Raw genomic sequence first — 115,343 nt, 5'->3', positions numbered from 1 at the left:
TTATTGATCGATTGGCGTTGGGGTGAAAAATATTTCGAACAAATGCTTGTTGACTATGATCCAGCAAGTAATATCGGTGGTTGGCAGTGGGCTGCTTCAACAGGAACCGATGCTGTTCCGTATTTTCGGATTTTTAATCCAACGACCCAATCAGAAAAATTTGATAAACAAGGAAACTTTATCCGCACGTTTGTACCAGAGTTAAAACAAGTGCCCAATAAATTTATTCATCAACCTGAAAATATGACGCAAACGCAACAAAAAGAATATGGAGTAAGACTTGGAGAGGACTATCCATTACCGATTGTGGACCATAAAGAACAGCGAAAACAAGCATTAGCAAAATATGAATTTAGTAAAGAACGTGCTCAGGAACAGGCATAAAACAAAAGACTTACAGCAATGTAAGTCTTTTGTTTTGTTTAATTCTTGACTTCAAAAACGGCTTCGATTACAATCATGTACAAGAGGTGACGAAATGTCACTTTTGAAGGAGCGAGTAAAATGCCAACACAAACTTTTTATAATTTACCTGATGAAAAACGTTCACTAATTGAAGAAAGTTTAATCGAATTATTTAACGAATTTCATATCAGCCAAGTGAAAGTAGCTCAAGTTGTTGAAGCGACAGGAATCTCACGAGCAGCCTTTTACAAATATTTTGTAAATCTTGAGGATGCACATCGTTATATCGTACAAAAATTTGCCAATAAGATCCATCATGATATTTTAGATGCAGTGATGGCCACGCCAGACGATATATTTTTTGGTTTAAAAGAATATTTGGTTTCAAGTTTGACATTAGACCGGATGAGTCAAGAATTTAAAGGATTACATTTATTGATCAAAGGAGAAACAACGACACTTTATAAACGACCGACTGTCGATGAAAGCAAACATTTTATTGGGCAATGGATGCGTCTGTTGCAGCAAAATAAATTTACGATTCAAACAACGGAAGAGGCACATGCATTTTTATTTTTTTTAATGGATTTAGTAACAGATTCGATTACAGCAGCAATTGTCAATGAATGGTCAAAAGAAGAACTAATTGCTGATTTTGATTTTCGTACAAAATGGCTCGTAAGCGGATTAAAATAAACTACTGGAGGAATAGATATGTTTTTAGCATTAAACGAAATTCGACACTCAAAATTGCGCTATACATTGGTAATCGGTGTAATGTTTTTGATTGCCTACTTAGTATTTTTCTTAACAGGGTTATCTTATGGATTAGCCCAGGAATTTCAAATGTCGATCGACAAATGGCAAGCAGATAATATCGTATTAACGAGTGTATCAAACGACAACTTAAATATGTCGATGATCACACAAAAAGAGTTTGATGGTATCGATGCAAAAGAAAAAGCAGGTTTGGTTCAAAAACCAGGGATTTTAGTTAAGGATTCCGATAAAGACGATAAAGTGAATGTTACTTTTTTTGGAATCGACAAAAAGGAATTTATTGCACCGAATATTATTGAAGGAAAAATGTTTGATGCAAAAAACGAAGCAGTAGCAGATGAAAGTGTTAAAAAACAATACAACATTGATTTAGGAGATACAGTCAGTGTAGCTGGTACAGATGAAAAAGTGAAAATTGTAGGATTTACCGATAAAGCAAGTTATTCTGCTTCTCCTGTTTTATATGTATCCTATGAGACAACGACTGGTCTTGGTGGTGCGCCAACTAAGAACAATCAACAAATGTATAACGCTGTAGTCACACGTGGTACGATCAGTGAGTTACCAAAAGGATTAGAAAAACTAACAATCCCAACATTTATCAATAAATTACCAGGTTATAATGCACAAGTATTAACATTTACCTTTATGATTGGCTTCTTGGTCGTAATTGCAGCAGTCGTGATCGGAATTTTCGTTTACGTATTGACGATGCAAAAAATCAATATTTTTGGTGTGATGAAGGCTCAAGGAATTTCAAGTGGCTATATCGCTCGCTCAGTGATTGCCCAAACATTCTTTTTAGCGCTAGTTGGGGTAGCTGTAGGCTTGCTTGCGACATTGGGTTCTGCATTATTGCTACCACAAGCAGTACCATTTCAAGTGAACGCGTTATTCTTTGCTGGAATCAGTGTACTAATGGTGGTCATTGCTATTTTGGGAGCAATTTTCTCAGTACGAACAATTGTTAAAATTGATCCATTGAAAGCGATTGGATAAGGAGGGAAATAACGTGAAAGCAATTGAATTAAAAAATATCACTAAATATTTTAAAGATGGAGATGAAACCATCGAAGCGTTGAAACCAACGAACTTTTCTGTAGATAAAGGAGAATTTGTAGCGATCATCGGCCCTTCTGGTTCAGGAAAAAGTACTTTTTTAACCATTACAGGTGGATTGCAATCACCATCAGAAGGTGAAGTCTTGATCAACGGACAACCGTTTAGTAACAAAAAAGAAAAAGAACGTGCGAAATTGCGCTTTGATGAAATTGGCTTTATTCTACAAGCCTCTAATTTAGTCCCATTTTTAACGGTGAAACAACAAATGAAGTTGGTTGATAAGGTGACACATGCGAAATCTAAATTAGATGTGGAACAACTTTTTGATCAATTAGGGGTCGCGAAATTAAAAAATAAATACCCAGAAGAACTTTCTGGAGGAGAACGTCAACGAATCGCGATCATTCGCGCTTTATACAATGATCCAACGATTATTTTAGCTGACGAACCGACTGCAAGTTTAGATACAGAAAAATCATATGAAGTCGTTAAAATTTTAGCAAAAGAAACGAAAGAAAAAAACAAAGCAACGATCATGGTAACGCATGATATTCGATTGGTCGATTTTTGCGATAAAGTGTACGTTATGAAAGATGGTGTATTAACGCAAAAAGATCACGTGAAAGCAGAGGAAGTTTAGGGGGATGAATCAATGAAAAAACTAATCAGAGTGAGCATGTCGTACATGATTATCGGATTATTTTTTGGAATATACTATCGAGAACTTACAAAGTGGTATGATTTTACTGGAAAAACTCAGTTAAGTACCTTGCATACACATACACTTGTATTGGGGATGTTTTTCTTCTTGATCGTGTTATTATTAGAAAATAATTTTCAGATTATGCAACACAAATGGTATAAACGATTTTATATTACGTATAATATTGGTTTAGGCATTACGTTATTACTGATGCTGATTCACGGAACGATGACTGTGATGGGAATGGATAGTTCCGCTGCAATCTCGGGTATTGCAGGATTGGGGCATATTATTATGACGATTGGCTTAGGATTTTTCTTTGCTGTTTTATTTGGTTCAATTAAAGAAGAACAACACGCTTCGTAAGCATGTTGTTCTTCTTTTTTTTAAAATCACATCATAAATAAAAAATAATCGTTATTTAATTGTAAGAAAAAAACCTCTGATTTTGAGCAAAATCGTAGGTTCTAAAAATAAGGTATGCTAAAATTTGCTTATCAAGTGATAAGGGGGAGGAAGAAATGTCACAATTTTTTAAATTGTTTCTAACAAGTGCAATTGTATTTTTAATTTTTGATCTATTTTGGCTGCTAGTTGTTTCAAAAAAAATGTATCAACATTTTATTGGGCAGTTAATGGGAGAAGTCAAACTCGCTCCAGCAGTTATTTTTTACGTACTTTATGTGATTGGGGTCGTCTTTTTTGTATTATTACCAGGTGTAGAAAAACAAAGTATTTTATACACGATTGGAGCAGGTGCTTTATTTGGACTAATTTGTTATGCAACCTATGATTTAACAAATCTAGCTACACTAAAAGATTGGCCTGTTAAAATGACGATCATCGATTTAGCTTGGGGAACAGGAGTAACCGCTATCACATCAGCTATCGTATATTTTATACAAGCGAATTTTTTTAAGGGAATGTGAAGGAAATGAATGAATCAGAACAGACGGATTTGCTTCAAGGGTTTTTAAATGGAGCACAAGAAGTTGTGAATAAAAAACGTGAATTAAATAAAATAAATGTTTTTCCAGTGGCAGATGGCGATACTGGAAGTAATTTAGCTGCGTTGATGCAGACGATTTTAGACCAAGTCTCTTTAAAAACGCAAACAGTCAAAGAAGGTTTAGAACTAGTTTCGGATGCCGCTATGATAGGCGCTAGAGGGAATTCAGGTATGATTTTTGCACAATACTTTTATGGCTTAAGTTCTAGTTATGATGCAACCTTGACTTTTGATCAAGCTTTCGTGAGCGCTGCTAAAGAAGCGTCTAAAAAAGCCTATCAAGCAGTTTTAGATCCAAAAGAAGGAACGATTTTATCCGTGATGCATGTTTGGTCTGAACAACTAGCACAAGAGATCGCCACTAAAGGCTCATTTAATGAAGCATTACGTGCTGCTCAACTCAAAACAAAAGAAGCGTTGGAACAAACGCAATTTCAAATGGCGATTTTGAAAAAAAATAAACTAGTGGATGCTGGTGCAAAAGGATTTTATTATTTTATTACGGGTCTAACGGATTATGTATGTAACGGAACTACCGTGCAAAATTTACCTGAATCGTTTGACCAACAGGACGTAATAGAAGAGCATTTACTAAGTGAATCTCCGACATATCGCTATTGTTCCGAATTTATTGTAAAAAATATTCACACATCTTTTGAGACATTTAAAGACATATTAGCCTCATTTGGTGATTCGCTAGTCATACTTGGGGATACAAAACAAGTCAAGATTCATATCCATACCAATGAACCAGCCAATCTAATGACGTATTTAGTAAGTAATGGACAAGTCACGTATCAAAAAGTAGATGATATGAAGCTTCAATACGAAATTGGGCAACATCCTAAGGCTAAAATTGCTATTGTAACGGACTCGATTGCGGATTTACCAAAAGGATTTGATTTGGAGCATCAAGTGCATATCTTACCGATGAATTTGCTAATTGATGATGAGACTTTTCTAGATAAATTGACAGTTGAGCCACATTATTTGCAACAAAAATTAGCGACAGCTTCTTCGATGAGTACGGCTCAACCTACAATTAAAACTGTTGATGCTTTACTTTCATTTTTAGAAGGAAAGTATCAACATGTTATTGTAATTAGCGTCTCATCAAAATTAAGTGGGACCTATCAATTGATTACGCAGCGTATTAAAGAAAAAAATCTAGATTCTGATTGGATTCAAGTAATCGATTCAAAATTAAATTCGATTGCACAAGGATTACTTGTAAAGCGAGCAGTTGAATTAGTAGAATCGGGACAGTCTTTCCATCAAATCGTTCAGGAACTCTCGTCGTTGAGCAAGCGTATTTTTATCTATGTTGCGGTTGCTGATTTAAATCCGATGATTCAATCGGGAAGAATTCCCCAATTCTTAGGAAAATTTGCGCAAACCCTTTCTGTTCATCCGATTGTGAGTTTAACAGATGAAGGTGAAGGAAAGTTGATTGGTGCCTCATTTAGTCAAAAACAAAGTATAAATAAAATTACGAAAAAAATAATGCATTATGCTAAAAATCAGCAGTTAGAAGAAGTTTATCTAACGCATGTGTTTAATGAGCCGGCAGCAAAACATTGGCAACAACAATTGTCTAGTCAATCGATTTTAGTAGAAGCAATCGTAGACAGTTCAGCAGCGATCGCGATTAGCGCGGGCCAATCTAGTTTAGCCGTGGCTGGAGTATTGAAGGAGGAAGAAATATGATGTATGGGATCGTGGCGTTCGCACTTTTGATCTATTTTATTTGCTGGTTTATTATCTCAAAAAGTAAACGTAAATATTCATTAGTCGATATTGCTTGGGGTGGTGGTTTTGTTGTAGTCGCATGGGTAGGACTTGTAGCGACAGATTTAATCACGATGCAACAATGGGCAGTCTTACTATTAGTTACACTATGGGGAGGACGTTTGTTTTCGCATTTGGCAAGACGAAATTGGAACAAGCCAGAAGATTATCGTTATGTCAATATGCGTAAACGTTGGGGAACCAAATATGTTGATATTAAAGCGTTCTTGAATGTTTTTGTCTTACAAGGTGTACTCTTATTTATTATTGCGTTACCAATTACCTTTACTTTTGCGAATCCAAATGAATCCTTTATGTGGTGGCAATGGTTTGGCGTCGTGATTTGGTTAATTGGGTTTATTTTTGAAGTCGGTGGCGATCGCCAATTAGAGCATTTTAAAAAAAATCCAAACAATAAAGGAAAATTACTGACTACAGGTTTTTGGTCTGTGACACGTCATCCTAATTATTTTGGAGAAGCACTTTGTTGGTGGGGAATCTTCTTAGTGTCTCTGACAGGATTGTCGACGCTTTGGTTAATCTTAAGTCCAATTTGTATTACGTTATTACTATTATTCGTATCCGGTGTGCCATTACTTGAAAAAAAATACCGCGATCGCGAAGATTTTAAAGAATATGCAGCACATACTGCAAAATTCTTTCCAATCATTGGGAAAAAAGGGCTATAGTATAGCCTTTTTTTTCTATCAAAAAAGGAGGAAAATCAATGTTTTTAGCATTAAATGAGATTAAACATTCAAAATTACGTTATACCTTAGTGATAGGCGTCATGTTTTTAATTGCCTATCTGGTCTTTTTTTTAACTGGACTGGCTTACGGATTAGCACAAGAAAACCGCATGGGAATTGATAAATGGCAAGCAGATGACATTTTATTGTCCAGTGAAGCGAATGATAATTTAAATATGTCGATGATTGATCCAAAAGATTTTGACAAAGTAGAGGTCGATAAAAAAGCTGAATTATCTCAACTTTCAGGTATTGTATACCGTAAAGGAGATAAAGATGAAAAAGAAAATGTCAGTTTCTTTGGGATTGATACAGCTCAATTTATTACACCAGAAATTACAGAAGGAAAATTATTTACTAAGGACAATGAAGTCGTTGCAGATGAAAGCTTAAAAACGAACTCCAACTATAAAATAGGCGATACGATCATTTTAGCCACTAATGATGAAAAATTAACCATTACTGGTTTTACCAAAAATGCTAAATTTAATGTCGCCCCTATTTTATATACCAACCTTGAAACGGTTCATCAGTTGAAATATGGAGAGCGCGCAAAGATGCAACCGATGAAATTAAATGCGATTGTAACGAAAGGCGAAATCAAAGAAAAACCAGATAGTTTACAAAGTTTGACCATTGGCACATTTATCAATAAATTACCAGGGTATAACGCACAGGTGTTGACGTTTGGATTTATGATCGGCTTTTTAGTAGTTATAGCAGCAGTCGTGATTGGAATCTTTATTTATGTATTAACGATGCAAAAAACGGCGATCTTTGGCGTTATGAAAGCACAAGGGATTTCTAGTGGATATATCGCACGTTCGGTTATTGCACAAACGTTCTTTTTAGCTGTAGTCGGTGTAGGAATTGGCTTACTTGCCACGATTGGCTCAGGTTTAGTTTTACCAGAAGCTGTACCCTTTCAAAGTAATGCATTATTCTTTGCTGCAGTTAGTGTCATGATGATTGTTGTGGCGATCATCGGTGCATTCTTTTCAGTACGAACCATTGTCAAAATTGATCCATTAAAAGCGATTAGTTAGGAGGAGAAAACATGAGTGCAATTGAAATGAAACAAGTGACCAAGCAATTTCAAGATGGGGATGAAACGATCCAAGCGTTAAAAGAAACAAATTTTTCAGTTGAAAAAGGAGAATTTGTGGCAATTATCGGACCTTCTGGATCTGGAAAAAGTACGTTTTTAACCATTATTGGTGGCTTGCAAACACCTACAACTGGAGAAGTTTTGATCAACGGACAACCTTTTAGTCAAAAAAAGGAAAAACAACGAGCTGCACTACGGTTTAAAGAAATTGGCTTTATTTTACAAGCCTCTAATCTAGTTCCGTTTTTAACCGTCAAAGATCAGTTGAAGTTAGTCGATAAAGTCACAAAACAAAAACCACGAGCGGTAGGACAAGAGCTATTTTCACAACTAGGAGTTGACAAACTAACATCGAAATATCCAGAAGAATTATCTGGTGGTGAGCGTCAACGAATCGCAATCATCCGAGCGTTGTATCATGATCCGACAATCATTTTAGCGGACGAACCGACTGCGAGCTTAGATACTGAAAAAGCCTATGAAGTAGTAAAGATTTTAGCAAAAGAAACAAAAGAGAAAAATAAAGCAACAATAATGGTAACTCATGATCTCCGTTTAGTCGAATATTGTGATAAAGTATATATAATGAAAGATGGAATTTTAAGCGAAAAAAAAAGAAAAGTCAGGTGAGTAGTACATGAAAAAAATTATTGTTGTTGGAGCAGGTGTAGCAGGATTAAGTGCAGCCGTTCGGTTACAAAATTTAGGATATGACGTGCATTTATATGAAAAAGATGTCAAACCAGGCGGCAAGATGAACCAAATCGATAAAGACGGCTTTCGTTTTGATGTAGGTCCTACGATCGTGATGATGCCAGAAATCTATCGTGAAGTATTTGAAGTCTGTGGTAAAGATCCCGATGAGTATATTCCAATGGAAAAAGTCGACCCAATGCTAGAACTTTTTTTTGCTAACGATGATCCATTGCTGTTTTCAAGTGACTTAACCAAATTAACCAAAACATTAGAAGATATTTCAGAAGAAGATGCGCAAGGATATTTTGCTTTCTTAGCGGATATCTATAAACGGTATTTAGTTGCTAAAGAACATTTCATTACAAAGTCTTTTCGCGGACCGTTAGATTTTTATAATCCAAAATCATTATGGGCTGGAATCAAGTTACGTACATTCAGTGATGCGTATTCGTCTATTTCAAAATTTGTAAAAGATGATCGCTTGCGTAAATCACTTGCATTTCAAACCTTGTATATTGGGGTATCTCCTTACCAAGGACCATCCCTTTATACCATTATTCCGATGATCGAACTATTTTATGGTGTGCATTTTATGAAAGGTGGCATGTACACGTTAGCCAAATCTTTAGATCGTTTGTTTAAAGAGTTAGGGGGTACAGCACATTACGGTACACCAGTTGATGAAATTGTGATTGAAAACAAAATGACTAAAGGAATTCGAATTGGTCAAGAAATGATTAAAGCAGATGCAGTCGTTTGTGGAGCAGATTTTCCATATGCCATGAAACATTTGATTCCAGATGAAAAAAAACGTGGGAAATACAGTGATAAAAAAATCGATAAAATGGAATATTCATGCTCTTGCTTCTTGATGTATCTAGGATTAGATAAAGCCTATCCTGGTGAAACGCTACACAGTATTTATTTTGCTGAAGATTTTGAACGCAATGTTAGTGATTTGTTTGAAGATGGTGTACTTCCTGAAGATCCTTCATTTTATCTATACCGTCCAACTTTACTAGACAAAGATTTAGCACCTGAAGGAAAAGAAGGACTTTATGTGTTGATTCCTGTGCCAGAATTATCTAAATATCATGATTGGTCAGATCAGGCCATTCAAGTATACCGTGATAAAGTCGTAAAATTGATTCAAGAAAAAACACAATTTACCGATTTAGATGAACACATTGTATTCGAGAAATACTATACACCCGATAAATTCAAACAACAGTTCAACGCTTATAATGGCGCGACTTTTGGGTTAAAACCGATTTTATCGCAAAGTAATTATTATCGTCCTCATAATAAATTTGATTATGCAGAAAATCTCTATTTCTGTGGAAGTAGTACCCATCCTGGAGCGGGAGTGCCGATCGTCATGCAAAGTGCAAAACTTGCAGTAGAGGAGCTGGTCAAAGATGATCAATAAACAAATCTATACTTTTTCTTCTCAGCAAGCTGATTTTGCAGTTTGCGAGAAGAGTATCAAGAAACATTCGAAAACATTTTATTTTGCATTCTCACAATTGCCTAAAGAACAAGCGCAAAGTATCTTTGCTATTTATGCATTTTGTCGTACAGCAGATGATATCGTGGATCTAACAAAAAATTCAGATGAACTTGCGCGGTTGTATGAAAAATTAGAAGCATTTGAACAAGGTGAAATTCCAGACGAACCGATTTTTAGAGCATTAGCCGTTGTATTTGATCATTACGAGATGGAGATCCAACCCTTTTATGACATGCTAAATGGTCAAGCAAAAGATCTTGAATTTAAACAACCGAATACGTTGGCTGATTTACAAGAATATGCTTATTATGTTGCAGGAAGCGTCGGTTTGATGTTATTGCCGATCTTATCAAAACATGCACCCGAAATTCAAGAACCAGCTAAAAAATTAGGGGAAGCGATGCAAATTACGAATATTTTACGCGATATTGGAGAAGACTATCGAATGGGTCGTATCTATTTACCAAAAGAAATGATGGCGCAATTTCATGTATGTAATGCAGACTTAGGCGCAGATAGGCCCAATTCGCAATTAATCGAATTATGGGAATATCTAGCACAAATCGCTGAGCAAGCATACGACGAGTCTTTAGATATGTTACCTTTAATCGAGCCTGCTGCGCGTAAACCACTTTATCTAGCTGCAGTCGTTTACAGAGAGATCTTAACGGAAATCCGTACGCATCAGTATCAAATGTTGACCAAACGTCAAGCTGTCGGCCGTATTCGTAAATTGGAATTATTTCATCAGGCAACGAAAGAGTTACACCAGCTAACTGCAGGTGGAGCGAATGTATGAAGAGATTTTAGATGTTGCAGAGCAATTATTTATGACACAAGGATACCGAGCGACGTCGACACGACAGATTACGGAGAAATTAGGTGTTACACAGCCAACCTTGTATTATCATTTTAAGAAAAAAGAAGACATCTATTATCATGTCATGTTGCGTCTTTCTGAAACAGTCGAGACAGAGTTGCGAAAGATTGCGACTAACCCCAACTATACAGTTGAAGAAAAAATTTTACATATGGCGTTATTCTTACAGCAAAAGCATCCGTTTAATTTATTTGTTATGATGCATGATATCCAGCATACGTTATCTAAAGAAATGTCTCAAAAATTGTATCAATTATGGATAAAATCGTATAGAGCACCATTTATCGAATTATTTGAACAAAATCAATTTCATTTAAAAAATGAAATTGATCCATCATTTGCAGTTAGTCAATTATTTATTTTAATCGCTTCTTATTTAGAAACACCGAATCGGCAAGTCGATTTGTCCAAAAGTGTCCATGTGTTTTTATATGGTGTAATTGAAGAGAAAGTGGAGTAAAAAAGGAGAACAAATATGAAAAAGTGGCCTCGTTGGAAAAAGGTCTTGGGTATTTTATTTATAGTTATCATTGTACTCGTCATTGGAAGTGGACTGTTTATCAAAAGCAGCTTATATCCTGCTACAGCACAAGCACAACGACAAAGTGAAGTGGCAACGAAAACCAAAAATTATGAGCTGTATACAAATGGACGTAAAAATCCAACGAGTATCATTTTCTATCCGGGAGCGTTTGTAAGCTCAGAAAGTTATAGTCCTTGGGCATCTCAAGTAGCGTCCTCCGGGATTAATGTCTATATCTTGAAAGTTCCGCTAAGTTTAGCCGTGCTAAAACCTAATGCTGCACAAGAAATTATTGAACAACATCCTAATGAAAAATTTATACTGGCTGGGCACTCTCTAGGTGGTGTGATGGCTAGTCGATTTGCAAAAGCACATGAAAATGAAGTGGCTGGAGTCATCTTATTAGCAAGTTATCCAGATAAGAAAGGAAGTTTAGCACAGGCCGATTTTCCTGTACTTTCAATCACAGCATCAAATGATGGCGTGTTAAATTGGGATCGTTATGAGGAATCAAAAACCTATCTTCCAAAGCAAACAAAATATGTGGAAATCAAAGGTGGCAATCATGCTGGATTTGGAACATATGGTGATCAAAAAGGCGACAAAGATGCTACGATTTCTAATGCAATGCAGCAAACGAAAATTAGTACGTATATAACAGAGTGGGTTACTGAACAAGTAGTCACAAGTAAGACTTCTTAATCAACTGATTAGGAAGTCTTTTTTAGAAAGGAGCAAACTAATGCCAGTGGATGAATCATTAAAAGTATTTCAATTGTCTTGGGCATATCATAAATATTGGGTCATGTTGCATTCTCAACAAGCATACGAAGAAATTCGTCATCTAGCTAAAGGAAATAAGTGGAATCTTGAGAAGCAAAGACGCTATGAAGCCATTTTAATGGAATGTCAACAGGTGAGACCAACAAGAGGGAGTATAATTAATACAGCACTGCATATTTGGGGCTATTTTAAAAAAGAAGCCACGATTGAAGAAAAAAAAGAATTTTTTGCTTTGTTGGAACCTCAGGAAATCGAATTAAATAAAGTATTGGATAAGCTAGAAAAATTAAGTTCAAAATATAAAAATCGTTATTTAATTGATTCGAAAATTTTTGAAAAAAATTCACGTTAAGTTTGAATTTTTTGTGAACTTCGTTATAATGTAAGTGTAACCAATCGAATATAAATAGCACATGTACAGTTTTTTTACTTTAATGTTTACATTAGAAAAATAAAATCTATAGTACATGTGCTTTTTTATTTTTTTCGAATGTGAAAAAAATCATTTGTTTTTTTATTGAATGATAGTGTATGTAAGAGAGTGTGGCTAAAGACAATGAAAAAAGTTAGATTCAAATGGATATGGGATGTAGTGTTTTATGTAATTATTGTGACATTTTTGTTAGGTATCGGATTATTTGCTTTTATGCAAACGCAAAATCGTTCGGTCAATGGCTATCGAATTTTTGGAGTATTGACGGACTCTATGATTGCACCAAATAATACATTGAAAGAGGGTGGTTTTCGTTCAGGGGATATTTTAGTTGTTAAAGAGGTTGAACCAAGCAACTTAAAAGTGGGAGATGTGGTCACGATGCGTTTGAGTTCTTCTACTAACACAGAAGATGAAACGAATTATTTAACTCACCGAATCATCAAGATTGATTCGAGTGATTCAAATAATTACCAAATCACTACGCAAGGAGATGCGAACCGTTCACCTGATCGACCAACGAGCGCAAATGATATCGTTGGAAAAGAAGTGTTTCGAATTCCAGCAGTCGGCGGTTGGTTATTGTTTATTCGGGAACACCTTTTTCTTTCACTGATTATTTTTATTGCAGGACTTGCACTATTTTGGGGCATCAAGCAATTATTTTCTAAAGATTTCGCCTCAGATAAAGAATAATGAGCCAAAAGAAAAAGCAATTATGTAAGTTTGGAGGAAGAAGAAATGAAAAAAAACAATCGTAAAAAATGGATTGCAGCAGCAACAGCTTTAGCAGCAATCGGTGTATTAGTGGGAACATTTGCTTGGTTTACAAGTAATGACAGAACAGTCAATAAATTCGAAGGTGGCGTAGGCGGCAATGATGTTGAAATCGTCGAGGACTTTACACCACCAACAGACTGGCAACCGGGTCAAGAAGTTAAAAAAGAAGTTGGGATTTTAAATTCGGGTCTGTATAATTCTTTTGTTCGTGTGTCACTTGAAGGTACATTACAAAAACTAAAACCAGTGACGGGTGGCGAATTTGGGAAATTAAGTTCGGACCCAGCGAACATTACAGGGAAAAGCAAAGAGGAAATTTATGTGTATCCATATAATGGTACTTTAGAAGGATTTTCTCCAGTAACGAATCTATCTTATACCAATACATCAGGTGATGTAGTCCAAGGAGAACCTAAGTTTACAATTCCAAAACAAGATGAGGATCCAAATGACTATGCAGGTACGTATACCTTAAAAGTATTTTCTAAAAATAATCAATATACAGCTTATTGGTATGATGCAGAAAAAGATCTCAAATATTATGCAAAAGTGGATTCTTATAAAAAACTAGATAATGGTACAGTGTCTTTACAGACTACACCTCAATATGAGTTCATAACACTTGATTATGCTACAGCGACAACTTCAAATTGGACAATTGACAAACCGACTGTGTCTCCTGATCAAGATGGAAATGCAACTGTGGTATCGGCTACTGATGGTGGAAAACAAATCAAAATCAATTTTGTGAATTTAGCTAGTACACCAACACAAGGTAAATGGTACTACAATAGTGCTGGTGGACGCTTCTACTATGTTGGTAAATTAGCACCTCAAGATACTACACCATTATTAATTAAATCGGTTACTTTAGATGATGGAGCAGATAATAGTTATACAAAAGTTAAATATGATTTAACGGTTAATGCGGATAGTATCCAAGCAATTGAAGGTGCAGCTGGAAGCAATCAATGGGTAGGAACAACTAACGATACCTTAAAAAATGCTTTAGAATCAGTTGCAGATAAGAAAGTAACTACACCATCAAATTAAAAAATGAGAGCTGGTGAGCGACAGCTTACCAGCTTTCATTAACATTGGGGGAAGAATGGATGAAAAAATTTGTTTTTTCATATATCCCTTTACTATTTTTATTAGCTACATGTTTTCTATTGACCGTAACCGTGCACGCGCAAACTTTACCTTCTAGCGTTTTGATTGGGGATAATGAAGGAATTAAAGTACAAAATGATGGTGAGTATTTTGTAGATGTTACGGATGTGATGCCGGGAAAGAATTGGTATAAAAAACTTACGATTCAAAATACTGAAAAGGATGTTCCATATACGTTAGATTTAAGGATATCACCAGCAAAAGTATCCGGGATTTTAGATTTATCCAAAGCGATTCAAATGAAGTTAACATATGAAGGACAAATTGTATATGAAGGTCCAGCGTCTGGGATTAATGAGACACAAAATTTACAAAAAACACCACTTGATCTAGGTACTTTTGCTTCAGGAGATACACGTATTTTTGAAGTTGAATATTCTCTATCTGATAAATATACAAGTAAAGATTTTGCCGTTCGCAATAAAATGGAAAATATTTGGACATTCTCAGCTATTAAAAAAAAGCAAAGTGGTAAACCAGATCAACCAGGAACTTTTCCTGGAACAGGATCAAATAATCGACCATTTGGTAATTTACCGATGACTAATGAGCAATTAAAAAGTGGTATGCTAATCAGTTTGGGATTATTGATTATTTGGGCAGTATGTTTGATTATTATCAACCGAATGAAAAATAAGAAAGAGGTGTGAGGAAACTTATGAAGAATAAATTAATTAAAACAATTAGAACGTATCCAAAAGTTTTCCTCACAGCTTTGATCTTAATGTTAGGTGCATTTAGTTTTAGTGTCGGGACGTATGCATGGTATGTTTCTTCGGATCAAACGGTCAATAGTTTTAAAGGGACTGTTTTTCAATCTAAATTGACTGAAGTGTTCGCTCCAGTAGTAAACTGGAACCCGAACGAGACCAAAACTAAAGGTGTAGCTGTTCAAAATGCAGGGGATACCCCTTCAATGGTCCGAATCTCATTATATGAATTTTTACTTGATTTTGAGGTGAATTATACTGATAAAACAGGAAATGCGAATTTAAATACTCGAACAGGGCCTGTGAACCCTATTGTCAATGATCGTGACACGAGTACTTGGAAACCAGCTAGTAAAAGTAGTCCTAAAGGAACTTATTTAGCAGACAATGGGAAGTATTATATTGCAAATTATGCAATGGCACCTTCGACGAATCCTTTAGATAAAGAAATGTACACGTATAGTAAAGATCCAACAAAAGAACGAATGGAATACGTTTCTAATCAAAAAGAAGAAAATGTCCATAATAAATTACAGTATTTTCAGTTGAATTTTAATCCAAATCTAGTGACAGAATTCAATGCAAATAATCAAGAAGGATACTGGCTATATGAAAATGGCTTTTTCTATTACTCTAAACCTTTAAATCCAGGTGAAATGACCAGTAATTTATTAGAAAGTGTGACCTTAGCGTATAATTTCCCTAATAAATATAAAAATGCTTTATATGCAATCGAAGTTTATTTAGATGCACATGACTCGACAACTTCTATTTTTACAGATTGGCAGTTAGATCAAAACAGTGAAGCGAAAAAATTATTGAACGCACAAATCAACTAGGAGTGATGGAAGATGAAGGCTAAAAAACAAATAAATCCTAAATTAATGCTCATCTTGAGTACACTCCTAGTCGGTTTGATTGGTCTAGGTATTTTAGGTGGTTATACATATGCATCATTTACAGATAAAGATAGTCAAGAAAATAACTTTGCCGCTAGTGGATTAAAAGGATCCATTACAGAAGAATTTACACCTCCAGGAACAGTTGAAATTGGAAAGTCCTATTCGAAAAAAGTTACGATTAAAAATGAAGAAAAAGCACCATTGTTTGTTCGAGTTCTCGTACAACCAGAAATGACGATGAGTGATGGACAAGTGTTACTAGCGAGTAATATTGGAAAAGAGATTCAACTGGATATCGGTTCTGATTGGCTGTTGGGTGAAGATGGTTTTTATTATTACAAAAAAGTATTAAATGCCAATGAAACAACACAACCATTGTTTGCGAAAGTCACACTCGCGAATAATTTAGATGCAAATTATCAAAATATGAAATTAACAATCAGTATAAAAAGCGAAACAGTCTCCGCAGCAGGTGTAAACTTTAGAGATGCATATTTCCATGGCACAATACCATCTCAATCAAACTTAAAAATAATTGATTCGCTTTACGATTCTATTTCGATTAAGACTAAAGGAGGAAACTAATCATGCACTTATTCAAACAAAAATTAAAATATTTTTTCCTCTTTGTTCTTTTGATTGGAATCGCGATTGGCATTAATAGTACGACGATACAAGCTGTGGATGAAAGTGATGAAATAGTTGAGACAGAGAGTGAGGAGGCTCCTAAAGAATTTTTGAATGAGCGTGCTTTGACTTCTGTTTTAGATCCTGGAATTAGTTTTAATGATTGGCAAAATGACAGTGTTCTTAATAGAAGTAGAATAAATAACCCTCCTAAATCTACTAATACTAAAGATCCAAATAATAATAATAGAATGATATATAATGCTGGAATAGACACTACTTTCTCACTAGCAAAATTTGGTGATACGCATCCTTACGCTTATATCTATCGACACGGGATTGTCGCTAAAAATGTAAAAGCAGTGAATTATAGTCAAACTACTGTTTCTCCAGCTAGTAATTTTTATATCGATCGTTCTTGGGATATTAACAGTCGTGTAAATAAAAATGGATATACCAATGGAACAAATAAAACTGCACCAGCTAGCCAGTTATTAAATTTTGAAAATGCTAATTTTTTTGGAACTACAGAAGCATTTTTTGTATATTTTAATCCTAATCAGATTCCACCTTTTAATGCGAGTTTAACGAATCAACCTGATATCGAAAATATTTATTTTATTTTTAAAACAGGAAATGAAACAGCTAAATTAAGTAGTAATATGAAATACTCGACTAGTAGCACTAAAGGATTCTACGGGATCAACGATCCAAATACAGCATTTTTTGTAGGAAATGTTAATTTATCTAATCCCCAAATAGTAAAAGCTTATTATCGAGATATAGCTGCACCAAAAAAAGATTTAATAAACATGAAAAAATTTGGTGCTAGAATATCACCGGACGATGGAGTGTCTGGTTACTATAATCAACCGTTGTCAATCAGTAAACAAAATATTAATAATTATACCTTTTTATTCAATCAAAAAAGTATTTTAAATTCTTCCGACAATACAGTTGATACAAGTTACTCTACAGATGGATTTTGGAATACTTCTTTAAATAATACTAAACGTTATATGGTTTTCTGGTACGCTAAAAATATCAGTGATGCTAAAATTACGAAAAAAAATTCTGCTCAAAGTGCCGTGAAAGTTGGCGATGCAATCAACTATACTGTAAATGTATCTAGTCCAAGTGGTAAAGTAGTCGATCCGTATATTGTGGATACGATTCCAGCTGGGATGTCAGAACCTACAAATGTAAAACTTGATAACCAATCGATTAGTAAAACACCAAATAGTAATGGTGACTACTATACATTTAACAATAATGTATTAACTGTCTATTTTAATCAAACAACACAGGCACAAATGGACGCAGGTGCTTATAATGGATTGGATGGAACAGGAAAAACCTTGACTTATACGAGCTCTATTTTAAGTGGAAATGCAAATGAAACGAAAAAAAACGTAGCAGAATTACATGGTAAAAATGTACCTAATCCTCCTAAAGCCGACTCTAGTGTCACAATTAAGCAACCTGAAAAACTTACAGGTACACTAGATAAAACAAATGATCAAGCTAATCCGATTCCTTTAAATCAGATAGTCACTTATACATTGAAAGCGACAAATACTGCCAAAGAAACATCAATGGAAAAAGCGTATATCGAAGATACATTACCGGCTGAATTAACGGAACCAGGGAATATTAAATTAGGTACACAAGCGTTAACAAAAATAGTGAATGCCAATGGGAATTATTATAGTTGGGATGCAACAAAAAATAAATTAACGATTCATATGAATGGGACAAAAATTCAACCTGGCCAATCGGTAACGATCACGTATACAAATATTCCGACACGTACGGGGACGCTAACCAATAATGCAGAATTGTTCTTGGCAGATCAAACCTCTTTAGATAAAGCCGATTCGACAATTAAAGTAGTTGAAACAAAAGGTAGTGTAGAGAAACAAAATGATCGACCTGATCCTGTTTTAGCTGGAACAGATGTAACATACACGTTGACACCCAAAAATGATAGTACAGAACTAACGTTGAAAAAATTCACACTCGAAGATACGCTACCAGTCGGGTTAGACGCGCCAACAGCAGTTAAAGTGGGAAATACAAGTTTAAGTAATCAATTTTCTAATACGACAGACTATTACAGTTGGGATGCATCAAATCGTAAATTGATTATTCATTTTAATCAAACACAATTAGGTCCGAATCAAACGACAAATGTTACGTATGTCGCTAAAGTGAGCAAAGATGCAACAGTGGGAACAAAAGAGAATACCGTTGTATTAAAAGATATTAATGATAACACACTGGATACAAGCAGCTCGACTATTACAGTGTTTGAATCACTAAATGGATTGATTAAGAAAAACAATAACAAAGAGCAAGGTGCAATTGTAAACGATCTAATTTCGTACACGTTAGTCGCAACGAATACATCATCATTCACAGATCTTTCTAAAGGATATATTTACGATATATTACCGAGTGAATTAGGTGAACCAACAAATATTCGTTTAAATGGGGTTCCACTTCCTAAATATGATGTTAATCTAACGGGACAAGTGAAAGATGCTTACACGTGGTTAGCCGCTGATCGTAAGTTGATTATCCATATTAATGGAACGGATATTAAACCACAAGAGAGTATAACAGTAACGTATGATGCTAAATTACTATCAGGAATTCCTGGCAATAAGGTGACAAATACAGCTACATTATATGCTGCAACTGGAACTATATTAAGCAAAGATAATTCAGAGGTTCCAGTTTTAGAAGAAACTTTAAAGGGAGATTTAACAAAACAGAATTCTAAATCGAGCACAGGTGCAGTGCCTGGAGATGTAGTAGACTATACATTAATCGCAACAAATAAAACGCAATCAGTTTCAATTTCTAAATCATTTATTTATGATGATTTACCACCTGGGATGGACTTACCGACGAATATTCAGTTAAATGGAGTAGACTTACCAGCTTCAGGGAATACGACTAGCGATTATTATACATTTGATCAAGGGAATACCCGGTTAACGATTCATTTAAATGCAACGACGATTAAACCAGGTGAAAAAGTAACGATCACATATAAAAGTAAACTAGTTACAGGAACGGTAAATGAAATCAAAACCAATAAAGCTGATTGGCAAGATTCCAAAAACCAATCAATTGATAAAGCAGACTCGAATTTTGAAGTTTTATTAGGTGGGATAACAGGGAGTATTGAAAAATTAAATAATAAATCAGATACAGGAGCACGGATCAATGATGTAGTGAGCTATACGCTAAAAGCAAAAAATACATCTCCGAATGCAGATTTAGTTGGATCATATATTTACGATATACTGCCAGCTGAGTTAGAACAACCAACAAATATTCAACTGGTGTTATTAGACGAAAATGGAAATGAAGTAGCAGGATCTAAAAAAGTATTACAATTAAATTCAGTGGTCCAAAATAAAGATGATGCTTATAGTTGGGTAAAGGCAGATCGTAAATTAATCATTCATATCAATGGTACTACGATTAAACCGAATCAAGCAGTTAAAGTCACTTATGATGCAAAAGTATTATCTGGAAAAGAAAATCAAGCTGTACTAAACACAGCTACGTTTTATGCAGATAATCCTCAAAAACAATTGGATAAGGATACGTCGACTTTTAAAATCAAAGTTGTTCGAATCAATCTTAAACAAGAAGCGATCTATCCTAATTTTAGTAATCGAAATTATCGTTTAGTCATGCCGACGACTTCGTATTTCACATTAGATAATATTGATTTACAAACGAAAACATCCTTCTCGCGTTCAACTATTACAGCTAGTTCTTATGCAGAAAATACAAATGGTGCGTATCGAAAAATGCAACTCATTTTAGCAAGTGGAGCACAAGGGATCATTCCAAGTATTACCATTCCTGAATTCTATCAGTATGCTGGTTATCAAGTCACCACTACAAATGTGGCGCATAATTCAGCAAATCGTATCCAAACAGGCTTACCAACACTGGACTATACGAATGCAGATGAATATTGGGTCACCATGTATATCAAGCCTGATGATTGGATCAAACCAACGAACGAAGAAGTAGAACCACCGATGTACAATTGGGATTATGCCACAAATAAATTCAATTGAAAAATAGGCTATAGAGTATACTCTATAGCCTATTTTTATTGGGTGAGTCCCAGAATCTATTCCTTCTTAAATAAGCCGGATCATTTCCGAAATAGATGGGACTATTATCGAAATGATTAGGCTTATTTTTTTGGAGCTAGTTCCTTCTGTCACAGCCTCTTTTATTGATTAAAAGTCTGATGTTTTTTAATTTTTATCCTACGATTCCTTCTATTAATTCAAGCAAAACTTTGCTATCATTGAAGAATGAAGTGTTTTAATAGATGAAACTGATAAAGAAGGACGTATAATTTATGATAAAACAAAGAGAATTAATGCAGCGTTTTCTTTGGAGTGCGATGTTATTGGTCGTATTTCAAATTGGACGACATATCGATTTGCCGATGTTCTTATCTCAAGAAGCGAAACTAGATAGTGCAAACTCTGTATTAAAGTTTTTATCCACTGCTACTGGTGGGAATTTTTCTACTATCACACTTTTTTCTTTAGGGATGGGGCCGTATATGACGGCATTAATTATTTGGACGACGATCAGTATGATTGATGAAGAACGTGTGAATAATTTCTCAATGAAGCAAATAGGGTACATCCAACGAGGACTTACACTTATTTTTACTGTTATTCAAAGTATTGCTTTAGTGTTACGTTTCAAAACATCGATTGTAACGGTTGCCTTTTTTACAAGTGAAACGTCCGCGTTACTTGCTGGAGTATTATTGTTAACGACTGGTGGAATGTTTATATCTTGGTTAGCAGATATCAACATTATGAAAGGGATAGGCGGTCAAAGCCTATTTATTTTACCTGGATTGATGGCGAATATTCCGTCAATGTTGATTTCCGGACAGTCTGGACCGATTTCTTTTACCAATCAATTTATTATTATTTTAATATTGATCACGTTGCTATTTATTTATCTAACAATGTATCTGTATCATTCTGAATATCGGATTGTCATTGAGCGAACAGGGATCGATACGATCTCAAAACATTCGTATATTCCGATTCGCTTACTTCCTGCTGGCGCAATGCCGTTCATGTTTGCAGTCACAGTATTTTCTATGCCACAGTTATTGTTATTAAATGCGAAATGGAACGATACTTGGTTCTCAAATTTCATCACCACTTATTTTTCATTCAATTCCATTCAAGGTATTATCATGTATGGTGTGGTGTTGTATTTACTCGGGTGGGGATTTAGTTTTATTAATATCCGACCCAATGACATTGCTAAAAATTTAAAAGAGTCGGGAGATTATATTTTAAATGTTCCACCAGGTGATCAAACGGAACGTTATATTCGTGAAAAGTTGACACGAATCTCATTTGTTGGAAATGCATACCTCGTATTCATTTCATTGATCCCAATGTTTATTGGATTACGTTCACCATTTATTTCAAATCTAGCTTTTTATTTTGGAAGTTTGTTTATGTTGATTATCATTTTAGATACATTGGTTCAAGAAATACGATTTGTATATTCAAAAAAAGAATACCGTTTATTTGAGTAGAAATGAGGTGAGCACATGGTCTATTTTATCCCACACTGGAGTACAAAAGAGCGTATTTTAGATGAAGATCGAGTATTAAATATTTTAAATTTGTTTCAAGAAAATAAACTTGAAGCACACTTGATCGTAGTCGAATATCTACCGTACTTTAGATATTTATTAAATGATTATCGTTTACATGATATCCAAGTTCTTTCCTTGTTTGATATTCTTCAACAAGTCGAAATTGAAACGGGTTTTCCAATGACAGTAGAGGATTTGTCTTTTGAAAGTTCAGTTGAACAAATCTATACGCCATATGGGATTACCTTGATTAAGGATCGCATGTCTTATGGAGAAGTACGATTTGAAGAACACGGATTCGTTCAAAGTGTTCAATATCCACGATCCGCAACATGTCTTTGTACAGAACTATACGATGATCGTGGTTTTTTGTCTTCTATCATTTTCAGTGATCGCACAGGAGAAAAGCAGAAGCAAGAATTTTATAATCCATTGGGAAAATGTGTTATGACAGAGTATTTCGGTAGTGATGCACATATTGAGCTCTATCATTTTGAGCAACTTGGTTTGAAGCAAGCACGATATCTATCATTTTCAGAGATTTTTGCTGAGCTCTTCAACCAGGGATTAGTGGATTTTGGTCAATCTTCTTTGATCTTCGATAGTTGGGGATTTAGTCTAGATATTTTAGAACGATTGACAATTTCACAACCGATCATGAGTATTTTTTCAACAGAAAAAGAATTAAATCAGTATACAGAAAAGCAACTCGCGATATTATTTTCAAAAAGTAAGGTAATTATTACGGATTCTAGACAGAAAAAGTCAGAATTACTTCATATAAAAGAACAACAAAGAATAATCGGTGGGGATATAGTAGATATCCCGATGTATCCTACACGATTAGCTCTTGGGAACAGTAATTCAGTTGAAAGACTTATGATTTATTGGAAGGATCATCATGCGCATCAAGAAGAAGAGTTTTTGGTACATTTACTCACCAATTTGTTGATACAAGAAGTATCATACGGATTGATTGTAGAAGTATCTTCTTTATTACAAGAACAAAAAATTGAAGTGATGCAAAAACAATTGATCGATGCGCATTTTAATGTCGATAGTGATTCAGCAGAGTTTAGAAAAGTAGCTGCGTATTTACAAGCAAAAGATACGAATACGCTGATGAAAGCCCAAGCAGATAGCGTAAAAGAGTTGAAATTGCTTCCGATATGGCGACAGTATGTACAAGCAGTTGAACTGTACGAACGCATTGAATTTAGAATCAATCCAAATATCAAGCAAGTACAAACGGATTTGTCGATTGCTAGACTTTATTTAGATGTAAATCAAAAGCCAGATCTACAAAAACAATCATTTGCAGTAAATGCTGGAATTCCACTTATTTTAAAAGAGGAATCTGACTATGTTATCCATATGGAAAATGGATACAATGTGGATCACATTTCGGAGGTCTCTGAAATTTTGACCTTTTATATGAATGGTTTAAAAAATTGGAATGAAACGTTAGTAAAAAATGTGGCGATGATTGAGACGCATAGTTCGTACAATCTGCTCGAGAAATGGAGAAAATTATTTGATGACGGCACAGAAAAAAATTAAGATTTTATATTTTGGTGCGTATGCATTTTCTTTTTTGAGTGAGCTTCCAAGCCAATTTGAGTATGAGATATTTCCAGCTGATTACGATATTATCCAAGATGAAGCCGAATTATTTAAACAGGGAAGATTAAATCCTAAATACCGTAAAGCTGTGTTCATATTTAATGAAGGTGCAACGTTACTTTCTCATAAAAATTTATTGATAGAGTTGCCTTCTTATCGACTGTTGTATTCTCATCGTATTACTTTGCCAAGCGATATCGCTTATGTTTTAGCAGCTAAAGGAGCGTATACTTTTGATTTTGCAGATACTCATATTTTACGGGAGTTTATCGCAAAGCAGTATACACCACCTGTTTATGGTAGGAAATTAGAAATGGACTATATCAAAGTTTCCTCCACGTTTGAAGGTCAAGTAATCAAAAAGGGTCATACGAACATCCAATTGATTGGTGATTTTGGGACTAGCTTTACACAGCTTTTATCTTGGAGAATGACCGATATCATGGAAGCGAAACAATGGTTAGAAGCGTACTTGGAAATTGACTACGATCCGAAAATGACGGATTTTGTGTTAAAGGTATACTTGATCGAAAAAAATACGGCTAATTTCAAACAAAGTTTTGAATTTACAGCTGAAATGCTAAAAGATGAAAAAAATACCGCGTTTTACAACGCATTTGATGAAGATATGTATTTAAATTTTGCTTTATTTGTTAAGGGGTCTGGAGAATTAAAGGTTGCACACCTTCATGTACGAGACACGTTTGCAGATGATAGTTATATGATTCCTGGAGGAAAAGCAATCCAAGATCAGCAAAATCTTGGGATGGAGATTGGCTATTATTTTGAACCGGCAGACTTTAAACCGCCGCTTGCTGTTTACTTTTCTGGTTATCGAACAGCAGAAGGTTTTGAAGGAAAAAATATGATGGAAACATTTGGTTCGCCTTATTTATTGATTTCAGATCCTAGAATCGAAGGCGGAAACTTTTATCTAGGAAGTGAGGCTTTAGAAGAAGAGATTGTTTCAATCATACGTAAAAAATTAGCTTATTTAGGATTTACTACACAAGATTTAGTGTTATCTGGACTGTCGATGGGAACGTTTGGGGCATTGTATTATGCGAGCACGTTGTCTCCGCGTGCGGTAATCGTTGGTAAGCCGATGTTAAGTTTAGGAACAGTAGCTTTAAATGAGCGGATCAAGCGCTCAGATACATTTGCAACATCGGTAGATACCTTAATGATGAATATGGGAGAAGTGAGTATATCAAAAGCCTTAGAGTTTGATGAGCGATTACTTACACGATTTAAAACTGGGGATTACAGTCAAACAATGTTTGCTTTTGCCTACATGAAACAAGATGATTATGACGATAAGGTGTTCTCAGAAGCGTACACATTTTTAAAACAAGCTTTCCCATTAACCAAAGTGTTACATAAAGGACTGATTGGACGACATAATGACAATACTCCAGGAATCGTTCGTTGGTTCGTCAAGCAATATTACAACATGATGGAAATACAATTTGCACGCAACTATGAAGATAGAGGAGGGAGATAATGGGGAACCAGTATATTGTAAAGTGGGGAAATATCTTACAAGACAATTATAATTACGGAGCGACGATCTCATTTGATGAAAAAGGTTCAGTTTCTTATTCCGCTCCTCTGATGTCTCCTAGTCTATGTATCAAAAATTGGTATTCGCAAAAAGGTTTTCACATTAGTCGAAATACTCCCTATTTGCCACTATTGCAGCCAGGAAAAAGATACCATCTCAAAGCAAATCTGGAACTAGAAGAAACAAGTAGCATTCAGTTGAAACTTATTTTCTTTGATCGCTATAATGAAATGTTGGATGAATATTATTTTTCAACATTAGAAGATGATTTTGTATTTCTTGAGGACGCAGTACATTATGAAATCCAACTAATCAATAAGCATCATCAATGGTTAGTATTTCATGAATTAGTCATCACGGAAAATACAATTCAAGAAGGCTATCAACAACAGTCATTAGCACCGGATATGTATTACTATACCTATAAAAAGGAAGTCAACAAGAAAGTCCGTTTGATTTTTTTAATGAAAAAAAATCAAGTTCAACAGTTACGGTTTCATGAGGAAACGGATTATCTATTTTGTGTTTTAGATCCTAAAAAAAATATAGATATTGTTGCGATTACTATGTTGATTTTTAACGTGTTACTTCAAAAAAATTTAAGAGAAGTCCACGTAGAATTTATTAAAGAAATAAATTATTATCGTTTGCCACAAGCCATTTATCAAGTCCCGATCATCTTGGATCAGTTAATGGGAGAAAGCACAAACATTGAAGCAACACATACACAATGGCTTGCACAAGCGCAACAACAAGTAGACACTATGCAACTGGCAGTTCAAGTTTTACAGCAAATTTTGTTACGTCATTCTAAATAGAAAGTAGGGACCTAGCATGCATTTTTTTGTAAATAAAGCAATGGGGATTGGAAATTCCGGTGTAGAACATGCTCAATTTTATCGAGCAAATCGGTTTGATGAAGTAGGACTACCTTACAAGTTCATTTTTGTAGAATTAATCAAAAACTTACACGAAGCGATGGATTCTTGGGAGTTAAAAGAAGATCAAGTCATTAATATGTGGGAATTTTTTGTTTTAGGTGATACTTATCTAGAGCGTACGGATTTAGATCGTGTGCCATTTAAAGAAGACATTACGATTGACCATACGAAAACCCATCGCATCAAGACGATCCAAACGTCTTCAGGCGTTACGATTGTAGAACATATGGAAAAATCACCGAGTAAAAAACAAAAAGATATGTTGTTGGTGTCTACTTATCGTGTAGAACTATTTGAAACAAAAACAAAGAAACGAAAAGTCATGCTGACATATCTTGACGATCCAGATCGTGGACGTGTCATGACGAATATCCATCTATTTGATGTAAATGGAGAGCATTACTATTTTCCTAATGAAGTGTTAGTGCAACGGTTTTTCTTTATGTATCTGATTTCATATTTTAAAAACGTAAAAAGTTTTTTTGTCGATCGTGGTGAAGAGACGCTGACAGCCTTACTAGGACAATTACCTGATACAATCAAGTTGATTCAAATTGTACATGCAGATCATTTATCTGATCGCGATGTGCCAGAGCATCCATTATGGAATAACTATTACGAGTATGCTTTAACGCATCTTGACGGTTTAGATCGTGTAGTTGTAGCAACCAAACTGCAGCGACAAGATTTATTGATTGATTTTCCATATGCAGACAAAAAAATTCAAACGATTCCAGTAGGTGGTATCCGTGATATTCAAATGGATACTTTAAAGGATACGACGAAAGATTTACAGCAGTTGCCTAAAAAATTTATCACGGTATCTAGATTAGCTTCTGAAAAACATATCGATATTGTGGTACGTGCAATTGTACAAGCTCGTGAGCAGTATCCTGAACTAACGCTGGATATTTACGGCCAAGGTTCTGAAGATAAAGTGATAAAAGAAGTGATCGAGGAACTGAATGCTAGTGAGTATATCAAGTTAAAGGGACATTCGAATGAACTAGAAAAAATTTATCCTCAATATGACGCATTTATCTCGGGATCTTATTCAGAAGGATTTGGTCTTACGTACATTGAAGCGTTAAATGCTGGTTTACCGATCGTAACGTTTAAAGCACGATTTGGCGCTTTGGAATTAGTTCAAGATGGAATCAATGGGTATTTATGTGATTTTTCTCGTACGGATCCTAAATTCAGTGTGTTTTGCTTAGCAGATGGTATCCAAAAACTTTGCCAGTTTCCATTGGAATTTTACCAAGAAAAAACGCGTCTTTCTGTAGCAGATTTTCAAGATTCTGTGATTGCGAAGAAATGGAGAGTGTTGATTGATGAACTATGAATTGATGACGATCATTCGTCCAAATGATAGCGCTTGGAGTATGCAACAAAAGCATCTAACTCAACCGGATACAAAACTATTATCGATTTCTCCAATGCCAGACTTTCAAACGGTATTGAAAAAATATCAAGTAGACGGAATAAATTTATTAGATCAGTTAACGAAACGAACATTTGATCCAGAAACATTTTTATTTTTCAACCAAATTCCAACAGTCAAAAATGCGGAAGTCTTTATGAACGAGAACCGTAGTATTTCGATTTTACATGAAGGGTTTGAAATTGGAAAAGTTTTTCTTTATCCACAAACAAGAAGGCATGTAAAGGAAGTTCGCTATATTCATTTAGACAAAACACTTGATTTCGTTGAAGAATATGCTGGTGATGGAAAAACATATAGTCATATTTTTTATGATAAGAATCAAGTACAAGAAATCCAATTTTTAGATGATGAAAAAAATGCGATCGTAACGTATTATTTTTATCAAGGACAAATTAATTTTATTACGATCAAAAATCCTGAGACTCTAGATATACAAACCACATACACGACGTTACAACAATTTATTGCTCATGAAATCGCACGTATCGTATCTGCTGAAGATACGGTTACGATTTCGTATCTAGGGATGGAATTGTTCGCATTGGAACATACAACATCTTATAATATCTTACGATTAGTAGAATCTCCATTAGATGATAATGGTATAATCAAAGGGAACCTACGTCTCATTTTGGAAAATAAGTTGACGTATGTCCATAAAGTACTGATGACTCGTGAGCATTATGAACTACTGAAACCGACAGGAATCCATTTAGATAAAATCGATTTTTACGAAAATTAGGAGGAAGTTATTATGACAAACGAAACATCTCAAGCAGTATTAGCAAAAATCAATCGCCTAAAAATGGAAAATACGCAATCTGTATTAAAGTTTGATGCCGAATATCAAGAAGCTGAAGTGTTAACCAAACAACAAAAGCACGAATTAGAACAAATGACAAAAACACATAAACAAATCAAAGAAGTAGCCAGTAGCCAAGTTCGTGTGACTACGGACGAATTACAAGCGCTAAAAGATCAATTTACGACACACTATACGGCATACCAACAAAACGAAACACAATTAAATACGTTGTATACAAAACTAGAAACTGCGTATGAAATCGAAAATAAAATCATGAAAGAATACTTATTAGCAGAAAGTACAAAAATGCTAGAAAGTTTAGTTGGAAAATTAGCAGCTCAAGATGAAAAAATCCAACAGTTAGAACAAGCAGTTCAAGAACAAGAAGAAGCAGTTCAAGAACAAGAAGAAGTAGCCCAAGAGCAAGAACCACAAGAACCACAAGAACCACAAGAACCACAAGAACCACAAGAACCACAAGAACCACAAGAACCACAAGAACCACAAGAACCACAAACAGATGGACAAGAAGTAACTACCTCGGAAGTACATTCAACAGTAGGACATACGGCTGTTGAAGAACTTTCAAATCATGTAGTAGAACCTTCAGAGATTACTGAAGAAGTCAGTGTTCAAAAAAATGTTGAAGATACGATTTTAGAAGCGCAAGAAATCTTTTTTAGTGAATCAACAAACTCGACATTATAAAGATAGAGTAGAGGCCATGCTTAAGAAGGTGAATGATGTTGAAAAATAACAAGCAATTAGACGACCAGATTCAAGCGATTTTTCAATCAGAAAAAAAACGAGCGTATGATCATTCTGAAAAAAAAGAAAAGAAAACAAAACTAATTAATATTGTATTAGCGGTTACGATGTCAGTATTGATTTTAGGTTCTTTAGTATATTCTTTACTGACTGCCGTGTTCCAATAAACACTTTTTTAAGGAAGTCGGGTGAGGACAGTGGGGACTATGTATCTTTTAGGTGTAAAGCGACTCGTAAATTTACTAAATCCAGAAAGAATAGTTCCACAAACTTCTGTGATTTCAGTAAATATCGATCGTGAGCAAATTGAAGAAATCAGGAAAACCAAGGGGATTTATGTTCGAACATTTGAAAAGAAAATCAACTTGTCTAAATCGCGTTATTATCGTTGGTTGAATTATAGAATTTGCGGGCGAGAAAACCCACTATTTTAATGGTGGGATGATAGCCCGTAGACGTACTGTAAGAATGTAGGGAAACTTGCATTTAGAGGCAATACAAATACTCGTATTGTCCAATGAAGAAACTGAATTGCTGGGAACTCGTAAAGCTAACGAAACGACAACGTAGGGATAATAAACCCAAGCGTGAACGTAGTGAAAACAGAAAAAATTCGTTAGATAGCATAAGGTTAAATCCTAAGTGCCCATACAATCGAAAATCAGCAGCCAAGCCTAGAAATAGGAAGGTTCAACGACTATTCCTCTTGAGGGAAGTACACACAAGCGTGTGGAAGTGGTTTCGCCTGAACAAGTAAAGTTGAAGGATAAGATATAGTCTGTGCTTGCATGAAAGTGCAAGAAGTTCATCAGAGAACTGCATGGGGATTAGCGAACCTGTGTGAACAAACTCTACATGATAAAGTCAAAATAAGGGTTAATATTTATGCTTACATTTAGGATTCTCACACCGATTTTAGTATACTTAGGGTATACAGTAAGGAGGTGTACAGATATGAAAAAAGCCCATAAAATCAGAATCTATCCGAATTCAAGACAGGAAATCCAATTTCAAAAAACTTTTGGTTGTGTCCGATTCTACTGGAATTTTTTACTCGACCAGCGAATTACCAACTACAAGCAGAAAAAAGAAAATCCTGAATATATTGAAAACAAACTGACCTATGCTGGACTGAAAAAGCAAGAAGAATTTGCTTGGTTGAAAGAAATTGAAGCACAACCTCTAAGTCAAGTAAATATGGATTTGAATAAAGCGTACAAAAATACGTTCAACTCTAAATTTGGATTTCCTAAATTCAAGAGTAAAAAATATTCTAAGAAGTCCTATCGAACTGCCGTAGGCATGAAAGTCAACGGTCGTTACTTCTATGTGTCTAAAGTAGGTTGGGTCAAGATGGCAGAAGCATTACGTTTCAAAGGTAAATTAATGAACGTCACGATCAGTCAATCAAAATCAGGGAAATACTTTGCGACATTCTTAGTGGAAACAGAGAATAGTTTGAAAGAACCTGTAGCAAATAGCATTGGATTAGATTTAGGCTTAACTCATTTCTGTATCACATCCGCAGGAGAAAAAATCGACAGTAAACGATTTTATCGTTCTCTTGAACAACGGTTGATACGTGAACAACGAAAACTTTCTAAACGTTTAGAAGTTGCGAAACAGCACAATCGAAAATTAGATGAGTGTCGTAACTACCAAAAACAAAAAGTAAAAGTGGCACGTATCCATGAGAAAATCGCGAACCAACGTATTGATTTTTTACATAAACTTTCTTCACGACTAACTGATGAGAACCAAATCATTTGTGTTGAAGAGTTGAATGTAAAAGGGTTGGTTAAAAATCATAAATTAGCGAAGTCAATTTCAGATGTATCCTGGAGTGAATTCGTTCGACAATTAGACTATAAATGCCAGTGGAAAGGTCGTACTTTAGTTAAAGTTGACCGCTTTTTCCCAAGTTCACAACTTTGTTCTTCTTGCGGTCATAATGATGGCAAAAAAGAGCTAAATATTCGTGAATGGGTATGTTCACATTGTGGAACACTTCATGACAGAGATATTAATGCAAGCATAAATATTAAAACCGAAGGACTTTCGGGGATAGCTTAGTCAATTTGCGCCCGTTAGGGTGTATTACCTAAGAACCCCATGACTTTAGTCGTGTGGAGTGCCAGGAAATTGATTTACCGATGGAATATCTAGTGAGCATCACAAAATTATTAGGCCTTTCATCTATTGAATTCAAAGACTTGTTTGTGAACTCTACAGATGAATTGATCCAATTACTATCGTTAACCATAGATGTTTCTTTTCGAACAACGGAACTAGAAAAGGAAACATTTACTACGATCTGTAGTGAATTGGAAAAATTTCGTGCATCCAAAGAAGATACGCAACTGTATCAATTGATTCTTATTTTTTGTGATCTAGTCAAATCGATTCAAGACAAACGAGAAGACAGTCAAGTTAATTACCATATCAACAGAATCGAATCATACTTAGCAAAAAGTGAGTATCTAACACTTTATGATATGGTGTTGTACCTTGGATTAATGAAAGTTAAAGAATATTACCGCCTTCCGATCACTTATGTTGAAGAAAACATGGATTCATTTTGTCGTACGTTACTTGCGAAAATAAAACCAAATCGTTTAGTGGAAGGACGTTCATTTATACTTGGAAGTATCATTGATCTTAGTATGCTTTTAGCTAGTCGCTTTGATTCAAAAACGGCTTTTCAATTTTTGGTACAAGCAAAAGAAAAAATTGTTCACTCTTGGAAAGTCACAAGCCGTGATCTTGAACTATTAGAATGTGCACTAGTACTGCATGATCAACAAGATCAAAACCATACACAACGGATTCAAGAAGCAGTAGCGAACATACGCAATCGACGTATTTTTGAGGAATATTCTGATGAGGAAGAAATCATGATGGCGTTCTTAATGGGGAGTATATAAATGAAAAGATGGATAACAAAGGTTATTCAAGAAGATTCAAGAGATTCTGTATCAAAAGCACGAGAAGATGTAATTACACTAGGCCACACAATGGGGTATGAAACAACTTACATTTACCGTTATCAAGATGCGAATGAAGATCATTATGCACTTCATTCGCGAATTGATGGCATTACTGCTGGTATTTTACCAGGCGATTTACTTGTATATCAGTATCCGAGTTATAATGGGATTCAGTTTGACCGATTATTTTTGACTCGAATGGCACATCGAGGGATTATCGTGTCTTTATTTGTTCATGATATTGAATATCTAAGAGGGGCTGTGGACCAAAAAGATGAAGTAGCAGTATTTCAATTGGTTCATTCTATGATCATCCATGGACAAGCAATGAAAGAGGCGCTTCGTTCTTCAGGCGTGACGATCCCTTTGATTCAAAAAGAATTTTTTGACTATCTTCATACGGGGATTACGGTTGGTTCAGTAAAGCAATCTGAAATCAAGCAACTTGTCATTGCAGGAAATTTAAACAAATCATCTTTTTTAAATGAATGGCCCTATCCACTTCCAATTATGGCTTTTGGTGATACAGATCAAAGGATACATTCGTCGTCCGTTCAGCACATGGGAAGTTTTTCTCCAAACGAACTGATACAAAAAATCCCACACAATTCACTAGGTCTAGCTTGGGATACAGATCTTGATCATGGTGGTGCCTATCAACAGTACACCAAATATAATTCACCACATAAGATTTCGCTGTATCTATCACTAGGAATTCCAGTGGTCGTTTGGGATCAGTCGGGGATTGCCCCCATAATCAAACAAAAAAATGTCGGGATTACGATCGCCACATTAGATGAGCTTCCTAAAATTTGGGAAACATTGTCTAGTGATCAAATGATCCAGATGAAACAAAATGCAATTACATTAAGTAGACAATTGACACATGGCATGTTTACCAGGAAGAGTCTCCTAGCTGCTGAAATGATTGCACTTGACTATTCAACGAGAGGAGACCTATAGATGTTGACTGATTCGACTAAAGAATTATTGACGATCGAACTTTCGCGTGTACGTGAATTCGTAGAGATTCGTGATCAACAATATCAGGCATTATCTGATTTTTTTCAAATATTACAAAAAAAAGCTATATTATCTTATGATGAGGTCACAACCTTACAAGATTTGACGCAAGCTTTTACGAAAACCTATGATACAATTGAGCAACAGATTGCTTATATTGAAGGTATATTAAAAGAGCAAGCCATCATGCGTCCTACATTGACGCAAGTGCAGGCGATCCGTGCAACACTAGATATACAAGAACAACAATTAAAACAATTGGCATTAGAGATTAACGATCGTCTTCATTAAAAAGAAGTAATTCAGGAGGAAATAAGGTTGAGACATATTATCGGATTAGATATAGATGAATATCGCGTAGGGATCGTAGCAAATGGGTACCACAAAACACTAAGTGCGAGTTATTCTTCCGTGAAAAAAAATAACTGGAAAGCTGTTTTATTCCGCGATAAATTAGGCGGAGACCATGGAAAAAGAATTCAACTGCAAGACGGACTACAAGCAATCGATTGGGGAATCAATCATTTGTATAGTCGACGTCCAAAAGCATATGAAACATTTGGGAATGTCTTGAAAAATTTAAAAGGACCTGAAACACATTCCTTTATTCAAACAATTTTATCGTACCTTGTAGCAGATAAAAAAGAGTTGTTCGATATCAAGGGAAACCAATACGCATGTTCATTGTGTATCGGAGTTTCGACTAAAAGTACGGATGATCTAGCAGCGATTGAACAAGCGTTTACGGGTCAATTTCAAACAACAGTAGATGGTGAAAGGTATACAATTGTAGTAGAAGATGTCACGATGATTCCAAGAACATTATGTGCAATTTTGGAAGATAACCATACTAAAGTGGATGTTGAGATGGAAGAGATGAACTTCTTGGATGGATTATCTTATGTTCTAGATTTAAGTGATCATTATTTATGTTGTGATGTGTACGAAGATGGTGAAGTCATCAAAAGTGACTATATTTCTACAGGACTCATTGCACTAGCTGATCGTGTCGTCCAAGAATACCGTACGAGCTGTTTACGAAAAGGCGATCGACCATTTCAAATCAATAGCGAAATTGTCTACAATTTGATTACGACAGCAGCTAGAAAAAGTGAATTTGTCTTAAAGGTGAACGGCCAAAATACGATCGATCTAACTCCATTTGTACGTGCAGAATTTGTTGAAGAAACGAAAAAAGTATTGTCTTATTTGAAAAAAGATAATGATGTACAATATGCAGATAGTATCTTGATTCGTGATATCCAAGCAGAAGTCATCAATCAACGACAAGTTGACATGGCGCTAGAGACAGTCGGTCTTTTTTGTAAGAAAATGGACAACGCTTGTTCAAAAGGTGAATATTTATTTGGCGAGATCATGTGGAATGGTCAAAGTGATTTAGAGTTTGAGGTACAAGACGAATCAATGAACACAACAGATTGGGAAACGACGAAAGAAGATGATTCCCTTGCTACAGATTACTTTTTTGAAGAAGAAAGTGACTCACAGTCCACGATAACATCAGAAGAGTATCACGAGTCGCAGCAAAATTCACTTATTGCTTCAGAAAGTACATCGACATCTACTGAAGAAAGTATGGTCGACTTGGATTCTGTTTTAAAAGAACAATTAGCATTATTGAATGAATTGTCTTTAACTAGCGAAGAATAGTGATGAAAATGGAGTAGTACATGAAACGATTGTTGCTTATTTTAAGCGCGTTGATTTTATTTGGTCTGGGGATTTATGGATTGCAGTCTGCTGTGGATTATCGGCAAAAAGCGACTACGACAACAACTACTAGTCAGTTACCAGCAGCCAAATTAGCGATGCAAACGAAAATAGTATCAAAAGAGTATCAACAAACGAAAAAAAATCTAACTTTTGACGACTCTGGGATTTATCAAGGAGAATTTCCTTTTGAGAAACTAAAGGCAAATCAAACGTATCTTTTTACGATTACTTTAGTTACAGACACTGGCCAACAACTAGTAAACAAAGAAGGCACTATTTTGAGTGTAACGGAAGAACTCAAGCTTGATCGTTCAGAAGGGAAAATTGTATTTGAATTATTTGGGAATCAAGCGTTAAACGAGCAGATCCGAGAATTGGATGGTTTCCAAGCTAAAGGCATTCTAAAAGAGCAAAAGACGAAAGAGAATTAAAAAGACAGTTTTGTATTTTTTGATTCGTTGAAATGAGTGATAGAGATGAAAAACAGAAAGTTTAGACGATATGAAAAAATTGCCCATAAAATCGTATCATTAGCTGACACTTATCAACAAATGAGCGATGAGGAATTGCAGTCGCAAACCATTACTTTTCGTGAACAACTCGAACAGGGGGCAAAATTAGAAACATTATTAATTCCAGCCTACGCTGTGGTTGTAGAAACAAACCGACGTTTACTTGGAATGCGTCCTTATTTTGTACAAATTTTAGGAGCAGTCGCTTTATTTTTTGGAAATGTTGCTGAAATGAAAACTGGTGAGGGGAAAACGCTGACCGCAACGATGCCCCTTTATCTTCATGGGTTAAAAGGTAAGGGGAATTTTTTGATCACGTCAAATCCTTATTTGGCTAGACGGGATGCACAAGAGATGGGGAAAGTGTATCGCTTTTTAGGATTATCTGTCGAAGTCGGAGTTCCAGAATTTGAAGATGAAGAAATCGATAAAGAAGTTGTCTATAAAGCAGATATTGTCTATACAACCAATAGTGCGTTGGGATTTGATTATCTATTCGATAATTTAGCTGTAACGGTCGAAAAACAATATATTGATCAATTGAATTTTGTATTGATCGATGAAATCGATGCGATTTTGCTAGATATGGCTCAAACACCACTGGTTATTTCTGGAGCACCCAAAGTACAATCGAATTATTATTTGTTGGCCAATTGGTTTGTTAAAGGAATACAAGAAGAAGTAGATTATCAACTAAGCGACAATCAAAAATCAGTTTGGTTTACTGAACATGGGATTCAAAAAGCAGAAGAGTATTTTGGGATCACAAAAATCTTAAGTGAAGAGTGGCGTGATCTATACCGTCATTTAGTGATTGCATTACGTGCAAATTATATTTTACATATCAATCGTGATTACGTAGTCGATGACGATGAAATCATGTTGTTAGATGAGACAAATGGTCGTAAATTAGTGGGAACGAAATTACAAGCGGGGTTACATCAAGCCCTAGAAGCAAAAGAAAATGTGACGTTAACCAAAGAAAGTCGATCAATGGGGTCGATTACGTATCAAAATCTATTTCGAAAATTTGCGATCATATCTGGAATGACTGGAACTGCGATGACGGATGCTGACGAATTTCGTGAAACATATAATCTTGATGTCATCAAAGTACCTACGAACAAACCAATCAATCGAGTAGATCATCCGGATTTGATTTTCTTAACGAATCGTGCAAAAATCATGGCTTCCCTTGAAGCAGTAAAAGGAGCCTTGTTGGTTGATCGTCCAGTATTGATTGAAGCTGGATCTGTTTCGATGTCCGCCTTGTATTCGTTGATTTTGCTTCAAAATGGGATTCCACATAACTTATTAAACGCTACTACAGCATCTAGAGAATCTTGGATTATTTCTGAAGCTGGAAAACATGGCGCTGTAACAGTCGCGACCTCGATGGCAGGACGTGGGACGGATATTAAATTAGATAGTCGTTCTAAAAAACAAGGTGGATTGTTCGTGGTTGGGACAGAGCGTATGACGAGTGATCGAATTGATAATCAACTTCGTGGTCGCTCCGGTCGCCAAGGAGATCCTGGGGATAGTATCTTTTATGTCTCATTAGAAGATCGTATCGTAGTAGAAAGTGCACCGAAATGGGCAAATCGTAAACGTCAAGAGATGTTAGACGAGCTTCATGAAGGGAAAATTGTGGAGACTGTTTCGTTGAATGAACGCAAATACCATAAAGTAATCGATAAATCACAAGCGATTCGAAAAAACCAAGAAATCGCAGCGCGTAAAAATACGCTGGAATTTGATGAAATCATTACAATTCAACGCGATACGATTTACAAAACACGCAATCGAATCATGACATCATTACTGGAAGAACTGGACGAATTGATACGATTTGCATTTAACCAAGCTGTGGAACATTACTGTGCAGATGCGGATAATTTAACTTCGGAAAAATTGATCGATTTTATTTTTAATACGATCGACTATGATTTTGATCCAGCTAAAGTAATCGCGTTAGGTGAGTTGAATAAAAAAAATGTTAAATTATTTTTAGTTACGATCATCAAAGAACGGTTGGCTCAAGCAATGAAGCCTTTGGATAATTTGTACCAACAAATTTATTTCAAACGTCTGATTTTGTTGAAAGCACTGGACCAACAATGGATCGAACAATCAGATAATCTACAACAATTAAAAGTTGTGGTCAATGGTCGTAACTGGGGACAGCATCGCCCGATTTATGAATTTCAAGTGGAGGCCAAGCGTTCCTTCGAGCAAATGAAAAAAGAGATCGCCATTCATATTTTAAAAAATATGCTATTATCTGAACTTGTCCCGGATGAGGATGGGTCAATCGATGTAGAGTTTCCTTAAACGAAAAGAATCTGATGTCTAGAAATAAAAGACGTAGATTCTTTTTTTTGTTAAAAAGGAGTAAACTAATTGCTGATCATTTTCATTTAGTGGATATAATTGAAAATAGGATATTCAATTTTCTAGTAAAATAGTAGGTTAAAGTGATTATCTATCTCATAATGGTTGACTTATAATCAATTTAATATAATAATAATTATTGTAAATAAAACAATTTACAAGTTTAAATTTTTTAGGAGGAATGATCCATGTCATTAATTGGAAAAGAAGTCGAAGCATTTCAAGCACAAGCCTTTAGAAATGGTGATTTTGTAGAAGTAAGTTCAGAAGATTTGAAAGGCCAATGGAGTCTATTTTGTTTTTATCCAGCAGATTTCACCTTTGTATGTCCGACAGAATTAGAAGACTTACAAGATCAATATGCGACATTAAAAGAATTAGGAGTAGAAGTATACTCTGTTTCTACAGATACTCATTTTACGCATAAAGCGTGGCATGATCATTCAGAAGCGATTGGCAAAATTACATATACGATGATCGGCGATCCAAATCACCGCATTTCTCGTATTTTTGATGTATTAGATGAAGAAGAAGGTGCCGCTCAACGTGGAACGTTCTTGATTGATCCGGATGGAGTTGTACAAACAGTTGAAATCAATGCAGACGGTATCGGACGTGATGCAAGTCATTATATCGATAAAGTAAAAGCAGCGAAATATGTGCGTACCCATCCGGGTGAAGTATGTCCTGCAAAATGGAAAGAAGGAACAGAAACATTGAAACCTAGCTTAGATCTAGTAGGTAAAATTTAAGGAGGGTCACTATGAGTTTAGATTTAGATATCAAAGAACAACTCGTTCAGTATCTAGCCCTTTTAGAAAATGATGTTGTCTTTACGGCAAGTTTAGATGACCAAAAAGAGTCGACTGAAGTCCGCGAATTTATCGAAGAAATCGTGGCGATGTCCGAGCGCTTGACTTTTGTTGAAGTAAAATTAGCCTATACGCCAAGCTTTCGTTTAGATCAACCAGGAAAAGAATCTGGTGTCGTCTTTGCCGGAGTTCCTTTAGGTCATGAGTTCACGTCGTTTGTATTGGCATTATTACAAGTGAGCGGTCGTGCACCAAAAGTCGATGAAGACGTGATTCGTAAGATCAAACAAATCGATCAACCATTGCATTTTGAAACATTTGTAAGTTTGACTTGTCATAACTGTCCGGATGTCGTTCAAGCCTTGAATATCATTAGTGTGTTAAACGAACAGGTTTCTCATACGATGATTGAAGGCGGCATGTTTAAAGATGTCGTGGATGCAAAAGGCATCATGGCGGTACCAAATGTCTTTTTAAATGGCGAAGAATTTGATAGTGGTCGTATGTCGATTGAACAAATTTTAGATAAATTGGCAATCGGTGAATCCGACCATGAAGAATTATCTGCTAAGGAACCTTTTGACGTTTTAGTCGTTGGTGCAGGTCCTGCTGGTGTGAGTGCTGCAATTTATGCTGCTCGTAAAGGGATTCGTACAGGAATCGTAGCCGAACGTTTCGGTGGTCAAGTATTAGAAACTGTAGGTATCGAAAACTTGATCGGTACACCGTATACTGAAGGGGAAAAACTCGCGATCTCATTAGAAGAGCATGCGAAAACGTACCCAATCGATATTATCAAAACAAGACGTGTTGTAAATATCAAAGAAGAAGACACACTTAAAGTAGTTGAGCTAGACAATGGCGCAACGTTAAAAGCTAAAGTCGTGATTTTAGCAACAGGTGCACGTTGGCGGAATGTGAACGTTCCTGGTGAAGCAGAATTTAAAAATAAAGGTGTAGCGTATTGTCCACATTGTGATGGTCCGTTATTTGCTGGTAAAGATGTTGCTGTTATTGGTGGCGGAAATTCTGGGATCGAAGCAGCGATTGATCTAGCTGGAATGTCTAGCCATGTTACGGTTCTAGAATTCTTACCAGAACTGAAAGCTGATTCAGTCTTACAAGAACGTGTGGCGAGTTTACCAAATGTTACTGTAATCAAAAATGCGCAGACCAAAGAAATTTTAGGAGATACTAAAGTTCATGCCTTGACGTATATTGATCGTGAGACAAATGAAGTACATCAAGTTGACTTAGCCGGTGTCTTTGTGCAAATCGGGTTAGTTCCGAATACGGAATTCTTAGATGAACGATTTGAAAAAACACGTATGGGTGAATTAGTTGTCGATAAATTTGGCCAAACAAGCGTCCCTGGGATTTTTGCGGCCGGTGATTGTACGGATAGTGCCTACAAACAAATCATTATTTCAATGGGATCTGGTGCGACAGCTGCATTAGGTGCTTTTGACTACATGATTCGCCAATAAAAAAGAGCTTTAAGTGCTTAGCACTTAAAGCTCTTTTGTTTTTAAGGTGACAAGGCGCATCCCTTGATTGGCATTATCTGTATAACAAGTTTGCAAAAAAGCGGGATAAGAAAAATCGCAAAAGTCACTGGCGTATTGATTAGGATAGATCGTCTGGATCTGATGAACTTGATAGAGTGTTTCGTTGATAGATACAAGATCTCCAATATTCAATGCTAAGACGTGTTCAGCGATTCCTGTTGTATTGGTGTGATCAATGAGAATATAATCGTGCTGAACTAATTGTGGTAATTTCCAATGATAAGCATAAGGAGTATAAGTGGGGACTTGGCCACCTTCTTCAGTATAACTATCGATTGGTGCACGAAGATCTTTGATGATGAGTTCATTTTTTATACTTGTCGAGGCCATCGTTTTCTCAGGTGGAAAACGAGTTTCTTCTGTTTGATCGACTCGACTAAATGAATGTTTTGTAGCTGAATCATCTGATGAAATAGTTGTTTGTTCAGGTATTGTAGTAAATCGATCAGTCAGTTGATTAGAAAATTCTTGCTTGCTTTGTTGGTAGTCTTGTTGCAGCTGTTCGATAACAGTTTGTTGTTTAGTCAGTTGTTGTTCTTGTAATCGAAATTGAAAATAAATATCACGAGCTGTATGTACATAGGGTTTAATCATAAAAAAACATATAGTAATTGTCACTAAAAAACCAAGAGTTATTCCAATTATTACTGTAATCATCTTTTTTGAAGTAAACATGAGATCACCTCGTATATTTTATAACGCTATTATACTATATTAGTATGATTCGACACCCTGATCACTCAAATTTTAATCGAAAAGTAAACGTTATCTTAAAAAAACTTCATTTAAAGAAGAAGCTTTTATAGATTGAACATGTTATCCTAACTCTATAGTAGATTGGAGGAATAAAATGGAAGAAAAAACTGTTGGGATTCTAAGTGGATTAGTATCCTATTTATTTTGGGGTGTGCTGGGATTATTTTGGGCATTACTTTCGTTCGTTCCTGCATTAGATATTTTAGCGTATCGTTTTGTTTTTTCATTAGTATTTATGGCAATTATTTTGACGATTCAAAAAAATTGGCGTGCATTTTTTAAGTCGGTCGCTTCTTTATGGAAATCCAAAAAAATTATTTGGGTGATCTTAGCTTCTTTTTTGATTGCGGTCAATTGGGGAACCTATATTTATATGGTAGGACATGGTCAAGCAACTGAAGCAAGTTTGGGCTATTATATTATGCCTTTATTTAATGTCGTGATTGCGCTGGTCTTTTTTAAGGAACCATTGACAAAGACAAGTTTTCTGGCGATTTTATTGGCTGCAATCGGGGTGGTTTGGTTTACGATTCAAACCGGGTCTTTACCATTAAACACGTTGATTCTCGCTACTGCTTTTTGTTTATATGGTGTGATCAAAAAGAAAATTGAACTTCCAGCAAGCTTCTCACTGATGCTTGAAACGATTGTTTGTGTACCGTTTGGGATTGTTTATTTACTCTTTTTTACGCAAGTCTCATTTTTTAGTTATTCTCCTTTAACGATAGGTTTGCTTGTGTTGAGTGGTGTAGTGACTGCGGTACCATTACTGCTTTTTACAGTAGCGGCGAAAACTGTCGATTTTGTGACGTTGAGTTTTATTCAATATGTCAATCCAACGATGCAATTACTTGTAGCCGTTTTCTTTTTACATGAAGCGTTTGATCCACATAAATGGATCGTGTTTGCTTTTATTTGGTTAGGGATTGCAATCTTTACCGTGGGTACGATACATGAATATCGTCAAGTTATGTTTCAAAAAGTAAAATAATCAAAAGTTTGTCTAATTGATTAGGCAAACTTTTTTCGTTTGGAGTACACTAGATAAAAAGGGGGAGTAAAGATGACGCACTCATTTATACTTGCACCAGATTCATTTAAAGAAAGTATGACGGCAAAAGAGGCAGTAACCGCAATGTCAAAGGGTATTCGCCATGTTTTTCCTGATGCCATTATCCATCAAATTCCTCTAGCAGATGGTGGAGAAGGAACGCTAGATGTCATTAGCGAACATGCTGATTATGAAAAAGTGACACGACAAGTGATGGGACCATTCTGTGATGAAGTGGTTTCTGCCATATTTCTTTATAATCAAAAAAACAAAACGGCTATTTTAGAATTGGCGCAAACTAGTGGATTAGAACTTGTGGCTAAAGCGAAACACACACCATTAACTACGACCACGTTTGGTACAGGACAGTGTGTGTTAGAAGCTGTAAAACTAGGTGCGAAAAAAATTATTTTAGCAGTTGGAGGCAGTGCAACACATGATCTAGGATTTGGAATTTTACAAGCGTGTGGTGTTCGATTTTTTACAAAGCAACACGTTCAACTACCAAATGGCCAACTTGACTTATCCAAAATTGCTACATGGAATAGTGATACAATCGATTCAAGTATCCGGGATCTTGAAGTTATCGTAGCGAGTGATGTGGAAAATCCATTATATGGTATCCAAGGAGCAGCGCAGGTGTTTGCTAAACAAAAAGGAGCTACAGCAAATGAGATCTTACAATTAGAAAAAGAGACGATCCGTTTAGCCCAAACTTTTAATCAAAAAAATAAGCATGATTTACAAACAGCAGGTATGGGCGCAGCTGGAGGTATTCTATTTGGGTTAAGCTTAGTAAATGAACGTTGCCGAAGAATATCGGGTATCGATTGGGTATTAGATGAAGTCAACTTAGAGCGTTATGTAACAAAAGAAACGATTGTCTTTACGGGAGAAGGCAAGATTGATTGCCAAACAGAGCAAGGAAAAGTGATTGCAGGAGTAATCCAGCGTCTTGCAACCTATCAGGTTCCGATTGTAGCTTTTGGTGGAAGTGTAGAAAAAGACCTTGATCTACAAGGAATAACGGCTTGTTTTAGTATCACGCCCACACCGATTTCTCTTAAAGAAGCGTTGCGAGATGGAGCAGATAATTTAACCTATACAGTGGAACAAGTTTGCCGGATTTTAGCATGAACAAATAAAAAATAAGTAATATAAAAAAACTGAAAAGGCTTGCATGTGAAAAAAATCTATGATATGATGACTCTTGTAAATCAGGATTGTTACTGCTCGGCAGGCAAAACCGGAGTTATCTCACGACATGTAGGCGGGATGATTCTAGGTTTTTTTATGTTGAATGGAGGATCAAGATGATCATTGGAAGAGTACTAAATAACAATGTGATTTCTTCTGTTAATCCACAAGGCGAAGAAATCATTTGTATGGGTAAAGGAATTGCATTTCAAAAAAAGGCTGGCGATGTAGTCGATGATACATTGATCGAAAAAGAGTTTGTATTGAAAGATTCGGTAACGAGTCAACAATTCCAACAACTTCTACAAGATGTTCCTGCTGAAGAAATTGAGTTAGTAAAAAAAATCGTTGATTATGCAGAGGCAGAACTAGATGTGTCGTTATCTTCAGCGATTTATCTAAATTTGACTGATCATATGCATTATGCGATCATGCGTGCCAAAGAAGGAATCGAACTTCCAAATCCATTGTTATTTGAAACAAGAAAGTTTTATCCTAAAGAGTTCCGTTTAGCACAACATGCATTAGAAAAAATCGAAGAGTATTTTGGAGTGAGTTTGCCAGAATCAGAAGCGGGATTCATTGCGTTTCATATCGTCAATGCACAACAGCAACATGCAGATATGTCGCAAACTTTAGAAGCAACAGAAATGGTGCGTAATATATTGACGATCATCAGCCGTTACTTTGGGATTACACTAAATTCTGAAACACTGAGTTATCAACGGATCGTTACGCATCTACAGTATTTTGCACAACGTTATTTATCCGAAACGCTTACAGATGAACCAGATGAATTTTTATTTGCACTGATTCAGTCCAAATATCCAAAAGCTTTTCAAGCAGTACAACGAATCAATGATTTTTTGATCACGCGTTATGCGCGTCCGATTGGAGAATCCGAAATGATTTATTTAACCATTCATATTGAACGTGTTGTTCAAGAATAAGAAGTATCAATCTTAGTGGATTGTGACTGGTCAAGCAGGCAAAACCCAGATTGAAAAGACAACTAATCTGATTAGATAGTGTTTTTTCAATTTGGGTTTTTTGTTTACAAAAATGAAGAAAAGGGAGAAAATATCATGTCAAAAAATCAAGAAATTGCAAGCCGTGTATTAGATGCAGTCGGCGGAAAAGAAAACGTCAATAGCGTAGTTCATTGTGCGACGCGTTTACGTTTTAAATTAAAAGATGAAGAAAAAGCTGATACAGAACGTTTACAAGAAGATCCAGATGTCATTCAAGTTGTACGTAGTGGTGGTCAGTATCAAGTCGTGATCGGCAGTCATGTAAGCGATGTCTATCGTGAATTGATCGATCAATCAAATTTAAGTAGCGCATCAGATGATGATTCAGGTAAAAGCGAGACTGTATTAGGCAGATTGATTGATATTGTATCGTCGATCTTTACACCATTTTTAGGTGCGATGGCAGGAGCCGGAGTATTAAAAGGGTTTTTAACACTGGCCTTAGCCTTAAATTGGTTGACCGATACATCGGGGGTTTATATTGTATTATTTGCGATTGCAGATGGATTTTTCACCTACTTACCAGTAGCATTAGCTGTTACCGCAGCACGCAAATTCAAAACGAATGAATTCTTGGCTTTGGCTTTAGCGATGGCTTTGGTTTATCCAACGATTACCGCTTCTGCGGGTCAGACGTTGAGCTTTTTAGGGTTACCAGTAATTATTGGGGCAAGTGCCTATACTTCTTCAGTAATTCCAATTCTATTAGCTGTCTTTATTCAAAGCTATGTCGAACGATTTTTCAAAAAAGTTGTACCGGACTTCTTACAGATCATTTGTGTACCAGTAGGCGTGTTCTTAATTATGGCACCATTAACTTTTATTGCAATCGGCCCAATCGGTACGATTCTAGGCGATTGGTTAGGTAAAGGATATGGCGCGATTTACGGTCTTAGTCCATTGGTTGCTGGAGCTGTGATGGGTGGATTATGGCAAGTATTTGTGATGTTTGGAATGCATTGGGGATTTGTACCGATTGCTTTATTGAATTTAACGCAATATGGGTCAGATTCAATGGTTCCGATGCTATTGCCAGCAGTAATTTCTCAAGCTGGAGCTGCATTAGCTGTTTTCTTTATAACCAAAAATACTAAATTAAAAGGATTGGCGATGTCTTCTACGATCACGGCATTCTTTGGAATTACAGAACCGACTGTATATGGGGTAACACTACCACTTAAAAAACCATTTATTGCTGCATGTATCAGTGGTGCTGTGGGTGGCGCGATCATTGGATTCTCGCACGTTCAAAATTATGCCTTTGGTCTAGTGAGCATTTTAAGTTTACCAAGTTTTATTCCTCAAGATACAAAAAGTTTAGATGGCGTTATTTGGGCTGCGATCGGAACAGCAGTAGCCTTTGTGTTGGCCTTTGTGTTAACTATGGTATTGCGTTTTGAAGATAAACCAGAAACTGCACCAAAAACAACATTAGAAAAAGTCGATGAAGTAACGGATACAGTAACCGCACCTACAACAGATGCACATCATTATACAATTGCAAGTCCTTTAACTGGGAATGTATTGCCTTTAAGCAAAGTCGAAGACCAAGTCTTTGCATCAGAAGCATTAGGTAAAGGAATTGCGATTGAACCGACTGTCGGAGAGCTTTATGCGCCATATGATGGTGAGATCACAACGATTTTTCCAACTGGACATGCAGTCGGTATTACGACGATTGACGGAATCGAAATTTTGATGCATATTGGAATGGACACAGTGGCTCTTGAAGGTAAAGGATTTGAGGCATTTGTGAAACAAGGCGACAAAGTTCAAAAGGGAACGCTATTGATTCGTTTTGACATTGAGTTTATCAAAGCACAAGGCTATCCTGTTGTAACACCAGTCGTGATTACGAACACCGCACAATTTACGGATGTGCTTGATTTAGATCAACAAACAATTTTAAACGGCGAAGATGTATTGACGATCGTCAAATAGAAAGGTGGAAAAAAGATGACAAACTCAGTATTTCCCGATGGATTTTTATGGGGTGGCGCAACAGCGGCGAACCAATTAGAAGGTGCATTTAAAGAAGGTGGCAAAGGATTATCTGTAGCCGATGCAATGCCTGGTGGAAAAGCCCGTTTAGATGTCTTAAGTAGCGATACATTTGATTGGACAATCGATGAAGACAAGTACATTTACCCAAACCACCGTGGAATCGATCATTACCATCATTTTAAAGAAGATATTGCATTATTTGCGAAAATGGGCTTCAAATGTTACCGTTTCTCAATTGCGTGGACACGTATTTTTCCTAAAGGTGATGAAACAACTCCAAATGAAGCAGGATTAGTCTTTTATGAACAAGTGATCGATGAGTGTGTAAAACACGGGATCGAACCCGTGATTACGATTTCTCATTATGAAATGCCATTGCATTTAGCCAAAGAATATGGCGGTTGGAAAAATCGAGAATTGATCACATTTTACGAGCGCTATGCAAAAGTCGTGTTAGAACGTTTCCACAGCAAAGTAAAATACTGGATGACATTCAACGAAATCAACTCTGCTTTTCATTTTCCGGCACTAAGTCAAGGAATGGTCAAATCAACGGGTGCAGGTGATTACCATAATGTATTCCAAGCGTGGCATAATCAATTTGTTGCAAGTAGTAAAGCTGTCAAAATCGGTCATGAATTAAATCCAGAACTTCAAATTGGCTGTATGATCATCTATGCAACCACTTATAGTTTTGATTCAAATCCAGTCAATCAAATGGCAACGATCGAACAAAACCAAGAAATGAATTTCTTCTGTGCAGATGTACAAGTACGTGGTGAATATCCAGTTTATACTAAACGTATTTTTGATAAATACAATGTTGGCGAATTGGATATTGCAGAAGGTGAATTGGAACTCTTAAAAGACTATCCAGTTGATTACATTGGGTTTAGTTACTACATGTCAAGTGTTGTCAATATCACAGACGAAGAAGCAGCAAAAGCTAGTGGAAACTTATTAGCTGGCTTAAAAAATCCTTTCTTAAAAGCAAGTGAGTGGGGCTGGCAGATTGATCCAGTTGGGTTGCGTATTGCGTTAAATGAATTATATAATCGTTATGAAAAACCAGTCTTTATCGTGGAAAATGGCTTAGGTGCAATCGATAACGTCGATGAAAACTTCTACGTAGAAGATGAGTATCGAATCGATTATTTACGTGAGCATATTGAAGCGATGGCTGATGCAATCAAAGATGGTGTAGATATCATGGGCTACACACCTTGGGGTTGTATCGACCTTGTCAGTGCCTCAACGGGTGAAATGAGTAAACGTTATGGCTTTATCTATGTTGATCTTGATGATGAAGGCAATGGTACAGGTAAGCGTTATGAGAAAAAATCATTTAATTGGTATAAAGATGTGATTGCAACAAACGGGTCTAAATTAAATTAAATACTTAAAAGCGGATAGTCGACTATCCGCTTTTTTGGTATAGTGCTGTAAAGGGGGAATGGGTATGAATGAAAAAATTCAGTTTAAAAAACTGTGTCGCTCAGATCAACATGCGTTACAAGTGGTAAGTATCGTAAGTTTTTATGAATCTTTTATTGAAGGGGCAAACGCGAAAGATATGCAAGAATATCTTCAACATGCCTTTACACCACATCAGTTAGCAAAAGAATTACAAGATACGAATACAACATTTATCGGTGTCTTTGATGGTCAAGTATTAATTGGGTATATAAAACTAGTCTATTTTCCTCAAGTAAAGCAACTTGAAGTCAAACGATTATATGTCATCGAAGGATATCAAAATCAAGGATTAGGTAAAAAATTACTGGATCAAGCCCAACAGATCGCCATACAAATGGAGTACCACGAATTGATCGTGACCGTCTATGAAAAAAATCATGCTGGATTACGATTTTATCAACGCGAGGGATTTTTACCATATGAAGAAACCATTGTCTATCTAGGTCAACAAGTACGAACTTGTCCAATATTGAAAAAGGAGGTGTGACAGATTTCTGTCACACCTCCTAAAAAATGGCTAAATGTTTAGCTTTTTTTGGCTTATTTCTGGGAGCTAATTAGTCTCTTGTTTCATTTGGAAGAGGCACCATAATTTGTTGTCCATTTTGGTAAAGGGCCAATTCAGTAACTCCTTTTTGTCGAAGTAAGGCAAAAAGATCGTCAAAATGAAATCGGAAATGTTCAAGGTAATGGCCATCTGAACCGATGCTAAACAGTGTACCACCGCGTGATTGATACAGATCGATCACGTAATCATAAAGAGCTAAGTTGTTATATAAATAAGCACTTTTCGCATTTAATTCAAAAGCAAGTTTTTTGTCGATCACTTTATCTAAAATAGGTAAAAATAATGCTTCATAAGCTTGAAATTCCGCAACAGATAAGCCAAAAACCCGAAAACCGTAATCGAAATGTGCGAAGACATCTGCTTTGACAACATCTAATGCTTCTGAAAGTTGTGCAAAATACTGAGGAATCACAATAGCAGGATCCATTTCTTTCACTTCATCATCTAGATAATCAAAAGAGCCATTATGATGAACACTGAGTAATTTTAAATCATAATCTTTATCTGTTAAATACTCCAAGATCCGTTCTTTTTCAGAGGCGATATAGCCAATCTCAATTCCTTTTAGTACCCGATTTCCATATTTTCGGTTTAATGTATCAATCGTTTGGCTATAGGCTTTGTAGTCCGGAATATCATCCGTCTTCGTTACAGGATTGGCTAAATCAAAATGCTCGGTCGTGACCACAAATCCTTCATAGTTTGTTAAATAATCTTCAAAATCAGCATTTGAATCGTAAGAAAAATGGGTATGTAAATGTTGATCATAGTATTCCATAGTGTTTTCTCCTCTTTGTGAACAAATATTTAAGACGAATGTTTCTTAATTCTATTATACTTAATTTTCACTTTTTTGCATTTTTTTCTTGCAAAATAGGAAAATAATCATTATGATAAGTTCAATATCATAAATGATTAAAAATATATAATAAAACGATGAAAGAAAAAGGCTTATTCCATTCTTTTAAAGAGAGCTCTTGGTTGGTGAAAAAGAGTAAGAACAATAAGACGACACATTCTGGAGTGTTTTTTTGAACAGATAAATATCTAAAGTAGGAAAAAACGGTAGTTCCGTTATCGCTAAGATCATTCGAAAGAGTGACCTGATGAGTTTTGATTTGTGAGAATCAAAAAAATCAGAGGTGGAACCACGTGTTGACGTCCTCTAGCCAATAGTGCTAGAGGGCGTTTTTTTTTATTAGGAGGAGGACGCAATGGAAGGATTACGAAAGATTCAACCTTATATACCTGGAGAACAAGTTGATTATCAACGTGTTATCAAATTAAATACGAATGAACATGCTTATTTACCTTCACCAAAAATTAAAGAGACATTAGCAACATTTGATTTGGCAAAATTACAACGGTATTCTAGCGTTGACAATCAAGCCTTATGTCGGGTCATTGCACAAAATGAAGGACTTGAGGATGAATGGATCACAACGGCTAATGGGAGTGATGATATTTTAGCTTTAGCTTTTCAAAGCTTCTTCCAAACAAAAGCTCCGATTATTTTTCCCGATATTACATATGGGTTTTATCCGGTGTGGTGTGAATTGTATCAAATTCCCTATCAGTTACTGCCATTAGATGATCAATTTCAATGGGACTTTACAAAGATCCCACAAGCTATTGGAGGACTCGTATTAACAAATCCAAATGCACCGACAGGAAAAACCGTATCAAAACAAGCGATTATTGATCTATTAGAACGTTTTCCAGAGCAAGTTATTATTGTAGATGAGGCGTATCAAGCATTTAACGAAGAAAGCGTAGCACCTCTTGTTTCGAAGTATCCAAATCTGTATGTGACACGTACACTATCAAAAGATCATGCATTAGCAGGATTGCGTGTCGGATACGGGATTGGATCCCCTCGTTTAACACAAGTCATTAAAGCCGTGAAAAATTCATATAATCCTTACGCAGTCGATGCACTCGCAGAAGCCGTGGCAATTACCGCCCTAGAAGATCGAGCTTACTATCAAAAAGTAAATCAACAAATTCTTCATACACGTAGCTGGTTTAGTGAACAATTGACGCAACTAGGATTTAATACATTAGAAAGCCACACAAACTTTGTACTCACGACACATCCTAGTCATAAAGCCAACATATTATACCAGCAGTTAAAAGAGCATGCGATTTATGTTCGTTATTTTGATACCCCGCGTTTAAAAGACTATCTACGCATTTCGATTGGAACGCAACAAGAAATGGAACAAGTGACCACGCTACTACGTAAATTAACGCAAAAGGAGATATAAAGATGAGAAGAAAACAGTTACCAGCTGGGACAAAAGATCGTCTGTTTCGCCGAGCTGAGGGAGTATATCAATTAGAATACAAGATCAATGAGCTTTTGCGTCAACGAGGATTTCAACGTATTGAAACGCCGATCATTGAATTTGCGGAAGTGTTTGAAGGAAGCCACAATCAAGAAGGGTTTTATCGTTTTTTTGACAACCAAGGTCGACTGTTGACTTTACGACCAGATATGACCTCTCCGGTCGGCCGGGTAATTGCGTCTACCAAAGTCGAACTTCCTCTAAAATTACGTTATAGCGGCAAAGTGTTTCGCTATCATGATGAAATGAAAGGGTTACAAAATGAATTTACGCAAGCTGGTGTGGAGATCATTGGCTTTCCTTCTTTGAAAGCAGAATACGAAGCGATCTTATCTGCAGATTGTGTGCTCTCAGCTTTGAATATTCCTAATTATTCAATTGAAATTGGACATGCAGGTATTTTTCAACAGATCGTTTCGGAATTGAAACTGGATGGGGCACAAGCAGAACAGCTGAAAATCCATTTTTTAAATAAAAGTATTACAGATATTGCCGATTTAGTCCAACAGCATCCTAGCTCGATCGATGCCTTTTTAAAAGAAATCCCTAAATTATTTGGAGACATTGAATCGACTGTAGCTAAAGCAAAACAATTATTACCTGAAAACCATCCGATTTTAACCGATCTTGCTGAAATCGAAACATTGATCAATTTCTTTTCAGAAGAGTTAACCTCACGTTTACGTGTCGATTTAGGGATGGTTGGATTGATGGACTATTATACAGGCATCATGTTTTCTAGTTTTAGTGAGGGCATACCAGAGAATTTCTTAAGTGGGGGACGTTACGATTATTTATTCAAACGCTTCGACTTAGCACAAACGAGTTCTGTAGGCTGGGCGATGAATGTGGATACATTATTTGATCGTTTGTATCAACGTCCAACAGGTCAAGATCATGAGAAAATTCTGTTGTATTTTGAAGAAGACACCGCTATCCATGCTGGAAAATGGGATCAGATCGGCGTTGAACTTTCGTTATTTAGTACGTATGAACAAACACTAGCATATGCCAAAAAATGGGACTATAACGCCATTTGGTGCATCGATAAAACTGGCACAAAACAAGAGGTGAACTTATGACAAAACCAATTACAATCGCGTTGACAAAGGGCCGCTTAGAAAAACAAACCTTGGAATTATTTGCAAAAGCTGGCTTTGATGTCGCCTTTATGCAAGACAAAAAACGTAAATTGATTTTTGAAAGTCCAGATGGAAAATTTCGATTTCTACTGGTTAAAGCGGTAGATGTGACGACTTATGTTCGCCATGGAGTCGCTGATATTGGAGTGGTGGGAAAAGATATTTTATTGGAACATCCAGAAGGGTATTATGAAATGCTCGATTTAGGCATTGGAGTTTGTCGGTTTGCCGTCGCTTCGACACCCAATTACGATCCAAATAATCACCGACGTAAGCGGATTGCTTCAAAATACCCAACCGTGGCTAGTCAGTTTTTTCAAGCGAAAAAAGAAGATGTCGAGATTATCAAAATTGAAGGTTCTGTGGAAATTGCGCCCTTGTTATCTTTAGCAGATGCGATCGTGGATATTGTAGAAACTGGAACGACATTAAAAGAAAATGGATTGATTGTTTTTGAGGATATTTGTCGTATTTCCGCTCGATTGATCGTCAATAAATCTGCATTAAAAAGCAATCCTGCCATTTTAACATTTATCAATCAAGTAGAACAGAGTTTGGAGGACCGTTTATGAACATGACGTGGTTAACAGGAAGTGTATCTGAGATTTTAGATGCCATTATGCTAGAAGAAAAAGAACCAAAAGATCAAGCTGCTCTAGATAATAACGTCTCAGCGATTATTCAAGAAGTTCGTACGTTGGGTGATCAAGCCGTAAAAGAATACACTGAAGAATTTGATGGAGTCACATTGGATGATTTAATTGTATCCGAAGACATCATTACTGAAGCATTTGAACGCATCGAACCAGAAGTTCAACAAGCATTAGAATGTGCGAAAGAAAATATTTTATCGTATCATACACACCAACTTGAGCAAGGATTTATTGATTTCCCACAAACTGGTGTAATGAGAGGTCAAAAAATTGTTCCGTTAACACGAGTGGGCGTGTATGTACCTGGTGGAACAGCGTCTTATCCTTCTAGTGTACTGATGAATGTTTTACCTGCAAAAATTGCTGGAGTTAAAGAAATCGTCATGTTTACACCTCCGCCAAAAGACGGGGTATTCAATGCAGCGATTTTGGTAGCGGCTCGCTTAGCTGGTGTAGATACGATTTATCAAGTTGGTGGCGCACAAGCTATCGCAGCTGCCGCTTATGGCACACAGACGATTCGTCCTGTAGATAAAATCGTGGGACCGGGGAATCGCTTTGTTGCCACAGCGAAAAAACAAGTATTTGGCAAAGTCGGAATCGATATGATTGCTGGCCCTTCTGAAATTGGGATCTTAGCTCAAGCTGGCGCAAACCCAGCATATCTAGCTGCTGATCTATTGTCTCAAGCAGAACATGACACGTTTGCACGCGCTTTTTTAGTAACCGACTCAAAAGAATTAGGTGAGGCAGTAGAAAAAGAAGTGTTTGCTCAACTTCAAACGTTACCGCGAAAAGAAATCGCACAACAAGCGATCGTAGAACAAGGAAAAATTATTTTGGCCTCTTCAGTGAGTGAAATGTTTACCTTGATGAATGCTTTAGCGCCTGAACATTTAGAAATCGCTTTTGAAGATGCGATGTCTTATCTCGATCAAGTCGAAAATGCAGGTTCCGTTTTTTTAGGTCCCTTTACAAGTGAACCGATTGGGGATTATCTAGCTGGAACCAACCATGTGTTGCCGACAAGTGGAACGGCTCGTTTTGCTTCAGCATTAGGTGTGCATGATTTTGTGAAACGAATCCAATATGTCTCCTATACAAAAGAAGCTGTACAACAAGCCTCACAAGCTATTCAAGTATTAGCCAATAAAGAAGGACTAGCCGGTCATGCCCGAGCAGTTGCCATGCGGGAGGAACAAAAATGAGACACGCGACGATTGTACGCAATACGTATGAAACGAAAATTGAATTACAGCTAAATCTAGATCAAACAGAACCAGTAGACATTCAAACGGGCGTCGGTTTTTTTGACCATATGTTAACCCTTTTTGCTCGTCATGCTCGAATTGCCTTAACAGTGAAAGCAGATGGAGATTTAGAAGTCGATAGCCATCATACAGTGGAAGATATCGGTATCGCTTTAGGACAAGCACTAAAACAAGCTCTAGGTGAGAAAGAACAGATCAACCGCTATGGAACCTCTTTTGTGCCAATGGATGAAACGTTAGGCATGGTGAGTTTGGATCTTTCAGGTCGTAGTTTTTTAGTCTTTGATGCAGAACTGACAAATCCAAAATTGGGTCAGTTTGATACAGAATTAACACAAGAATTTTTCCAAGCTTTTGCGTTTAACGCGCAAATGACGTTACATGAAAAAGTCTTATATGGGACAAACACGCACCATAAAGTGGAAAGTTTATTCAAAGCTACAGGACGTGCATTACGTGAAGCGATCACAATCAATCCAGAAATCAAGGGAGTCAATTCGACGAAAGGAGTGTTGTAATGATTGCCGTCATTGATTATGATGCAGGGAATACACGAAACGTATTGCGTGCATTAGAAGCGATTGGAGTCAACGCGGTCTTATCAAGTGACCCAGAAGTCTTACGTCAAGCAGATGGCTTGATTTTGCCAGGTGTTGGGGCGTTTAAGCAAGCAATGCAAGCGTTAGATGACCGCAATTTGATTGCGGTCATCCACGAACGAGTGGCACAACAGGTTCCGCTATTGGGAATTTGTCTAGGAATGCAGCTACTCGTTGAAGCAAGTGAAGAATATGGTTATACAAAAGGTCTTTCCTTGATTCCGGGAACGTGTCGTGCACTCACAGCTACTTCAGATTATCCAGTACCACATATGGGATGGAATCAACTACATGTTTTTTCGCCCGATGCATTGACTGAAGATGTCGATCAAGCCTATGTCTATTTTGTGCACAGTTATTATACAGATGTCCCAGAAGCTTATTTACGTGTCTTTAGTGATTACAATGGTCGCATACCGGCTATGATTTCAAAGGGACATGTATTTGGTGCACAATTCCATCCAGAAAAATCAGGAGATATCGGACACAAGATACTAAAAAACTTTAAGGAGTATGTTTATGGAGATCCTACCAGCAATTGATTTAAAAAATGGAAAAGCAGTACGATTATATCAAGGAGACTTTGATCAAGAGACTATTGTCAATGAATTTCCAGTAGAACAAGCACGCCTTTTTGCACAAGCTGGATTGTCGTATTTACATGTCGTCGACTTAGATGGCGCTTTAGAAAAAAAAGCAGTGAATGCAAAATTGATCGCACAAGTAAAAGAAGTAAGTCAAATGAAGGTAGAAGTCGGTGGCGGAATCCGCACGATGGAACAAATTGAAGCGTATTTAGCTGCGGGAATTGATCGCGTAATTTTAGGTTCTATGGCAGCAAAAGAGCCCTTATTTGCCAAAGAAGCGATTGCAAAATTTGGAGCAGAACGTGTGATCATTGGTATCGATGCTAAAAATGGACAAGTTGCCATCGAAGGTTGGAAAGAAGTTATTGCATTGGACTTTATCGAGTTGGCCAAACAACTTGCTTCATATGGGGCGAAAACGTTCATTTATACAGATGTTGCAAAAGATGGTACATTATCAGGTCCAAATATTGAACATTATCAACAATTGATTGCTGCTTTACCTGACTGTGACATTATTGCTTCAGGTGGTATTCATACAAAAGAAGACTTACTCGAATTAGCTGAACTTGGTGCAACAGGAGCGATTGTAGGGAAAGCTTATTACAGTGGCGCGCTAAGTTTAGATGTTTTGGCTAAAGTCAATGAAGGTGTAACATGTTAGCCAAACGCATCATCCCTTGCTTAGATGTGACGGATGGTCGTGTTGTAAAAGGCGTTAACTTTGTTAATCTAACGGATGTGGGAGATCCTGTCGCAATTGCGAAAGCCTACTATGAACAAGGATGTGACGAATTAGTTTTTCTAGATATCAGTGCAACGCATGAAGGGCGACAAACCATGGTCGAGATGGTATCCAAAACGGCAGATCAAGTGTTTATTCCTTTTACCGTCGGCGGTGGGATTCGCAGTATTGAAGACATGAATGCGATGTTAAAAGCAGGTGCAGATAAAGTCGCAATCAATTCTGCTGCATTGCGTCAGCCAACATTGATCCAAGAGGGTGCTCAAAAATTTGGCAATCAGTGTATCGTAGTCGCTATCGATGCAAAAAAAGTAGGAGAGAGTTGGCATGTGTTTGTTACAGGCGGACGTGAAGATACGGGTGTGGATGCTATCGAGTGGGCCAAACAAGCTGTAGACCTTGGTGCAGGAGAACTACTCGTGACCTCAATGGACAAAGATGGGACAAAATCAGGCTACGACTTAGCTTTATACCAAGCGATCAGTCAGGCGGTTTCTGTACCAGTAATTGCATCAGGTGGAGCAGGAGATCAAGAAGACATTATCGAAGTTTTGGAGAAAACACCGGCTACGGGTGCACTTGCAGCAAGTATATTTCATTACAACGAAGTCAAGATTCCCGCATTAAAACAAGCTCTAGCGGAGCGAGAGATCCCTGTACGACTTGTGGAAAAGGAGCAAATATAATGAAACCTGATTTTAAAAAACAAGATGGCCTAGTTCCAACAATTATTACGGATGCCACAAGTAAAGAAGTGTTGATGTTAGCTTACATGAATGAAGAAAGCTACCAAAAAACGCTAGAAACAAATCAAACATGGTTTTATTCGCGCAGTCGAAATGAATTGTGGCATAAAGGTGAAACGAGTGGTCACGTTCAAGAAGTAGTATCGATCAAAATCGATTGTGATGAAGATACATTGTGGATCGAAGTCAATCAGACAGGTGCAGCCTGTCATACAGGTGAAAAAACTTGTTTTTACCGCACGATACGTTAAAGGAGGAAGCGATATGTTTGAAGAATTGTATCAAGAAGCCTTGAATCGAAAACAAAATCCGAAAGAAGGCTCTTACACGAACTATTTATTTGATAAAGGATTAGATAAAATTCTGAAAAAGGTGGGTGAAGAGGCAACAGAAGTCGTCATTGCTGCTAAAAATGATTCACTGGACGAACTTATTTTAGAAACAAATGACGTCTTGTATCACTTGAGTGTGTTGCTTGTTGAAAAAGGCGTAACACTAGAAGCTTTACGACAAGAAGCTGCAACGCGTGTTGGAAAACAGAGTCGTTTAGCAGAACGCAAAGAAATCGATACATACTAATGGATGTTATTTTAAAGTTACAAAAAGCAAATGACTATAAGGTTATTTGCTTTTTTTTTGCTAATAAAATGAAATTTAAATGAATTGTATTAAAAATAAATGAAAAATTAGGTTGACTTTGCTTAAAATAATCGCTAAACTGACAACAACCTTTAAATTAACAGATAATTCAAACAATAAAAACCAAAAGAGGAGAGACCCGATATGACCAAGCGAATGACAACAAATCAATCAGTCATTATTTTATTAATTATACCCAGGACTTAGAATGTTTTCGTAATTTCGAAACAGTTCAAGTCCTATTTCGCTTGGTAGATGGGGCTTTTACTAAAGCATCCCATCTTGATGGGATGCTTTTTTTATATGAGAGGATGAAGAAGATGCGCAGTGATCAAATCAAAAAGGGAATCGAAGCCGCACCAGCCAGAAGTTTATTATATGCAACAGGACAAGTAAAGAATGCACGAGATATGCAAAAACCGTTTATTGCGATTTGTAATTCCTATATTGATATCGTACCTGGACATGTTCACTTAAGAGAGCTTGCTGATATTGCGAAAGAAGCGATTCGAGAAGCCGGTGGAATTCCTTTTGAATTTAATACGATCGGTGTCGATGACGGCATTGCGATGGGACACATTGGAATGCGTTATTCTTTACCGAGTCGTGAGTTGATTGCTGATTCAGCTGAAACAGTAATCAATGCCCATTGGTTTGATGGCGTATTTTACATGCCAAACTGCGATAAGATCACACCAGGAATGTTACTAGCTGCGATGCGGACGAATGTTCCAGGAATTTTTTGCTCAGGTGGACCAATGAAAGCCGGCGTCGATCCAAGAGGGCATACCGCAACGCTTTCGACGATGTTTGAAGCAGTTGGAACATTTAAAGAAGGCAAAATGACAGAAGAAGAATTTAAACAATTAGAAAAAAACGCCTGTCCTACTTGTGGATCGTGTGCTGGGATGTTTACCGCGAATTCTATGAACTGTCTAATGGAAATTTTAGGACTAGCCTTACCTGGGAACGGAACGACCTTAGCTGTGTCTAAAGAACGTCGTGATTTAGTTCGAGAATCGGCGTTTCACTTAATGGACCTTGTCAAAAAACAAATCAAGCCACGTGATATCGTCACAAAAGAAGCAATCGATGATGCATTTGCACTGGATATGGCAATGGGCGGTTCTACAAATACAGTATTGCATACACTAGCGATTGCTAAAGAAGCACAGATCAATTATCAGTTGAGCGATATCAATGAAATTGCCAAACGTGTTCCTTATCTGTCAAAAATCGCACCATCATCTGAATATTCGATGCATGACGTGCATGAAGCAGGTGGGGTGTCTTCGATTATTAATGAATTAGTGAGTATTGACGGGTGTATCCATCCAGATCGTATCACCGTTACCGGAAAAACACTACGTGAGAATGTAGCAGGGTGCACAATCAAAAACGAAGCCGTGATTCATCCAAAAGAAGATCCGTATAGTCCAGTTGGTGGACTATCGATTCTATATGGAAACATCGCCCCAGAAGGTAGTGTAATCAAAGTCGGGGGTGTCGATCCAAGTATTACAACATTTACTGGAAAAGCAATTTGTTTTTCAACGCACGATGAAGCAGTAGAAGCCATCGATAACGGTACAGTCAAAAAAGGGCATGTGGTTGTGATTCGATATGAAGGACCTAAAGGCGGACCGGGGATGCCAGAAATGTTAGAACCCACGTCACGAATTGTGGGTCGTGGTTTAGGAAAAGATGTCGCTTTAATCACGGATGGACGTTTTTCCGGTGCTACACGCGGAATCGCAATTGGTCACGTATCACCAGAAGCTGCTGCAGGCGGACCGATTGCCGCAATTTATGATGGCGATGAAATCCAAATCGATTTAACCAATCGAACGATGGAATTAATGATTAGTGAAGAAGAGCTAGCTGAACGAATGCAACATTTACCTGTGTTTAAAGCGAAAGTAAAATCAGGTTGGTTAGCACGTTATACAGCACTTGTGACTTCAGCTCATACAGGAGCAATCATGCAGATCCCAGAGGAATTATTGTCGTAAGGAGGAGGTATTATGCCAAATAAAACAGGTGCGCATCAGTTACTGGATGCTTTAGCGACTCAAGAAGTAGAATTTATTTTTGGATATCCAGGTGGAGCGGTGTTGCCAATTTATGATGCCTTATATGGGTATCAGAAAATAAAACATATTTTAGTTCGTCATGAACAAGGTGCAACCCATGCAGCTCAAGGGTATACAAAAGTGACTGGAAAACCAGGAGTTGTCCTGGTGACCAGTGGACCAGGAGCTACAAATGCAGTCACGGGGATTGCCGATGCGATGAGTGATTCATTACCGATGATCGTGTTGACTGGACAAGTAGCTACAGCGGGTATTGGAAAAGATTCATTCCAAGAAGCAGATATGTTAGGAATCACGATGCCAATCACAAAATACAATTACCAGATTCGCAGTATAGAAGAAATTGAATCTGTTGTAAACGAAGCGTTCCATCTTGCAACAACAGGACGGATGGGACCGGTCGTGATCGATATTCCAAAAGATATTATGGCACAACTGACTATCATCGAAGCACCGCAAAAACAACCAGTATCGTTACCAAATTATCAACCGACCTATTTACCAAATCAAGTTCAAGTCGACAAAGTGTTACATGCGCTGCATCAGGCAACACGGCCCGTGGTCTTAGTTGGTGCAGGTGTGGGACATGCGCAAGCTACCACAGAATTACGCACATTTGTTGAGACGTATCAGATTCCTACATTATCGACTTTACTTGGACTCGGTATCTTACCGCAACAACATCCTTTATTTTTAGGGATGGGTGGGATGCATGGATCGTATGCCGCGAATATGGCATTAACGCAATGCGATTTATTGATCAATATCGGGTCACGTTTTGATGACCGTCTAGCCAGTGCACCTAGTGAATTTGCACCAAATGCCACGATCGTCCATATTGATCTAGATCCAGCAGAAATCGGAAAAGTCGTACGTGTAGATATTCCGTTAGTCGCTGATGCGAAAGCTACCTTGATGGCACTGAATCAAGCGCCAATCCTTCCACAAGTTGATCGCAGCAAGTGGAAAGACACCTTAATGGAGTATCAAACGCATTATCCGTTTTCGTATGAACGATCAAACACTCAGATCAAGCCACAAGCTGTAATTGAAGAGATCGGTCAATTGACAAAAGGAGAAGCGTTAGTCGCAACTGATGTAGGACAACATCAAATGTGGGTCGCACAATTTTATCCGTTTTCTACCGATCATCAGCTTATCACAAGTGGTGGATTAGGTACGATGGGCTATGGAATCCCAGCTGCAATTGGTGCCCAGTTAGCGCAACCCGAAAAGCAAGTCGTGATTTTTGTCGGAGACGGTGGATTTCAAATGACCAATCAAGAATTGATTTTATTGAAGCAGTATAACTTGCCGATAAAAGTGATTTTATTTAACAACCATTCGCTTGGTATGGTACATCAATGGCAACATACTTTTTTTGAGGATCATTATTCAGAATCTGAATTTGAACAACAACCTAATTTTGTGGCACTAGCTAAAGCTTATGGAATAGACGCGTTTACTTTAACGGATCCAAGCGATGTACAGTCAAAATTAGCTCAAGCGTTTGCTGTGAACATACCACAAGTAATTGAAGTGATCATTCCGTCAAGTGAGCAAGTATTTCCAATGGTTCCAGCCGGAAAAGCCAATGATCAAATGATTGGGGTGGTGAGAAAATGAGACGTATTTTAAATGCAACCGTCCGGAATCAACAAGGTGTCTTGAATCGTTTTACTGGGATATTGACTAGAAGACAAGTCAATATCGAAAGTATTAGCGTCGGTGAGACGATCGATCCTATCTGGTCCAGAATTACGATTGTGATTCAAGTCGATCATGTAGCTGATATTCAACAAGTAATCAAGCAATTACACAAAATGATTGATGTAAAAAAAGTCGTGGATATCACTGATCAAAAAGCGATTGAACGGGAGCTTGCCTTGATTAGGGTCCATGCACCACTCACACAACGTGCAGCGATTCAAACGACGATCGAACCATTTCGAGCAAGTATTGTCGATGCACATGAAAAAGCCTATGTCATTCAACTGGTGGGCGATCATGAAAAAATTGAAGCCTGTATTGAAAATTTGCGTCCATTTGGTATCGTCGAAATCGCACGTACAGGTGTAGTAGGATTAACGCGAACACAAACTACGTAAAGTAGAGTGTCTATAAATTATAACGAGTAAAAGGAGGAAACAACAATGGCAAAAGTATATTATGACGATTCAGTAAACAATGAGGTACTAACAGATAAGGTGATTGCAATCTTAGGCTACGGATCACAAGGCCATGCGCATGCACAAAATTTACGAGATAATGGGCATCAAGTAATTATTGGTGTTCGTGCAGGGCAATCAGCTGAAATGGCAAAAGCGGATGGATTTGAAGTCTTTGAAGTGGATGAAGCAGCAAAAAAAGCAGATGTTGTCATGATTCTTGCGCCAGATGAAATCCAAGGAGATCTTTATGAAACTCAGATCAAACCTTATTTAGAAGCAGGAAATGCATTAGCGTTTGCGCATGGGTTTAATATCCATTTTGATGTGATCACGCCTCCAAAAGATGTCGATGTCTTTTTAGTTGCGCCAAAAGGGCCAGGACATCTTGTCCGTCGAACATTTACTCAAGGATTTGCGGTTCCAGCATTATTTGCAGTGTATCAAGATGCAACGGGTCAAGCGACCGATTTAGCATTGGCTTACGCAAAAGGGATCGGTGCTACGCGTGTAGGGGTGTTAGAAACAACGTTTAAAGAAGAAACAGAAACAGATCTATTTGGTGAACAAGCTGTGTTATGTGGAGGATTAACGAGTATGATCGAGGCAGGATTTGAAACACTCGTTGAAGCTGGATATCAACCAGAATTGGCTTATTTTGAAGTGTGTCATGAAATGAAGCTGATCGTCGACTTGATCTATGAAGGAGGATTTGGCAAAATGCGTCACTCGATCTCGAATACAGCAGAGTATGGCGATTATGTCTCTGGTCCACGTGTCATTACAGAGCAGACAAAAGCCAATATGAAAGCTGTGCTGACAGATATTCAAAATGGTACCTTTGCCAAAGGATTTATTGAAGACAATCAACAAGGATTTAAAGCATTCAAAAAAATGCGTGCGGATAATGCCGGACATCCAATCGAAGCAGTAGGGGAAGAATTACGTAAGATGATGCCTTTTGTAAAAGGTCAATAATCAAGTGAACGAAAGAAGGTCTATAACTATGGAAGTCGTCTCAACTAACGTAAAAACTTGGCAAAAACATATTGAAGAAGCTGACCAAGTCTTAAAACATACGGTTACGAAAACACCTTTGCATTATGATCGTTACTTATCAGAACGTTTTGATTGTCAAATCTATTTAAAACGTGAAGATCTACAAAAAGTGCGTTCATTTAAACTACGTGGAGCTTACTATGCAATTACTAAACAACCAAAAGCGAGGATTCAACAAGGTGTTGTGTGTGCGAGTGCTGGAAACCACGCGCAAGGTGTCGCGTATACTTGCCAAGAATTACAGATTCCAGGCATTATCTTTATGCCAACGCCAACGCCCCAACAAAAAATTACACAAGTACAGTTCTTTGGTGGCGCAATGGTCGAGATTCGTCTAGTTGGAGATACTTTTGACGAAGCCGCAACAGCAGCAAAACAGTATGCTGTACTGCAAGGACTTCCATTTATTGCCCCTTTCGATGATCCTGCAATTATTGCTGGTCAAGGAACGGTAGCCGTTGAATATTTACAACAGGCTGCTGAGCAAGGCCTAACAATCGATTATGTGATCGCTGCAGTAGGTGGGGGTGGATTACTGAGCGGGGTCGGTTGTTATACTAAAGCAGTCTCGCCTCAAACTAAAGTGATTGGTGTCGAACCAGCAGGAGCAGCCTCGATGACCCAAGCATTTGCGACAGGTGGGCCTGTAACGTTAGCAGAATTGGATAAATTCGTAGATGGAGCTGCAGTCAAACGAGTAGGTCAATTGACGTATGAATGTGTAAAGGCAACAACCGATGCTCTTTATACCGTACCAGAAGGAGAAATTTGTCAAACGATTTTAGATTTGTATAGCAAACAAGCCATCGTAGTCGAACCAGCAGGAGCATTAAGTGTAGCTGTATTAGAACAAATCCGTGAAATGATCAAAGGAAAAACGATTGTCTGTGTCATTAGTGGTGGAAATAACGATATTAGTCGTATGGAAGAAATTGAAGAACGCGCGTTGATCTATCAAGGACTTAAACACTACTTTTTAGTCAATTTTCCACAACGTCCTGGTGCATTAAAAGAATTTGTGACACAAGTTCTTGGGCCAGATGATGATATTACTCGTTTTGAATATACAAAAAAAGTCAATCGAGGTACTGGGCCAGTCGTTCTAGGAATCCAACTTAAACGCGCTTCAGATGTCCACTCGTTACTTGAACGGTTGTCAGATTTTGATACGAATTTTATTGAATTGAGTAAACATCCTTCTTTATACACACTACTTGTATAGTCATTTATGATTATACAAGTTTTTTTATGCTTTTTTTCTTATAAAAATGCGAAAAATCATCTTTTTTACGAATAAAAAAACTATTTTTTGAAAATTTATTGAAAAAAAGATTGATTACTGAATGAATATGTATTATATTACTTATTAAATATTGAATTTTTATTCAAGAAAAGAGGGGTTATATGAATATTGGGATTTTAGGAGTGACTGGGTATGGGGGATCAGTCTTGTATCAATTGATGCAACAACATCCACATGTCGATACGATTTATTTGTATGGCAATCCCGATAAGCCTGCTCAAAAACTATCAGAAGTGGTTGATCAGTTTTATTTAGAGGATACGATGATTACACCGTTTGATGTAACGACGGTTTGTCAGCAAGTCGATTGTCTATTTAGTGCCACCTCAGCAGGTGTTGCAAAAGAACTGCTCGAGCCGTTATTTAAGGAAGGATTCCCGATTATTGATCTTTCAGGTGATTTTCGCTTGACTTCAGAAGCGAGTTATCAAAAATGGTATAACAAACCACATGCACATCTAGATGGATCGGTACCTGTTACTTATGGATTGACAGAGTTTACGACAGATTATACGACTTATATCGCCAATCCAGGATGTTACGCAACAGCAACCTTATTAGGACTAGCACCACTTGCTCAAGAGAAAAAACTCGATCCTAATTTTATCGTCGTCGATGCAAAGTCTGGCGTGTCTGGAGCAGGAAAAAGCTTAAGCACATCGAGTCATTTTTCGTTTATCGATGAAAATCTTTGGCCATATAAGTTAAATCAACATCAACATATTCCCGAAATTATGAATCAATTAAAAAAATGGGATGAACATATTCCAGCCATTCAATTTACTACGACACTTGTGCCACTTCACCGAGGATTGATGGCGACGATGTATGTCAAACTCAATCAAGAGATGACACAAGTACAATTGGATCATTTATTTGAACAAACCTATCAAACGACACCATTTGTTCATTATTTAAATCGGATCCCTTCATTAAAAGAGGTAGTCGGGACCAATCATTGCGTGATCGGTGCTGTATTAAATGAAACAACACAAATCGTCACGATCGTTTCAGTAATCGATAATTTATTAAAAGGGGCGGCAGGACAAGCCATTCAAAATTTCAATCAAATGTTTGGCTTTGAGGAAACCTTGGCATTGCCGGTTTTTGCTCAACTGCCGTAAAGGGGAAAAGTATGGAAACTAAAGGAAAAGAAATCGCGTTTACTTGGCCGAAAGGGTTTACAAGTGACGCCTTACATATAGGGTTACGTCAAAAAAAATTAGACTTTGGTTGGATCGTATCCGATGTACCAGCCGCAGCCGCAGGAGTGTATACGCTCAATCAATTCTGTGCAGCACCAACAGCCAAAACAAAACAGTTGATCAAGACCAATCATTACTTGCAAGCACTTGTGATGAACAGTGCGATCGCTAATGCTTGTACAGGTGAACAAGGCATGCAAGATGTTCAATTGACTCAAGAACTAGCAGCAAAAAAACTTGGGATTTCTCCTGAACTAGTTGGAATTGCTTCAACAGGGCTGATTGGAGCCTATTTACCAATGGAAAAAATCAAAAAAGGGATTACTCAGTTAGCTCAAACACAAAATACGGCGATTACGAGCGCGATTTTAACGACGGATACTGTCGAAAAAACAATCTGTATGACTAGCGAAATTGCAGGAGAGCGTTGTACCTTTACAGGATTGGCAAAAGGATCAGGGATGATTCATCCAAACATGGCCACGATGCTTGGCTTTGTTATGACCGATTGTGCGATTTCACCTGAAGCACTTCAGCAAATCTTAAGTGAATTGACGGATCAAACATTCAATCAAATTACTGTAGATGGTGATATTTCAACGAATGATATGGTCGTTTGTTTAGCAAATGGACAAGCGAAAAATTCGATGATCGAGATCGATTCACCTGAGTATGAAGAGGTAAAAGCGATATATCATCATGTACTAGAAACATTGGCTAAGGCGATTGCAAAAGATGGTGAAGGCGCGACAAAATTAGTCGAAGTTTGTGTGAAACAAGCGCAAACGAAATTGGATGCACAACAGGCAGCTAAAGCGATCGTAGGGTCAAGCTTAGTAAAATCGGCTATCTTTGGTGCAGATCCAAACTGGGGGAGAATCATTAGTTCACTCGGTGCGACAACGATTGCTCTAGATCCAACTAACGTAAGTGTTGCCATCAACGGACACGTTGTCGTCGAGCATAGTCAAGCGATCGATTTTGATGAAGCGATGATCAGCCAAACACTCAAAAATGAAGAGATTTTAATCGATGTAACCCTACATATGGGAACGCAAGAAGCAAAAGCTTGGGGTTGTGATCTGACGTATGATTATGTTCGGATCAATGCCACTTATACAACGTGAGAAAGAAGGAAATCTGATGAAACAATTAATTGTCATCAAAGTCGGTGGAAATGCTCTAGAAGAATTAACCCCTGCTTTTTTTGCTCAACTTAGTTATTGGCATAAACAAGGAAAACGTATTTTACTTGTCCATGGAGGGGGCAACACCATCAGTCATTGGGCAGAGAAATTGCAATTACCAGTCAAAAAAGAAAACGGCATTCGGATCACCGATAAACAAACGATGGCGATCACGAAAATGGTGCTACTAGGCGAAATCCAACCTCAATTTTTAGCTCAGTTTACACATTACAATTTGCCCGTGTTTGGCTTGAATGCCGCAATGGACCATTTGATTACAGGAAGCTACATCGATCAAGAAAAGTACGGCTATGTTGGGAATATTACAAGTATTAATCAAGAAAAATTTGCACATATCCTAGCTCAAGGGATTGGTATTGTTGCGCCACTTGCATTAGATGCTACTGGTCATTGGCTAAATATTAATGGCGACACTGCAGCGGCACAACTTGCAAGTTTATTACAAGCAGAAGCCTTGTACTTTTTAACAGACGTACCTGGTGTATTACACCATGGTGAAGTTGTGAAAGTATTAACTCAAAAAAAAGCACAAATCTTAAAAAAACAAAATGTCGTCACTCAAGGCATGCAACCTAAATTAGCTGCAGCATTTTATGCCGCATATACTGGAGTACAAAAAATTACTGTCACCAATAGTTTAACGACTGTCGGAACAAGTATTCAGAAAGGAATAGATGACGATGACAACTCTTTTTCAAACGTATAAACAACATCCATTTGAACTAATAGAAGGAACTGGTGTGACGGTCTATGATCAACAAGCAAATGCCTATCTAGACTTAACGAGTGGTATTGGCGTATGCAATTTAGGATATAATCACCCTACGTTGAACCAAGCTGTTCAAGCCCAATTAGGTAAAATTTGGCATACATCGAATTTATATCAAAGCTCTTTACAAGAAGAAGTGGCGACTAAGTTGGTTCCAACGCCAGACTATGCTGTCTTTTTTTGTAATTCAGGAACAGAAGCCAATGAAGCGGCTTTGAAATTAGCACGCAAAGCCTCTCAAAAAACAGCTGTCTTATCATTTACCCATTCGTTTCATGGACGTACGACAGGAGCGCTATCGGTCACAGGAAATGAACAGATCAAAGAAGGGTTTGGTCCACTATTAGAAGATGTCGTATTTGGTGTATACAACGACTATCCTTCATTAGATTTAATCCATGATGAATTAGCAGCGGTCATTGTAGAAATTATTCAAGGTGAGGGTGGCGTGATCGCAGGAGATGCAGATTGGTTAGAAGCGTTACAAGATACGTGTTGTGAACACGGTGTATTGTTGATTGTAGACGAAGTCCAAACGGGCATGGGGCGAACAGGAAAACAATACGCATTTGAGCACTATGCACTTGATCCGGATATTATTACGGTAGCCAAAGGATTAGCAAATGGCTTACCGATTGGTGCGATGATGGGAAAGAAAAAGTTATCATCCGCATTTGGCCCAGGTAGTCATGGGACGACATTTGGTGGGAACCCGTTAGCACTCACAGCAGCAAATACGGTACTCGATATTTTGACTCCAACTTTTTTAGAAGCAGTCGTTCAAAAATCACACTTATTTTGGTATTACTTAGAAAAAGAACTCCGTGACTTACCAGGAGTGACCGCCATTACGGGAAAAGGATTGATGGTCGGTATTCAATTAGAAGATAGCATTCCAGTGCAAGAGGTCATTGCGAAATTACATCAAAAAGGGATCTTGACGTTATCTGCCCAACAAAATACATTACGTTTACTGCCTCCACTAGTAATCAAAGGCGCACAATTGATCGAAGCGATCCAACATATCAAAGAAGTGATCGTCTATTCTACAGTTAAAACTGAGGTGAGTGTATGAGTCATTTTCAAGGGAAATCCTTTTTAAAAGAAACGGATTTTACAAAAAATGAGTGGGAATACTTGATTGATTTTTCCCTACATTTAAAAAAAATGAAGCAAGAACATCTTCCCCATCCGTATTTGCAAGGAAAAAATATCGCTTTATTATTTGAAAAAACCTCCACTAGAACCCGTTCAGCATTCACAGTTGCGGCAAATGACCTTGGAGCTCATCCAGAATTTTTAGGGAAATCTGATATTCAGTTTGGTAAAAAAGAGTCTGTCACAGATACTGCAAAAGTATTGGGAAGTATGTTTGACGGCATTGAATATCGTGGGTTTTCTCAAACTATCGTAGAAGAGTTAGCACAAGCAAGTGGAGTTCCTGTTTGGAATGGACTAACAGATGAGTGGCACCCGACACAAATGTTAGCGGATTTTATGACGATAAAGGAACATTTTGGCACACTTGAAAACTTGACATTAACGTATTTGGGTGATGGACGAAACAATGTCGCCAATAGTTTGTTAGTCACAGGTGCGATTTTAGGTGTAAATATCCATATCGCAGCACCACGTGAGCTACAGCCTAGTCAAGCTGTCGTAGCGTTAGCTAAACAATTTGCTGCACCAAATACTACTTTTTTGATTACAGAAAATGTAGAAGAAGCTGTATTAGGCGCAGATGTATTGTACACAGATGTGTGGATTTCTATGGGAGAAAACGTGGACGTGAACAAACGATTGACTCAATTACTTCCTTATCAAGTAAACCAAACTTGTCTAGAGGCCACAAAAAATGAACGCACGATATTCTTGCATTGTTTACCAGCATTCCATGATTTAGAAACAGTAGAAGGGAAAGCTTTGGCTGCGTCTTTAGGTATCGAAGCATTAGAAGTGACAGATGATGTCTTTCTTAGTGAACGTTCTTTGGCATTTACTCAAGCTGAAAATCGCATGCATGCAATCAAAGCGATCATGGCCGCAACTCTAGGGGATTTGTTCATTCCTGACTTAACGTAAAAAGGTAGACATTCTTTTTGAGAATGCCTACCTTTTTATTTGCTAAATCGAAATAGTAAGAAATAAGAAATAGCCGCACTCCCCAAAATCAGCACCAGTTGTAGTGTAGTGTTCATAAAGCTTGAAAAAGATAGTGCTGCAAATTGGTTATAAATACTGACTAAGCCATTGACATAAAGAAAGGGACTGACGCCTAGCAAAATCGAATGCGTTTCTTGTTTACTCAATTTTATCAGTAAAAAGATCGTAAGTAGAATTAAAATAATCGTTAAGGCTGCAATAATGAGTTCATGTGGAAGGGAAATTTCCCACCAAGAGCGAAAGTACCATTGTGAAAATAAAAAGAAAGAAAACAGTAAAAAGGTTATCACAAAAATCAATAAAGTACTTACCCATTTTGCTTTTTTCGTATAGATAGAGGTTTGGATAAACCATAACAAACTGCCTACAGCTAAAACACTAGTTATACCATTGATGAGTAAAATCGCTAAGCTAAAGCGATTGACACCCGTAGTAAACTGGCCGATAAAACTAAAGAAAGTTAAGATACCAAAAGTCAATCCAATGAATGACATCACCTGTTTGACAGTCGCTTTAGGTAGGCTTTTTAATAGAGCATCTGCGTATTCTTGTGGCGTTTGACCGAAAAATTCGCTAGCCGTTTCACCAGCTTTTTGCGCAGTCAGAATATCTTGTAGAATATCCAATAATGCTTGTTCAACGAGTTGATCTTCAATTAACCAACCTTTTAAACGAAAATAAACGAGTAGATCTTCATAATAGAGTTCATTTTCTTGATTTAACTGCTTGCGTAGCTCATTATTTTGTTCAATTAACACATTTGTTTCAGTCATTCTTGTTCCTCCTGGTTTGTATGTAATAAATCAGCTACGATGGTCGTCAATGTTTGCCATTCTTTATCAAATTGAGCGAGCTGTTGTTGGCCTTTTGCCGTCAGCGTATAGTATTTTCGATCAGGTCCATCCTCTGAAGGTCGCTTGATACTCGTCACGCAACCTTGACGTTCTAATTTTTGTAAAAGGGGATAGATCGTTCCGCCAACAACTTGATTGAAACCTTTTTGGCGTAGCAAATAAACAAGTTCATACCCATAAACTTCTTTTGTATTTAAAATAGCTAAGACACATCCTTCTAGAGTTCCTTTTAGGAGTTGACTATTGTTCATAACGAGCTCCTTTCTACTATGTTATACTATATAGTATAGCAAAGCATAACTAGATTGTAAAACCTAGTAGTGAAAAAAAAGGCTGTGACAGACTTCTGTCACAGTCTTTTTTTGTTTAATTAGTGTGTCGTTGTGCAAATTTTTTGGCAAAGTCTTCTTGAACATAAACAGAAATTTGACCATCATTTACAGGAAAATCCGCACTACCTGTTTCATCTAGCACGACTTTTTCTTCATTATGACCTAAAATATCAACAAATGTTTTTCCGCTAAAACGAGGATGGATCGTCATTTTTTTCCAACCACCAGTGGTATTGGTCATCAAGACAGCCATGCCCGCATCTTCTTGTTCTTCTTCGCCTAAACTTGTCCAACCAATAATCGATGCATCATCGAAATAATCGACTTGTTGGCCATTTAATAAATGTGTACGTGCATACATCAATGCTTCTAAAGCTTCCCCAACTGGTTCGACTTCTTGTGAAGGCATCCCATATAGATCACCCCAAAAAACAACAGGAATTCCTTCTTTACGCAATAAGATCAAAGAGTAAGCATGTAGCTTAAACCAGCCTTCCACCCATGATTCTAAGCTTTGTCCTTTTTGTGTATCATGATTGTCGACAAAAGTTACCGCAAAGTCAGGTTGAGATTGGATTAAGGTATTATTGAAAATTTCTGTCATATTGTATTCGCCATTAGATTGAGCAGCTTCAAAGAAGTTGAAATGTAGAGGGACATCAAATAAATGGATCATATTTCCACTTGATTTTAAATAATCTTCTAGTTTATCGACTTCGTTTGCCCAGTATTCTCCGACTACAAACAATTCACGACCAGCTTGCTCGTTACGATTAGATAACCAATCGACAAAATAAGAAAATTCAATATGTTTGACCGCATCTAAACGAAAGCCGTCAACATTTGTTTGATCATAGAACCATTGTCCCCATTTTTCCAATTCTTGATGTGTTTCTTCATTATTCATATCTAAATCGCAACCCATCAAATAATCAAAGTTCCCATTTTCATCGTCTACTGCATCATCCCAACCCTTATCTGCAAAGTTAAAGATCGCATGGCTGTTTGTTCGTTCATCATAATCGATTCCAGAAAAGTTTTTCCAGGTCCAAACATAATCACTATATTGCTTATTACGGCCTTCATAGGTAAATTTCGTCCAAGCCTCGATTTCTAATTCATCACTGATTTCTTCATTTCGATTATCTGAATTGTATTTCGTAGCAGGAACTTTTTCGGTTTCATCTGCACCTAACATCTGATTAAAAACGATATCAGCAAATACTTCTAAGCCAGCTTCTTTTAAAGCCGAGATCGCATGCAAGTATTCTTCTTTTGTTCCATATTTCGTTGGAACCGTCCCTTTTTGATCAAATTCACCTAAGTCGTAGCGATCGTATACACCATAACCAACATCGTTTTTTCCTTCAGCAGCTTTAGAAGAAGGGGGCATCCAAACGCCTGTAAATCCTAATGTTTTTAATTCCTTACTTTTTTCTGCCAAGAGATTCCAATGGTTGCCATCTGCTGGTAAATACCATTCAAAGCCTTGAAGTATCAATTTTTTTGTCATAGCATTTCCTCCATTACGTAAGTTGTTATCAATTAAAATTTGTGTTGTGATAAGTTTACCCTATTTAACTAAAAAATCGCAATTTTAAGTCTTGATATCTAAAATTAGAATAAGAACTATCATTATTTTTTAATCTTTTTTTACAGAACAAATTGACAAGGCTTAACTTATTTGCGTATGATAGAAACAATTTCATACATCCAGTAGAGGAGGAAGACTATGATCGATCGAAGTGAACTAGAGAAGTTTTTAATTAAGTTTCGACAAGAGATGCATCGCTTTCCAGAATTATCAAATCAAGAGTTCAACACAACTGAAAAAATCAGAAACGTTTTAGAAAAAAATGGAATTGATTGTCTGGATACAGGCTTAAAAACGGGACTTTGCGCAAATATAAAAGGGGATCATCCTGGAAAAACGATCGCTTTACGTGCCGATATTGATGCATTACCGATTTTGGAACAATCAGGAGTGTCTTATGCTTCGGAATATCCAGGTGTCATGCATGCTTGCGGACACGATCTACATACGAGCGTTCTTTTAGGTGCAGCCATTTTATTACAAGAACAAAAGTCGAATCTTCATGGCGAAGTAAAGATTTTATTTCAAGCAGCAGAAGAAACTGGTGTAGGGGCGAAAGCCGTTTTAGAAAGTGGCAGTTTAAACGAGGTTGAAGCGATTTTTGGTTTTCATAACGATCCTTCTTTACCCGTTGGGACGTTAGGAACGAAATCAGGCGCTTTGACTGCGGCTGTAGATCGATTTGAGATCCAAATCAAAGCCAGAGGTGCTCACGCGGCAAAACCTCATGAAGGGCGAGATCCTATGTTAGTTATCGCACAGATCATTCAAGCATTTCAGCCATTAGTCAGTCGTGAAATTACACCCGATTCCCATGCGGTCGTTAGTATTACGCAAGTTCATAGTGGGAGTACATGGAATGTGATTCCAGAACAAGCGATGTTAGAAGGAACTGTTCGTACATTTAGTCGTGAAAATCGAACGTATATCGAAGCGCGAATTCGAACGATTTTAGATAGCTTAGCGCGCTTGCATGAAGTAGAAATCGAGTTGCTTTGGTATGGAAATTGTCCTTCCGTATTCAATGACGAGAGACTAACTACGCTATCGCTTACTTGTGCGAAAGAAGTCATGACCGAAACAAAAATCGTTAAAGAAACAGCGATTGGCGAAGATTTTGCATATTATCAAGAACAAATTCCTGGAAGTTTTGTCATGATTGGTTCAGGAGGACCTTATGAATTACACGATCCTCGTTTTCGTGTAGATGATGCGATGATTTCTCAAGCGGTGGATTATTTCGTTTTATTAGCCAAAACCTATTTAGCACCTACAAGTTAAACCGTAAAGGAGAACCAACATGAATATCCAACAAATGCGTTACGTTGTGGCGATTGCCAATAACGGTAGCTTTCGCGAAGCCGCTAAAAAATTGTATATCTCACAGCCTAGTTTGTCACATGCAATTAAAGAGCTAGAAAACGAAATTGGTGTTTCGTTATTTGAGCGAACGAATCACGGGGCATTTTTGACCACAACAGGAAAAGATTTCTTGCAGTATGCGCAACAAGTCCTTTCTCAAGTCAATTTACTAGAAACTCGGTTTTTATCACCAGAAAAACGAGCACATCACTTTTCGATTGCAAGTCAACATTATGATTTTCTATCCCATGTGGTCAGTCGCTTGATCAAAGAGTTTCCCGAGTATACTAATTTTCGAATCTATGAAAATACGACGATGAATATTATTCAAGAAGTTGAACATTTTCGTAGTGAACTAGGGATTTTGTATTTTAATGACCGTAATCGTCGAGCCTTAGTTCGAATTATTGAAAGTGGCGACTTATGTTATGAAACACTAGGGACATTTCAAACCCATATTTTCCTGAGTGAAAATCATCCGCTAAGCCAGAAAAAAACATTAACAGTAGCGGATCTAGAACCTTACCCTCAAGTTCGCTTTACCCAAGAAGAAAATCATTATACCTATTTTTCAGAAGATATTTTAGATTTTTTTGATGCCAATCAAGTGATCCATACTACAGATCGTGCTACGCTAGTTGGAATTTTAAATGAAACACAAGCGTATGGTTCTGGTTCTGGTTTAGTAAAATATCCAGAGCATCAACGAATTGTATTGATTCCTTTAGAAAATGAAGATCAAAATGAATTGGTTTTGATCAAGAAAAAAAATCATCAATTTAGCGAATTGGCACAGCAATTTTTAACGTATCTAGATGAATATTTACGCGATTGCGAAAAATAAGAAAAGAAGGTCGGAACTGTGAGAATATTCCGCCTTCTTTTTTTTGATTGACTTTAAAATTAGAACTAATTAGAATGGTTTCTGTACGAACTTTAGTTGACAGGGCTTCAGTTATGGCGATACAAGAAACCAGAAGTCAGATTTGTTTTTTCATACTGTATGTTAGAGAAAACGCTTTATTTGCTGGCGAGAAAACGTAATAAAAAAGTCTTTGTATACGAAAGCTTTTTTAGTGCTATCCCAAAAATTGGTCGATCATCTACAAGACAAAAGGGGGAGACGTACGATGGAGAAAACAAGTAAAAAATTAGTATTTGCCATCTTGGCAACGGGGATTTTTTCATTCGCAGGGGTATTGATCGAGACTGCAATGAATGTAACGTTCCCAAGACTTATGGAGCTTTTTGATGCACCACTTTCACAATTACAATGGTTAACCACAGCTTATCTCTTGATGCTGGCTGTCATGATGCCGTTATCTGCCTATTTAAAACGCCGCTTTCTATTAAAACAATTATTTACGGTTGCCGCACTTTTCTTTATTGGGGGATTGGTCATCGATGTAGTCGCACCTACATTGCCAATTTTAATCTTCGGTCGAATTTTACAAGGAGTCGGAACGGGTATTAGTTTACCGATGATGTTTAATATTATTTTAGAACAAGCACCTCGTAAAAAATTAGGATTGTTGATGGGGATCGGAAATTTTGTTACGGCGATCGCTCCGGCTATTGGACCAACGTATGGTGGGATCTTGGTGGATAGTTTGGGCTGGCGAGCAGTCTTTTATTTAATTATTCCAATCTTGGTGTTCGCTTATATTTTAGGAATGTACGCGATTGAACAAAAAACACCTACTACAAAACCTAAATTCGATAGTCTAGGTTGGATCTATATTTCAGTAGTGCTCGTCGGGTTGATTATGATCTTTACCGAGTTTCAACATATCGGTAGTCAAATCTTTATTTACGTAGCAATGGTGATTCTAGGAACTATTTTAGCTATTGTACATTATAAAAAACAAGCACAACCGATTTTACAACTTAAACTATTTAAACGTTTAGATTTTAATCTACACTTAGGACAGTATTTTATCGGGCAATTTGCGGTATTGTCGTTTTCATTTTTAATTCCAAATATGGTCCAAATCGTATTGCATCAATCTTCCTTTATTTCAGGAATCACGATGTTTCCAGGAGCCTTTTTAGGTGCACTACTAGCACCAGTAGGAGGACTACTATACGATCGCTTTGGAGCGAAAAAACCGATTGCAGCTGGATTGATCTTCCAAATGATCAGTGGGATACTATTCGTTACGCTGCTAAGTTATAGTACTAGTATGGGACTAGCTGGTATTTATATGTTCTTTACACTTGGTATGTCGATTAGTATGCCAAATATTATGACAAATGGCTTACAACGATTGGATCTTAAAGATCAAGCCGATGGAAATGCATTATTCAATACACTCCAACAATTTGCTGGTGCTGTGGGAACTTCTATCGTAGCAGCGATTGTAGCAAGTGATCACACCAAAACACAATTTACTGGATTTTATTCTGGCTTCTTCTTTATTTTTGTCGTACTTGTCCTCGACCTGGGATTATTTTTCTGGTTGACACGATATGAAAAACAAAAAAGTTTAAGTTGATCGTTTAAAGCTAAAAAACAGTTTTGTTTTTGTCTTTTCTCACGTATACTAAAGAGAAGTCAAAGTGAATGGAGTGAAGTAGTATGTCAGATAAATTAGTGCAACCTGTAGGGCCGTATTCATTGGTTCGCCGCGCTGGATCATTGTTATTTGTATCCGGTCAATTAGGCATTGATCCACAAACCAATCAATTGGTAGGTGGGGTAGAAAAACAACTTTCATTAGCGATTCAAAATGTCCAACGAATTTTAGCTTCTGAAGGTGCTGCATTAAGTGATGTCGTAAAAACAACGGTACTGTTAGCAGATATGGACGATTTTAAAACAGTGAATGATTTATATGCCATCTACTTTAAAGAACCTTATCCCGCAAGAAGTACATATGCGGTAAAGACTTTACCACTACATGCTCGAGTAGAAATTGAAGTGATTGCACAATGCAATGAGTAAGACACGCAAAATGCGTGTCTTTTTTTTCTTTACTTTTTGAATTTCTCGATCTATAATATGAATATAAAAACATATGAAAAATAATTCAGTTAAAATGGAGGCGAAAATCATGCATCAACATACTCATTCTCATCATCAAACCAAACGCGCGATATGGTTTTATGCAATCGGTATGATTAGTTTTTTGGCTGGTTTGTTTTTAAGTGGAATAAGTCAACAAATTATTTTTAGTATCAGTGTTGTATTTGCTGGGTATCATGTGATTAGCGAAGGGCTTTTTGAAACGATTCATCATTCGATTGAAAAAAAACGATTCGTACCAAATATTCATTTGTTAATGACGCTAGCAGCAATTGGTGCTATGTTGATTGGTCAATTTGAAGAAGCGGCATTGTTGATTTTGATTTTTGCAGGAGCTCATTTTTTGGAAGATTATACTGAATCAAAAAGTAAAAAAGAGTTAACGCAATTGCTTACTTTAGCACCAAAGCAAGCAAGAAAGCTTTCTGGAGAATCTACAGAAATGGTTGCAGTGGAAGAGTTGCACGTGGGGGATGTGATTCAAGTATTGCCTGGAGAACAAATTCCAATCGACGGACGTGTGCTTTCTGGTGTCAGTACCGTAAATGAAGCCAGTATTAATGGGGAAAGTCTACCAAAAGAAAAACAAATTGATGATTTCGTTTATGGAAGTACATTAAATCAAGAACATACATTAACGATCGAAGTTACATCCGTATATTCTGAAACCGTCTTTGCAAAAATCATGCAAGTGGTCGCACAATCGCAAAAAACACTCTCGCGAAAGGCGAGCAAAATCAAACAAATAGAACCTAAATATGTCACGATAGTCCTGTGTTTGATTCCACTATTTTATGTAGTTGGACGTGTTGGCTTACATTGGTCAAATGCAGAAAGCGTGTACCGTTCGATCATCTTTTTAATTGGAGCTTCTCCTTGTGCCTTAGCTGTTAGTGTGATTCCGGCAACGCTAGCAGGAATCTCATTTTTAGCTAAGCGAGGAGTATTGGTTAAAGGTGGCGATGTTTTGGCTGATTTATCGGAAGTTCGCGTGATTGGTTTTGATAAAACTGGAACGCTAACGACTGGAACATTACACGTCAGCGATGAACTTGATTTTGCTATGGATCAAATAGATCTAAATGTACTCTATACATTGGAAGCCAATAGTAACCATCCACTAGCACAAGCTCTAGTGAAGCACCTGAAGGACAAAACATCATTCATCCCACAGCTTGTTGTCACACAATCGATTGGCAATGGTGTCAGTACTGAATACAAACAAAATAAATATCAAATTGGTAAACCTAGTTTATTTACGTGCACGAAAGAAATCCAATTGAAAACACAAGAACTAAGTCAGCAAGGAAAAACAGTGGTCTATTTCGTAAAAAATGAGCAAGTTATTGGAGTATTCGCCTTTGAAGATCAACTAAATCTAGCAACAGCTCCGATGTTGTCCTTCTTTAAAACAGTTGGGCTTCATACGGCAATGATTACAGGAGATGCTTCACTTACTGCGCAAACGATTGGTAAGAAGCTAGGGATCGAGACGGTCTATAGTGAAGTATTGCCCACACAAAAAGCAGAAGTGGTGCACTCTTTAAAAGATAAAAACCAACGAGTCGCCATGGTAGGCGATGGCATCAATGATGCGCCTGCGCTTGCTACAGCAGATGTAGCGATTGCAATGGGAGATGGAACGGATGTGGCAATGGAAGTTGCCGATATTGTATTGATGAATAATCAGCTAGAAAACTTAGTCGTTGCGTATCAAACAGCAAAACGAGTAGATACTATTAGTTGGCAAAATATTGGGCTAGCGATGCTTGTCGTGATTACCTTGATTGTATTAAACATTATGGGGATTGCGACTATTACATCCAGCGTGATTCTTCATGAAGGTAGTACCTTATTGGTTCTACTAAATAGCTTGCGAGTGTTGTGGCCCAAAAAAGAGAACACCTCAGTTGATTACTGAGGTGTTCTTTTGGTTTGAAGAATATAGATTGCTCCCAAAACAAGCAAGGAGAGCCAACTGATCAAGGTCAACCAAAGTCCTAAAGTGACATAGAGTGCTTGATGGTAGCCAATGATCAACGTATTTTGGCCAGGTTTTTGAGTCAAGGTAACTAAATGTAAAATAGCCTCATGATCGACTTTATTTTCAATAATTTGACCATTGAGTGTTAAAGTCGTGTGCGCATAGGCTACTAAAGGTAAAGTTACAGTAGCTTCTTGTTTAGCTGTCCAAGTAACCTGTAAGGTTCCATCTTTTTGCGTAATCGAATCAAAAGTAAACGGTGTAAACAGAATATGTTTTTCATATTCATTATATCGATTCCCAATATTTTCTTTTTCATTGGGCAAATAATCCGGTGTTGATTTAATGATTAAGTGTAACATTTGATTTAAATCAGAATCATAAAAACTATCTTTGATTTGATCAATATCTTGAGTAGTGACAAATGTATGTTTGCTTAGAATATCAGACGTTTTCAACGAAGTCCATTTATCTAATTGCTGAGTCGTTCCTTGGAGTGCGTTGAATAATGCAAGTATACATAAGCCTACGCCCAATAGTTTCCAAGAAAATAAGGTATGGATTTTTGTCTTGTCTAATAGGAATGCCAAAGATAAAAAGAGTAGTACCGTAAACGGAACAAAAAAACGAAATGGAAACTGGATCAAGGTCACAAAAGGAATTTTTTGTTCCACAAAGTAACTCCAAGGTAAAATCGATGTCGATAAAAATAAGAAAAAGACACTTAACCAAAACGTCACATGTACAATTTTAGGTAATGTTTTTCGCTGGCGTAAATAAAGTAACCACTGTAAGCCGATAAATAATAAGAAAAACATAGGATAATCTAACCAGATGTGACTAGATTGATCAATCGTGTAAGCGGACATATCAGCATTTACAAAAGGTGGCTGAATATTATCATAACGATAGACACTTAAAAAGACGACCCAAATATTTGCTGTGAGACATAAAAAAAGTGCAACAGATTGAATTAATTGGATAAAAAATTGTTTGGATAGCTTTTGCGTAAGTAAATAACAAAACGCAAGAAAATAAATCATGACGACTAGTAAGCTCGTAAAGAAATGCACTTGCACGATCAAGGCCATGGCGATGGCTAGACGAATTGGAGCGATTTTCTTTTTTTCGATCATTTGAATTAGAGGTACGAGGGCAAACGGAAAGACAACTGCACCCCAACTGGTAAAAGATTGACGGAAAATACCATATAAGATACAGTAACTCGTCATATAGCTGATCGAAAAGAATAAACTAGTCCCTAGAGAGCGTTTGCTTTTTTTTAGCAAATAGAACATTGAACTCCCAGATAAAAAGAAAAGTAAGAAATTAGATAATAGCTGATAACGAAACCACGTTCCAGCAATTAGGAGTAAAATTCCTTGGAAATATGCCATCAATGGACCGTAAAGTGCATTGATCATTCTCCCTGTTGTTTGAAAACTAAATAAGGATAAAAAATAATTGAAGTTTCCAGTCTTTATTTGCATAGCTGTTTCGTAAAAACGATTATAATGAAAGATATAATCGGCACCTAGCATCATATTACCTGTGATCAGTTGCGGCAATAAAAGAATTATGGCACATAAAAATAAAATAAGATAAGGTGTGATACGGTATTTCTTTAACATAATAGACTCCTTTATCAGTAAATCAATCCTGAGTATTTAAGAAAATACTTGTTTTTTTTACAGAAAAAATGAGATAGTTTTCACTCAACTTATATGTTACCATAGCCGACGGAAAAAGGCATAGTTTCAATGATGATAGTCAGATTAAAAATGGCACAGAAAGCAGGAGAAGATCATGTATCAAAACATCATGAAAACCATAAAGTCGGATTTATTATTTAGTATTTCTTTGTGTTTAGCAGTGATTAGTATAGTGTTTGGACGCTTTGATTCCTCATTTATTGATGTTAAAGTATTGTATTCATTGTTTGGTTTGATGGTCGTAGTGGAAAGTTTCAAACAGTTAGGTATTTTAGAAGCAATCGCCAATCTGGTATTGCGGATAGCCAATACAAAACGTCAACTTTTTCTTTACTTTATTAGTTTATCATTTGTATCCTCGATGTTTTTAACCAATGACGTAGCTATTTTAACTTTATTGCCCATGTTTTATCTAATATGTACGAAACGATTGAAAACCAAGGAGTTAGTCTTTGGAAGTGTTTGGATTATCGTCGCAGCTAATTTAGGTAGTAGTTTATTCCCTTCAGGAAATCCACAAAATATTTTTTTATTTTCTTATTACGAGCTTTCTTTAAAGATGTTTTTTTCTTGGATGCTACCTTTCGCTCTAGTTGCGATCATGCTTTTATCACTAGGTTTAATATGGATTCCAAAAGAACGAATTACTGAAAATGATGCTGCAGTAAAGATGACACGTCAAGGAATTGGAGTGGCTATATTTAGCTTTTTTTTGATGTTACTTTATGTTGTCAACCTAGTGGGCCAGTGGTGGATCGTTGTCGTTGTACTCGTTTTGATGCTGTGGCGGTTTCCAAAGAGTTATGCGAAGATCGACTACCGATTGTTACTTACGTTTGTCTGCTTTTTTATTATTGTAGGAAACATCAAAGAATCACCGCAAGTCGCACACTGGGTTTCAGAAACAGTTCGTACGTCTAAATCTGCTTTAGTCAGTTCTGCTTTAATCAGTCAGGTGATTAGTAATGTCCCGGCTGCGTTTTTATTAGCACCATTTACAAAGCAAGCACATAGCTTAGTGATTGGAACAAATATTGGAGGCATGGGTACGCTAATCGCTTCTTTGGCTAATTTAATTGGATATCGTGTGCTAACGACATATGTTCCACAAATCAAAGGTGCTTTTTTACTATGGTTTTCTCTTTTTAATGTTTGTTACTTTAGTGTTTTTATTGTCATTTTCTGGTTTTTGAGTTGAGAGTGTGACAGAAGTGATCAGCTTTTTTTGGAACCCTGTTTAATCATTTTTTAGGTATACCCAAAAATGGAAATCAAGTAAGCTTTTAATGTGGATTAAGAGTTAACTTAATGATAAATATTTAATGAAAATAGAGCTAAAGCGCTAGTCATAGTCACTTATAAACGTTATGCTTTTAAAATCAGTAAAAAGGAGTGGGATAACGTGGAGCAAAAAGAATGGATTGGTCTGACGAGTGACGAAGTGGGAAAACGGCAAGAAAAATTTGGTTTTAATGAATTAAGCGAACAAAAAAAAGTTCCGTTTTATTATAAAATCGTCCATATTCTGATGGAGCCGATGTTTTTGTTGTTACTTGTTGCCGCGCTAATCTATTTCTTCTTAGGAGAACCTCAAGATGGCGCGATTATGCTCGTCTTTGTCGTGGTGATCATCGCGATAGAAATCTATCAAGAATGGAAGACTGATCAGACGTTACGTGCACTAAAAGATTTATCCGCTCCTAAAATCAAAGTTGAACGTGATCAAAAAGTATATAATATTTTAAGTCGTGAATTAGTTCCTGGTGATATTGTCTTTATCGAAGAAGGGGTCAAAATTCCAGCAGATGGAAGCGTAGTACAGGCAAATGATTTGCGTGTCGACGAGTCTTCATTGACTGGTGAAGCACAAGCAGTTTGGAAGCACACTGCATCAAATGAAACGACTACAGATTATTGGCGTACAGACTTTGTATATACAGGAACCCTTGTAACAACAGGGAGTGCAACAATTCTAGTCGAAAAAACTGGAGCTGAGACGGAATATGGAAAAATTGGAAAACATTTAGTCGAAGCGAAACCAGAACGTTCTCCCTTGGAAAAACAAATCAACCATTTAGTCAAAATCTGTGCGGGTGTGGCCATTGTCTTATTAGTATTAGTTGCAGGGATTACATTTTTTAATACTGCAGGTCTAGCACTTCATGATCGTATCGTAGAAAGTATTTTATCTGGAATCACACTAGCTATGGCGATGATTCCAGAAGAGTTCCCTGTGGTCTTGACTGTATTTTTATCGATGGGTGCATGGCGTTTAGCAAAGAAACAATCGCTGATTCGAAAATTACCGGCAATTGAAACCATGGGTGCACTTTCGGTATTAGCAGTAGATAAAACGGGAACTATCACTGAAAATAACATGACAGTTTCGACACTATGGACAAACCATTCGACAGAACGTTTAGCAGAAATCATGGGTTTAGCCAGTGAAACTGATCCATATGATCCAATGGAAATGGCGATGCTTGCGTACAATGAGACACTTGGTTTGACTAAAGCACGACTATTCGATGGAGAATTACTGACAGAATACTCTTTTACAGATGAGTTAAAGATGATGGGACATGTTTGGAAAAAGTCAGAAGAAGTAGTGGTCGCGGCTAAAGGTTCACCAGAAAGTATTTTAGCTATCAGTCTAGGAAGTGAAGATGAAAAAGCAGCGATTCGACAAAAAATCGAGGAATTCGCTAGACAAGGTTTACGCGTGATTGCTGTAGGAGAGCAACGTGTTACACAAGAAACAATTCCTGAGACGATTACCGATTGTACCTTAACCTTTTTAGGGTTAGTTGGCTTAGTCGATCCCCCTCGAGCGGGCGTAAAAAAAGAAATCGCACGTTGTCAAAAAGCTGGAATCAAAGTAGTGATGATCACTGGAGATAATGGGGTGACTGCACAAGCTATCGCGAAACAAGTTGGGATTAACGGAGCAACTCATTATTTAACCGGACAAGAAATCGATCGAATGACACAAGAAGAACTTGAAGAAAAAGTACGGGATAGTACAGTTTTTTCAAGAGTAACACCTGAACATAAGATGAAGATCATCCAAGCATTTAAAGCAAATGGCGAAGTCGTCGCGATGACAGGAGATGGCGTCAATGATGCGCCTGCACTAAAATATGCCGATGTGGGAATCGCTATGGGACAAAGAGGCTCAGAAGTTTCAAGAGAAGCAGCAGATTTGATTTTACTAGACGATAACTTTTCTACTATTTTAAATACAATCAAAGACGGACGACGTATTTATGATAATTTAGTGAAAGCGGTAGGCTATATTTTAGTTATCCATATTCCGATCGCTCTAGCCGCACTTTTTGGTCCACTCATGGGATTGACACAAGCCGCATTATTTTTGCTTCCGATTCATGTTGTATTGCTAGAGCTTGTCATTGATCCGACGTGTTCTGTTGTGTTAGAAAGACAAGTAGCTGAAGCCGATATTATGACACGTCCGCCACGTGATCCTAATGAAAAACTCTTATCTAAGCGTTTAGTAGTGAAAAGTGTTCTTCAAGGTCTGATGATCTTCATCGCTTCATTCGGTGTATTTTATTTTACGTTAAGCCAAGACCAGTCAAATGATGAATTAGCTCGTACAATGGGGTTAGTGGTGTTGATTGTGGCTAATCTATTTTTAGTCCAAGTCAATAGTTCGAAGACTCGTTTAGCGATCCAAACGTTTATGTCATTAATTCATGATAAAGTGATTTGGTCGATTTTAGGTGGAACGATCGTCGTACTTTTCGCATTGATTTATTCTCCCTTTAATCAATTTTTTGATTTAGCTGCACTATCGATCACACAATTAACTGTATGTATCGTAGTTGGACTAATCAGTGTATGTTGGTATGATATTGTAAAAATAGTTCGACGAAATAAATAAAACTATCCAATCATGTATAGCAACCTAGAGAGTTTAGGATGTAGAACATGATTGGATAGTTTTTTTAGTTTATCGGTAAATAGATCATGCCTTTTTGTTGAAACCAATCTAACACGCACTCTTTGAAATAGTCGATCAATTCTTGCTCGTGTTTTGTTTTGGTCGAGGATAAGAATCCGATAGCGGGTCGAATCGGTAGCGCATCAATAGGGAGTACGACGGTATGCGGCAAGCGTTCGCTATGCGCAATCGAGGTGAAAATCGAAATCCCGATTTTTTTTTGTACATAATATTTATGCGCCAAACTTGTCGTGACTTCAATTTTTTGGTAGTCCGTACCGAGCGCTTGTTTTAAGTATTGTTCAATCTTGATTCGAATTGGACAGTTTTCAGGTGTCATCAAAAACGTTTCATTTTTTAATTGTGCAAGTGACACATAAGGCTCTTGTGCCAAAGGATGTGTGTCATATACCAATAGATTGAGTTCATCATAAAAGAAGGGTTCAAACAGTTGATCAGAAAGTAAGGTCGGTTCCCCGCAAATGGCAAAATCAATTAGTCCTTCTTGTAAAGCTTGATTACATGCATTTGCATCCATAACTTGAATCGAGAGGGTCACTAAAGGGAATTTTTGTTTAAATACCGTTAAAATTTCTGGCAATACTAAGCTTGCGGTCGGATCCGATATACCTAGAGTCAACTTTTGTAGCGGCTTTTGCACTAGTTGATTTCCAAATGCACTTAGTGATTGATAGTGAAGAAGAAATTCTTCAGCTTTTTTATAAAACGCTTGCCCTTCAGGTGTTAGCGTAACCTGTTTTCCTCGATAAAATAAAGAAATGGCTAAATCGAGTTCTAATTGTTTGATTCGAGCCGAGATCGTAGGTTGGGCATATTGTAAAAGTTCGGCAGCTTTTTGAAAACTACCGGTTCTGACGATTAAAACAAATGTTTCGATTTCCTTGATATCCATAAAAAACCTCCCAGTGATTTAGTATTAGTATACGAAAACTTCTATAAAAGAAGAAAAAGTTTGTGATTAGTTTTTTCGATCATAACCTACTTTATTTTGGATAGATCAAAAATGATGCCGTTATCATTCTTGTTTTTAGAGGGTTCTGATAAAGAATAGTTACTTTTGTAATTCAAATATCACTTTTTTTGATAGATGAAGTTTAAAAAATTGATTTGTTTTCACAAAGATTGTGGCTTATAGTTTAGAAAATCTTAACTACTAGAAAGCGAAGTGATCAATGATGACGACCATCACATTAGTCGTAGGAAGCAACCAATCATATTCTCGAGTACAAGGACTTGTAGAATATTGTATCGATCAATTCACCATGATGCATATGACGACACATCTCATTATGGTCAATGAATTGAATCATGAAGCCTTACTAACCGCTGATTTTTCTCATCCCGATATTTTAGAAGCCAATCAAAAAATTGAAAATAGTCAAGCGGTACTATTCTTCACTCCGATTTATAAAGCGAGTTATTCAGGTATTTTAAAAACTTATCTTGATTTGCTTCCACAAAAAGGGCTAGCTGAAAAAATTGTTTACAGTCTAGCTTTAGGAGGATCGACAAATCATGTTTTGGCTTTACCTTATGCACTAGAACCTGTGCTAAAAGAATTAGGAGCTGAATATTTATTGCAATCCACATTTATCCATCAATCGATGGTGACACAACTTGCAGATAGTTGGAATGTAGCAGAAACTGCTCGTGAACGTATCGATGCCCAGCTTAGCAAAATAAATCAATATGAAGTGACGCAAGAGAAAGAAGAGGTCGTGTAATGAAAGGGACAATTCGAATTGCAACAAGAAAAGACGCACCAGCTTTACTGGAATTGATTCAAACGGCATTTAAAGAGGTCAAAGAATACGGGATCGACTGGCCTTCAACGAATGCTACGCTTCAAATGGTCACAGAAAACATTGAACGATCCGTGGCACTGTTGTATGAGTTAAACGGAGAATTGGTGTCGACGATCACGATTCGTTTGCCTTGGGAATCAGAAGAACCTGTTTCACGCTATCCTTTTTTATGGTGGTTTGCTACAGCAGATACATATCGAGGAAAAGGGATCGGCAAACAATTTTTAAGACGAGTAGAAGAAGAGTACCTGATTCCAATCTATAAAGCTCCAGCGTATATGATCGGCACATCAGGAAAGAAACATCCTTGGTTATTAGATATGTACCTACGAAATGGGTATCAAGTTCATGGCAAGCATTTAGATGAAGCAACTCAAGATATTGGTGTCTCACTGTATAAAGTATTGATACCCGAAAAATTCGAGCGCAAATTATTAAATCCAAGCGCCTAAGGAGGAGAAAAAATGGGAGATTTTTTTAATTGGCAATATGTTTGGTCGTTTATTCCTAAAATTTTAACAGCTGTACCTGTCACGTTGGGAATTGTCGGAGTGGCAACGATTATGGGAATGGGAATAGGAATATGTTTTGCCTTAATTCGTTTAGAAAAAATCCCATTTTTTTCACAACTTATTGTGGTATTGGTCTCATTTATACGCGGAACGCCGATTTTGATTCAATTGTTTTTAGTTTTTTATGGATTACCTGTAGTCTTGACGTCCATTACAGGCACTTCGGTTAACTTAGACAAATTACTATTTGTTTATCTCACCTATGGAATCAATACATCGGCTTATTTTTCAGAAATTTTTCGAACAGCAATTATTCAAGTTCCTCAAGCACAAAAAGAAGCTGCTTTATCGATTGGATTGACGAAAGGTCAAGTCTACCGACGAATCGTGTTGCCACAAGCCGTTCGCAGTGCTTTACCCCCTACAGGAACTATGATCGTCGCTTTATTACAAGATACTTCTTTAGCGTTCTCTTTAGGCATCGTAGACATTATCGGCAAAGTAAAAGTTTTAGCATCCGTAACGTATCATTCGTTAGAAGGGTATTTTATTGCTGCGATTATTTTTATTGTATTAAGTCTTGCATTAGAACAATTATTTATCATGATCGATCAACGTTTAAATCAAACGCAAAAACAAAAGTTAATGATGCCCAAGCCCCGTTTTATCGGCTGGCCCTCGTTTAGAAGAAGAGGGATTGAACATGAAGGGTAAAATATGGATACTCTTTTTTTTAGGAGTGTGTTTAGCCGGGTGTAGCGCACAAGCAACGGAAACCGACACGAAAAAAACTGGTGAAACGATTGTGGTAGGGACTGGAAATGCCTATCCACCTTTTGTCTATTTAGATGAAAAGAATGAGGTAACAGGATATGATATCGCCGTCTTAAAGGAAATCGACAAACGCTTACCAGACTATCAGTTTCAATACGAATCTATGGATTTTAAAACCATTTTGACAGCACTATCGAGTAATCATGTGCAACTTGCAGCGCATCAATATGCTGAAAACGAAGAACGTAAAGCCAAGTATCTCTATGCCCATACTGGATATACAGATTTTACGATGTATATCACTCAAAATAAGACAACTCAAGTTCCGATTACCTCTTTACAAGATCTAGCCGGAAAAAAAGTATTCGCGTCTTCTGGTTCGAATGCAGCGTATCTTTTAGAAACCTTTAATCAAACACATGCAACACCAATTCAAATCGTCTATAACGATGGCAGCAATGAAGTGATCGTAAAAGGATTACAAAATAAGACAGCAGATGCGGCATTGATGACAAAGTTTGATATTGCCAAGTTGAATAAGCAATTTCAAGCAAATTTAGTTGCCACAGGAGAACCTGTAAAAAAAGCAAAAACGTACTTTTTATTCCAAAAAAAGAATACAACATTACAAAAAGCCGTCGATCGTGCGTTAGAGACGATGATCGAAGATGGTACATTGTCTAAATTATCGATTCAATACCTTGGAGAAGATTTTACCAAATAAGGAGTGTATACAAATGAAAAAAAGAACATTATTCGGTTTGGGAGTGTTACTAGTATTGAGTACAAGTTTAGCTGCTTGTGGAAAAGAGAGCCAAGCGCAAACGCAAAAAGAGGAAGGAAAGGTCATTACGGTAGGAACCGGGAATGCCTATCGTCCATTTGTCTATTTAGATGAAAACAATGAATTGCAAGGATACGATGTGGAAGTCATGAAAGAAATCGATAAAAAATTACCTGACTATCAATTCAAATATGAATCAATGGATTTTAAAAATATTTTAACGGCGTTAAGTGCAGGAAAAGTGGACTTTGCAGGACATCAATACGAGTACAATGACGAGCGTGCGAAGAAATATCTATATGGAAAAGTTGGCTATACAGATTACACCTTGTATATTGCAGCCAATAAAGATGCCTCAACGTATACGAGTTTAGATACTTTGGCTGGGAAAAAAGTCTTTACTTCACCTGGGTCAAATGCAGCGTATCTATTAGAGCAATACAATCAAAATCATAGTACGAAAATCGATATCGTCTATAACGAAGCTACACAAGAAGTATTGGTCAAAGGATTACAAAATGGAACCGCGGATGCTGCGTTGTTGACGAAATATGATGTGGATAAATTAAATAAAGAATTTTCAGCTGAACTTGTAACCAATACAAAACCAATCAATGAATCGAAAACGTATTTTGTCTTCAAAAAAGGCGATCAAGAATTGGCCGATAAGGTAGACAAAGCACTCCAAGAATTGATTGATGAAGGAAAATTAAGTGAGTTATCGAAGAAAATTTTAGGTGCAGATTATACAAAATAAAAAGTAGGTGACAAGTATGGACTACCATGCCATTATTCAAGCGCTCCAAAAAGGAATCATGTACCTTCCAGTCACATTACGTCTATCTTTTATTCCACTAGTGATCGGTAGTGTTTTGGGCTTAGGATTTGCTTTGATCCGGTTTTATAATATTCGCTTTTTTTCCCATTTTTTAAAAATTATTTTTCCAATTCTTAAAGGGATTCCTGTGGTGCTCGTTTTGATTGTAGCCTATCTCGTATTTTCTGATTGGTTTGATCAACTTGCTGTCGCGTTGCAGTTTCCGATTCGTTTTAAAGATATCAACCGTGAATATTTGATTATTGTGATCTTAAGTGGTTACGCTACGATCCAACTGACAGAAGTTTTTCGTGGATTGCTACTTCAATTTGATCGAACTCAACTCGATGCAGCAGCCTCGATTGGATTGACGACTAGACAAACGATTAGGCGCATTATCTTACCGCAGTTATGGTTTCAATCGTTACCACTTTTATGTAATCAATGGATCGTATTGTTAAAGTTGTCGGCATTAGCTTCTATCGTTTCTGTCGTCGATATTTTGAGTGGTTCACTGATCACTGCAACGACAAGTTATACGTTTTTAGAAGCGTATATTGCAGCTGCAGTCATTTATTGGATTTTAGCGATCATCATTGAACAAATGGGCTTTTTCCTAGAACGACGCCCACTAGCTAAACGAGGGGGAATTTGATGTTAACGATCACACAACTACAAAAACGTTTTGGTAAACAAGTGATTTTAGATAAAGTAGATATCACGATTCAAAAAGGTGAAGTCGTAGTCATTTTAGGCCCAAGTGGTTCTGGGAAAACTACGTTCTTACGTTGTTTGAATTTTTTAGAACAAGCAGATGCAGGAACTTTAGCACTAAACGATCAAGTGATCGATGCCAAAAAAGCTACGAAACAGGAAATTTTAGCATGGCGTAGACAAACCGCGATGGTATTTCAGCAATATGCATTATTTGCACATAAAACGGCATTAGAAAACGTGATTGAAGGATTAATAATGGTTCAAAAAATGCCAAAAGCAGAAGCTATTTTACTAGGAACGGCTCTGTTAACGCAAGTAGGATTAGCAGATAAGCTCACACATTATCCAGCTCAATTATCTGGAGGACAACAGCAGCGTGTGGGGATTGCACGCGCATTGGCATTAAAACCAGAAATTATCTTATTCGATGAACCGACAAGTGCACTCGATCCAGAGCTAGTTGGAGAGACACTAGCTGTGATCAAATCACTAGCACATCAAGAAAGTACGTTGATCATCGTGACTCATGAAATGCAATTTGCTTATGAAGTGGCTGATCGTGTGATTTTTATGGAGCATGGACAAATCGTGGAACAAGGAACACCAAAAGAAGTGTTTGAATCTCCTAAAGAAGCACGAACGAAACAATTTTTGGCACGAACACGTCCGAACTTATTTGAGGAGGTCTTTGTATAATGCGTATCGGGTTATTGGATCAAAGTATCGTCTATGAAGAGGAAACTGCTCAATCGACATTAGCTAAAACTGTCAGTTATGCAAAAAAAGCGGATCAGTTAGGCTTTGATGCTTTTTATGTATCTGAACACCACTTGATCGATCAAATGGCTGGTGTTAGTCCTGAAGTGTTAATGGGGTATTTATTAGCGGCGACTTCTACCATCAAAATTGGTAGTGCAGGCGTCATGTTGCAACACTTTGTTCCGTATAAAGTGGCAGAAAATATCGATGTACTAGCTAATTTAGCACCAGATCGCGTGATTGTAGGTGTCGGAAAAGCACAAGGTGGAAATGATCAAGTCGTTAAGGTTTTACAAAGAGATGCATTTCAAAAAGAACGGCCATTTGATGAAAAATATCGTGAGTTCGTTGGGTTGATTCGTGATGAGCTACCACCAGAACATCCTTATTATGAGACGATCACATTACAACCAGTAATTGATACAAAACCAGAAATGGTGTTATTGGGAGGAAGTTTAGAAAGTGTAGCTTTGGCTCACGAAACGACTTCTGGTATGATTTATCCTTTTTTTGCTAATGGAGATCGTGATGCATTACATACGATCAAATCGGCTTTTCAAAAAGGTAGTGCACAACGATTTATGGTGGCTGTAACGGTGGCGTTAGTGTCTTCTGAAGTAGAAAAAAGAGCATATCTAGAACAATTGGCTTCATACACCGTTCATTTTATTTCGGGAAAACGTCTGAATTTTGCTGATGAGACTAGTGCAAAAGCGTATCAAGCCAGTCAAAGTGAAGAGACTTGGATTGAAATGAAATCAATCGGAGCAATTGTAGGCACGAAAGAGACGTTAGCAAAAGCGCTACAAGAATTTACAGAATATTATCAAATCACAGATCTTGTTCTTCATACACCGCATCAACCTTATGCGCAAAAAGAGCAATTGATCGACTATCTTGCAACAAAAATCGAATTAAAAAGGGGCGTTTTTTTATGAGTCAACCAACTATTGTATTATGGGCAAAAGAAGGGTGTCATTATTGTCAAACATTGAAAGACTATTTTGCAACAGCACAATTGGAATATCAAGTTGTGGATGTGACGTATCAAGATGCCTTTCGTTCGATTTTACAAACGAAATACGGGGTGAGTTACGTTCCTGTCGTGGAAATCGCCAAAAATGGAAGCACACAATTTACTGGAGTAACAAGTTTAGAGTTAGAAGATGTGATCAAAGAAATCCAGGCACATCAAGAGGTAGTGGCATGAGCAAAACATTACATTTAGGTGCCATCTTACATGGGATCGGAAGTACGACAGATGGTTGGCGCCATCCGGATATCGATGCAACAGCTAGCACGAATTTTGATTTTTACAAAACACGTGCGCAATTAGCAGAGAAAGCTTTTTTCGATTTTGTATTTATTGCCGATGGTTTATTTATTTCAGAAGCGTCGATCCCTCATTTTTTAAATCGATTCGAACCCATTACGTTATTGGCATCTTTGGCGCAAGTGACTGAAAATATTGGGCTAGTCGGAACGTTCTCTTCAACTTATACAGATCCATTTACATTAGCCCGTCAACTCATGTCTTTGGATCATTTAAGTCAAGGTCGGGCTGGATGGAATGTCGTAACATCCCCTCAAGCAGGGGCTGCGAAAAATTATAATAATCGCACGCTACCTCCACATGACGAGCGCTATGAGATTGCAAAAGAGCATTTAGAAGTCGTTCAAGGATTATGGCGTTCATTTGAAGAAGAGGCGTTTGTTCGAAATAAACAAACAGGTCAATATGTTGATTTTGAGAAAATGCATCGTCTAGATTATCAAGGGACGTATTTCCAAGTTGCCGGTCCTTTAAATATTGGTCGATCGCCCCAAGGAGAGCCAGTGATTTTCCAAGCAGGTGCTTCAGATAAAGGAAAAGCATTTGCAGCTAAACATGCAGAAGCGATCTTTACCCATAGTGGATCGATTCAAAGCATGCGCGAATTTTATGATGATATCGCTCGCCAAACGGCTACATTCAAGCGTAAAGCGCTCGTTCTTCCTGGGATTTCACCGATTATTGGGGATACGCTAGAAGATGCACAAGCACAATATGACGCCGTTGCGCAATTGATTCCAATCGAGCATGCGTTGAATTATCTTGCACGTTACTTTGATGATCACGATTTTCATCAATATCCATTAGATGAACCATTCCCAGAACTTGGAGATATTGGAAAAGAGGCTTTTCGTAGTACTACGGATAAGATCAAACAAGAAGCTAAAGATCAAAATCTTACGCTACGTCAAGTGGCGATTGAACAAGCCTTACCACGACCATTATTTATGGGAACAAAAGAACACGTTGCGGATTTGATTGAAGAATGGTTTGTTCAAGGTGCAGTAGATGGTTTTATTATTGGCGGCGACTATCCTCATGCATTTGAACGTTTTATAACAGAAGTGGTACCGATTTTACAGAAAAAAGGGATCTATAAAACAGCGTACACACACAATACGCTACGAGGAAACTTAGGATTAGCATAAAAAAGGGCTGTGACAGATTTCTGTCACAGCCTCTTTTTTAATGTCCAACGTAACGGTGCATTGGAATCGTATTGTTACCTGGATGAACCAAAAGGTATTGCACAACATCGATATTACTTGATTCAAACGATGCCGCACAAGCTTGTAGATAAAGATCCCACATGCGGTAGAAGCGTTCATCTGCAACAGACAGTACTTGGTCTTTTACAGCATGGAAATTTTTCGTCCAATGCTCGAGTGTCAATTGATAGTCACGACGCAAGCTTTCTAAATCGATTAGTTGTAAATCGTTTGTTTGCATATGTGTTGCAAGCTCAGCAATACCTGGGATATAGCCTCCTGGGAAAATATATTGATTGATCCATGCATTTGTTGCGCCACCTTGTTGACGGCTGATTCCATGAATCAAAGCAGTTCCTTTAGGTTTTAATAGTCGTTTGACTACAGCAAAATATTCTTCTAAACTATCTTCTCCGACGTGTTCGAACATGCCTACACTAGTAATATGATCAAATTCTAAGTTTTTGACTTCACGATAATCTTTTAATAAAACCGTGCATTTGTCTTCTAAACCTTCTGCTTTGATTTTATCCGTAATAAAACGATATTGTTCCTCGCTTAATGTGATTCCTGTTGCGTGCACACCATATTCTTTGATTGCAGTGAACATCAATGTACCCCAGCCACAACCAATATCTAATAAACTATCGCCTTCTTTAATAAATAATTTATTTAGAATATGACGAACTTTATTCATTTGTGCTTGTTCCAATGTATCTTCTGGTGTCTCAAAATACGCACAAGAATACGTAAGTGTCTGATCTAACCAAAGTTCATAAAACTCATTTCCTAAATCATAATGCGAATGAATGTCTTCTTTATTTTGTTTTTTTGTATGACGTGCTAATTTAGGTAACCATTTGATATAACTTTTTGAGCGTAGGAAACTGCCTGCTTGTTTATAGGCATCTGCAACTAATTCCTGAATACTACCCTCGATTTCGATTTTTTTGTCCATATAGGCTTCACCTAATGTCAATGAAGCATTTTTAGTGATTTCTTTGATTGGAATCATTTGATTGAATGTAATGGTAATTTCAGGTTCACCTTCTAGATTGCCGTAACGCTCAGAAGTATGATCCCAGTAATTTACTTGAACAGGTAATGAGAATGATTCTGAAAATAATTTCTTATATAGTTCTTTTTCTAACATCAATAATTCCTCCTAAAACTGATTTGCCTTTACTAGAGTAGCGCTTTTTGTAATAAATTACAAACATTTTTAATTGTTTTTCATTGGTTTTTCAGGTTTACATTTACATTTATAGCCCTATAGTATATGATAAACCAGGTTATAGAAAAAGAAAAGAATAGGAACGATTCTAACAATATTGTTCGCATTTAGGGGGATTTTTAGTAGTGAAAGAAAAAGTATCGCAGTATTTTGGCTTATCTGCACTTCATACTACGATTCGTACAGAGGTCGTAGCAGGATTTACGACATTTATTTCAATGGTCTATATCTTATTTGTGAATCCTAGCGTACTCGGCGCTTCAGGAATGGATGAAGGAGCGGTATTTACGGCTACAGCCTTAGCGAGTGCTATCGGAAGTATTTTGATGGGAGTTTATGCAAAATATCCAATCGCAACCGCTCCAGCATTAGGAATCAATGCATTTTTTGCTTATTCAGTGTGTATCGGAATGAAGATTCCTTGGCAAACGGCCTTAGCAGGTGTATTTGTCGCTTCACTATTGTTTATGTTGATTACAGTATTAAAATTGCGTGAATTGATTATCAATGCAATCCCTAAAGATTTAAAATTTGCAATTTCGGGTGGAATTGGCTTGTTTATTGCTTTCTTAGGATTAAATCAAGGTGGGATCATTGTTGCCGATGAATCGACTTTAGTTTCATTAGGTTCATTATCTATTGGGACGACTTGGTTAACGATTTTTGGATTGACTGTCACGGCAATTTTATTGATCCGTAAAGTTCCAGGAAGTGTGTTTATTGGGATGGCCGCAACGACTGTTTTAGGATTACTTACAGGATTGATTCAAAAACCTACAGGTATCGTAGCAGCGGCTCCAAGTTTGAAACCAACATTTCTTGTTGCGGCAAAGCATATTGGAGACATTAATTCTGTTCAGCTTTGGGTCGTAGTGTTGACCTTTTTATTGGTCACATTTTTCGATACAGCAGGGACTCTTGTCGGATTAGCAAATCAAGCTGGATTTATGAAAAATAATGAAATGCCACGGGTTGGAAAAGCATTGGCTTCTGATTCAACGGCGATGTTAGCGGGCTCTTTATTTGGAACCTCTCCTGTGGGTGCGTATGTTGAATCTTCTGCTGGGATTGCAGTTGGAGGGCGCTCAGGGTTAACTGCTGTGGTTACCGGTGTTTTATTCTTGTTTGGATTATTTTTCTCTCCTTTATTAGGAATCGTAACGCCACAAGTCACTGCACCAGCTTTGATCGTGGTAGGTGTGATGATGGCCCATTCGTTAAAAGAAATCGACTGGGAACATCTAGAAATTGCAATTCCAGCCTTCTTGATTTTAGTTGGGATGCCGCTGACGTATAGTATCTCAGATGGAATTGCCTTAGGATTTATTTTTTATCCAATCACGATGATCGCGGCAAAACGTGGGAAAGAAGTTTCGCCAATCATGTACGCCTTATTCTTTGTTTTTGTTGGCTTTATGTGGATTTTAAATATGAATTAATAGGAAACAGTACCTTGATTCACTCAAGGTACTGTTTTTTTACTTATTTTTTGTAAGCAAAATAATCGTATTTTTGTGGTTCTCTTGTTATAGTAGTAAAAAAAGACGATGGAGGATACAGATGACAACTTATGAATTTGGCTTAGACACGTTTGGAGATATTCCATACCGTAATCAGCAACGGGTTTCAGATGCTGAAGCACTACGTTTGACGATTGAGGAAGGACGATTAGCCGATCAAGTGGGTGTAGATATTTTAGCAATAGGAGAGCATCATCGTAAAGAGTATGCGATTTCTAGTCCAGAGATCGTTCTTGGTGCTTTGGCAACAGTCACAGAAACAATCAAATTAAGTACAGGGGTAACAGTTTTGAGTTCAGATGATCCAGTACGCGTATATGAACGTTTTGCTACATTAGATGCCTTATCAAATGGGCGCGCGCAAGTCATGCTAGGTCGAGGTTCATTTACGGAATCGTTCCCTTTGTTTGGGTATGATCTTCAACAATACAATGAATTATTTGAAGAAAAATTAGCGTTGTACCATGAACTCACAACAAAAGAAAGTGTAACGTGGGAAGGGAAATTAACACAGTCTTTAAACAAAGCGCAAGTGTATCCTAAAATGGAAAATAACCGTACGTTAACGACTTATATTGGCGTAGGTGGAACACCAGAATCGATTGTTCGAGCGGCGCGCTACGGATTTCCAGTGATGCTGGCGATCATTGGCGGAGAACCCAAACGATTTGCGCCTTACGTAGAATTGTATCAAAAAGCAGCTGCACAGTTTCAACAACCTGCCTTGCCGATTGGCATGCATTCTCACGGAGTAATTGCTAAAACGAATGAAGAAGCACAAGAAATCGCGTGGACCTATATTAAACAAATGATGGATCAATTGGGACGTGAACGTGGCTGGGGTGCAATGAGTCGCGAGCAGTTTATGGCTGAAGTTGAATATGGTTCTTATTATGTGGGCGATCCAGAAACTGTGGCACAAAAAATAGCACGTACAATGAAAGAAGTTGGTGTCAAACGCTTTGATCTAGTGTATGGAGCGGGTGGACAAACGATTGAGGCTCGTATGCAGACGATTGAACTATATGGAAAAGAAGTCATTCCAAGAGTAAAAGAATTACTGAAAGAAGGATAATATGAAAAAAATTGGGATTATAGGTGCTGGGAAATTAGGATTAGCCTTAGCAAAATTAGCACTGGATGCAGGTTATGATGTGGGAATTTCAAGTTCACGTCCTGCGCAAGCTATCGAATTAACAGTCGAAGTGTTAGCGCCAGGTGCAAAAGCATATACAACCACTGAATTAATCGAACAGTTTTCTACTATTATATTGGCATTGCCTTTGAGTCGCTTTTTGGCACTTCCTGATTCCATATTGACTCAATTTAAGGAAAAAACAGTTCTTGATGCGATGAATTTTTGGTGGGAAATCGATGGAAAAGATCAGGAAGCACATTATCGAAACTCTTCAGTGACCGTTCAAAATAAATTACCTGAAGCATTCGTTGTGAAGGCATTTAACCATATGGGCTATCATGATTTAGCTGCTGAAGCAACAACTAAAGAGCATAAAAAAGCGATTGCCTACGCCACAGATCACCCTCATATCGTCCCAGAGATTGAAGAGTTGATCAAACAGCTTGGCTTTGATCCTTATGCGTTAGCTACCCTTGAACAAGGAGTAATGTTAGAACCAGGTAGTCCATTATTTGGTGCAAATGAATCAAAAGCCGTGTTAGATGTAATGATCAGACAAATGGAGCATAAAACAGTAGATTGAGTTCGTCTACCTAAATAAATTAAACTAAATCGTCGAAAAAGCACGTATTCTTTTGTAGGATACGTGCTTTTTCTAATCTAATGGTTGACAAAGAGAATAAAAATAAATAAATCGTCAAAATACGAACTCACATTAAAGTGAAAGTCCTAAAAAAGAATTTCGAGATATTTTTAGTCAGTCTATCTCACGGCAGAGTAGGAAAAACAATACGCTAATCTGTAATTTTAGAATAAAATTAAAATTACATGAATTTACAATGAGAAAAAACCCCGATATAATCAATACATTGAATCATCAGATGGGAGGTTTTTTTACATGCAACACACACAAACAAAGTACTTACGGCCCTTTACGGTAAATGAGAAAGAATATACGCTTTTTGACTTACATGAAGTTGCCAATACATACGGCTATTCGATTACACGCTTACCTTATGTGATTCGTTTATTACTAGAATCTCTTGTTCGACAAGCAGATGAGGTGGACATTACCACACAACATATAAAAAATCTAGTGAGCTATGACGCGAAACAACCTAAAGGAGAGATCCCTTTTAAACCAACACGTGTGATTTTACAAGATTTTACAGGAGTACCGGTCATTGTTGACTTAGCTTCGATGCGAGAAGCTATCGTAAAATTAGGTGGGAAAGCCGAACAAGTGAATCCAGAAATTCCAGTTGATTTAGTGATTGATCATTCCGTTCAGGTAGATAAGGCGGGAAGTGTTGAAGCTTTAGCTGCGAATATCGCACTTGAATTTCAACGTAATGAAGAACGCTATGAATTTTTAAAGTGGGCACAAACGGCTTTCGATCATTACCGAGTGATCCCTCCTGCAACAGGTATCATCCATCAAGTAAATATTGAGTATTTATCTGACGTTGTAGTAACAAAAATTCAAGCTGAGCAGACGATTGTTTATCCAGATAGTGTATTAGGAACAGATTCACATACGACCATGATCAACGGTTTAGGCGTGTTAGGTTGGGGTGTTGGGGGAATTGAAGCAGAAGCTGCAATGTTAGGTGAACCTTCTTATTTTCCAGTTCCAGAAGTAGTGGGAGTCTATCTAACTGGAAAAACAGCGATCGGAGCTACCGCTACAGATATTGCACTTGAAATTACAAAAATCTTACGCGAAACAAAGGTTGTTGGAAAATTTGTAGAATTTTTCGGTCCGGGAATGCGCGAATTGTCTTTAGCTGATCGGGCAACGATTGCCAATATGGCGCCAGAATATGGAGCAACATGTGGCTATTTTCCAGTAGATGATGAAACGTTACGCTATATGAAGTTAACTGGGCGTTCACAAGAACAAATCGAGTTAACGAGTGCGTATCTCAAACAAAATGATTTGTATTATGAAGAGACAACACGTGACTATACGACGATCGTCGAAGTGGATCTATCTTGTGTAACGACAAGTTTAGCCGGTCCAAAACGACCGCAAGATCTAGTTGTACTTCCGCAAATGAAACAACAATTTCAAGCATCGCTAACCAATCCAGAAGGACCGCAAGGCTTTGGTTTAACAAAAGACGTGATCTCTAAAGCAACGACGGTTGTAGTAGAGGGGAAAGAAGAACGATTGCAAACGGGTGATCTTGTACTTGCGGCCATTACGAGTTGTACCAATACATCAAATCCTTATGTCATGTTAGCAGCTGGATTATTAGCCAAACATGCCGTTGAAAAAGGCCTGACTGTTTCTAAAAAAGTAAAAACCTCACTAGCACCAGGTTCCCAAGTCGTTACCGCATATTTACAAGCTTCAGGTTTACTTCCTTATTTAGAACAATTAGGTTTTGCTGTTGTAGGCTATGGATGTACGACATGTATCGGTAACTCAGGACCGATCGATGAACAACTAGCACAAACTATTATAGATGAAGAAATGATCGTATCTGCCGTATTAAGTGGGAATCGAAATTTTGAAGGACGAATCCATCCGCAAGTCAAAGCCAATTATTTAGCTTCTCCACCACTTGTGATTGCATATGCTTTAGCTGGAAGTGTGAATAAAGATCTAACGAAAGAACCATTAGGACAAGCAAATGGTCAAGCTGTTTATTTACAAGATATTTGGCCTACCAAAGAAGAAATCGATCAAACGGTCAAAGCATTCGTAACACCAGAGCTCTATCAAACCCATTATGCAAAAGTGTTTGATGCTAATGAAGTATGGAACCAAATCACAGTAAGTGATGATCCGATCTATTCTTGGGACGAAGAGTCTACCTATATTGCCAATCCACCTTATTTCGAACAAATGAGTGAAACACTTGTACCATTAGCACCCTTAGAAAATCTTGCAGTATTAGCCAAATTTGGTGATTCTGTGACAACCGATCATATTTCACCAGCTGGAGCGATCTCAAGCAAGGTACCCGCTGGCCGCTATTTAAAATCGAGAGGCGTCACTTTGCGAGAATTTAATTCTTATGGATCAAGACGTGGCCATCACGAAGTCATGATGCGAGGCACATTTGCCAATATTCGTATCAAAAATCAATTAGTCCCAGGAATCGAAGGAGGACAAACGATCTATGCAAAAACCGGTGAAGTCTTATCGATCTATGATGCGGCGATGCGGTATAAAGAAGAGCAAACAGGATTGATTATTTTAGCGGGGAAAGATTATGGGATGGGTTCTTCTAGAGACTGGGCAGCAAAAGGAACGTATTTATTAGGTGTCAAAGCGGTAATTGCCGAAAGTTATGAACGAATTCATCGATCAAATTTAGTGATGATGGGAGTATTGCCTTTAGAATTTTTACCTGGTCAAACTGCGGAAACACTTGGATTAGATGGTAGTGAGCGATTTACAGTCCAATTGACAGAAGGTACAGGTGTCCATGATGTGATCGATGTGACAGCAACAAAGGACGATCGTGAAATTACTTTTCAAGTAACCGTTCGCTTTGATTCACAAGCAGACATTCGTTACTACCAGAATCAGGGGATTTTACCAATGGTGGTTCGTAAAAAAATTGCGGAAGCCAAGCAGATTCATTCACACTAAGGAGGAAAAAAGATGACTACAGCAGGTTTAGCGAATACAGTCGCGTGCGATACCTTTATTAGTGCGATTCATGAGGATCGCTTAAGTTATTTTGGATACGATATTGATGAGTTTATGCAACAAGATGCTGAATTTGAAGAAGTTGTCTTTTTGCTTTGGAATGGCCATTTACCGAATACAATAGAATATCAAACATTTTTAACGACTTTACGTGCGCAATATGCTATCGGAGAAGCGGTGGAATCTTGTTTGCGTATCCAATGCCGTCAAAATCTTCATCCCATGAGCGTATTGCGAAGCACAGTGTCGTTATTAGGGGTATTTGATAAAGAAGCAGAGCAGACAGACGATGCAGCCGTATACCGTCAAAGTCTTGCATTACAAGCAAAAATCCCAACGATCATTGCGAGTTTTTGTCGGTTACGTAAAGGATTGGATCCAATTGAGCCCAATCCAAAATTAAGCTTAGCTGCTAATTTTTTATATATGTTAACTGGAGAGATTCCAAGAGAAATCGACGTTAAAGCGTTAAATCGTGCGTTAGTGTTACATGCCGATCATGAATTAAATGCGTCGACATTTGCAGCACGTGTATGTGCGTCGACGTTATCGGATACCTATTCTTGTGTTACAACAGCGATCGGTACGTTAAAAGGCAGTTTACATGGAGGGGCCAATGAACGTGTATTTGACATGTTGGAAGAAATCGCGGAAATGGGGAATGCAAAAACGTATATTTTAGAAAAATTAGACTCTAAAGAAAAAATTATGGGATTTGGCCATCGTGTTTATACGACAGTGGATCCCAGACAGATTTACTTAAAAGAAATGGCAAACACGATGACTCTCGATACGATCAATAGCCAATGGTACACGTTATCTGAAGAAGTGGAACAAGTAATCCGCCAAGAAAAAGGTTTGATTCCAAATGTGGATTTTTATTCGGCAACTGTCTATCACGTATTAGGGATCGACAAAGATTTATTTACGTTAATTTTTGCAATGAGCCGTGTATCTGGATGGTTAGCACACATTGCAGAACAAAAAAAGGCCAACCGTTTGATTCGCCCGCGTTCGTTATATAAAGGAGAATTTAACCAACGCTATCAAAACATTGAAGAAAGAGTAGGGAAGTTGTATGCATGAGGTAATTAAAATGGAAGAAGCTGGACTTTGTGTTCCAGATTTTCCTAGTATTCCATTTATTAAAGGGGATGGCATTGGTCCAGAAATTTGGGAACAAGCACAACGGATTTTCGATCAGGCAGTGTACCTGACGTATCAAGGAAATAAAGCTGTTGCTTGGCGAGAACTATTGGCTGGACAAGCGGCATTTGAACAAACCGGATCCTATTTGCCAGAAGAAACACTAGAAGCGATAAAAGAATCGCTTGTAGCAATCAAAGGTCCGTTGACAACGCCTATTGGGGAAGGAATTCGTTCATTAAACGTTACATTACGGCAAACGCTTGATCTATATGTCTGTATGCGTCCAGTGCGCTATTTTAAAGGTGTCCCTTCTCCTGTCAAGCATCCAGAGTGGACGGATATGGTCGTTTTTCGTGAAAATACAGAAGATATCTATGCTGGGATCGAGTTTGCTGCCCAAAGTGTTGAAGCTCAAAAATTGATCACATTTTTAGCAGAAGAATTTAAGATCACCACGATCCGTTTTCCTGAAACTAGTGCGATTGGCATCAAACCAATCTCAAGTGAAGGAAGCAAACGACTCGTGCGCGCGGCGATTGAATATGCGTTAGAAAATAAAAAACAATTTTTAACATTAGTTCATAAAGGCAATATCATGAAATTTACAGAAGGTGGATTTAAAAAATGGGGGTATGAAGTCGCAAATGAAGAATTTGCCGATCAAACCTTCACCTATACGACCTTTGATACGATCAAAACACAACTTGGAGAAGAAGCCGCAAAACAAGCGTTAAAAAAAGCGCAACATGAGCAAAAATTGATCGTCAAAGACTGTATTGCTGATATTTTCTTAGAAGAAATTATCGCCAGACCTAAAGAGCATCAAGTTATCGCTACAATGAATCTAAATGGCGATTATATTTCAGATGCACTTGCTGCACAAGTTGGTGGTGTAGGGATTTCACCTGGAGCGAATATTAATCTTCAAACAGGACACGCAATTTTTGAAGCAACACATGGAACCGCTCCAAAATTTGCCGGTAAAAATAAAGTGAATCCATGTTCAGTGCTTCTATCCGGTGTTTTAATGTTTCGCTATATTGGATGGCATGATGTAGCCGATCGAATCGAGCACGCGATCGAACACGCCATCGCATCAAAATCCGTAACATTTGATTTTGCTTCTCAATTAGAAGAGGCAAAAGAAGTAAGTTTAAGTGAATTTAGTCAACAAATTTTTGAACAACTATAAGTGTCAAGCTCGTTGATTTTTGTTATACTATTTTTTGAGTATAAACAAACAAGGGTTGGGCGTAGGCTTTCAAGGTGTGTTTCTTCAGGGGCGGAGAAATCGCCTTTAGTCTACGCTTTTTTTGCCTTAATATACATAAGGAGGAGAAACAATGGCATTTATTGGTAGTTTGTGTTTGATTTTGATTACGACGACACTTGTGTCACATTTTTCAAGAAGAATTGGCGTTCCTGCAGTAGTAGGACAGTTATTAGTCGGTATCGTATTAGGGAGTGGAGGGTTACATTTATTAAAAAATACTGAAATTTTACATGAATTTTCAGAATTAGGCGTCATATTATTGATGTTTTTAGCTGGAATCGAAAGTGATTTACAGTTACTTAAAAAGTATGCGAAACCTGCATTTTTAGTGGCGTTTTTAGGGATCTTGTTGCCGATCGTATTAGGAGGAGTTAGTACCTTTTGGTTTGGCTTTTCAATGAAAGTCGCGCTTTTTTCAGGAATGATCTTAGCGGCAACGTCGGTGAGTATTTCAGTTGAGGTCTTGAAAGAATTACGAGCTTTACAGACAAAAGAAGGGGCAACGATCTTAGGTGCTTCGGTGGTAGATGATATTGCCGTTGTCTTGATCTTTAGTTTGAGTTTACCGTTTTTCCAAAGTGGAACGTCCACGTCTAGTTTACCGTTACCGTTGTTGCTGCTTGAACAAGTCCTTTATTTTGGCTTGATCTTTTTTGTGATCCGTTTTATGGCTGATAAATTAATGGAATTAAGTGGCAAGTTGTTTGCGACAAGTTCGACGGTGATCACATCGGTCGTCTTATGTTTAAGTATGGCGTATTTAGCTGATTTTGTAGGGTTAAGTTCGGTTATCGGTGCTTTTTTTGCCGGAATCGCAGTTGGCCAAACGAAAGTGAAAGAACTTGTATTTAAAAATGTTGAAGTATTAGGATATAGTGTATTTATTCCGGTCTTTTTTGTTAGTATCGGACTAAGTGTAACGTTTGATGAATTATGGACACAAATCGTATTTATCATTGTATTATTGATTGTCGCCATTATTAGTAAGTTACTAGGTGGATATTTAGGCAGTCGGATAGTGGGATTTGACAATCATTCGGCTTTAATGATTGGATCTGGTTTGATTTCACGTGGTGAGATGGCTTTGATCATTTTACAATTAGGTGATGAAGCCGGAATCGTGCCACATGAATTATATGCTCCATTTGTGATTGTTATTATTTTAAGTACCTTAATGTCTCCATTTTTCTTAAAATACTATACGAAAAAAGTACACGCAACCGCACAATAAAGGAGTCAATCGTATGCAAAAAAAATATTTCTTTTTTGATATTGATGGTACTTTGACAGATCGTGTGACAAATGAAGTCATACCTAGTGCCAAACGAACATTAGATCAATTACAAGCTAACGGTCATTTTGTGGCGATTGCAACTGGGCGTGCACATTATAAAGCTCGTCCAATTATGGAAGCATTAGGACTACACAACATGGTCTGCGCTGGGGGTGGGGCAATTGTGATTGAAGATCAATTAGTAGGTAATCGGCCACTTGATTTAGAAAAAGCAAAACAAATCGCCAAAGAGGCAGAACAACTTGGATTAGGTGTCTTATTTGCATTAAGTGACTCACAAGAAGTAGTGAGTAAAGACGATCGTTTTGTCACACAAGTAGGACCAAGGCAAGAACCGACAACTTATCGTATAGACGATACATTGGATATTGAACAATTGGAGACGATTTACAAACTATATATCGCATTGCCCAAAACAAGTCAGCAGATCTTGACCACAAAAGACGTGTTGCCTAGTTTGTATTATGTGCCGGAGTATTTAATGTATCAAATCGATGAAAAAGATCAAGGAATTCGACAACTGATGGCACAATTAAATGCTCCATTAGCCGACGTTGTGGTCTTTGGAGATGATACGAACGATCTGGTGATGTTTGATCCAGATTGGTTTAGTATCGCAATGGGAAATGCAGTAGATGAGTTGAAAGAGCGCGCTGATTTTGTAACCAAAGCCAATACAGAAGATGGAATCGAATATGCTTGTCGACAGTATGGATGGATTTAGTCGTTGACTTTTCAATAAAAACCATTATAATAAAATGAAATTCATATGAGAAAAAATGAAGAAGAGAAGAGTAGTCCAATGCAAGCGATACAGAGACTCCGGTAGCTGAAAAAGGAGACGTGATGCAAAGATGAAGATGAACTTGGAGTTTTTATTTGGTGCAAGCTAAATAAACGGGTGAGCGTCCGTTATATGCGCATGACCAATGAGGCACAGCTATGTGCAAATTAGGGTGGTACCACGAATATTCGTCCCTTTACCGTTTAACGGTAAAGGGGCTTTTTTTATGGAGAGAGGAGCGACTTATTTGCCTATTATTATTGCTCAGGATTTACCGGCAGCCAAAGTCTTAAAACAAGAAACGATTTATGCAATTAAAGATCAACAAGCAAAACATCAAGATATTCGTCCGATGAAGATCGGGATTATCAATTTAATGCCCGACAAAATCCAAACAGAGACGCAATTGCTTCGATTGCTCTCAATGAGTCCGTTACAAATCGATGTTCGACTATTACGCATGACCCATCATGTTAGTAAACATACGAGCCAAGCGCATTTAACAAAGTTTTATGCAACAACAGCTGAGATGAAAGCTGAAAATTTAGATGGGTTGATTATTACAGGTGCGCCAATTGAACAAAAGCCGTTTGAAGAAATTGATTATTGGGATGAACTTTGTGATATTTTAGAGTGGAGTCAGACTCATTGTACTTCTGTGATGCATATTTGTTGGGGGGCACAAGCAGCGATGTATCATCACTATAACATTAAGAAGACCCGCTATCATGAAAAATTATTGGGTGTATTCGAGCAAACGATCGTGCAAGGTCATCCGACATTACGTGGCTTTTCGAAACAATTTTATTGCCCACATTCTCGTTTTACTGGAATCGATGAGCAAGCATTACAAAAAAGTGATCTAGATGTGCTAGCGACAAGTCACAAGACGGGTCCAGCTATTGTCGCATCTAAAAATCAAAAAAATCTATTTTTATTCGGTCATCTAGAATATGAGACAGATACATTATTGAAAGAATACCAACGAGATCTAATGACTGGCAAAGCTAAAAAGCCAGAACATTATTTTATAGAAGATGATCCAAACAAAGGAGTCATCAATACTTGGCAATCACATGCGTCATTGTTTTTTTTAAATTGGATACACGACACGTATCAACGTACACCATTTGACGAAACGCAAATTGGACAAGTTGAGTGTCGATTGACTGAAAATTAGGGGGAATTAGATGAAGAAGGAAACGTTTATTGACAATTATTATCGAGAACGACACAACAGTGATTCATTAAAATGGGATGCCTTATCAGAACGATTTGGTCAAGCGGATCTTTTACCTTTATGGGTAGCAGATTCTGATTTTTCGACGGACCAACATGTAAAAGAAGCGTTGATCACTCGGATTGAACATGGTATTTTTGGATATTCTAAAACGCCAAAAGATTATGTAACAGCTTATCAAGGTTGGTTAGATCGTCATGAACAAACACAAGTCAAAGAAGAGTGGTTACGTTTTTCAACAGGTGTTGTACAAGCACTTTATGATCTGATCGCCTGTTTTACACAAGAATCTGATCAAATTTTGATCCAGCCACCTGTATATTATCCGTTTTATCATGCAATTGAAGATCAAAACCGCCAATTGATCCAAGCGCCTTTAGTCAATAAAGATGAACATTATTACATGGATTTTAATGCATTAGAAGCATTATTTACTACAAAAGAGATTAAACTATTTATCTTATGCTCCCCTCATAATCCAGTAGGACGTGTATGGCGCAAAGAGGAGTTACATCGCTTGTTTAGTCTATGTAAAGCTTACAATGTCTTAGTGATCTCAGATGAAATCCATTCAGATTTGATTTTAACGAATCGTCCATTTGTCTCTGCATTGACTGTAGCTAAAGAGTTAGAGTTTGAGCAATTGATCGTGTGCAATGCGCCTTCTAAAACGTTTAATTTTGCAGGATTATTAAATGCTCATATGTGGTTTCCAAATGTCCAACTACGAGAGGCTTTTGATCATTGGGCAAGCACACATCGTCAAACAGAACTTAGTGTTTTAGGTCAAGTAGCCGCAAAAACAGCTTACACAAAAAGTGATGAATGGTTGGCGACTTTTTTAGAAATCGTTCGTGAAAATGAACAATACATCCGAAATGAACTTACAGCAGCATTTCCCGATATTGCAATCAGTCCTTTAGAAGGAACGTATCTGATGTGGATCAATTTAGCAGATGTGCTGAATGGAGAAGCTGTAAAAACACTGGTTCAAGAAAAAGCAAAGTTAGCTATTGATTTTGGGGAATGGTTCGCTAAAGAATATGATACGTACATTCGAATCAATTTAGCTACGAAACCCGAGTTGATTCACCAAGCAATTCGTCAATTAATCGCTGCAATCAAAGGAGAGAGATGAGCATGGTCCAATTTGAAACCGAGTTAGCACAATTAGGAAATCGAAAAGATCCACAAACCGGTGCAATCAGTGCCCCAATTTATTTAAGTACGACCTTTGCCCATCCAGAATTAGGCCAAAGTACGGGATATGATTACACACGGACCAAAAATCCAACACGTGATATTTTAGAAGAAGGACTAGCAAACTTAGAAAATGGCACGCAAGCTATTGTTACAAGCTCTGGTATGAGTGCTATCGCATTGGTTTTTGATTTATTTGATAGTGGATCAACGTTCTTTGTCTCGCGCGACCTTTACGGAGGAAGTTATCGGTTTTTCAAGGAATTAGAAGCCAGAAAACGCGCGAAATTTTATTATTTTGATCGTGTTGAAGACTTAGAAGCACAATTAACAGATGAAGTGGCAGCAATTTTTCTGGAAACGCCGACGAATCCATTAATGAATGAAACCTCGATTGCAAAAGTCAGCGAGTTAGCTAAAAAGCATCATGCGTATTTGATTGTCGACAATACGTTTTTAACACCATTACGCCAAAAACCTTTAGATGAAGGCGCGGATATTGTCATCCATTCAGGAACAAAATATTTAACCGGGCACAATGATATCTTAGCTGGTGTCATCGTGAGCAAACATCCTGATCTTGACTCTCGTTTAGTTTATCTAGCCAATACAATCGGTCCTTCATTAAGCAATTTCGATTGTTGGTTGTTTATTCGTAGTTTGAAAACTTTATCCTTGCGTTTTGATAAACAAGAAGAGAATGCGAAAAAAATCGTAACGGCCTTAGCAGAACATGAAAAAATCAAAGAAGTATTTTATGCGGGCAAAGGAGCAATGATCAGCTTGAAACTCCAATCAGAAACGTTGATCAAAGAATTTTTAGCGCGACTGACGATTATTTCTTTTGCAGAAAGTTTAGGTGGTGTCGAAAGTTTAATCACGTATCCTACAACGCAAACACATGCAGATATTCCTCAAGCAGAGCGAGAATCTTATGGGTTAACACCTGATCTCCTCCGCTTATCGGTAGGGATTGAACATGCAGATGATTTGATTGCTGATCTTCTTCAAGCATTAGAGTAAAAAAAACATGACCAATTGAATTGGTCATGCTTTTTTTATTTAATTCCTTGCATTTTTTTCGACATCCAAGGGGTTAGAACAAACACGATTACGGCTAATGCAATCGCGATCCCACCTAAGAAACCAAAATAAGTTGATTTTGACATAATGCCATATAAACGAACCAACTGCGCATTCACACCTTGTGCAGTGGCAGAAGATAATAACCATAATGACATCATTTGAGATTCAAATGCTTTTGGGGCTAATTTAACAGAAACACTTGATCCAACTGGAGACAAGCACAATTCACCGATAACACAAATGGCAAACGAGAATACGATCCATAAAGGATTGATCAACGTTTGACTATCCATTCCCATAGTTGGGATGACCATCATTAAGAATGAAATTCCTGCTAAGAATAAACCAATGGCAAATTTGATTGGTGTTGCAGGTGCACGATTGCCTAATCTTTGCCAGAACCAAGAAATAATCGGAGCAAAGAGTACGATCAAGAGTGGATTGATCGATTGGAAAAAGGCAGCTGGAACCGTATAGTCGATATTTAACAACGGATTTAAATCACGTTGTGTGTTTTTGTCGATAAACGCACCCAAAATTGAAGAACCTTGCTCTTGAATCGCCCAGAACATCACTGCAGATAAAAAGAGAGGGATGTAAGACAATAAGCGTGATTTTTCAACAGTGGTCGTTTTTTTACTACTATACATTGACCAGAAATAAATGAATGGTAAAAAGATTCCCAGACCCGTTACGACAAGTGAAAAGACATTAAACGTTAGTAAGTTTGTGAAATAGCCAATGATTAACAACACGACTACAACAGCAAATACAATCGCTAAGTTCTTTTTAAATTGACGCTTTTCAAGTGCATCAAGTGGATTTGGGATATCTTTGCCGACTAATCCAAGATTTTTTTTATTAAATAGAATATAAAAAATCAATGCTAAAAACATTCCAAAAGCAGCAGCGCTAAATCCTGCGTGATAACCAAAGGAAGTTTGTAAGTTTCCAACGATCAATGGCGAAATAAACGCACCCATATTAACAGACATATAAAAGATGACAAAACCATTATCCATACGTGTGTCATTTTTGTCATACAGACCACCTACGACATTCGAGATATTTGGTTTTAACATTCCAGTTCCGATGATGATAAACAACATCGATGCTAAAAAGGTTACCAAGCCTCCAAAAGGGAGTGCTAGAAAAACGTGCCCTAACATAATCAATACTGCACCATAAAAAAGTGTTGTTCGTGAACCAAACACCCGGTCAGCTAACCAACCTCCGATGATACACGTCATAAAAATTAATGCACCATACAAAGACATAATAGACTGAGCAGTTGTTTCCGCTAAGCCTAGTCCACCATTGGCAACAGAATCGTACATAAAATACAGTAAAATTGCGCGCATGCCGTAATAACTAAATCTTTCCCAAAACTCGATGAAAAATAACACACCAAGTCCGCGAGGGTGGCCAAAGAACCCTTTAGATGGTACGCTATTGACCATTTCTTCTCTAGAATAATTCAAAAATTATCCCTCCTTTAAATTTTCGCACAAGGGTTATTTTACGAACATAAAGAATTCTAGTCAATTTTTTTAGGATCAGAATGCAGTTTTTATTAGAAATATGATAAAATGCTCTCTTATTCATAATAAAACTCGTTTTTTGGTTAGTTTTCTGCCATTGATTTATTCTTGAACTATTATATAATTGCGTTTTAAGCTTAATGTTAACGGTTACTTTAAGATTTTAAATAGAACAGTACAAAAGTGATTTTCTACTATGAAGAGTTTGTGAGAAAATAAGAAACAGCTAAGTAAGATTTGCTATACTAGTTATAACAGATGGAAATATGAAGAGTAGGTGGGAAAACATGGAGTTTACAATAGATATTGGAACAACAGCGGTTAAAATCGTCGTATATCAAAACGGAAAATCCATATGGACGTATCAAGAAAACGTCGATACGGTATTTGAACCAACTGGCGTCGCGTATCAAGATCCAAAACAGATCAAAGAAATTATTTGGCATGCGATGCAAGCTTGTCGTTTAAAAGGTATTGAATTTAAAACGATCGTGTTAAGTACACCGATGCATACGTTGATTCCTTTGCAACAAGAAACGTTAAAGATGTATATTTGGTCGGATCAACAAGCAAGTCAATGTGCCAAAAAAATCAAAGCTACAGATTTTGCTTTGACTATTTATCAACATACAGGGACACCGATTCATCCAATGTCGCCATTTTGTAAACTAGCTTTTTTCAAGGAAGCTCAATCTGATATGTATTGTATGACGCCTTTTTGGAGTGATTTAAAAGCATATCTAATGGAGTGGTTAACTGGAGAATGGGTCACGGATTATTCAAATGCTTCAGCGAGTGGATTATTTAACACGGAAACATTTAGATGGGATGAATCAGCACTAGATTACCTAGAATTAACGTCAAGCCAATTTCCTCAAGTCACAGATACCATACATACATTTTCATTGACGGAACAGTTGCAAGGCGACTATACAGAACCGATTACAGTAATGATCGGCTCTTCAGATGGATGTCTAGCAAGTTTAGCTGGAAAAGTAAGCACAAAAAGTACGGTAAGTGTTACTTTGGGTACCAGTGGTGCTATCCGTGTACTGACGACAAAACGTACGATTGATCCATTAGGACGATTTTTTTGTTACTATTTAATGCCGGGATACTGGGTAATTGGTGGCCCGACTAATAATGGGGGAAAAGTATTAGAATGGCTAGCTAAAATTTTTTGTGCTTCTAAAGAAGAATTTTACCAACAGTTACCGACTTTATTAAAGGCTAGCGTGCCGGGTGCGAACCGATTAGTTTTTTATCCGTACTTATTTGGGGAACGTGCACCGTTATGGAGTGGAGATGTTACTGCAGCTTATCAAGGATTGAAATGGGAACATGAAAAAGCCGATTTAGTTCGTGCAGCTGTAGAGGGGATTTTGTTTAATTTAAATTTTATCAAGCAATTGCTTATTCAAGAGCCGCAATTGATTTCAGTTTCTGGTGGTTTTTTTCAACAACCCGAATTGATTCGTTTAAGTGCGGCGATTTTTTCGACACCAATTTGTTATTCTGAAGATAATGAACCAACCTATGGAGCGTATTTATTAGCAAATTCGATTTTTTCGACGAATACAACAGAACAAGTCGTATACGAACCAGATCCGTCTTTAGTATCAGTTTATGCCACCGCATTTAGTATATTTAGCGCAGGATTAACTAAAATAAGTGAAGAAATTTAGATTTCTTCACTTATGGGTTGACTTAAATTATATGGAATGTTATTATATATAAGTTGCCAAAACAACTATTCGATAACGCATTAAAGTAAAAAACATTTTAAAAAAAAGTGTTGACATTTTATGTTTTAAAAGTTATGATGATTGAGTTGCTAAAACAACAACGTAGACCTTTGAAAACTGAACAAAGCAAGCAAACGAACCAATAGTGTAAGGTGTTTCTATTTAATAGAAGCAAAACAAAACAGCAAGCAATTATTGCTAGCAAAGTCAATTTAGAGCTTAACGATCGTAGATCGTTTCAAATTTTTTATGAGAGTTTGATCCTGGCTCAGGACGAACGCTGGCGGCGTGCCTAATACATGCAAGTCGAACGCTTCTTACTTATCGAACTTCGGTTCACCAAGTAAGAGGAGTGGCGAACGGGTGAGTAACACGTGGGTAACCTGCCCATCAGAGGGGGATAACACTTGGAAACAGGTGCTAATACCGCATAATTCAGTTTACCGCATGGTAGAGTGATGAAAGGCGCTTTTGCGTCACTGATGGATGGACCCGCGGTGCATTAGCTAGTTGGTAGGGTAATGGCCTACCAAGGCAACGATGCATAGCCGACCTGAGAGGGTGATCGGCCACACTGGGACTGAGACACGGCCCAGACTCCTACGGGAGGCAGCAGTAGGGAATCTTCGGCAATGGACGAAAGTCTGACCGAGCAACGCCGCGTGAGTGAAGAAGGTTTTCGGATCGTAAAACTCTGTTGTTAGAGAAGAACAAGGATGAGAGTAAAATGTTCATCCCTTGACGGTATCTAACCAGAAAGCCACGGCTAACTACGTGCCAGCAGCCGCGGTAATACGTAGGTGGCAAGCGTTGTCCGGATTTATTGGGCGTAAAGCGAGCGCAGGCGGTTCTTTAAGTCTGATGTGAAAGCCCCCGGCTCAACCGGGGAGGGTCATTGGAAACTGGAGAACTTGAGTGCAGAAGAGGAGAGTGGAATTCCATGTGTAGCGGTGAAATGCGTAGATATATGGAGGAACACCAGTGGCGAAGGCGACTCTCTGGTCTGTAACTGACGCTGAGGCTCGAAAGCGTGGGGAGCAAACAGGATTAGATACCCTGGTAGTCCACGCCGTAAACGATGAGTGCTAAGTGTTGGAGGGTTTCCGCCCTTCAGTGCTGCAGCTAACGCATTAAGCACTCCGCCTGGGGAGTACGACCGCAAGGTTGAAACTCAAAGGAATTGACGGGGGCCCGCACAAGCGGTGGAGCATGTGGTTTAATTCGAAGCAACGCGAAGAACCTTACCAGGTCTTGACATCCTTTGACCACTCTAGAGATAGAGCTTTCCCTTCGGGGACAAAGTGACAGGTGGTGCATGGTTGTCGTCAGCTCGTGTCGTGAGATGTTGGGTTAAGTCCCGCAACGAGCGCAACCCTTATTGTTAGTTGCCATCATTTAGTTGGGCACTCTAGCGAGACTGCCGGTGACAAACCGGAGGAAGGTGGGGATGACGTCAAATCATCATGCCCCTTATGACCTGGGCTACACACGTGCTACAATGGGAAATACAACGAGTTGCGAAGTCGCGAGGCTAAGCTAATCTCTTAAAGTTTCTCTCAGTTCGGATTGTAGGCTGCAACTCGCCTACATGAAGCCGGAATCGCTAGTAATCGCGGATCAGCACGCCGCGGTGAATACGTTCCCGGGCCTTGTACACACCGCCCGTCACACCACGAGAGTTTGTAACACCCGAAGTCGGTGAGGTAACCTTTTGGAGCCAGCCGCCTAAGGTGGGATAGATGATTGGGGTGAAGTCGTAACAAGGTAGCCGTATCGGAAGGTGCGGCTGGATCACCTCCTTTCTAAGGAATATTACGGAATACACACGTTCGTTTCCACTTTGTTCAGTTTTGAGAGGTTTACTCTCAAATAATTTGTTCATTGAAAACTGGATATTGAAGTAAAGAAATCAAAACAAACCGAGAACACCGCGTTGAATGAGTTTTTTAATACGTTCAATTGCTTATTTTTCTTAATCATCTTCTATCGCTAGAAGACAATGATTAAAACCCAACCGTAAGGTTGATAAGGTTAAGTGAATAAGGGCGCACGGTGGATGCCTTGGCACTAGGAGCCGATGAAGGACGGGACTAACACCGATATGCTTTGGGGAGCTGTAAGTAAGCTATGATCCAGAGATTTCCGAATGGGGGAACCCAGCATCTTTTATAGGATGTTACTTTTCAGTGAATACATAGCTGATTAGAGGTAGACGCAGAGAACTGAAACATCTAAGTACCTGCAGGAAGAGAAAGAAAATTCGATTCCCTGAGTAGCGGCGAGCGAAACGGGAAAAGCCCAAACCAAGATGCTTGCATCTTGGGGTTGTAGGACTCCAATATGGTAGTACGATCAGATAGTCGAATGACTTGGAAAAGTCAGTCAAAGAGGGTAAAAACCCCGTAGATGAAATTTGGTATGCACCTAGGAGGATCCTGAGTACGGCGGAACACGAGAAATTCCGTCGGAATCCGGGAGGACCATCTCCCAAGGCTAAATACTCCCTAGTGACCGATAGTGAACCAGTACCGTGAGGGAAAGGTGAAAAGCACCCCGGAAGGGGAGTGAAATAGATCCTGAAACCGTGTGCCTACAACAAGTCAAAGCCCGTTAATGGGTGATGGCGTGCCTTTTGTAGAATGAACCGGCGAGTTACGATTGCATGCGAGGTTAAGCTGAAGAGGCGGAGCCGTAGCGAAAGCGAGTCTGAATAGGGCGTTTTAGTATGTAGTCGTAGACCCGAAACCATGTGATCTACCCATGTCCAGGTTGAAGGTGCGGTAAAACGCACTGGAGGACCGAACCCACGTACGTTGAAAAGTGCGGGGATGAGGTGTGGGTAGCGGAGAAATTCCAATCGAACTTGGAGATAGCTGGTTCTCTCCGAAATAGCTTTAGGGCTAGCCTCGGATTTAAGAATGATGGAGGTAGAGCACTGTTTGGACTAGGGGCCCATCTCGGGTTACCGAATTCAGATAAACTCCGAATGCCATTCATTTATATCCGGGAGTCAGACTGTGAGTGATAAGATCCATAGTCGAAAGGGAAACAGCCCAGACCACCAGCTAAGGTCCCAAAATATATGTTAAGTGGAAAAGGATGTGGGGTTGCACAGACAACTAGGATGTTGGCTCAGAAGCAGCCACCATTTAAAGAGTGCGTAATAGCTCACTAGTCGAGTGACCCTGCGCCGAAAATGTACCGGGGCTAAACATATTACCGAAGCTGTGGAGTGTACCTTTGGTACACTGGTAGGAGAGCGTTCTAAGGGCGTTGAAGGTAGACCGTGAGGACTACTGGAGCGCTTAGAAGTGAGAATGCCGGTATGAGTAGCGAAAGACAGGTGAGAATCCTGTCCACCGAATGACTAAGGTTTCCTGGGGAAGGCTCGTCCGCCCAGGGTTAGTCGGGACCTAAGCCGAGGCCGACAGGCGTAGGCGATGGACAACAGGTTGATATTCCTGTACTCGTTGTTTTTGTTTGAGCAATGGAGGGACGCAGGAGGCTAAGGAATGCAGACGATCGGAAATGTCTGTCCAAGCAACAAGTCTTAGTGAGAGTCAAATGCTTTCACTTTCAAGGACAAGTTGTGATGGGGAGGGAAATAATAGTACCGAAGTTCCTGATGTCACACTGCCAAGAAAAGCTTCTAGTG

At 37.6% G+C, this 115,343-nt stretch carries 102 protein-coding genes, 2 rRNA genes and 1 other annotated feature (1 of these 105 running past the window's edge); of the genes, 95 read left to right on the top strand and 9 right to left on the bottom strand.

Annotated features, from left to right (window positions below):
* The 38 genes from I573_RS10570 to ahpF form a co-directional block, all read left to right on the top strand.
* Nucleotides 1–384, top strand: partial view of a cryptochrome/photolyase family protein gene (locus tag I573_RS10570; RefSeq protein ID WP_211213412.1) — the 3' end only. The gene continues 1,029 nt to the left of window position 1, outside the view; 384 of the gene's 1,413 nt are visible here — the last part of the coding sequence; the start codon falls outside the window, past its left edge; the stop codon is at nt 382–384.
* Between the two features lie 120 nt (nt 385–504).
* Nucleotides 505–1,101: a TetR/AcrR family transcriptional regulator gene (locus I573_RS10565; protein ID WP_016186396.1), complete on the top strand. Its 597-nt coding sequence runs from the start codon at nt 505–507 to the stop codon at nt 1,099–1,101.
* An 18-nt stretch (nt 1,102–1,119) separates the two neighbouring features.
* A complete protein-coding gene (locus I573_RS10560) occupies nt 1,120–2,184 on the top strand; it encodes an ABC transporter permease (RefSeq protein WP_016186397.1) in 1,065 nt (354 codons plus the stop codon).
* Between the two features lie 13 nt (nt 2,185–2,197).
* Nucleotides 2,198–2,887, top strand: a complete 690-nt coding sequence (locus tag I573_RS10555; RefSeq protein WP_016186398.1) for an ABC transporter ATP-binding protein — start codon at nt 2,198–2,200, stop codon at nt 2,885–2,887.
* A 12-nt stretch (nt 2,888–2,899) separates the two neighbouring features.
* Nucleotides 2,900–3,316 carry a DUF2871 domain-containing protein gene (locus I573_RS10550; RefSeq protein WP_016186399.1) on the top strand — a complete coding sequence of 139 codons (417 nt, stop codon included), beginning with the start codon at nt 2,900–2,902 and terminating at the stop codon, nt 3,314–3,316.
* Between the two features lie 155 nt (nt 3,317–3,471).
* Nucleotides 3,472–3,879 (top strand): DUF2177 family protein, encoded by a 408-nt coding sequence (locus I573_RS10545; RefSeq protein WP_016186400.1) that lies wholly within the window; start codon nt 3,472–3,474, stop codon nt 3,877–3,879.
* Between the two features lie 5 nt (nt 3,880–3,884).
* Complete coding sequence (locus I573_RS10540; RefSeq protein WP_016186401.1) at nt 3,885–5,666, top strand: DegV family protein; 1,782 nt, start codon at nt 3,885–3,887, stop codon at nt 5,664–5,666.
* Nucleotides 5,663–6,436, top strand: a complete 774-nt coding sequence (locus tag I573_RS10535; RefSeq protein WP_016186402.1) for a DUF1295 domain-containing protein — start codon at nt 5,663–5,665, stop codon at nt 6,434–6,436. The genes I573_RS10540 and I573_RS10535 overlap by 4 nt, the downstream gene beginning before the upstream one ends.
* Nucleotides 6,437–6,474: 38 nt before the next feature.
* Nucleotides 6,475–7,542, top strand: coding sequence for an ABC transporter permease (locus tag I573_RS10530; protein WP_016186403.1), 1,068 nt, complete (start codon nt 6,475–6,477; stop codon nt 7,540–7,542).
* A gap of 11 nt (nt 7,543–7,553) precedes the next feature.
* A complete protein-coding gene (locus tag I573_RS10525) occupies nt 7,554–8,234 on the top strand; it encodes an ABC transporter ATP-binding protein (protein WP_016186404.1) in 681 nt (226 codons plus the stop codon).
* Nucleotides 8,235–8,241: 7 nt separating this feature from the next.
* The gene (locus I573_RS10520) at nt 8,242–9,729 is read left to right on the top strand and encodes a phytoene desaturase family protein (RefSeq protein ID WP_016186405.1); all 1,488 of its coding nucleotides are present in this window, start codon (nt 8,242–8,244) and stop codon (nt 9,727–9,729) included.
* A complete protein-coding gene (locus I573_RS10515) occupies nt 9,719–10,609 on the top strand; it encodes a phytoene/squalene synthase family protein (RefSeq protein WP_016186406.1) in 891 nt (296 codons plus the stop codon). The genes I573_RS10520 and I573_RS10515 overlap by 11 nt, the downstream gene beginning before the upstream one ends.
* Nucleotides 10,602–11,150, top strand: a complete 549-nt coding sequence (locus tag I573_RS10510) for a TetR/AcrR family transcriptional regulator (protein WP_016186407.1) — start codon at nt 10,602–10,604, stop codon at nt 11,148–11,150. The genes I573_RS10515 and I573_RS10510 overlap by 8 nt, the downstream gene beginning before the upstream one ends.
* Before the next feature lie 15 nt (nt 11,151–11,165).
* Nucleotides 11,166–11,915 carry an alpha/beta hydrolase gene (locus I573_RS10505; RefSeq protein WP_016186408.1) on the top strand — a complete coding sequence of 250 codons (750 nt, stop codon included), beginning with the start codon at nt 11,166–11,168 and terminating at the stop codon, nt 11,913–11,915.
* Between the two features lie 40 nt (nt 11,916–11,955).
* Nucleotides 11,956–12,348 carry a YbgA family protein gene (locus I573_RS10500; protein ID WP_016186409.1) on the top strand — a complete coding sequence of 131 codons (393 nt, stop codon included), beginning with the start codon at nt 11,956–11,958 and terminating at the stop codon, nt 12,346–12,348.
* A 204-nt stretch (nt 12,349–12,552) separates the two neighbouring features.
* On the top strand, nt 12,553–13,125 hold the full coding sequence (locus I573_RS10495) for a signal peptidase I (RefSeq protein WP_016186410.1): 573 nt from the start codon (nt 12,553–12,555) through the stop codon (nt 13,123–13,125).
* Between the two features lie 45 nt (nt 13,126–13,170).
* Entirely contained in the window at nt 13,171–14,262 is a 1,092-nt protein-coding gene (locus I573_RS10490; RefSeq protein ID WP_016186411.1) for a BsaA family SipW-dependent biofilm matrix protein, read from the top strand.
* A 59-nt stretch (nt 14,263–14,321) separates the two neighbouring features.
* Nucleotides 14,322–15,032, top strand: coding sequence for a hypothetical protein (locus tag I573_RS10485; protein ID WP_016186412.1), 711 nt, complete (start codon nt 14,322–14,324; stop codon nt 15,030–15,032).
* A gap of 8 nt (nt 15,033–15,040) precedes the next feature.
* Nucleotides 15,041–15,931, top strand: a complete 891-nt coding sequence (locus I573_RS10480; protein WP_016186413.1) for a BsaA family SipW-dependent biofilm matrix protein — start codon at nt 15,041–15,043, stop codon at nt 15,929–15,931.
* 12 nt (nt 15,932–15,943) lie between these two features.
* Nucleotides 15,944–16,579, top strand: a complete 636-nt coding sequence (locus tag I573_RS10475; protein ID WP_016186414.1) for a SipW-dependent-type signal peptide-containing protein — start codon at nt 15,944–15,946, stop codon at nt 16,577–16,579.
* A 2-nt stretch (nt 16,580–16,581) separates the two neighbouring features.
* Nucleotides 16,582–20,727, top strand: coding sequence for an isopeptide-forming domain-containing fimbrial protein (locus tag I573_RS10470; RefSeq protein ID WP_016186415.1), 4,146 nt, complete (start codon nt 16,582–16,584; stop codon nt 20,725–20,727).
* A gap of 293 nt (nt 20,728–21,020) precedes the next feature.
* A complete protein-coding gene (secY2, locus tag I573_RS10465; protein ID WP_016186416.1) occupies nt 21,021–22,238 on the top strand; it encodes an accessory Sec system protein translocase subunit SecY2 in 1,218 nt (405 codons plus the stop codon).
* A 15-nt stretch (nt 22,239–22,253) separates the two neighbouring features.
* Nucleotides 22,254–23,861 (top strand): accessory Sec system protein Asp1, encoded by a 1,608-nt coding sequence (gene asp1, locus I573_RS10460; protein WP_016186417.1) that lies wholly within the window; start codon nt 22,254–22,256, stop codon nt 23,859–23,861.
* Nucleotides 23,839–25,428, top strand: a complete 1,590-nt coding sequence (gene asp2, locus I573_RS10455) for an accessory Sec system protein Asp2 (protein WP_016186418.1) — start codon at nt 23,839–23,841, stop codon at nt 25,426–25,428. Before asp1 ends, asp2 begins: the two co-directional genes overlap by 23 nt.
* Nucleotides 25,428–26,306, top strand: a complete 879-nt coding sequence (gene asp3 / locus I573_RS10450) for an accessory Sec system protein Asp3 (protein WP_016186419.1) — start codon at nt 25,428–25,430, stop codon at nt 26,304–26,306. The genes asp2 and asp3 overlap by 1 nt, the downstream gene beginning before the upstream one ends.
* Nucleotides 26,307–26,322: 16 nt before the next feature.
* The gene (locus I573_RS10445) at nt 26,323–27,774 is read left to right on the top strand and encodes a glycosyltransferase (protein ID WP_016186420.1); all 1,452 of its coding nucleotides are present in this window, start codon (nt 26,323–26,325) and stop codon (nt 27,772–27,774) included.
* Nucleotides 27,764–28,618: a hypothetical protein gene (locus I573_RS10440; protein WP_016186421.1), complete on the top strand. Its 855-nt coding sequence runs from the start codon at nt 27,764–27,766 to the stop codon at nt 28,616–28,618. Before I573_RS10445 ends, I573_RS10440 begins: the two co-directional genes overlap by 11 nt.
* Nucleotides 28,619–28,630: 12 nt before the next feature.
* Nucleotides 28,631–29,389 carry a hypothetical protein gene (locus I573_RS10435; RefSeq protein ID WP_016252711.1) on the top strand — a complete coding sequence of 253 codons (759 nt, stop codon included), beginning with the start codon at nt 28,631–28,633 and terminating at the stop codon, nt 29,387–29,389.
* Between the two features lie 35 nt (nt 29,390–29,424).
* Nucleotides 29,425–29,616 (top strand): hypothetical protein, encoded by a 192-nt coding sequence (locus I573_RS10430; RefSeq protein WP_016252710.1) that lies wholly within the window; start codon nt 29,425–29,427, stop codon nt 29,614–29,616.
* 787 nt (nt 29,617–30,403) lie between these two features.
* Entirely contained in the window at nt 30,404–31,522 is a 1,119-nt protein-coding gene (locus I573_RS10425) for an RNA-guided endonuclease TnpB family protein (protein ID WP_016252708.1), read from the top strand.
* A gap of 92 nt (nt 31,523–31,614) precedes the next feature.
* The gene (locus I573_RS10420; protein ID WP_245555083.1) at nt 31,615–32,373 is read left to right on the top strand and encodes a hypothetical protein; all 759 of its coding nucleotides are present in this window, start codon (nt 31,615–31,617) and stop codon (nt 32,371–32,373) included.
* The gene (locus tag I573_RS10415; RefSeq protein ID WP_016186425.1) at nt 32,374–33,399 is read left to right on the top strand and encodes a glycosyltransferase; all 1,026 of its coding nucleotides are present in this window, start codon (nt 32,374–32,376) and stop codon (nt 33,397–33,399) included.
* Entirely contained in the window at nt 33,400–33,750 is a 351-nt protein-coding gene (locus I573_RS10410) for a hypothetical protein (protein WP_016186426.1), read from the top strand.
* A gap of 27 nt (nt 33,751–33,777) precedes the next feature.
* Complete coding sequence (locus I573_RS10405) at nt 33,778–35,130, top strand: hypothetical protein (RefSeq protein ID WP_016186427.1); 1,353 nt, start codon at nt 33,778–33,780, stop codon at nt 35,128–35,130.
* Between the two features lie 20 nt (nt 35,131–35,150).
* The gene (locus I573_RS10400; protein WP_016186428.1) at nt 35,151–35,624 is read left to right on the top strand and encodes a hypothetical protein; all 474 of its coding nucleotides are present in this window, start codon (nt 35,151–35,153) and stop codon (nt 35,622–35,624) included.
* A 45-nt stretch (nt 35,625–35,669) separates the two neighbouring features.
* Nucleotides 35,670–38,039, top strand: a complete 2,370-nt coding sequence (gene secA2, locus I573_RS10395; protein WP_016186429.1) for an accessory Sec system translocase SecA2 — start codon at nt 35,670–35,672, stop codon at nt 38,037–38,039.
* Between the two features lie 248 nt (nt 38,040–38,287).
* Nucleotides 38,288–38,851 (top strand): alkyl hydroperoxide reductase subunit C, encoded by a 564-nt coding sequence (gene ahpC, locus I573_RS10390; protein ID WP_016186430.1) that lies wholly within the window; start codon nt 38,288–38,290, stop codon nt 38,849–38,851.
* An 11-nt stretch (nt 38,852–38,862) separates the two neighbouring features.
* Nucleotides 38,863–40,398, top strand: a complete 1,536-nt coding sequence (ahpF, locus tag I573_RS10385) for an alkyl hydroperoxide reductase subunit F (RefSeq protein ID WP_016186431.1) — start codon at nt 38,863–38,865, stop codon at nt 40,396–40,398.
* 24 nt (nt 40,399–40,422) lie between these two features.
* Here ahpF and I573_RS10380 read toward each other — a convergent pair whose 3' ends face one another.
* Complete coding sequence (locus I573_RS10380; protein ID WP_016186432.1) at nt 40,423–41,154, bottom strand: hypothetical protein; 732 nt, start codon at nt 41,152–41,154, stop codon at nt 40,423–40,425.
* Nucleotides 41,155–41,329: 175 nt separating this feature from the next.
* On the opposite strand from I573_RS10380, the gene rarD reads away from it, so the two are divergent.
* The 6 genes from rarD to I573_RS10350 all read left to right on the top strand — a co-directional run bounded on the left by rarD (nt 41,330) and on the right by I573_RS10350 (nt 48,481).
* Nucleotides 41,330–42,226, top strand: coding sequence for an EamA family transporter RarD (gene rarD / locus I573_RS10375; RefSeq protein ID WP_016186433.1), 897 nt, complete (start codon nt 41,330–41,332; stop codon nt 42,224–42,226).
* 72 nt (nt 42,227–42,298) lie between these two features.
* Nucleotides 42,299–43,423, top strand: coding sequence for a glycerate kinase (locus tag I573_RS10370; protein WP_016186434.1), 1,125 nt, complete (start codon nt 42,299–42,301; stop codon nt 43,421–43,423).
* Between the two features lie 176 nt (nt 43,424–43,599).
* Complete coding sequence (gene licT, locus I573_RS10365) at nt 43,600–44,433, top strand: BglG family transcription antiterminator LicT (protein ID WP_016186435.1); 834 nt, start codon at nt 43,600–43,602, stop codon at nt 44,431–44,433.
* Between the two features lie 135 nt (nt 44,434–44,568).
* On the top strand, nt 44,569–46,455 hold the full coding sequence (locus I573_RS10360; RefSeq protein ID WP_016186436.1) for a beta-glucoside-specific PTS transporter subunit IIABC: 1,887 nt from the start codon (nt 44,569–44,571) through the stop codon (nt 46,453–46,455).
* Nucleotides 46,456–46,470: 15 nt separating this feature from the next.
* Entirely contained in the window at nt 46,471–47,913 is a 1,443-nt protein-coding gene (locus I573_RS10355; protein WP_016186437.1) for a glycoside hydrolase family 1 protein, read from the top strand.
* Between the two features lie 64 nt (nt 47,914–47,977).
* Complete coding sequence (locus tag I573_RS10350; RefSeq protein WP_016186438.1) at nt 47,978–48,481, top strand: GNAT family N-acetyltransferase; 504 nt, start codon at nt 47,978–47,980, stop codon at nt 48,479–48,481.
* Between the two features lie 70 nt (nt 48,482–48,551).
* On the opposite strand, the gene I573_RS10345 is transcribed toward I573_RS10350, so the two are convergent.
* Nucleotides 48,552–49,340: a PHP domain-containing protein gene (locus tag I573_RS10345; RefSeq protein WP_016186439.1), complete on the bottom strand. Its 789-nt coding sequence runs from the start codon at nt 49,338–49,340 to the stop codon at nt 48,552–48,554.
* A 149-nt stretch (nt 49,341–49,489) separates the two neighbouring features.
* Nucleotides 49,490–49,731 (top strand) — a binding site (T-box leader).
* Between the two features lie 45 nt (nt 49,732–49,776).
* Between I573_RS10345 and hisC the strand changes: the two genes are divergently transcribed.
* The 20 genes from hisC (at nt 49,777) to argF (ending at nt 69,179) form a co-directional block, all read left to right on the top strand.
* Nucleotides 49,777–50,829: a histidinol-phosphate transaminase gene (hisC, locus tag I573_RS10340; RefSeq protein WP_016186440.1), complete on the top strand. Its 1,053-nt coding sequence runs from the start codon at nt 49,777–49,779 to the stop codon at nt 50,827–50,829.
* 2 nt (nt 50,830–50,831) lie between these two features.
* A complete protein-coding gene (locus tag I573_RS10335; protein WP_016186441.1) occupies nt 50,832–51,992 on the top strand; it encodes an ATP phosphoribosyltransferase regulatory subunit in 1,161 nt (386 codons plus the stop codon).
* Nucleotides 51,989–52,624: an ATP phosphoribosyltransferase gene (hisG, locus tag I573_RS10330; RefSeq protein ID WP_016186442.1), complete on the top strand. Its 636-nt coding sequence runs from the start codon at nt 51,989–51,991 to the stop codon at nt 52,622–52,624. The genes I573_RS10335 and hisG overlap by 4 nt, the downstream gene beginning before the upstream one ends.
* A 2-nt stretch (nt 52,625–52,626) precedes the next feature.
* Nucleotides 52,627–53,913 carry a histidinol dehydrogenase gene (gene hisD / locus I573_RS10325; protein ID WP_035020882.1) on the top strand — a complete coding sequence of 429 codons (1,287 nt, stop codon included), beginning with the start codon at nt 52,627–52,629 and terminating at the stop codon, nt 53,911–53,913.
* Nucleotides 53,910–54,494: an imidazoleglycerol-phosphate dehydratase HisB gene (gene hisB / locus I573_RS10320; protein ID WP_016186444.1), complete on the top strand. Its 585-nt coding sequence runs from the start codon at nt 53,910–53,912 to the stop codon at nt 54,492–54,494. The genes hisD and hisB overlap by 4 nt, the downstream gene beginning before the upstream one ends.
* Nucleotides 54,494–55,117 (top strand): imidazole glycerol phosphate synthase subunit HisH, encoded by a 624-nt coding sequence (gene hisH, locus I573_RS10315; protein WP_016186445.1) that lies wholly within the window; start codon nt 54,494–54,496, stop codon nt 55,115–55,117. The genes hisB and hisH overlap by 1 nt, the downstream gene beginning before the upstream one ends.
* Complete coding sequence (hisA, locus tag I573_RS10310) at nt 55,095–55,826, top strand: 1-(5-phosphoribosyl)-5-[(5-phosphoribosylamino)methylideneamino]imidazole-4-carboxamide isomerase (RefSeq protein WP_016186446.1); 732 nt, start codon at nt 55,095–55,097, stop codon at nt 55,824–55,826. The genes hisH and hisA overlap by 23 nt, the downstream gene beginning before the upstream one ends.
* The gene (gene hisF, locus I573_RS10305) at nt 55,820–56,593 is read left to right on the top strand and encodes an imidazole glycerol phosphate synthase subunit HisF (protein WP_016186447.1); all 774 of its coding nucleotides are present in this window, start codon (nt 55,820–55,822) and stop codon (nt 56,591–56,593) included. The genes hisA and hisF overlap by 7 nt, the downstream gene beginning before the upstream one ends.
* On the top strand, nt 56,593–56,904 hold the full coding sequence (gene hisI / locus I573_RS10300) for a phosphoribosyl-AMP cyclohydrolase (RefSeq protein ID WP_016186448.1): 312 nt from the start codon (nt 56,593–56,595) through the stop codon (nt 56,902–56,904). The genes hisF and hisI overlap by 1 nt, the downstream gene beginning before the upstream one ends.
* Nucleotides 56,905–56,917: 13 nt before the next feature.
* Nucleotides 56,918–57,232: a phosphoribosyl-ATP diphosphatase gene (hisE, locus tag I573_RS10295; protein ID WP_016186449.1), complete on the top strand. Its 315-nt coding sequence runs from the start codon at nt 56,918–56,920 to the stop codon at nt 57,230–57,232.
* 380 nt (nt 57,233–57,612) lie between these two features.
* Complete coding sequence (gene ilvD / locus I573_RS10290; protein WP_016186450.1) at nt 57,613–59,304, top strand: dihydroxy-acid dehydratase; 1,692 nt, start codon at nt 57,613–57,615, stop codon at nt 59,302–59,304.
* A 12-nt stretch (nt 59,305–59,316) separates the two neighbouring features.
* Entirely contained in the window at nt 59,317–61,011 is a 1,695-nt protein-coding gene (gene ilvB / locus I573_RS10285) for a biosynthetic-type acetolactate synthase large subunit (protein ID WP_016186451.1), read from the top strand.
* On the top strand, nt 61,008–61,493 hold the full coding sequence (ilvN, locus tag I573_RS10280) for an acetolactate synthase small subunit (protein ID WP_016186452.1): 486 nt from the start codon (nt 61,008–61,010) through the stop codon (nt 61,491–61,493). The genes ilvB and ilvN overlap by 4 nt, the downstream gene beginning before the upstream one ends.
* Nucleotides 61,494–61,538: 45 nt before the next feature.
* Entirely contained in the window at nt 61,539–62,531 is a 993-nt protein-coding gene (gene ilvC / locus I573_RS10275) for a ketol-acid reductoisomerase (RefSeq protein ID WP_016186453.1), read from the top strand.
* A 28-nt stretch (nt 62,532–62,559) separates the two neighbouring features.
* A complete protein-coding gene (ilvA, locus tag I573_RS10270) occupies nt 62,560–63,834 on the top strand; it encodes a threonine ammonia-lyase IlvA (protein WP_016186454.1) in 1,275 nt (424 codons plus the stop codon).
* Between the two features lie 182 nt (nt 63,835–64,016).
* Nucleotides 64,017–65,039: an N-acetyl-gamma-glutamyl-phosphate reductase gene (argC, locus tag I573_RS10265; RefSeq protein WP_016186455.1), complete on the top strand. Its 1,023-nt coding sequence runs from the start codon at nt 64,017–64,019 to the stop codon at nt 65,037–65,039.
* 11 nt (nt 65,040–65,050) lie between these two features.
* Nucleotides 65,051–66,247, top strand: a complete 1,197-nt coding sequence (gene argJ / locus I573_RS10260; RefSeq protein ID WP_016186456.1) for a bifunctional glutamate N-acetyltransferase/amino-acid acetyltransferase ArgJ — start codon at nt 65,051–65,053, stop codon at nt 66,245–66,247.
* A 16-nt stretch (nt 66,248–66,263) separates the two neighbouring features.
* On the top strand, nt 66,264–67,034 hold the full coding sequence (gene argB, locus I573_RS10255) for an acetylglutamate kinase (RefSeq protein ID WP_016186457.1): 771 nt from the start codon (nt 66,264–66,266) through the stop codon (nt 67,032–67,034).
* Nucleotides 67,009–68,172, top strand: coding sequence for an acetylornithine transaminase (locus I573_RS10250; RefSeq protein WP_016186458.1), 1,164 nt, complete (start codon nt 67,009–67,011; stop codon nt 68,170–68,172). Before argB ends, I573_RS10250 begins: the two co-directional genes overlap by 26 nt.
* Complete coding sequence (gene argF / locus I573_RS10245; RefSeq protein WP_016186459.1) at nt 68,169–69,179, top strand: ornithine carbamoyltransferase; 1,011 nt, start codon at nt 68,169–68,171, stop codon at nt 69,177–69,179. The genes I573_RS10250 and argF overlap by 4 nt, the downstream gene beginning before the upstream one ends.
* Before the next feature lie 35 nt (nt 69,180–69,214).
* On the opposite strand, the gene I573_RS10240 is transcribed toward argF, so the two are convergent.
* The 3 genes from I573_RS10240 to I573_RS10230 all read right to left on the bottom strand — a co-directional run bounded on the left by I573_RS10240 (nt 69,215) and on the right by I573_RS10230 (nt 71,959).
* The gene (locus tag I573_RS10240; protein ID WP_016186460.1) at nt 69,215–70,033 is read right to left on the bottom strand and encodes a DUF1129 domain-containing protein; all 819 of its coding nucleotides are present in this window, start codon (nt 70,031–70,033) and stop codon (nt 69,215–69,217) included.
* Nucleotides 70,030–70,365, bottom strand: coding sequence for a PadR family transcriptional regulator (locus I573_RS10235; protein WP_016186461.1), 336 nt, complete (start codon nt 70,363–70,365; stop codon nt 70,030–70,032). The genes I573_RS10240 and I573_RS10235 overlap by 4 nt, the downstream gene beginning before the upstream one ends.
* A 115-nt stretch (nt 70,366–70,480) precedes the next feature.
* The gene (locus I573_RS10230) at nt 70,481–71,959 is read right to left on the bottom strand and encodes an alpha-amylase (RefSeq protein ID WP_016186462.1); all 1,479 of its coding nucleotides are present in this window, start codon (nt 71,957–71,959) and stop codon (nt 70,481–70,483) included.
* A gap of 219 nt (nt 71,960–72,178) precedes the next feature.
* Between I573_RS10230 and I573_RS10225 the strand changes: the two genes are divergently transcribed.
* The 5 genes from I573_RS10225 to I573_RS10205 all read left to right on the top strand — a co-directional run bounded on the left by I573_RS10225 (nt 72,179) and on the right by I573_RS10205 (nt 78,348).
* Complete coding sequence (locus I573_RS10225; protein ID WP_016186463.1) at nt 72,179–73,321, top strand: amidohydrolase; 1,143 nt, start codon at nt 72,179–72,181, stop codon at nt 73,319–73,321.
* A 19-nt stretch (nt 73,322–73,340) separates the two neighbouring features.
* Entirely contained in the window at nt 73,341–74,246 is a 906-nt protein-coding gene (locus I573_RS10220; RefSeq protein WP_016186464.1) for a LysR family transcriptional regulator, read from the top strand.
* 286 nt (nt 74,247–74,532) lie between these two features.
* Nucleotides 74,533–75,897 (top strand): MFS transporter, encoded by a 1,365-nt coding sequence (locus I573_RS10215; RefSeq protein ID WP_016186465.1) that lies wholly within the window; start codon nt 74,533–74,535, stop codon nt 75,895–75,897.
* A gap of 83 nt (nt 75,898–75,980) precedes the next feature.
* Entirely contained in the window at nt 75,981–76,346 is a 366-nt protein-coding gene (locus tag I573_RS10210) for a Rid family detoxifying hydrolase (RefSeq protein ID WP_016186466.1), read from the top strand.
* A gap of 109 nt (nt 76,347–76,455) precedes the next feature.
* On the top strand, nt 76,456–78,348 hold the full coding sequence (locus tag I573_RS10205; protein WP_016186467.1) for a heavy metal translocating P-type ATPase: 1,893 nt from the start codon (nt 76,456–76,458) through the stop codon (nt 78,346–78,348).
* On the opposite strand, the gene I573_RS10200 is transcribed toward I573_RS10205, so the two are convergent.
* The gene (locus I573_RS10200) at nt 78,342–80,042 is read right to left on the bottom strand and encodes a hypothetical protein (protein ID WP_016186468.1); all 1,701 of its coding nucleotides are present in this window, start codon (nt 80,040–80,042) and stop codon (nt 78,342–78,344) included. The two genes, I573_RS10205 and I573_RS10200, sit on opposite strands and share 7 nt — an antisense overlap.
* A 175-nt stretch (nt 80,043–80,217) precedes the next feature.
* On the opposite strand from I573_RS10200, the gene I573_RS10195 reads away from it, so the two are divergent.
* Together I573_RS10195 and I573_RS10190 are read left to right on the top strand one after the other, a co-directional pair.
* Nucleotides 80,218–81,321: an SLC13 family permease gene (locus tag I573_RS10195; protein WP_016186469.1), complete on the top strand. Its 1,104-nt coding sequence runs from the start codon at nt 80,218–80,220 to the stop codon at nt 81,319–81,321.
* A gap of 204 nt (nt 81,322–81,525) precedes the next feature.
* Nucleotides 81,526–84,027, top strand: coding sequence for a cation-translocating P-type ATPase (locus I573_RS10190; protein WP_016186470.1), 2,502 nt, complete (start codon nt 81,526–81,528; stop codon nt 84,025–84,027).
* Between the two features lie 64 nt (nt 84,028–84,091).
* On the opposite strand, the gene I573_RS10185 is transcribed toward I573_RS10190, so the two are convergent.
* Nucleotides 84,092–85,000, bottom strand: coding sequence for a LysR family transcriptional regulator (locus tag I573_RS10185; protein WP_016186471.1), 909 nt, complete (start codon nt 84,998–85,000; stop codon nt 84,092–84,094).
* A gap of 280 nt (nt 85,001–85,280) precedes the next feature.
* Between I573_RS10185 and I573_RS10180 the strand changes: the two genes are divergently transcribed.
* Genes I573_RS10180 through I573_RS10135 form a run of 10 tightly spaced genes read left to right on the top strand, consistent with a single transcriptional unit; the run spans nt 85,281 to nt 92,757 of the window.
* Nucleotides 85,281–85,832: an NAD(P)H-dependent oxidoreductase gene (locus I573_RS10180; RefSeq protein WP_245555082.1), complete on the top strand. Its 552-nt coding sequence runs from the start codon at nt 85,281–85,283 to the stop codon at nt 85,830–85,832.
* Nucleotides 85,832–86,365 carry a GNAT family N-acetyltransferase gene (locus tag I573_RS10175; RefSeq protein WP_016186473.1) on the top strand — a complete coding sequence of 178 codons (534 nt, stop codon included), beginning with the start codon at nt 85,832–85,834 and terminating at the stop codon, nt 86,363–86,365. The genes I573_RS10180 and I573_RS10175 overlap by 1 nt, the downstream gene beginning before the upstream one ends.
* Nucleotides 86,366–86,377: 12 nt before the next feature.
* Entirely contained in the window at nt 86,378–87,139 is a 762-nt protein-coding gene (locus I573_RS10170; protein ID WP_016186474.1) for an amino acid ABC transporter permease, read from the top strand.
* On the top strand, nt 87,129–87,923 hold the full coding sequence (locus I573_RS10165) for a transporter substrate-binding domain-containing protein (protein ID WP_016186475.1): 795 nt from the start codon (nt 87,129–87,131) through the stop codon (nt 87,921–87,923). Before I573_RS10170 ends, I573_RS10165 begins: the two co-directional genes overlap by 11 nt.
* 13 nt (nt 87,924–87,936) lie before the next feature.
* A complete protein-coding gene (locus I573_RS10160; RefSeq protein ID WP_016186476.1) occupies nt 87,937–88,740 on the top strand; it encodes a transporter substrate-binding domain-containing protein in 804 nt (267 codons plus the stop codon).
* Nucleotides 88,741–88,756: 16 nt separating this feature from the next.
* Nucleotides 88,757–89,455 carry an ABC transporter permease subunit gene (locus tag I573_RS10155; protein ID WP_016186477.1) on the top strand — a complete coding sequence of 233 codons (699 nt, stop codon included), beginning with the start codon at nt 88,757–88,759 and terminating at the stop codon, nt 89,453–89,455.
* Nucleotides 89,455–90,213, top strand: a complete 759-nt coding sequence (locus I573_RS10150) for an amino acid ABC transporter ATP-binding protein (protein WP_016186478.1) — start codon at nt 89,455–89,457, stop codon at nt 90,211–90,213. Before I573_RS10155 ends, I573_RS10150 begins: the two co-directional genes overlap by 1 nt.
* Nucleotides 90,213–91,214, top strand: a complete 1,002-nt coding sequence (locus I573_RS10145) for an MsnO8 family LLM class oxidoreductase (protein ID WP_016186479.1) — start codon at nt 90,213–90,215, stop codon at nt 91,212–91,214. The genes I573_RS10150 and I573_RS10145 overlap by 1 nt, the downstream gene beginning before the upstream one ends.
* Nucleotides 91,211–91,486 (top strand): glutaredoxin family protein, encoded by a 276-nt coding sequence (locus I573_RS10140; RefSeq protein ID WP_016186480.1) that lies wholly within the window; start codon nt 91,211–91,213, stop codon nt 91,484–91,486. Before I573_RS10145 ends, I573_RS10140 begins: the two co-directional genes overlap by 4 nt.
* Complete coding sequence (locus I573_RS10135; RefSeq protein ID WP_016186481.1) at nt 91,483–92,757, top strand: LLM class flavin-dependent oxidoreductase; 1,275 nt, start codon at nt 91,483–91,485, stop codon at nt 92,755–92,757. The genes I573_RS10140 and I573_RS10135 overlap by 4 nt, the downstream gene beginning before the upstream one ends.
* 37 nt (nt 92,758–92,794) lie before the next feature.
* On the opposite strand, the gene I573_RS10130 is transcribed toward I573_RS10135, so the two are convergent.
* Nucleotides 92,795–93,970, bottom strand: coding sequence for an SAM-dependent methyltransferase (locus I573_RS10130; protein WP_016186482.1), 1,176 nt, complete (start codon nt 93,968–93,970; stop codon nt 92,795–92,797).
* A 206-nt stretch (nt 93,971–94,176) separates the two neighbouring features.
* Here I573_RS10130 and I573_RS10125 point away from each other — a divergent pair, with 206 nt between their 5' ends.
* The 11 genes from I573_RS10125 (at nt 94,177) to I573_RS10075 (ending at nt 108,339) form a co-directional block, all read left to right on the top strand.
* Entirely contained in the window at nt 94,177–95,490 is a 1,314-nt protein-coding gene (locus tag I573_RS10125; RefSeq protein ID WP_016186483.1) for an NCS2 family permease, read from the top strand.
* A gap of 121 nt (nt 95,491–95,611) precedes the next feature.
* Nucleotides 95,612–96,646, top strand: coding sequence for an LLM class flavin-dependent oxidoreductase (locus tag I573_RS10120; protein ID WP_016186484.1), 1,035 nt, complete (start codon nt 95,612–95,614; stop codon nt 96,644–96,646).
* Nucleotide 96,647: 1 nt separating this feature from the next.
* Complete coding sequence (locus I573_RS10115; RefSeq protein ID WP_016186485.1) at nt 96,648–97,292, top strand: NADPH-dependent F420 reductase; 645 nt, start codon at nt 96,648–96,650, stop codon at nt 97,290–97,292.
* A gap of 315 nt (nt 97,293–97,607) precedes the next feature.
* Nucleotides 97,608–100,316 (top strand): aconitate hydratase AcnA, encoded by a 2,709-nt coding sequence (acnA, locus tag I573_RS10110; RefSeq protein ID WP_016186486.1) that lies wholly within the window; start codon nt 97,608–97,610, stop codon nt 100,314–100,316.
* A gap of 12 nt (nt 100,317–100,328) precedes the next feature.
* The gene (locus tag I573_RS10105) at nt 100,329–101,462 is read left to right on the top strand and encodes a citrate synthase (RefSeq protein WP_016186487.1); all 1,134 of its coding nucleotides are present in this window, start codon (nt 100,329–100,331) and stop codon (nt 101,460–101,462) included.
* Nucleotides 101,455–102,717, top strand: coding sequence for an NADP-dependent isocitrate dehydrogenase (gene icd, locus I573_RS10100; RefSeq protein WP_016186488.1), 1,263 nt, complete (start codon nt 101,455–101,457; stop codon nt 102,715–102,717). Before I573_RS10105 ends, icd begins: the two co-directional genes overlap by 8 nt.
* Before the next feature lie 151 nt (nt 102,718–102,868).
* On the top strand, nt 102,869–104,029 hold the full coding sequence (locus I573_RS10095) for a cation:proton antiporter (protein ID WP_016186489.1): 1,161 nt from the start codon (nt 102,869–102,871) through the stop codon (nt 104,027–104,029).
* 13 nt (nt 104,030–104,042) lie between these two features.
* Nucleotides 104,043–104,816 (top strand): HAD family hydrolase, encoded by a 774-nt coding sequence (locus I573_RS10090; protein ID WP_016186490.1) that lies wholly within the window; start codon nt 104,043–104,045, stop codon nt 104,814–104,816.
* Between the two features lie 307 nt (nt 104,817–105,123).
* Complete coding sequence (locus I573_RS10085) at nt 105,124–106,056, top strand: homoserine O-succinyltransferase (protein WP_035020879.1); 933 nt, start codon at nt 105,124–105,126, stop codon at nt 106,054–106,056.
* Nucleotides 106,057–106,066: 10 nt separating this feature from the next.
* Entirely contained in the window at nt 106,067–107,254 is a 1,188-nt protein-coding gene (locus tag I573_RS10080) for a MalY/PatB family protein (protein ID WP_016186492.1), read from the top strand.
* A gap of 2 nt (nt 107,255–107,256) precedes the next feature.
* Entirely contained in the window at nt 107,257–108,339 is a 1,083-nt protein-coding gene (locus I573_RS10075) for an aminotransferase class I/II-fold pyridoxal phosphate-dependent enzyme (RefSeq protein WP_016186493.1), read from the top strand.
* 35 nt (nt 108,340–108,374) lie between these two features.
* Here I573_RS10075 and I573_RS10070 read toward each other — a convergent pair whose 3' ends face one another.
* Entirely contained in the window at nt 108,375–109,862 is a 1,488-nt protein-coding gene (locus I573_RS10070; protein WP_035020875.1) for a peptide MFS transporter, read from the bottom strand.
* Nucleotides 109,863–110,230: 368 nt separating this feature from the next.
* Between I573_RS10070 and I573_RS10065 the strand changes: the two genes are divergently transcribed.
* The 3 genes from I573_RS10065 to I573_RS10055 all read left to right on the top strand — a co-directional run.
* The gene (locus tag I573_RS10065) at nt 110,231–111,628 is read left to right on the top strand and encodes a gluconokinase (protein WP_016186495.1); all 1,398 of its coding nucleotides are present in this window, start codon (nt 110,231–110,233) and stop codon (nt 111,626–111,628) included.
* Between the two features lie 305 nt (nt 111,629–111,933).
* Nucleotides 111,934–113,490 (top strand): 16S ribosomal RNA (locus I573_RS10060).
* Between the two features lie 227 nt (nt 113,491–113,717).
* Nucleotides 113,718–115,343, top strand: a 23S ribosomal RNA gene (locus tag I573_RS10055); the annotation flags it as partial.

The sequence above is a fragment of the Enterococcus sulfureus ATCC 49903 genome (assembly GCF_000407605.1).
Taxonomy (GTDB): Bacteria; Bacillota; Bacilli; order Lactobacillales; family Enterococcaceae; genus Enterococcus_G; species Enterococcus_G sulfureus.
The sequence above is the reverse complement of the archived record's forward strand: the minus strand, read 5'-3'. Positions and strand labels throughout refer to the sequence as shown.

Bases quoted from the DNA above. Each gene is read 5' to 3' on its own strand.
- I573_RS10565 (WP_016186396.1), top strand. From the start codon at position 505: ATGCCAACACAAACTTTTTATAATTTACCTGATGAAAAACGTTCACTA.
- I573_RS10560 (WP_016186397.1), top strand. From the start codon at position 1,120: ATGTTTTTAGCATTAAACGAAATTCGACACTCAAAATTGCGCTATACA.
- I573_RS10550 (WP_016186399.1), top strand. From the start codon at position 2,900: ATGAAAAAACTAATCAGAGTGAGCATGTCGTACATGATTATCGGATTA.
- I573_RS10545 (WP_016186400.1), top strand. From the start codon at position 3,472: ATGTCACAATTTTTTAAATTGTTTCTAACAAGTGCAATTGTATTTTTA.
- I573_RS10540 (WP_016186401.1), top strand. From the start codon at position 3,885: ATGAATGAATCAGAACAGACGGATTTGCTTCAAGGGTTTTTAAATGGA.
- I573_RS10535 (WP_016186402.1), top strand. From the start codon at position 5,663: ATGATGTATGGGATCGTGGCGTTCGCACTTTTGATCTATTTTATTTGC.
- I573_RS10530 (WP_016186403.1), top strand. From the start codon at position 6,475: ATGTTTTTAGCATTAAATGAGATTAAACATTCAAAATTACGTTATACC.
- I573_RS10525 (WP_016186404.1), top strand. From the start codon at position 7,554: ATGAGTGCAATTGAAATGAAACAAGTGACCAAGCAATTTCAAGATGGG.
- I573_RS10520 (WP_016186405.1), top strand. From the start codon at position 8,242: ATGAAAAAAATTATTGTTGTTGGAGCAGGTGTAGCAGGATTAAGTGCA.
- I573_RS10515 (WP_016186406.1), top strand. From the start codon at position 9,719: ATGATCAATAAACAAATCTATACTTTTTCTTCTCAGCAAGCTGATTTT.
- I573_RS10510 (WP_016186407.1), top strand. From the start codon at position 10,602: ATGTATGAAGAGATTTTAGATGTTGCAGAGCAATTATTTATGACACAA.
- I573_RS10505 (WP_016186408.1), top strand. From the start codon at position 11,166: ATGAAAAAGTGGCCTCGTTGGAAAAAGGTCTTGGGTATTTTATTTATA.
- I573_RS10500 (WP_016186409.1), top strand. From the start codon at position 11,956: ATGCCAGTGGATGAATCATTAAAAGTATTTCAATTGTCTTGGGCATAT.
- I573_RS10495 (WP_016186410.1), top strand. From the start codon at position 12,553: ATGAAAAAAGTTAGATTCAAATGGATATGGGATGTAGTGTTTTATGTA.
- I573_RS10490 (WP_016186411.1), top strand. From the start codon at position 13,171: ATGAAAAAAAACAATCGTAAAAAATGGATTGCAGCAGCAACAGCTTTA.
- I573_RS10485 (WP_016186412.1), top strand. From the start codon at position 14,322: ATGAAAAAATTTGTTTTTTCATATATCCCTTTACTATTTTTATTAGCT.
- I573_RS10480 (WP_016186413.1), top strand. From the start codon at position 15,041: ATGAAGAATAAATTAATTAAAACAATTAGAACGTATCCAAAAGTTTTC.
- I573_RS10475 (WP_016186414.1), top strand. From the start codon at position 15,944: ATGAAGGCTAAAAAACAAATAAATCCTAAATTAATGCTCATCTTGAGT.
- I573_RS10470 (WP_016186415.1), top strand. From the start codon at position 16,582: ATGCACTTATTCAAACAAAAATTAAAATATTTTTTCCTCTTTGTTCTT.
- secY2 (WP_016186416.1), top strand. From the start codon at position 21,021: ATGATAAAACAAAGAGAATTAATGCAGCGTTTTCTTTGGAGTGCGATG.
- asp1 (WP_016186417.1), top strand. From the start codon at position 22,254: ATGGTCTATTTTATCCCACACTGGAGTACAAAAGAGCGTATTTTAGAT.
- asp2 (WP_016186418.1), top strand. From the start codon at position 23,839: ATGACGGCACAGAAAAAAATTAAGATTTTATATTTTGGTGCGTATGCA.
- asp3 (WP_016186419.1), top strand. From the start codon at position 25,428: ATGGGGAACCAGTATATTGTAAAGTGGGGAAATATCTTACAAGACAAT.
- I573_RS10445 (WP_016186420.1), top strand. From the start codon at position 26,323: ATGCATTTTTTTGTAAATAAAGCAATGGGGATTGGAAATTCCGGTGTA.
- I573_RS10440 (WP_016186421.1), top strand. From the start codon at position 27,764: ATGAACTATGAATTGATGACGATCATTCGTCCAAATGATAGCGCTTGG.
- I573_RS10435 (WP_016252711.1), top strand. From the start codon at position 28,631: ATGACAAACGAAACATCTCAAGCAGTATTAGCAAAAATCAATCGCCTA.
- I573_RS10430 (WP_016252710.1), top strand. From the start codon at position 29,425: ATGTTGAAAAATAACAAGCAATTAGACGACCAGATTCAAGCGATTTTT.
- I573_RS10425 (WP_016252708.1), top strand. From the start codon at position 30,404: ATGAAAAAAGCCCATAAAATCAGAATCTATCCGAATTCAAGACAGGAA.
- I573_RS10415 (WP_016186425.1), top strand. From the start codon at position 32,374: ATGAAAAGATGGATAACAAAGGTTATTCAAGAAGATTCAAGAGATTCT.
- I573_RS10410 (WP_016186426.1), top strand. From the start codon at position 33,400: ATGTTGACTGATTCGACTAAAGAATTATTGACGATCGAACTTTCGCGT.
- I573_RS10400 (WP_016186428.1), top strand. From the start codon at position 35,151: ATGAAACGATTGTTGCTTATTTTAAGCGCGTTGATTTTATTTGGTCTG.
- secA2 (WP_016186429.1), top strand. From the start codon at position 35,670: ATGAAAAACAGAAAGTTTAGACGATATGAAAAAATTGCCCATAAAATC.
- ahpC (WP_016186430.1), top strand. From the start codon at position 38,288: ATGTCATTAATTGGAAAAGAAGTCGAAGCATTTCAAGCACAAGCCTTT.
- ahpF (WP_016186431.1), top strand. From the start codon at position 38,863: ATGAGTTTAGATTTAGATATCAAAGAACAACTCGTTCAGTATCTAGCC.
- I573_RS10380 (WP_016186432.1), bottom strand. From the start codon at position 41,154: ATGTTTACTTCAAAAAAGATGATTACAGTAATAATTGGAATAACTCTT.
- rarD (WP_016186433.1), top strand. From the start codon at position 41,330: ATGGAAGAAAAAACTGTTGGGATTCTAAGTGGATTAGTATCCTATTTA.
- I573_RS10370 (WP_016186434.1), top strand. From the start codon at position 42,299: ATGACGCACTCATTTATACTTGCACCAGATTCATTTAAAGAAAGTATG.
- licT (WP_016186435.1), top strand. From the start codon at position 43,600: ATGATCATTGGAAGAGTACTAAATAACAATGTGATTTCTTCTGTTAAT.
- I573_RS10360 (WP_016186436.1), top strand. From the start codon at position 44,569: ATGTCAAAAAATCAAGAAATTGCAAGCCGTGTATTAGATGCAGTCGGC.
- I573_RS10355 (WP_016186437.1), top strand. From the start codon at position 46,471: ATGACAAACTCAGTATTTCCCGATGGATTTTTATGGGGTGGCGCAACA.
- I573_RS10350 (WP_016186438.1), top strand. From the start codon at position 47,978: ATGAATGAAAAAATTCAGTTTAAAAAACTGTGTCGCTCAGATCAACAT.
- I573_RS10345 (WP_016186439.1), bottom strand. From the start codon at position 49,340: ATGGAATACTATGATCAACATTTACATACCCATTTTTCTTACGATTCA.
- hisC (WP_016186440.1), top strand. From the start codon at position 49,777: ATGGAAGGATTACGAAAGATTCAACCTTATATACCTGGAGAACAAGTT.
- I573_RS10335 (WP_016186441.1), top strand. From the start codon at position 50,832: ATGAGAAGAAAACAGTTACCAGCTGGGACAAAAGATCGTCTGTTTCGC.
- hisG (WP_016186442.1), top strand. From the start codon at position 51,989: ATGACAAAACCAATTACAATCGCGTTGACAAAGGGCCGCTTAGAAAAA.
- hisD (WP_035020882.1), top strand. From the start codon at position 52,627: ATGACGTGGTTAACAGGAAGTGTATCTGAGATTTTAGATGCCATTATG.
- hisB (WP_016186444.1), top strand. From the start codon at position 53,910: ATGAGACACGCGACGATTGTACGCAATACGTATGAAACGAAAATTGAA.
- hisH (WP_016186445.1), top strand. From the start codon at position 54,494: ATGATTGCCGTCATTGATTATGATGCAGGGAATACACGAAACGTATTG.
- hisA (WP_016186446.1), top strand. From the start codon at position 55,095: ATGGAGATCCTACCAGCAATTGATTTAAAAAATGGAAAAGCAGTACGA.
- hisF (WP_016186447.1), top strand. From the start codon at position 55,820: ATGTTAGCCAAACGCATCATCCCTTGCTTAGATGTGACGGATGGTCGT.
- hisI (WP_016186448.1), top strand. From the start codon at position 56,593: ATGAAACCTGATTTTAAAAAACAAGATGGCCTAGTTCCAACAATTATT.
- hisE (WP_016186449.1), top strand. From the start codon at position 56,918: ATGTTTGAAGAATTGTATCAAGAAGCCTTGAATCGAAAACAAAATCCG.
- ilvD (WP_016186450.1), top strand. From the start codon at position 57,613: ATGCGCAGTGATCAAATCAAAAAGGGAATCGAAGCCGCACCAGCCAGA.
- ilvB (WP_016186451.1), top strand. From the start codon at position 59,317: ATGCCAAATAAAACAGGTGCGCATCAGTTACTGGATGCTTTAGCGACT.
- ilvN (WP_016186452.1), top strand. From the start codon at position 61,008: ATGAGACGTATTTTAAATGCAACCGTCCGGAATCAACAAGGTGTCTTG.
- ilvC (WP_016186453.1), top strand. From the start codon at position 61,539: ATGGCAAAAGTATATTATGACGATTCAGTAAACAATGAGGTACTAACA.
- ilvA (WP_016186454.1), top strand. From the start codon at position 62,560: ATGGAAGTCGTCTCAACTAACGTAAAAACTTGGCAAAAACATATTGAA.
- argC (WP_016186455.1), top strand. From the start codon at position 64,017: ATGAATATTGGGATTTTAGGAGTGACTGGGTATGGGGGATCAGTCTTG.
- argJ (WP_016186456.1), top strand. From the start codon at position 65,051: ATGGAAACTAAAGGAAAAGAAATCGCGTTTACTTGGCCGAAAGGGTTT.
- argB (WP_016186457.1), top strand. From the start codon at position 66,264: ATGAAACAATTAATTGTCATCAAAGTCGGTGGAAATGCTCTAGAAGAA.
- I573_RS10250 (WP_016186458.1), top strand. From the start codon at position 67,009: ATGACAACTCTTTTTCAAACGTATAAACAACATCCATTTGAACTAATA.
- argF (WP_016186459.1), top strand. From the start codon at position 68,169: ATGAGTCATTTTCAAGGGAAATCCTTTTTAAAAGAAACGGATTTTACA.
- I573_RS10240 (WP_016186460.1), bottom strand. From the start codon at position 70,033: ATGACTGAAACAAATGTGTTAATTGAACAAAATAATGAGCTACGCAAG.
- I573_RS10235 (WP_016186461.1), bottom strand. From the start codon at position 70,365: ATGAACAATAGTCAACTCCTAAAAGGAACTCTAGAAGGATGTGTCTTA.
- I573_RS10230 (WP_016186462.1), bottom strand. From the start codon at position 71,959: ATGACAAAAAAATTGATACTTCAAGGCTTTGAATGGTATTTACCAGCA.
- I573_RS10225 (WP_016186463.1), top strand. From the start codon at position 72,179: ATGATCGATCGAAGTGAACTAGAGAAGTTTTTAATTAAGTTTCGACAA.
- I573_RS10220 (WP_016186464.1), top strand. From the start codon at position 73,341: ATGAATATCCAACAAATGCGTTACGTTGTGGCGATTGCCAATAACGGT.
- I573_RS10215 (WP_016186465.1), top strand. From the start codon at position 74,533: ATGGAGAAAACAAGTAAAAAATTAGTATTTGCCATCTTGGCAACGGGG.
- I573_RS10210 (WP_016186466.1), top strand. From the start codon at position 75,981: ATGTCAGATAAATTAGTGCAACCTGTAGGGCCGTATTCATTGGTTCGC.
- I573_RS10205 (WP_016186467.1), top strand. From the start codon at position 76,456: ATGCATCAACATACTCATTCTCATCATCAAACCAAACGCGCGATATGG.
- I573_RS10200 (WP_016186468.1), bottom strand. From the start codon at position 80,042: ATGTTAAAGAAATACCGTATCACACCTTATCTTATTTTATTTTTATGT.
- I573_RS10195 (WP_016186469.1), top strand. From the start codon at position 80,218: ATGTATCAAAACATCATGAAAACCATAAAGTCGGATTTATTATTTAGT.
- I573_RS10185 (WP_016186471.1), bottom strand. From the start codon at position 85,000: ATGGATATCAAGGAAATCGAAACATTTGTTTTAATCGTCAGAACCGGT.
- I573_RS10180 (WP_245555082.1), top strand. From the start codon at position 85,281: ATGATGACGACCATCACATTAGTCGTAGGAAGCAACCAATCATATTCT.
- I573_RS10175 (WP_016186473.1), top strand. From the start codon at position 85,832: ATGAAAGGGACAATTCGAATTGCAACAAGAAAAGACGCACCAGCTTTA.
- I573_RS10170 (WP_016186474.1), top strand. From the start codon at position 86,378: ATGGGAGATTTTTTTAATTGGCAATATGTTTGGTCGTTTATTCCTAAA.
- I573_RS10165 (WP_016186475.1), top strand. From the start codon at position 87,129: ATGAAGGGTAAAATATGGATACTCTTTTTTTTAGGAGTGTGTTTAGCC.
- I573_RS10160 (WP_016186476.1), top strand. From the start codon at position 87,937: ATGAAAAAAAGAACATTATTCGGTTTGGGAGTGTTACTAGTATTGAGT.
- I573_RS10155 (WP_016186477.1), top strand. From the start codon at position 88,757: ATGGACTACCATGCCATTATTCAAGCGCTCCAAAAAGGAATCATGTAC.
- I573_RS10150 (WP_016186478.1), top strand. From the start codon at position 89,455: ATGTTAACGATCACACAACTACAAAAACGTTTTGGTAAACAAGTGATT.
- I573_RS10145 (WP_016186479.1), top strand. From the start codon at position 90,213: ATGCGTATCGGGTTATTGGATCAAAGTATCGTCTATGAAGAGGAAACT.
- I573_RS10140 (WP_016186480.1), top strand. From the start codon at position 91,211: ATGAGTCAACCAACTATTGTATTATGGGCAAAAGAAGGGTGTCATTAT.
- I573_RS10135 (WP_016186481.1), top strand. From the start codon at position 91,483: ATGAGCAAAACATTACATTTAGGTGCCATCTTACATGGGATCGGAAGT.
- I573_RS10130 (WP_016186482.1), bottom strand. From the start codon at position 93,970: ATGTTAGAAAAAGAACTATATAAGAAATTATTTTCAGAATCATTCTCA.
- I573_RS10120 (WP_016186484.1), top strand. From the start codon at position 95,612: ATGACAACTTATGAATTTGGCTTAGACACGTTTGGAGATATTCCATAC.
- I573_RS10115 (WP_016186485.1), top strand. From the start codon at position 96,648: ATGAAAAAAATTGGGATTATAGGTGCTGGGAAATTAGGATTAGCCTTA.
- acnA (WP_016186486.1), top strand. From the start codon at position 97,608: ATGCAACACACACAAACAAAGTACTTACGGCCCTTTACGGTAAATGAG.
- I573_RS10105 (WP_016186487.1), top strand. From the start codon at position 100,329: ATGACTACAGCAGGTTTAGCGAATACAGTCGCGTGCGATACCTTTATT.
- icd (WP_016186488.1), top strand. From the start codon at position 101,455: ATGCATGAGGTAATTAAAATGGAAGAAGCTGGACTTTGTGTTCCAGAT.
- I573_RS10095 (WP_016186489.1), top strand. From the start codon at position 102,869: ATGGCATTTATTGGTAGTTTGTGTTTGATTTTGATTACGACGACACTT.
- I573_RS10090 (WP_016186490.1), top strand. From the start codon at position 104,043: ATGCAAAAAAAATATTTCTTTTTTGATATTGATGGTACTTTGACAGAT.
- I573_RS10080 (WP_016186492.1), top strand. From the start codon at position 106,067: ATGAAGAAGGAAACGTTTATTGACAATTATTATCGAGAACGACACAAC.
- I573_RS10075 (WP_016186493.1), top strand. From the start codon at position 107,257: ATGGTCCAATTTGAAACCGAGTTAGCACAATTAGGAAATCGAAAAGAT.
- I573_RS10070 (WP_035020875.1), bottom strand. From the start codon at position 109,862: ATGGTCAATAGCGTACCATCTAAAGGGTTCTTTGGCCACCCTCGCGGA.
- I573_RS10065 (WP_016186495.1), top strand. From the start codon at position 110,231: ATGGAGTTTACAATAGATATTGGAACAACAGCGGTTAAAATCGTCGTA.